The sequence below is a fragment of the Bacillus cereus genome (assembly GCF_015071065.1).
Taxonomy (GTDB): domain Bacteria; phylum Bacillota; class Bacilli; order Bacillales; family Bacillaceae_G; genus Bacillus_A; species Bacillus_A cereus_BA.
Genome location: NZ_VOVA01000008.1, coordinates 57,672 through 173,014 on the forward strand (window position 1 = coordinate 57,672; position 115,343 = coordinate 173,014).

Sequence of the window (115,343 nt, forward strand, 5' to 3'; positions counted from 1 at the left end):
GTAATTCGGATATTGTTCTCTTCTCATAATTCCTACTTTCGCTGCTGATGCAGAGCGGTGATGTCCATCTGCAATGTACAAGTTAGGAATGTCTTCAAATGCGTTTACTAAAGTTGCAATTACATCTTCATCTGCAATCTTCCACGCAACATGCTCCACACCATCTTCCGCTGTAAATGTATAGATTGGCGCATGTTCTTCTTTCCAGCTTGCAATTAAACGTTTCACTTCTTCTTTTGTACGATATGTTAAAAAAATAGGACCCGTGTTTGCATCGCACACATCTACATGGCGAATACGATCTAGTTCTTTTTCATGACGCGTTCTTTCATGTTTTTTAATTGTATCATCTTCATACTCGTCAATCGATGTACAAACGACAAGGCCTGACTGCGTTCTTCCTTGCATCGTCAGCTCATAAATGTAAAGCGCTGGCTCTTCATCTTGAATGAACACTTCTTCTTGTATAAATTGCTTTAAATTTCCACCCGCTTTTTCATATACGCGATCATCGTACGGTGAAATCTCCGGGTCTAAGTCAATTTCTGCTTTATCAACATGTAAAAAAGAATATGGATTCCCCTTTACAACTTCTCTTGCCTCTTCACTATTTAATACGTCATAAGGTAAAGCTGCCACTTGCACTGCTTTTTCTTCTACTGGACGAATGGCCCGAAACGGTCGGATTTTTGTCAAGTTTCTCTCTCCTTTACACAATCATTCGAACGGCTACAACACCTGTAATTCTGCTTATATTTTCCACAATGTTCTCTTTCATTATATCATCAATACCATTATCAATATCAATCATTGTATACGCCCAAGAATGTTTACTACGATTAATCATATCTGCAATATTAATATGATGTTCTGCTAAACATCCTGTAATTTGTCCTACCATGTTCGGAACATTTTGATGCATAATTGTAATTCGTTTTTTTCCAATGTACGGAAGCTCTACGTTTGGATAGTTTACTGAATTACGAATATTACCTGTCTCTAAATATTCACGTAATTGACGTGCGGCCATTACTGCACAATTTTCTTCAGATTCAGACGTAGATGCACCTAGATGAGGCGTCGCTGTTACATTTTTCATCTTTATAACATTTTCATTCGGGAAATCCGTTACGTAATGTGTAATAATATCTTCTTCTAATGCTTTTTTAAGAGCTGTTTCATCTACAAGTTCTCCTCTTGAGAAATTGAATAGACGCATCCCTTTTTTCATCGTCTCTATAGCATGTTCACCAATAATTCCCTTCGTTTGATTCGTAAGAGGAATATGCAGTGTAATGTAATCACATGTTGCAAAAATTTCATCTAAACTAAATGCCCTTTGCACTTGCGTAGAAAGACGCCATGCTGTTTCAACAGATATATATGGATCGTATCCGACAACGTCCATCCCTAAAGATAACGCATCGTTCGCAACTAAAGCACCGATTGCGCCAAGACCGATAACACCTAAACGTTTCCCCGCAATTTCTGATCCAACGAATTGCTTCTTCCCAGCTTCAACAAGCTGTGGTAGTTCTTCTCCATCCAACTCTTTCGTCCAGCTCACTCCGTTTATAATATTACGGGAAGACATAATAAGGCTTGCGATAATAAGTTCCTTCACTGCATTCGCATTAGCCCCTGGCGTATTAAATACTACAATCCCTTTTTCCGTACAACGTTCAACAGGAATATTATTTACACCGGCACCAGCTCTTGCAATCGCCTTTAAGTCTTCTGAAAACTCTTCTTGATGTAAAGAGTAGCTGCGAAGTAAAATACCATCTGGATGACCTACTTTGTCCCCAATTTCATAGCGATTCCCATCAAAAATTTGCAAACCCTTTTCCGCAATTTGATTTAACGTCTGAACACGAAACATATCCCCATCTCCCTATCTATTCTCAAGCTCGAATTCCTTCATATAGTCTACTAATTTGTGTACACCTTGGGTTGGCATCGCATTGTAAATACTTGCACGCATACCACCTACTGAGCGATGTCCTTTTAGCGTAACGAAACCGCGTTCTTTCGCTTTTTGTAAAAACTGACTATTAAGCTCTTCTGACGGTGTTGTAAATGGAATATTCATAAGTGATCGATACGTAGGATCAACTGGTGAAGTAAACAATTTAGATTCATCTAAATAATGATACAGAAGTGAAGATTTCATTCTATTTTGTTCTTCAATCGCAGATACCCCGCCTTGCTCTTTCAACCACTCTAGTACAAGCTTCGTTACATAAATACTAAAGGATGGCGGTGTATTATATAAGGAGTTATTTTTACTGTAAGTTTCATAGTTTAACATTGTAGGACAAGAGCGATCTGCTCCCCCAATTAAATCTCTTTTTATAATTGCAATTGTTAAACCCGCTGGCCCTAAATTTTTTTGCGCACCCGCATATATGAGGCCAAACTTCGTAACATCATATTGTTCTGATAAAATATTTGAGGACATATCCGCAACAAGCGGCACTCTTTCTAAATGTGGAATGTCCACATACTTTGTCCCCTCAATTGTATTATTCGTTGTAATATGTACATAATCTAGTTTTTCATCACTTTGTAAATCATCCAGTTTAGGAATCGTAGTAAACTTCTCTTTTTCAGAAGAAGCAAGCACTTGTACCTCACCTACTTTTTCAGCCTCTTGCAGTGCCTTTTTAGACCATGAGCCTGTCAGTACATATCCAGCTCTTTTATAAGTAGTCATTAAATTTAACGGTATCATAGAAAATTGTAATGACGCACCACCTTGTAAAAATAAAACTTCATACTCATCAGGAATGTTCATTAATTCACGAAGTAAGCTACTCGCTTCATCAATAATACTTTGAAAATAAGAAGATCGATGACTCATTTCCATAATAGACATGCCTGTCCCGTTATAATTTACAAGCTCCTTTTGCACTTTCTCTAAAACTGGCAAAGGGAGTATTGATGGTCCAGCTGAAAAATTATACACTCTCTCCATCACCCAGATAACCTCCCTATTTCTAATTTTTATTATTTTTTAAACTTTCTGAATTATAACCTATATACAATATACGGTCAATTTGTTTTCCATTATTATGGCGCAAGACGCAATGGAATCGCTTGCATGTGCATATACTTTTTTATAAACATACAAAAAAGTGTTAAGTACATAATCGTACTTAACACCCTAATAATGAAAGAATAATAGCTAATTGTTCGTAAAGAACCGATCAAAAATTTGATAAATAGCAGAAAGACCAAATAACCAATAAATAGTGTCCACAAGCGCCGGCATAGAACCAAACCATTTCTCAACTACGTTATAGTCTAACGCTACAAACAACCAATTCAAACCGCCAAGAATCACCAAAATTACTGTAAGGTAAGACAAAAATTTCATTATGATTGCCCCCTAGGTGATAAGATGGTGAAAGGCCTTTCACTAGAAATATATGTAGTAAAATTCAAAACTTACCTATTTTATAAAAATTATTTTTTGTACCATCCATTAATAACTGCCTCTGCTTCTTTACTATGTATTTGATATGAATGATTACTATCATTAGATCCGATAAACCAAATTGAAAAACCTTTAAAATACGGCTTCGGTTCTAATACATCTCGGTAAGCACGCCACCCGTTAAGTTGTACATCTTTTGAAAACACATTTGAAACATCTGGATTCCACGGATTTTGCAAGCCAAGCTCACGCGCTGGAACATTAAATCCACCAAAGTAAACGGGCTTTCCTGTTGCTTTATGTAATTGTTCCAGTTGCTGAACGACATTTTGACCACGATTATACACTGTCGTCGCAAATAAACTTTGTTTTACTTCTTCGTATGATGGATTTCTTTTCCCTGAAACTTCAAACCAACTATCAATACTTACGATGTCCACCTTTTTTAAATACGGGCGATTTATTTTCTCTATAAACTTCGCTTCATACGAAGGATCCCAACTTGTTGTTAACCACCAGTTCATTTGATACAAAATATTTCCTTTATACTGCTGGCGAACAAAATTAATCGTATCGCTCCAGTACCCTTCTGCATATTCCATATTCACGAAATTGGAAGCGATCTTTAATCCGTAAACATTGTACTTACTTGTAATGGAATTAAAAATATCTTGTAAAACAATCGTTTTCCAATTCCAGAAGAAATCGTTAATATTACTTGGATTCCATTCTGTTTCTCCGACATTACCCTGCTGAATGTATGGGAACGGCTCCACTACAACTTGAATATTACGCTTTAATAATTCTTGAATTAAAATAATAGCCTGTTTCTTTTGCGCCTGATTAATTACCATGTTAGTAGAAGTCACATTCGGAATATCAACTTGAATCGGTACATTCACCGTATTTAAATTTAAACGCTCTACATCAGCTAACACTTTCGCTACATTTCCTACTTCCCATACCGTTACGTTTCCTGATTTTATTTTTCCTGATTGAACAGTATTAACATCTGCCTGTATATTTCCTGGAAAACAAAAAGAAAACAACATAATAAACACTCCTAAAAAACTTACTAAACTCTTATTTTTTTTCAAAACTTTCCTCCTATAATTTTTGGCATTCTTGCTTATTCTATACAACGTTTCACATATATTCCAGAAAAAAATTAAATGCTATTTTCATTGATAAAAGTGTTATTCATATAATTCTCCTAAAAATAGTAAGATAAATAAAAAAAGAGCGGCTTCCGCTCTTTTTTATCTTTTTACAATTGAAGTTATTGAATTTTTTCTGATAACCTAACCGAATCTATTTATGAGTATAAATAAATTTTTATACTCATAAATGTATCAAAAAAATTTTATCTATATTCGCTTTTAGTTTGTATTACTTTTATATTTACTTCATTCGTATTACTTTCATATCTTTGAATATTCATGATTACACCTCCATTATATTTGTATATAACATCCGCCTAATTATGATATTTGGTAAAATTCACTATTCGAGACGTAATTATTGCAGTAATCAAGATAATAAGAGCAGTTATCAAGCCAGATTCTCCAATCCAAATCTCAGTTTGATATCCTGTACTTGCACGTGCGAAAGGTCCTTGAATAATGGCATTCCAAGTAGTATGGATGATAACCGAAGGCCAAACGCTACCTGTGATAAGTCGTAAATAAGCTGTAATATAACTGAATGGCACAATACAAAAATAGATGCCAAGTACTGAAAGAAGGACAGATGTTCCCTCTACATATAGACCAGCAATAACAATTGGAACATGCCACGTTGCCCAAATCAATCCACTAATAAGGATGGGCCGTGAAAACTCTGCATCGACTAGCCTTGTGAGCATATAACCTCGCCAACCCATTTCTTCTCCCAAAACTGGGATTAAGTTAAGCAAACTTCCTAAAATGCCGCTCAATACTACTAGATAAATGAAACTGAATGGTGCCGTTAGATACTGAAGCCCAAGTATATTGTAGATTGGTTCTAACATACCACCTTCGGGATGCTGAAACCCCGCAATTCCGCTCAACCAGGCGATAGAATAAGTAATTCCACAAATAATCATAGGTATTAGCAGAGCAAAACCAATCCCCTTCCATATCTTTAAGTTACCGAGACTAAAAGATACATCTTTAAACCCTTCTTTCAGTATTATGCGAGTCAAAATAGAAGAAAATGCTGGGGTAAACATATATACCACAATAAGCGGCATACTTTTAGTAATTATTACTACTACATTTAGGATAATAGAAGTAATGATTAAGATACTCAGAAAGAGTTGAAGTCCTATTTTAGCACGTTGGATTTTATCTTTATTGTGGAACGATTTTGCGTGTAATATCATTGTAATCCGCCCTTCCCCTTTAATTCACTTGTTTATCGAATTTACTTCTTGTCATTTCCACAGACACAACTTAGAATAAAAATATTTTGGCATACAGATTAATTCATCTTTAAAATCCCTCCCAAATTTATAATCTAGTCTTACTTGCGACTCATCAATGTAATTATTATTTATAAGTTATCATAGCCGATAGTACAAAAGTGTAATGATTAGTCTATGACCTGTGTCAATTAACCTTATGACAATATGTAACTAGAAAATATGATATGGGATAGATAACAATTGAATTAAGGCAATTGATTCGTGCAAGTACATGAATCAATCTCGCTTTTAAAAATAATTCAATTGAGGTGGAAAAAAATGAATAAGAAAAGAATAATTGCAATGGTTAGTACAGCTTTATTAGTCACAGGATGTGGAGAAGTAGGAAAGGCTCAAACAGTAGCAGTCGAAAATTCAGGCCAATCAATCCAAAAAAATATAGTTAAATCAATACAATCACAGGCTTACCCATTAAAAACGATAGAGCCGTCAAAATCATTTGAGGATTTAAAACCACTTAAGAAAATGATTGGGAGCGCACAATATGTAGCATTAGGAGAGAATACTCATGGAAGCTCTGAAATTTTCACTATGAAGTTTCGCCTTGTGAAATATTTGGTTACTGAGATGGGTTTTACAAATTTCACAATGGAAGAAGATTGGGGAAATGGCTTAAAGCTAAATGAATATATCCAAACAGGAAAAGGAAACCCTAGGGATTTTTTAAACTTGTTATATCCTACTGATGAAATTATAGCCATGATTGAGTGGATGAAAGATTATAATGCTAATCCATCCAATAAAAAAAAGATCCAATTTATTGGGCTCGACTTAAAAGAGTTGGACCAAGGTTGCTTTAATAAAGTAATTGATTATGTAAGGCTGCATCGACCAGATTTGCTGGCAGAAGTAGAAGAAAATTATAAAGAATTGTCGGCTTTTCATGGAAGTACACAGGAATATATGGACCTTGCTCCTGAAATAAAAGAAAAGTTCAAAGCGAACGCTGAGAGAGTAGCTCGATTACTAAAAGATGAGAATAAGCAAGCCAACACAGAAATAGTTTCACCCGAGTACATCTGGGCGAAAGCAACGGCAAGTGCAATAGAGAAATTTACCACAATGCTAATTCCTAACGACTATCCAAGTATGTTAAAGCTACATGAGCAATACTTGGCCGATCATGCAATGTGGGCACAAGAGACATTGGGTGGTAAAACTATGGTATGGGGACACAATATTCATATAGCTAAAGGAATTATCGATGAGAAATTATACCCTTATGTTGCGGGGCAATTTTTGAAGGAACGTTTAGACAATAATTATGTCACAATTGGCAGTACAACTACGGAGGGGAATTTCACCTTATACAGCGAATATGATCCTTCTACTGGAGGTAAGATTACAACGCGTGCGATTCCACAAAATGTAAATAGTTTTAACTATACCCTCGGAAAAGTACCATATAACATGTTTTTATTGGATAACCGTCACCTTAAAGGACAAGCAGAAAAATGGGTTAAAGCAAAAAGACCATTACTAAGTATAGGGGGACAAATATTCCCAAACGAATCGGCATACTTTGATAAATCATTGCTTGAGCAATTTGATATTATTTTTCACATTCGAAAAACAAGTCCATCTCATATTAAATAAAAGTACAAAACAATCCCTTCTTGCATCTGCAAGAACGGGATTGTTTTATGAAGATTAATATAAGCATCTTTTTTAAACAGAAGTAGGTTGCTCTCCCCTTTTTAGCATCATTTAGAAATGTCATATGACACTTTTACACTAGTGAGAATGACAAAAAAAGCAGTACAATTCGGTTATTACATAGATAGGAGCGATGAACTTTATGAAATCAAGATTCATCCAGAATGGTTATTTTTTATTGCTAACTTTCGTTACAGGATTGTTTTATTTTTGTTTTTATCTAATAGCTCTGCTATTCAGCTTCACCCTTTCATTTACGGTAATTGGAATTCCTCTAGTTATACGCGTACTACAGACTACTACACCTTTTATCCAATTCGAGCGTATACAGACGAAAATTTATACCGATATTTCGACCGACTCTTACGATAGAAGTATAAAAATGGATACATCAAACTGGGCTCAGGTGAAATTAATGCTTATAGATCGTCGCACTTGGTCTGCTGTCTTTTGGTTAATGCAGAAATTAGTGATTGGCATTTTTAGTCTCATTAGTGCAATCATTTTTTATGTAATGCCACTTATGTTGCTGTTGGCACCACTACTATATCGCTACATCGAAATGAACATTATTTTCATACAGATAGATACTTTTTCCAAGTCACTCTTTGTAATGTTTATGGGTATAGTATTTACTGCCATAAGTATTAGAATAGTAGATCGTTTGACAAAGAAAATTGGGGGCTATACACGTAGTATGATTCGGCAACTAAATCAATAAAAGTTTGCAGTCTGTGAGTAGTATCGCAGTTTTAAATTTAAAAGTATAATAGACATGAAGGATTAAATTATAATATAGGAAGTAAAAAGGTAGGCTACTTAGGGGGTAAATGACTTGTTAGATATGGTTAAGTATTGGTTTTGGTACGATTGGATTATGTTAGGGATACGTCTACTTACTAGTGTGTCTATCATCCTAGCTACATTAAGTTTTCAGGATGGGTTAACATTGCCACTTTGGATTATTATTCTTTGGGAGGTTGTTGCCTTCTCAATTCCATGGGTAGCCTTACTGTTCAATTACAAATATTACTTGTTCACAGAAATACTGCTATATGGTGGACAATGTATATATTTAACCTCATTATTTCCGGAAGCTTACAACATATTTCTTATATCGGTGTTTCTAATTGCTGTAAATAGTAAGCATTTATCCTATTATTGGACAGCTCCAACAACAGTTTTTATAACAACTGGAATTTTCTATGCGGTTGCGCCAAGTAATAGCTATTGGACTATGGTCACCTATTATGGATTTGCTTATGTAATGGGATTCGCTTTTCATTTATTAATCGCCAATCATAAGCAAAATGAAGCAATTCGTAAACAAAACGCGGTACTTGAGCAATATATGTCTCAGATTGAACGCATTACACTGGCAGAAGAACGGAACAGGCTGTCGAGCGAGCTTCATGATACAGTTGGTCACGCTTATACTTCTATTATTATGGGGATGGAAACGTTGCGTACCGAACTTGCTACTGAAATGGGTATACAGCGGCTAGATTCTCTGCTTGAAATGGGGCGTAAAAGCATCGAGGACGTGAGAGGTTACCTACATCAAATGGATTCTCCGTGTCAATCGCCTTCCTTGATTCAATCTCTACAAAATCTTGGAGCCGAATTTCAGGAGCACGCTCAGGTAAATGTAAGTTTTAGGACATTCGGAGAGGAATATCAATTGTCTCGGCAAGCGAAGATCACATTCATTCGTTGCTTACAAGAGTCCCTTACGAATGCAGTACGTCATGGTCAAGGGACTGAAATTATAGTTTCATTGCAGTTTGAACAACAATATACGAGGTTAGAAGTTCAAGATAATGGAAAAGGAAATGTAGAATGGCAGGAAGGCTTTGGTATGAATGCGATGAAAGAGCGGGCAATGAATTTGCAAGGTCAATTGTCTGTATATACAAAGCCAGAGGAAGGAATGCTTGTTACTTGTACCATACCACGACAAACTGAAATAAAAGATGGACTTATTCATTTGTTAATTGTAGACGATCAGCCATTCGTTCGGGAAAGTTTGAGGACATTACTCGATAGATATGAAGATTTAAATGTAGTCGGTTTGGCTGAGGATGGCAATCAAGCCATCGATTTGTGTGGGCGCCTTCAACCCCATGTTATACTTATGGATTTAGATATGCAGCATATGGATGGAGTCGAAGCAACCAAAAAGATTAAGCAACAATGGCCACATATCCGCGTATTGATTTTTACAACTTTTCAGAATACCGAACAGGCGTTGGAATCATTTCGCAACGGTGCGGATGGTTTTTTACTCAAATCTATTGAAACGTTGGAACTAGCTAATACGATTCGACTTATTCACAAAGGTGGGACACTGATTGATCAGGGAATGTCTCACAAAATATTTGAGAAGTTTGATGAGCAAAAAGAGACACCACAATCAAAAGCAACCGCTTATGAGCTAACAGCTAGGGAGATAGAAATATTGCAACTAGTAGCAAAAGGACTTCGATACACTACCATAGCATCAAGGTTATATTTATCGAATGGTACGGTCAGAAATTATGCTTCCACGGCTTATACAAAGCTAGGAGTCCGTAACAAAGAAGAAGCTGTTCAAAAGGCTCTAGAAATTGGAATTATTGAATAACAAAATATTTTGCGGTGTATAAAAAGGAGTAACAAAGAAACAGAACGCTTTGTGTGGTTTCTTTTATAACAGAGTAAATAAGGCCCGTTATCGTATAAGTTAATGTTAAAACACTTACTGTTTTGTAATAATAAAATCATTGAATCTTATTCTCTAAAATACAAAAGCCTACTATCAATTTAACTGATAGTAGGCTTTTAAAATGATTTAAGAACTGGGTTATGTTCTAATTTAACAGTTTTCATCAGTGGAAATATTATTACTTCGGCTGTAAAGTTAACACTTTCCCTTCTATTCCCTCCGTATTCAGTGTAGTCGTATGATATGTTCCATTTACCCAATCATCTATTTGGTCATGATACCAATCACTTCTAAAATGTCCCGACTGTCCTGGTCCTACTATATGATAACCGTTTGACATATCTTTCGTATCAATAACGAATCGCCAAGAAGCTCCGTGATTGACAATACCGTTATCTCCGTAACTCGCTGCTTGAACGGTAACTTGACTTCCGCCAATTGGAACTGGTTTCTCACGATTAAATGCAAGTAAAGCTAACATACTAGATGATTTTGAGATTGGATGTGTAAAAGCAAGTTGATGGTAATCGCCCCACTTCCACTCCGCAACATCGGGCCCATATTCCTTCTGTAATTTCTTCATTACATTCTCGTACGATGTATGCACAACTTTTGTGAAGCCTCCGTACTTCGTAAACCAAGCGCTATTTTCTCCTGCTACTTGTTTTCGAATCAATTCATCAACAACTTGTGACTTCCCTTCAAATAACTCCATCACATCTTTCGGTATTTCTTTTGAAAATAACGTATTAGAAATCTCTTTCATTAGCAAATGAAAAATTAATGGTGCCGCTTCATTTTTACTATCGTAAAAATTCCATTTCGTTAATTCTTTTACTCCTTCTTTCTCTACATCAGATAAAGTCGTTTTATTTAACTCCTTTAAAAATATAGGGGCAAACTCTTTCCCATATAAATTTTTTTGATCCATCTGTAACTCTTCTAAATCTTTCACTGTATACTTATCCTTCTCTTGCAAAAACTCTTGAATACGCATTTGCCTATACGGCTGCGCCCACGTATTACTAATATGGTACGGGTAATCATCATCAACAATTTTATTATTCGCAGTTGAAATAAATCCTTCTTTCGGATTTATTACTTTTGGTAGTTTATCAAACGGAATGTACCCTTCCCATTCATATTCATCTGTCCATCCAGGTACAGGCAGACTACCATCACCTTTTTTACGCACTGGTATATTTCCATTTGCTTTATAAGCAATGGTCCCATCGTTTGATGCAAATACAAAGTTTTGAGTCGGTGTATGAAAATCTTGAAGAGCAGTTTCAAACTCATTCCAGTTTTTTGCTTTATTCATATTTAATACTGCCTTTAATTCAGCGGAAGGTTCTAGGGCAGTCCATTTCAAAGCAAATACTGTTTTCGTTTTCTCCTTCCCCTTATCCGCAAACTCTGAAATAACTGGACCATGCCTCGTAATTGTAACGTTATAAGGAATTGTTTTCCCATCTTTTACTTTAATAGATTCATCCACAACAGTAGCTTTTTCCCATTTATCGTTATACAGAAATTCGTTTTCATTATTAGGATTTCGCCTTTCAATATATAAATCTTGTACATCAGGTCCTGTATTCGTAACCCCCCATGCTATTTTGTCATTGTGTCCTAATATAACACCTGGCACTCCAGCGAAAATAACACCACTTACATGTAAGTCTTTCATGTCAAGTCTCGTTTGATACCATATGGAAGGTGTCGCAAGAGATAAATGAGGATCATCTGCTAAAATCGGCTTACCAGATGCACTCTTCTCACCGCTCACAACCCAGTTATTACTTCCGTTAAATTCAGGTGGAATTATTGTTTTTGAAAAACTTTGCGCTACATTCACATTTGTATCTTTTAGTTCAGCTAGTAATCTAGGTGCATCTTTCGGATATGTAGGAAATAGCTCATTTGCTTGCTCTTCCGGAAGATTTTTCAACGCCCAATATCGAAATGCCTGCCCATGCCAATGTCCTCCTAAATCAAACGCCATATACTTTCCAATCGTTAAAGAGTCCACAATTGACCATTCAACAGGTTCATAACCTAATAGAGTAAACTCCACTGGCAATTTCTTTTCGGCCTTCGCTTCACGTATAAAAGTATTCACCCCATCTGCGAATGACTGCAGGGCATATTTCGCTTCCCCATCATATTGACTAACAGATGCTTCTGCCGCTCGCCGTAAACCGAGCGTTCGAAACAATTTATCTCGATCAACAGCTGCTTCCCCTACAACTTCACTTAACATACCAGAAGCTTGTCTTCTACTTAAATCCATTTGAAACAAACGATCTTGCGCTTGTACGTATCCTTGCGAGAAATATAAATCATGGGCATTTTCCGCTTTAATATGTGGTACACCTTTACTATCTCGTTTCACCGCAACAGCATGTTGTAAATCCTCAAGTTTTATCGTTCCATCTATCTTTGGCATAGAACTCAACGTATATATGTTCAAAAAAATCATAGTGCAAATAAACAAAAAAAGAACGATACTACTAGACCAAATAAAAATTCTTTTTCCCCTATTTCGTTTCTTTTTTATGACGACTTCCATACAATCCCTCCTCTCTCAATCTATTCGCTTCTATTGTGAAAGAACCTCTTAGAAAAGAAGAAATCATTACTTGCTCATGCTATGGATCATACAAACTGAATACTTCTCTCTTACGCACTATTTCCTTTCCTTTATTGAAGCTTACTCGTCCTTTCTTACACCAATTCTTCAAAATCCCCTTTACATAAGCGAACGTCCCCTTATTATTTTCAAACGTAATTTTAAGTGCCTCTAGTACTTTATCTCCTGAAACTCTTTGCATCCATTCCTTTAATTCCTTCGCGATATATGGAGATAGACTACTAATGTTTTGTTCGTAAAATTTATAAACTTCACTATGCGGAGTGGCATCCTCTACTCTTTCTACCTCTTCCTTCTCTTGAATAATTACTTGTTGTGAATTACTATCAATCTCTTCCTCTGGCATACCAAAATACTGAAGTAATAACGGAATCTTGCATTCTTCTTCAAGACATTTACGTAAAAACTTATGTAGGAACTCTTTACTTTTCACCATCTTTAGCTCACGTAATACACATTTCTCTATGTTCGTATTAAAAATAGGATTATAGTGTAACCAATTTATTATGTATAACTCTTTCGTTTCCGTATCATATAAAATCTTTCCGTATTCAACAAATCGGTTCAGCAACTTCTCAACAGTCTCCATACTGTAACCTGTTTCAAGCTCTGCCAAACGCTTCGGTAATATGTAAATACCACATTGCTTCGTTTTCGTACCAGTTAACAAATATATGTAAAAATAACGCTCTTCTGGCGTTAAATCTAAAATAAATTCATCTTGCCAAAAATTCACCTGCACATTACGGTACACCGCCATCACTTTTCCCTCCACTCTTTGCTAGCAAATAGGAAAATTCCAATCCCTCAATATAAATATAGGAATGAGCAAACGATTTTGGCATTCGAATTTCAAATTTTTTTACTACTACTACAACGGTTTTATTTTTTCGCGCTTGTTTTGTTCTTGTAGTTGTTTTTGTTTTGTTTTTTCTTAGTGATTTATTACTTGGTAGGTGCTTATGAGGGGCTTTGAAGGGGCTTATATAGTGTTTTCATTTCCCTCTTATCTGATGTCTAATTACAAATGTCTCCAACAATCTTCATACATTGCAGACAACCATTATGATTCAACTGCTTATATTTACCTGAAAACAAAAAGCACTTGTTGCCTTCGTAGACAATTCAGTGCTTTAAGGTTGAAAGTTTATAAATAAAAGTGTCTATAATCGACATAGTTGATTGAAATACAATTCTGTTACATTTATTTTAGTAACGATAATATGATAGATACCGAATTATCTATAACTGAACGTTCTGGGCGAGATTTCATTAGTACTGTTAATCCGATTAAAGACGTGACTAATGTTTGCGCCAATGCTTTAGCGTTCACATCACTTTGCAGTTCTCCTGACTGAATTCCTTTAGTAATTAATCCTTGAAATATAACTGAGAGATACATTTGATGCTCTCTAGTCAGTACTTCAAATTTTTCATTATGAGGAGCAAGCTCAACCATTGTGTTAATACAAAAACAGCCTTTATTTGATTCTTTTTTATATTCCTCTTCCACCATATTTTCAAAAAATGTCCGAATTGCTTCTTTTACAGATTGTTCGTTTTGGAGTTTTGTTCTAATACTAGCTGCATGTAAATTTGTGTATCTCCTTAATGCAGCTTCAAACAAACCCTCTTTATCACCAAAGGCTGAATATAAACTCGGTTTTTGTATTTCCATTTTAGCAGTTAGATCGCTTAATGAAGTAGCAGTATATCCCTTCTCCCAAAAAAGTTGCATAGCAGCATCCAAAGTTTTTTCTTCATCAAATTCGCGTAGTCGAGCCATTTAAAACCATTCCCTTCCTTCATCTACTTTTTATGATTATAAATCACCATTTTATGTACCAATCAGTATATTATATATCGTATTAAATTATAAATAATATGTCAAAAGAAACTGAAATCACTTTACAATTCACTTGACATATTAACTTCTCTCTGATTATATTTTATTTACGAAATAACATACCGTTCGGTACGTTATTTTTCAAAAAAACAAAAGGAGATGATATTATGAATACTAAAGAAAAAACAACAACTGCTCTTACTCAGAATAATGATCAGTTCCAATTACCTATCAATACAATCATTCCCCGCTATATAACTCTATTATTTTCAATAGCTTGCGGGATGGCTGTGGCGAATATATACTTCGCTCATCCTCTACTTGATTCTTTATCAAATGAATTTAAGATTAGTCATTCCACTATCGGTATTGTGATTACTATTACTCAAGTTTGTTATGCACTCGGATTACTTTTATTAGTTCCACTTGGTGATTTGTTAAACCAAAAAAGACTTATTATTGTTCAAATGCTTTTATCCGTTTTCGCTTTAATTGTGGTCGGAGTCGCTCCTTCAAGTACCGTACTTTTTATAGGTATGGCCTTAGTCGGAATTCTTGCGACTGTTACGCAGACACTCGTCGCATACGCATCCATTTTAGCTGACCCAAAAGACCGTGGGCGAATAGTAGGTTTCGTTACAAGCGGCGTTGTAATAGGCATTCTCCTTGCTCGTACATTTGCCGGAACATTAACAGATCTAGCGGGATGGCGTTCCGTTTATCTTACCTCTGCTGTACTTATGCTCTTCGTAATTGGTTTGCTATATCGTAATTTACCTAATCTTGAACATAAAAAAACAACTATGACCTATCGTAAATTATTACGTTCTGTTCTCTTATTATTTATAGAAGAAAGGATCTTACGTATTCGCGGAATATTAGCATTGCTTATTTTTACTTCCTTCAGTATTTTATGGACTTCATTAGTTTTACCTCTAAGTGCTGCACCATATAATCTATCACATACAGCTATCGGAGCATTTGGTCTTGCTGGAGTTGCTGGTGCATTAGCTGCTACTAAGGCTGGACAACTGGCTGATCGGGGATTAGGAGAACGTACTACTGGCATTGCCTTAACTTTATTATTACTTTCATGGTTCCTAATTAAATCTATTAACCACTCTCTATTTTTATTAGTTTTCGGCATTATCCTTTTAGATTTAGCTGTGCAAGCTGTACATGTAACGAACCAAAGTATACTTTTCACAGTGCGTCCTGAAGCGAGAAGTCGGCTCACTGCTAGTTACATGATTTTCTATTCTATCGGCAGTGCTACAGGTGCAATTCTTTCCACAAATGTTTATGCAAAATACGGATGGAACGGAGTTTGTATATTAGGTGCATCCGTTAGTGCTTGTGCTCTTTTATTCTGGGCAATGACCTTACGACAATCCTTAAAACTAAAAGAAGGATAATTCATTTGTGTATTTTTTAATACGTGTTTTTCTACAAGGCTATAAAGTGAAACTTTGATCAGTGGGGGTTTTGCTCATTCCCCACTGATTATTAGCCTACACAAATCGGACGTTTACGGGCAGCCCGACTCCCACAAATAGCGGGATAAAATAGCATTTACTTTTTAACATAAATCAACGGCATTTTCATATTAAAAATGCCGTTGATTCCAAATTTTATGTATGTGATTCGCCATTTCATGATAATAGATCATATACCAGCGAAATACATCTATTACAAATTACCTTTAACTTTTCCAACAATCTCGTTTATCGTATTTCGATCTAGCTTGTCACTAATTTCGTATGGCTCACGATCTCCTACTAATTGTACGCCTACGATGTCGTTGCGGTCCTTACCGTATTGCACTTCAATAATAGATCCGCGCTCTAGTTGTTTCCAAATGAAGCTTGCTTCTTCTTTATTGTCCAAAGTAATACAGTCCTCAATATTTTCATTAATTCCAATTAACATGTTATCTTCAATATACCCAATCTCGTATTGTTGACGTTCTTTCGCTTTTCCGCTTACTAATATACCCGCGCTACCATATGAGTAATCCATATAGTCCTTTTGCTCCGTTTGTACCGCTTTCGGCTCTTGTGCTTCAGTTTTTTCAGCAGTCCCACAACCTGCAATAAGACCAATCGGCATAATCACAGTTAATACTACTCTAGTAAATTTCTTTATCATTTGTAACCAACCTCACGTGATTAAGCTTTAGTTTCATTTATCGCTTTATTAAAAGATAACATGACAGCGCGAAGAAAAAGCCAAATAAAAAATATTATTTACATTTCCCACTTATATAAGGGACTAGGCCGTTTAAACCTAGTTCCTACATAACTTTAACTTTTCTTTTAATGATGCTTCATCCTTATTCCTTTACTATGCCCTGTACATCATATGTATTAGAAACTTCTTCTTTCATTTTATATACCCTATCTCTTTTCTCATCACTTTTGATAAAAATAAGCTTCCCTGCCGTAACAAAACCTTCTAATATTAAGCATACTTGTCCATATGCTTTAGGCTTATTCGTTGTAAATCTTTCATCTGGCATTTTACCAGATCGTATTAATTGTTCGCATAGCTCAAGTGCACTTATTTCTTCCGAATTAAATAACCCCAATATATCTTGTTGCAATGGCGATAAAAGTACTGGTATCTCAGCTACCTCCACCTTTTCTTTTTTGTTTTCTTTTTCTTCTTCAAATAAATCTTCAAATGAAATTTGATTCATTACATCTTTTCCTTTCTAACAATGGATTTGTATAACATAAACTGAATTCTATATGTACTGGAACTTTAAAATTTAGTTATTGTTATGTAGTCCTTACCTTATTACATGAATTTCAAACTCATGTACATCGTTTCATATAGTATGTTTTGATTATACCAAATATACGTTCTGTTTTCTATCGTAGATTGGAAAACAGAACGTTTTACTGGCCAGCTGGTCATCCGAGTGTGCCACTTATCATACCAAGACGACAATTGAGATGGCTTCTTGATGGATTTGCTTTTCAACAAAAACAAGGTCATCAAGTTTTACATGCGAGAACCCTTCTATAAAAATCATATATAAAAAGGAATTTGGATGACTTTGTTGAATGAATTTATAAAAATGAATGAAACAAAAAATAACTTCAAAATCAACTTTTATTGTATGTTTTGGAGTTACTTTACGTTTCACTGTTTCTACCATTTTTAAATAGAGATAAATATTTATCATCTAGATATTATGGTTAAGTTTCATGCAGATTATTAAAATAGGTATCCACAATCTAGAAATTTATGGTAAATAATCATTACTTATATATAATTACGATATAAATTTTTAGTTATATTAGGTGTGTAATAAGGTTATTCAATACATTTAAAATAAACAGAGGAGGTTTTCACAAATGGACAAGAAAACAAGCAAAGCTAAAAATTTTTTTGGATTAGTAATCACCGCAGCACTAGCAACTACAATGATGGTAAGCACAGCAAATGCACAAACAACTACGAATAGCTATAAGGTAGTTAGCAATAATGACACTGTATTTACAGATGTACCAAAGAACCACTGGTCAAAAGATGCTATTGACTACTTAGCGTCAGCAGGGATTTTTAAGGGATATGGCAATGGGAAATTTGGTTTTGGGGACAATGTTACTAGAGGACAAGTAGCTTCTTTAGTTAATCGGCATTTAGGTTTAATAGCAGATGATAAACAAGGGAATATGTTTAGTGATATTACAAATCATATGTTCAAAAAGGATATCCAAGCCATTGCGCAAGCTGGAATTATGACAGGTGATGGAACAGGAGCATTTCGTCCAGATGATGTATTAACTCGGTATGAGATGGCAGTAGTATTAGAAAAAGCATTTCATTTAGAATCAAAAGGACAAGGGAACTTTAAAGATGTACCAAAAGGTCATTGGGCCTATGAATCTATAAATGCGCTGCGTAGTAACCGAATAGCACAAGGTGACGATGCAGGTAATTTTAACGGCAATATGCTTGTGAAGCGTGAGCAGTATGCACAATTTTTCTATAATACAATAGCAAAGAACAGATCTTATAATTTCAAAATCAATACAAAAGAAGAACTGAAACAAATGTTAGCAACAGCTTTACAGAATGGGAAATTTGGTCCATTTAAATTAGATGTACTGGGTAAAGATATATCTGAGGTGAAAAAAGAATTTGGAGCGCCTGATGTTTGGCAGCAAGCACCATGTACAGAATGTGATGCACCTAATACAGCGGTATATGGAGATTATAATATTGATATGTACCCTTCGGACGCTAGATATATATGGGTAAAAATGGATATCCCTATCGATGAATTAAAAGAGTGGTTTGGTGAACCCGATGGAATTGGAGAGGATATGACTAGTGTAGGCTTTATATATAATCGAGGAAGCTATTCTCTTTATTTCAGCTTTTCTGATGGTTTTATTCAACGCGCTGAGATATCTAAAATTGAACATCGTTAATACGTTACAAGCAATATAAAATATATAAAGCATAAAAAATCCTTCAAGAACACCCTTATCCTTGAGGGATTTTATTTTGTTCCTATCTATTTTACATAATACAAAGCTGTAAAACTCCTACTGATTAAAGTTTCACTTTATTTTTCTCTGCGCTCCGCATTCCATTCACTTAAATAAGTTGCATATTCTAATTCATCTGGATCATCATGTAACATAGAAATAAACTCTAATTTATTTCCATCACAATCTAGAAAATATACGCTTGCAGCTGGCATCCACCTTTGGACAATCGGCTCTTGATTTCCTTTCCCCTGACTTCCCACTACCTCTATTTCACGCTTCTCTAACCACAATTTTGAAGTCTTTAAAAACTCTAACTCTACACCAAAAGCAAAGTGTTTCGTCTCAAAGTCTTCATTGGCATGTACTTCCCATAGTCCAAGCATTTGTTTTTTATGTTCTCCTATCCAAAAGAAAGCGACTCTTCTTTTGGATAGTTTCCTTGCTAATACTAACCCTAACTTATTTTGATAGAAATCTATCGCCTTTTCTAAATTTCTTACATGTAAATGCGTTTCGTATATGTTCTGTATCATTATATTTATCCCTTCCTTTATTCGAATTTATAATATTCGGTTTTTTGTATCGATATCTTTTTGTTACTACAATACAAATAAATATATCTTAAATCATCCTACTATTGTAGGATTGTTCTTTCCTGCAATGGTATAAGTATATATACTATTAAATTTGCTATAGTCTGGCTTTATAATTCATGTTCCAACGCCGAAATTCTATAAATTAAATATTCTTCAAGTTACTTTTATATTTTTTGTAGTTAATTCTTCTCCATACCATCTTTACTAACGAAGACCGCATAGCTTATTTTTTCGTTTTTCTCAGAAAATAAATCTTCATCCTATTCTTTCATTGGTCGGTTATAAAAAAACAAGCTATCCAACTCGAGCAAATTGGATAGCTTTATACCATAAAGGGAATTTGTTATTACTTCAATTTCCCCTCAAAAACAATTTTCCTACCACACGGTTCAACTTCTATTTTCCCGTCTTTCTTTACTTCATGAAAGATTGGCTCTTCCATGCGACGAGACGGTGCGTACCCTTCTTGTTCCATGCGTGCTAAGCAGTCTGTAATTGATTCGTTTTCTAGTACTTCAAATTTTTTCTTATTAGGTTGTTTTGTCATGCCCTAACCTACTTTCTATTTTTCTTGATGCGAATTGATTTTTCATGTGAATAACATATACCAGTGCGAGAATACCCATTATAATCATAACCGCAATAAAAAAGCTTGTATACTGTATTTTTTCTATAAATACGCCTCCTAATACAGGGCCCATAATACTTCCTATACTAAAGGAGATTCCGGATAATATATTACCTGCTGGTAGTAAGTGTCTCGGTAATAAATCTGTCATGAATCCAAGACCTAATGAGAAGCAAGAGCCAATGACCATACCAGCTAAAAGCATACAGGCAAAGACAATCCAGTAATATTGATCAAATACTGCTGCAAGCAAGAAAATGCCCGTACTTACGCTAAACGTCCACGTTAAAATACGGTCTCTTCCGTATTTATCACTTAATATACCGAGCGGGATTTGTGTAATAATGCCCCCAACTGCAAACGCTGGTAATAAGAAGGAAACTTCCGATACAGACCACCCTTTGCGAAGTGCGTATACTGGTAAATTACTATTTAACATCGCTTCAAGTACGCCGTATGCGAGCGGACCAATTAGCGCAATCCAAGCTAATCCAACGACTTGTTTATAACGAGAAAAGGATGATTCACTTTCAGTTTTCGTTTCATCTTGTGCTGGGAATGCATTTTTCGTTGGAAGTAGTAAAAGCCATCCTATTAAGCAAAGTATAGTAGATACGATAAATGGTGTTGCTAGACCGTACTGAACAGTGCTTGCTAAATACGGACCAACTGCGAAACCAATTCCGAAGAATACACCGTATATCGATACTTGTCTACCTATTTTACTAGGATCTGACGTTGTCGTAATCCACGTTTGCGTTCCGACATGGAGCATATGATCTCCAACACCAACTAGGAATCTAAGAATAAACCATACCCAGAATGAAAATGTTTGTGTAAAAAAGAATAATGAAATAATAACGAGAAATCCACCGATTACGATAATTGGTTTCATTCCAAACTTTTGCATCGGTTTTTCAAGAAACGGTGAAATAAATAATATCCCGATGTATAATGCCGTCGCATGAATACCGTTAATACTTGAACTAACCCCTTCTTGTTCAAAAATCATTGCGATGGCAGGTAAGAGCATCCCTTGTGACAAACCTGAAATTGCCACAATCCCAACCATAATCCAAAAAGTAAAACGCATCGACATCCTTTCCCCTCTCCTTCTCACGCTTTCCACTTTTCATTATAAACGGTTTCTTTACATGCGTGTACGAATATTCACAATAAAAAAGAAGCTAAAAAAATATACTTTTTAGCTTCTTATCCTTCCCAAACTTGTGCTTTCACATGGTAATGAAAATGTTTAAAATATGGATTTTCATAAAATGAAGGCCCAAATAAAATCGGATGTGTATGGACCATCGCCTGCTGCACTTGCAAAGGAACTACAGCTGGTGAAACTTGCATATACATCGGATCAATAATAACTTTTACATATTGGTGATCATTATATGGAGAATGATACATCAAAAATGGATTATGCATTGACTCTCTCCCCTTATACATACAAATGCTATAGTATATGCAAGTTTTATATTTCGGGAATTATTTATTGTCTAACCAATCCTCTACATGCTGTATAAACACATCTAAACAATCAATAAACGGTGAATGCCCGCAATCTTCTAACACCTTCAACTCCGCATTTGGCAAATGTTTCGCTAATTCCTCGCCAACTACTTGTGGTACGACATAATCGCGGTCACCTTGTATGACGAGTGTTGGAGCTTGAATACGGTGAATATGTCCATTTCCTCGTACAACACCATTATGTTCATCTGAAATATTAAATGTAACTAATGAATAATTTACATCAACGAAATTGCGCTGCGTTAACATATCATCTAAATACTTTTCATAACGATCCGGTTCAGGTTGATTATGTGTATATATTAATAGATTCCATACTGTACGATAATATAATTTGTTCATATTTTTTATTGCGTCTAGCACTGGAGCGATTTGCACTGGGTCTTGCGCAATTTCTTCTTTCGTTTTTAATAAACTCGATACGATTGGTTGCCCGTTAATATCTTTTTTAAATATCGGGTATCCTTTCATCCCTACCGATTCTACTAATATTAGTTTTTCTACAAAAGTTGGGTGGCTTGCTGTAAACTCCATCGCAACACCGCCGCCCATTGACCATCCCATTAATGAAAATTTCTTTAAATTTAATTTATCTATAAAAAGTTTCACATCTTCTGTAAAGTCTTGCAAAGAATCTATCGGCTTATTATACGTTGATTGTCCAAACCCTCTTAAATCAATTGCGTAAATATGATATTGATTTTGTAGTTTCTCAATAACTAAATCAAAGTGTTGTGACGACGTCATATTTCCATGAATGAGCACGAGTATTTCTTCATTTTGCCTTCCAACTTCTTGATATGCAATCGTTTCTCCGTTCGATAGTGAAACATACTCCATTGTCGCAGGCTTAATCATCACAAGTTCCCCCATTCTTTTAATAGAAAGAAAATTCTTTACTTAATTAAAGAATACCATATAGAATGTATGTTCTCAATATAAAATCTATACGAAATTCCCACATAAAACAACAAGTCTATTACTAGACAATTAAAATTAAAAGGTATATAGTTAGCTAGGTAACTAATTTGAAAGGATCAAAATACATGGACGAAAAACAACATTTTTTCCACATTGTCAGTCAAACTTCTCGTAAGTTTACGAAAAAATTTAATGAACGTGTATCTCCAACAGGATTATTTAGTGCGCAATGGGCTGTTATTTTCCGCATTAATCAAACTGGATCTTGTACCCAAACAGAATTATGTCAGTATTTAAATGTTGAATCACCAACGATGACTCGTACGTTAACACGTATGGAAACGATGGGCTGGATTATTCGTACAGAAGGAAAAGATCGCCGTGAGAAGCTCATTTCCTTATCGGAAACAGCAATAGAAATGATTCCAGTATGGCAAGAAGAAGTTGATGCCTTTGAAGAAAAAACGCTAGAAGGTATTAAAGAAGAAGACTTACATGAAGCTTTTCAATTGTTACAACAAATCATCAAAAATTTAGATCATTAATATGGAGGGATGACGATGCAAAGTGAAAAACTTTGGACGAAGGATTTCCTCGGAACTTGTTTTAGTAGTCTGTTTCTCTTTTTAACGTTTTACATGCTTATGACTACTCTGCCTGTCTATGTTATAGACGGCCTAAAAGGAAGACCTGAGGAAATTGGTTTAGTTGCAACTGTTTTTCTTATTTCATCTGTTTTATGTAGACCATTCACAGGAAAATGGCTCGATGATTTAGGAAGAAAGAAAATATTATTTATTTCACTTTCACTATTTTTAGCCGCTACTGTTATGTATTTCGGTACACAAAGTTTATTTTTATTACTTGCCCTTCGCTTCTTACATGGTATTGGATTCGGAATGGCAACAACAGCAACTGGAACAATTGTAACTGATGTAGCACCAGCTCATAGACGCGGTGAAGCACTTGCTTATTACGGCGTATTTATGAGTCTACCGATGGTAATTGGTCCTTTTTTAGGTTTAACAATTATTTCTCATTTTTCATTTACTGTACTATTTATCGTTTGTTCAGTATTTTCATTACTCGCATTTCTATTAGGATTACTAGTCAATATTCCGCATGAAGCACCCGTAAACAAACAAAACCGAGAAAAAATGAAATGGAAAGACTTAATTGAACCATCTTCTATTCCAATCGCTCTGACAGGATTTGTTTTAGCCTTTTCTTATAGTGGCATTTTATCCTTTATTCCTATTTATGCGAAAGAGCTTGGTTTAGGAGAAGTTGCAAGTTATTTCTTCATTGTATACGCACTTGTTGTTGTAATTTCTCGTCCATTTACAGGAAAGATTTTTGATCGTTTCGGTGAAAATGTACTTATTTATCCAGCTATTATTATTTTCACAATTGGGATGTTCATTTTAAGCCAAGCGCAAACTTCATTTTGGTTCCTTGGCGCAGGTATGTTAATCGGTTTAGGTTATGGAACATTAATTCCAAGTTTCCAAACGATTGCAATTTCTGCCGCTCCAAACCATCGACGTGGTTCTGCGACAGCTACTTACTTCTCATTCTTTGATAGCGGCATTGGCTTTGGTTCTTTCATTTTAGGTATAATCGCAGCTAAATCAAGTTATCATAATATGTATTTTATCGCAGCTATTATCGTTGCGTTCACTTTACTTCTATATTATGGATTGCACGGACGAAAACAAAAATTCAAGAAACAACGTACAGACGGACGAATATCCGCTTAACGTGAATAAGGAAAGTAAACTTACCCGTTTACTTTCCTTATTTTGTATTTTTTTTAAGACGAGCGTATACTTATAATAGAAACAAAAAGGAGGGACATATATGAAATTTAAAAAATCTCCCCTACTCTTACTTATACTAACATTCATGTTTGTAATTACAGGGCTTGGTTTTACTTACTTCAAACATAATAGAACGACTCCATCTAAAGATAATGTCACTAAAAAAAATTGGTTAGATGATCCGTACTTACGTTGGTCGTACACACATATGAAAGAATTCACTTTAATTAACGAGGTAAATAATAACCCTAATCAAATTTCCCACTTCCCTACTGCATTGCAAAACTTAGACGATTTTGCTGTGGAGCGTAGATTTGGAAATACAACTCCTCTAAAAAAACTTTTAGATGAAAACAAAACAGATGCTTTTGTCGTTGTGCATAATGGACAACTTGTTTATGAACGATATTTCAACGGATATAAACAAAATGAACCTCATGGAATGGCATCATTAGCAAAAGTGTTTACTGGTGCAATCATACAATCTCTCGCTGATGAAAATCGTATTGATGTAGAGACAACCGCTGACACTTACATAAAAGAATTAAAAAATACACCGTTCGGAAAAGCTACACTTCAGCAATTAATGGACATGCAAGTTTCTGCAGAGTACCCGACTCACGGATATGTGCAGCCTGGACTAGAAAATCAAGATGCACAACTATATTTAGCTAGCAATATTTTACCCCGTGGTAAAAATTACGATGGTCCGATGAAAATTTATGATATGTTACGAGAAGCTGAAGAAACTGCACCGCCTGGTTCTGCCTTTTCTTACAATAACGGATCAGCTGAAACACTCGCTTGGGTTATTCGAACAATCACTGGTAAATCGTTAGCTGAAAATGTAAGCGAACGAATTTGGTCTCAAATTGGTATGGAAGAAAACGCTTATTACGTTACAGATGAAACAAAAGTAGAACAAGCAAGTGCTGGTTTAAATGCAACTGCAAGAGATATGGCGAGATTCGGCCAACTACTATTAAATAACGGGCAATATAACGGAACACAAATCGTCCCTTCCTCCATTACTGAAAGTGTGAAAAATGTACAAGAAGGCGAACTCGAAATTGGCGATGGCGCTTCTATTTCTTATCATAATCAATGGTGGATTCCGCATAATGAACAAGATGCTTTCGAAGTGCTAGGCAGTTACGGACAAACTCTTTACATCGACCCGAAAGCAAATATGGTAATCGTCCACTTCTCTTCTAACGCTGCACCAAGTAATGAAATACATTCGATTTATTCCGATATGTATGTTGATATTGCCCATCATTTGGAGAAGCTTTCACAATAGTGGAGGCTTTTTTTATTTACACAAATCCTATTCCAGTTATCACTTGGTTATTAGAAGTTGCCGAAAGGATTACTATTTGAGCCACGCCTAAACCCTATTTATATTGATAATAATTTATAAATTTGAAAAGACTAGTGCTTAGGAAAGGAGGGATTGCGAATGTCTGTGAAAAAACAATTAACTGTATTGATTATTTCACTTGCGATGATTGTAGTTATGACTAATTTAGGTTCACTCCATTTATTTGCTGACTCCGACGTTGTGAGACAGCCTATTGAGGTCAAATTGAATGATGATTACTTTAATCCGAATGTCATCACTGTTCCAGTTGGAAAAACGACAACGTTGCTATTGAAAAATCAGGGAAATAGAGAGCACACCTTTACGGTGAAAAAACTCGGAATTGACGCCGAAGTCCCGCCAGGAAAAGAAAAAACAATTACCGTAAAACCTGAAACTCCCGGTACATATGAACTAATATGTCGGTTCCACTACTTGAAAGGAATGGATGGAAAAGTAATAGTCGAATAACAAGCGATACCGGTCGATCCTTGCTTTTTTTATAAAGTGAAACTTAAATTCGCGGGGGTGTCCCTCCCCCACGGATTATGAGCTATCACTAATCAGTTTTTTACGGGTAGCATAAAATCGTTACATTTTCATAGCGTATGAAATTTGTGTTTTGATGGTGCTACCCCATCGCTATCAAGCTAAGCTCATACAGCGTCAATTATAGTAGAGGTTGTTTCTTTTTTGTAAAGGTTATGTGTAGGGAATTTAAAGATTTGCATACGAAATAAACCCTAACGGGTTTCATTTTTTTGATTTAAGCCGCTTGATTATCAGACATGGTACAATTGTAAACGACACCTAATATATCAAAGACTGTTTTCTTCTCATATCGATGAGATTTTCTCCCGTTTTGCTGTAGGAGGTTGAACAGGCGAATTAGAATCTTTGATAGCTCTTGGGTGTCTTTCTGTATAGCTTGGAAAAGAAGAAGAAAGTAATCTTTAATCATATATATGGCCTTATATTCACTCAGTTCTCGTTTCTTTTTCATAAGAAGTAATTACCGCATTTGAAACATGGTAGAAGAACAGAGTAGAATGGCAATCAGTTGCCCATACAAATGGCATTCCAATCGTTCTCGTTTTATCTTTTTACAATGATGAATATGAAAGAATGATTTCCACGTTTTAAATAAAATCTCGATTTGCCAACGTAACGAATACCAATCATGTACTTGTCCCATTGGGACAATATCTGTAGGGGTGTTTATCATGTGGGCATTCCCCGGTTAGAAAAAATCATGGGAAATGGCATGGAAATTCCTCCTACTCTGGGGGTATCAACATTGATCCATTTTCAGCCGATGAAAAATGGGACAGCAGCAATAACTGGTGATTTTGTGCTTACTGCAGAAGAGGTAAATCCTGTTGCTAGTACGTTACGTAAACATGGTATTGAAGTAACTGCTTTACATAATCACATGTCAACCGAGAATCCTCGACTGTTTTTTATGCATTTTTGGGCAAATGACAATCCAAACAAATTAGCTAAAGCACTACGTGAAGCCATAGACAAAACTCATAGTATGTAGACTATGAGTTTTGTCTATGGCAAATGCTAATCGTGTGTTATTTAATTAATGAGTGGATTCAATAAGAAAATTAAAAAAGCCGACAATTATTGAACTGCACCCCAATTGTTGAAAATCAATTAATTCATTTTTTTTAAACTTCCCCCTATTAAATTTCAATAAGTATAGGTACAATCATTGGTTTTTTCTTAGTATGTGTATATACATATTGTCGTATTGATTTTTTTATTTGTTTTTTCATTACATTCCATGAGTTTCTATTTGCTTCTTGTAGCTCGTTAACAGTTTTTATAGTAAGTCGATTAACGTCTCTTCGGAGTTCCGAGAAATCTCTATCCACAAATCCACGAGAAATGGTATCGGGGTCAGAAATCAACGTTCCTTCCGCTTTGCTCATAGTTAAAATAATCATGAGCATCCCATCCTCTGAAAGTTGTTTGCGGTCTCGTAACACAATTTCCCCAATATTATCGACATCCCCCCCGTCTATGTAGGTATTCCCCACCGGTATTTTCCGGGTCTGACGGGCAATGGTATGTTCAATATCGACGACATCCCCATTATTGATGATAAACGTGTTTCCTTGCTCTACTCCAACGGATTCACCTAACAAACGGTGATGGTGCAGCATTCTAAATTCACCGTGAATGGGAATAAAATATTTTGGTTTCATTAATGTAAGCATTAGTTTTAAATCTTCTTGATAACCATGGCCAGAAACATGCATTCCGGATGTACTTCCTGATCCATAAATCACTTTGGCTCCAAGGGCAAATAAGTTGTCTACGATACTCGTGATATTTCGTTCATTCCCGGGTATTGGACCTGCTGCAAAGATAACCGTATCTTCAGGTAAAATGTCGACACCGCGAAAGTTTCCTGTGGACAGGCGAGCAAGAGCAGCCAATGGTTCTCCTTGACTCCCCGTGCATAAAATAGCCACCCTTTCAGGAGCCATTTCATTGATTTCATGTGGGTCAATTAACATTCCATCTGGAACTGTTAAATAACCACGTTCCATAGCAACCGCTATGACATTAACCATACTTCGTCCAAGCAACGCAAGTTTTCGATTTGTTTTTTGTGCTGCATTCACGACTTGTTGAACGCGACTAATATTTGAAGCAAAGGTAGAAAGAATAACTTTGCGTTCGGCTTTCATGAAAGCTGCTTCCACATGTTCACCTACTATTTGTTCCGATGGGGTCAAACCAGGACGCTCTGCATTGGTACTCTCAGATAATAGAAGCAAGACCCCTTCTTTGCCGATTGCAGCCATTTTATGAATATCCGAATTCTCATTATTCGCAGGGGTTAAATCGAACTTGAAGTCCCCTGTATGTACAATATTACCCTCTGGTGTGTGAAAGACTATTCCCAAACAATCAGGAATACTATGGGTCACTTTGAAAAAACTTACCCTTATTTCTCCAATTGTCAAGTTTGAGTTTGAGTTGATTTCAATAAGTTCACTTTCTCTTAGGAGTTTATGTTCTTTTAATTTGATTTCAATTAATCCTAGTGTGAAGCGTGTGGCATAAACGGGTACATTCAATTTTTTTAAGAAGAACGGGATCCCCCCGATATGATCTTCATGTCCATGTGTGACAATTAAAGCCCTGACTTTATCTTTATTTTCTACTAAATAAGCTATATCAGGGATAATCAAATCAATTCCTAATAAACTTTCATCTGGAAACTTATTGCCACAGTCGATAATCACGATATCGTTTGAATATTCAATTGCATACATATTTTTTCCGATTTCATTCAAGCCGCCTAAGGCGAAGATAGATAATGCATTCTCTATTGTACTCAAATTTATAACCTCCCATTTTAAATATAATCTTAGTATGCCCTTTAGGTTTCCCTTTATCAGTGGGTTGAATGCTCGAGATTCCTAGAAAAAAGGAAACTTTAGACTTGTTTTTCCTAAATATACTGACTACAACATTGATGTCTTCGTTTCCCTCATTGTTATCGAGGTCTTTCCTCCCATGGAGACAGCTGCTATTGAAATCACTCATGGTTTTCGATTCTTAATAAAGATGCAATTCTTTTTTAAGAAATGCGCCCGATAATGGAAGATCGTTTTGCAGAAGTCATGCGGCACTTACATTGTAGAATAGCCCTCTAAAACAGAAGAAGCTCTCCTCATACAAATTGCATAGCTTAGGGTGAGAACAAATTCTTCTAAATCATATCTACGTGCATTGGAAAAACCGTTGTCTTCACCTTTAACATTGAATCCACATCTCATCAGAACCTTAAGGGATACTTCAAATTATAGCTTGATGGACATGGGACGACACCCTAATATGCTTGGATTAATATCATTGCAAACAGCTAAAAAGGTGATTGCTAGAATAGAAGTTATGCATATAATCAAAAAAGGACAAACTCTCCAAGATGAAAAGTTTGTCCAAAACCATGATCTCTTTGATTCAACAATATAAAATTCAGTTCCGCTAGGAATTTTTCGTTCTTTTTTCATATCTCACTATTTTTGCTTCAGAACTAACAATAGTGAATTAGAATAATGACTTAATACTTGCTAGGACAGTAAGGATACCTATAACAATGACAAATACATTGCTCGCTTTCCCTCTATATTTAGCCAGTACTGGTACTTTACGAATCGCATACATTGGTAATAGACATAAGATAGCAGCAACTAACGGTCCGCTAAGGGCATCAATGATTCCAAGAATACTTGGATTTGCATAAGCAACATACCAGCATGTTAATACGACAAAAGTAAGGATCATTGTCTTAACTGTTTTTTCTCCTATATCTTTCCCGCGTGTTTTACCGGACTTAATAATCATGTCACGCATTACCTCATATGCTCCTATATAATGGCCAAGGAAAGACTTTGTAATAGCCACAAACGCAATGATAGGAGCTGCAATAGTGATTACAGGCGAATTAAGCTCATTAGCAAGATATGATAGGATTGACAAATTCTGTTCTTTTGCCATCATAAGATCATTTGAAGTCAAACTCAAGGTACTGCTCCAAACAAAGAACATAACAACAGCGAATGTCATGATATAACAAACTTTTTGTATTTGAGCACATTTGGCATCAGTAGCTTCTATTCCATACGTAGCTCTCTGTTTCATAACAAATGACGAAATCATAGGAGAATGATTAAACGAGAATACTATGATTGGTAGTATCATCCATATCGTTCCCAAATATCCTGTTCCTGTTGAAGCAGTAGAAACACTTGAAAAACTAAGCATTGACGTATTCCACTGTGGAATCAAAGATATTGAAATAAAAAGTAGAGAAGCTATGAAAGGATATACTAGCATGCTCATTATCTTTACAGTGATATCTTGACCAAAATTTAGTATAGCGATAAGACCGAGTACTAATACAAGCGATAAAATGGCCCTTGGAGGCTCCTGCATGTGCAATTGATGCACGATAAAACTACTTGCAGTATTTGTAAGTGCAACAGAATACATTAGCACGATTGTATAAATTGAGACGAAATATACTATGTTAAAAATGATACTTGCCTTATTTCCAAAATACTCTCTTATTGTACCTGTAATCCCCTCTTCAGCAGAATTGGAAGCATATATCATTTTAGCAAGCGCCCTATGTGAGTAATACATAACTGGATATGCAAGCAATGTAATTAGTAGTAATGATAATACCCCCCCTGAACCTGCATTAATCGGTAAAAAGAGTACTCCTGCTCCAATGGCTGTTCCAAAAAGGCTCAATGCCCAGGTAGTATCCTGTTTATGCCACTTTGTAGGATCTGGATATTTCTCATTTTTTACTGCAGTATTTTCAGCCTGAAGTTCTATTTTTTTTGCAGTATTCCCATTCATATAATAATTCCTCCTTGTGTCCTATTCTTCCGTCTCTTTTTAAGGCTTAGGAATATAGACTGTTCTTGAAAAATGAATTGCTTACAAAGTGCGCCACATCGTGTGTCCTTCTTCTAAGTTGATCAAAATCGAAAAATTCGCTAGTCATCAACCTGATGGGCTTGTTAGCTCTTACAAAACACTTTAATTATATAGTAGTATATTTTAGTGATAATGGCTCTCAATATACAGACATCCTTAGGAGAACAATAGAGAATAGGATTGTTAACTATTTCACAATATTTCCGATAACTGTTTATTAATTTGATTGTTTCTCCCCAAAGATTTTATTTTTAATGGCAATCCCTGTAGGTGTGGCCGCAATTCCGCCTAAACCTGTCTCTCTTAATTCGCGAGGCATCTGTCTTCCAACTCTATACATCGCTTCAATAACTTCGTCTGCATTGATGATATTGTTTACGCCGGCTAATGCGATGTCTGCTGCTGCCAAAGCATTTGCCGTTCCAATGGCGTTTCTCTTTACACAAGGAATTTCTACCAAACCAGCGACCGGATCACAAACTAGACCGAGTAAATTTTGTAATGCGGTTGAGAAAGCTTCAGAAGATTGCTGTGGCGTTCCTTCGGCAGCTTCTACCGCTGCTGCAGCCGCCATTGCTGAGGCACTGCCTACTTCAGCTTGACATCCTCCGTACGCTCCTGAAATACAAGCGTTATTTGCGACTATCGTTCCAAATAGCGCTGAAGTGAATAGAAAACGGATCATATCTTCATGAGTTAACTGCAACGTATCTTTAATACTATATAGGACTCCCGGGATCGTCCCACTCGCACCTGCTGTTGGGGTTGCACAAATAGCCCCTAATGCAGCATTTACTTCATTAACACCGATAGCACTTTGAATCCCTAACACCATTATATCTCCAGAAAGAGTTTTCCTATTTTCTCGATAGTTTTTAATTTTAACAGCATCACCTCCGGTTAAACCGGTCGGAGAAAATACCCCGTCGCCCTCGATACTTTTATTTATGGCATTTTCCATAGTCGCTAAATTTCTTTCCATTTTACTCCAAGCTTCTTCATAAGAAGTTTTAGTTTGTTCGATTTCCTGTTCGATTGCTAATTCATAAATTGGCTTTTGGCTTTTATTAGCTGCATCCACAATTTCTTTTATGGTCATATACATATTTTTTCACCCCTTAAAGTAACTAAAGAATAATGATATTAGCTATATTGCTTAAATTTCCTAATTCCTTCTGAGCATTACCAGGCAATAGCGAATCCAAAGCGAATGCATATAAATATTTTCCGTTTTCTTCTAAACTATGAAAGTTGTTAATTTCCACATCAAATTGTTTAAAGATCCTGCGTAAGACAAATTCAAAGTCAGCTCTTTCGGAAATCGCAATAATAACTGGCAATGGCCCCTGTAGATCTAAGCTAAATCCGTCAATTTCAACATGTTTGACTTCAATTAATCCACCGCCGACCGAAATACCCATCGTTCTAATACTTCGGCTTTCATCCTCTAAATATACATCTGCCGTATTTGGATGACCAGCAGGACTATCACCCGCTTTTTCAATAAAGGTAATGTCAATTCCTTTAGATTCTGCTATTTTAATAGCATCTGGCACTTTGCTGTCATCGGCAGCAAATCCTAATATCCCAGCAATAATTGCAAAATCAGTTCCGTGTCCTTTATGGGTTTCAGCAAATGATTCATAATACCTTACCACGACTTTTTTTGGAAGACCTTGAAATAATTTATTGGCAACTGTTCCAATAGCCAAAGCACCTGCAGTATGTGAACTTGAAGGACCTATCATTACCGGCCCAATCACATCAAAACAACTTTTGTATTTAACAACCTTTTTTTCTTTAATAGATGTTACATTCATGTTCATATAAGCACCCCCATAATTTATTATTTTTAATTGCAGTTGAATCTAAGTTATTAGAATGACCAATTCAAAATAAGATCCAGTTGATAACGTTTTCATTTTTCATGTTAATAAATTTCCCTTCTGACCACACACCTTTCTTAGAGTAATCGTATCAGTATGTCCAATTTTAGAAGGTTACTTGCAAGGTCTTTAGAATTTTTGCACCAGAACTAGGCTTGATATTTTCTCTAGAGGTAATAGATTATCTCTCGACGCCCTCATTATAACTTGTATATTTATGAGTTTAATTTTTTTTTTATTTTTAGAAAGATTGAATAAACAGAATCTTGAATGGATAATAAATTACACTTGGCATGTAGCAATTGTGTCCATTGTTTGAAGCTGTATTAGTTAGTAGAAAAGCAAAAATAGCACAGAGTTCCTTTTATTAACACATTGATTATATTGGAAAATCATTATAAAGATACTTATACTTTCCTTTGTTGAAACATCTTATTTTAGACGTGAAAGCTGTTGCAATAAATGATTAATGTAGATGGAAAGGTATAAATTAATGAAATATAAAATCCCTTTCGGATATTAATGATACATTTTGCATTTATATACATTTTCAGAAAAAAGGAACTTCTTTTTTTAAAAAACCTCTGTAGAACTAAAAAGAACTGGGCATAAATTGTCCGGTTCTTTTTAGTTAGATTTCTCAATTTGGTTATCTTATTTTACATCTTCTTTTACATCTTTTTTAGAAGTTGCTGGTACTGCATCTTTAGGTGCATCATGGATTTGTGAGAAAGACGTTATTCCATCTGCACTTATTGTAATCGATTGATTTGGACTATTTTCATTTGATTTTAGGTTGTCCATTTTTACATCTTCTGCACCTACTGCACCACCCGCTAATAATCCTGTACTTAAAAGTGTTCCTGCTAATAATGTTTTAAACATTTTTCATTACCTCCTTGTTTGGGAATACATTTAGCATAAGACAAGAATCTATAGTTGATATGGACTGTTTCTGGAGACTATGTAAAGAAAAATAGATGGTCGGTTATATATCCTAATGGGGATTTAGACAGAATTGAAACTTTATCCTTCCTCAAGGAACGTGAAGGGCCACAGCCCAGTGAGTAGGTGGGAGATGAATTGGCTTCGAACAAGAGATGGCATGAAGCCATCTGAATTGTTCAACTTTTAGACAGGCAAACAGGACATTTATTTTCGTTCGTTGTGTTCGTTTGTTTTGTTAGACCTTAAATTGAATTGCAACTACACTCTTCGTATTTAATAAGTATTAATTTAGAAAACCCATAAACAAAAAAAAGAGTGCTGTGAAGAAGCACACTCATTCAAAGGACTTTACCAATCTCGATGATTATCGCGATCACAGTCACGATCATGATTACGTCTGCGACGGCATTCATCACAATCGCAGTCACGGTCACGTCTACAACGACGGTCATCACAATCTCTATGTCTGCGTCTGCAGAACATTAAATCATCCCAAAAATCATTACAATCTCTGTCATCTCTCATGAATATAATTACCTCCTCTTAACTCTAGGATTCATCATATTCTATGCTAAAAAACAAAAACAGCTTGTTTACTAGTCTATTTTCTGCATTTTAAAGTAATAATATTATTATCTAATCTTTAAGTTTCAAATCTATTTCACCCCTTATCATCCCTTAACAACAAACAAGACGCCACCCAGATCACGGCAGCGCCTACGAGAATTGCTATTGGTTTAATCATTAACAAATATATCTGGCCCCTTCTTCAACGCGTACGAGAAACCCGAAATAAATACAACACTAAATATAATAATAGAAGACCACATATTAAAATGATATTCTTTACCTGCAACTAAATTATATATGTTATGGACCAAGAAATTAGCCCCTATAATAATTCCGCCTAACATTGAACTAATTAAAATGCTCATTAAATAAAACTTGAACTTCTGGAACATTTCCCTTCTACCCCCTTCTAAAATAAACTTCATTTAGGTTATTTTAGAAAATTATACCATTTTATTATTTCGTATTCTTGAATCACTGATATATTTAAGGTTATTTTAAGAGAGAAGATTATCTATTCAAATGTCCATTTTATACAAAATAAAAGAGCACCCATAATCAATAGGTGCTCAAATATATGAAGTGGGGCTACCCCATACTCCAATATATGCTCGTCCTTCTCAAAAGGTGTAAAGTAAAAAGACACCTAATTAAGGTGCCTTTTCGAAACGTATTAACGCGAGTAGCGAACACAATGAATCTTTCTCGGTGTCACTACCATCTTATGTTCAAGATTCTTAAATATGCCTAATCGTTAATGTGTAATTTCTATATAACAAACAAAAAGCCATCACCGTAAGGTGACAGCTCCTAAAGGGGAAGAGAGATAACAAATGGCAATAAGTATCTCTTCAAGCCTCTGGTATTCTAGATACTCTCAGGCTTCTCCAAATCACCGCATCAATAGTATGGCTACACGCCCTGTGTCAGTGACTGGGAGAAGAGCAAGAATCTTCTCGTTTATACTCCGTAGAGTCGGCTCAATACTTCAGCTACTTAATGTCATTTTCACCTTTGCTGGCCAATATCGAATTATAGAGTGTTTATATCCAGAGGGAATATATTTATTCCGTCCCCCTGTTTGAACCAACACACAAGACTGAGGGGAATGTTCAGCTGTATTGGCTCAAACAAAGAGCGGAAGCTCTCTGCCCTCGTTTGGTCATTAATAAAATTTGTGAGTGATTACTAATAATCAATTGAGGTTTATTCTTATTACATTTTAGTACCAGAAACGCGATGTTCATTCAATCAGAACAACCACCCCATTTCCATTTTCAAGAGACGATACAACAGAGTAATAGACTTATATTCACTATCAACCCAGAGGACGCATTCCGAGTTGAATGGTAAATATAAATATTTTCGGGAAGCTCTTATCCCCTCTAGCCTCCGCGTCACCGAGTAACGTTATTATAATGGGAACGCTATCCCCAAAACCTATTCTCTTTTCAAAGAACTGTTTATAGGAATAGCTTATAATTTCCGGCATTTTATTTAGTCCCCCAAAAAGTTCGCGTTTTGTTCGCGTTTTTTAGATAATCCCTAACGCTGTAGCAATCAATTTAATAGCACTTTGCTTCTTCTCATAGAAGTAAGTCTTTTTGAGCAGTAGATCATGATAAACATCTGAATCTTTTACTCTTTCATTCGTTAAGAATTTCATTGTAATAATATCTCTTTCTTCCTTATCTAAGATATGGTCCAAAGTCTTCTCTATCTGTTTCACCTTTAATTCACTCATTCTTCTTGAATTTCGTATCTCTGGAAACAGACTGATTCCTTCTTGTTCCACTTCATTATTGAATCGCATCTTCAGCGCCCTATATTCTTTCAAGATGCTAACTACTTCCTTTTGTACTTTCTTGTCATCGATTGCTGGTAATAAAGATAATTGTTCCATGAAGGAATCCCCCTATTTCGAATTTTGGTTTTTAACATCACATAAGTTACGTGAAATTTTACTATCTCACTGTTGAATAAGGGAAAGATGCTTAGTAAAGTAGCCCCCACCAATCTACCCTGCATTGTTCCGTTATCCATTAAGCCGTTTTCTTATTAACAGTACATCCTCTACTAACCTGCCATCCATCATTTAGATGGTTCACTAACTCTTGATACGTAAATACATCAAACAACCAAACTCTTTGATCATGTTCAAATCCTGGTTCTTTTCGAAACAACATATATTCTCGTGTACCTTCGTATCTTTTTATAACACTCACCCCTTTATTTTCTTATCCAACCTTTCTGCTTGTCCTTCATGACAACAACTAATTCTTGCTTATAGCGATATTCAAACATCTTCTTCATATATGGAAAGCGATCATTCGCATACCCTTTAACATCAATTACTTCCTGCGTACCATCTTTATAAGTACCAAGGAAATCTGCTGTGAATTTCCAATCTCTGCGCTTCTTTTGTTTACCATCTCGTGTAGTAATATAAAACCCTTCAAGGAGCATGTACTGAGGTTGCAGTTGAATCTCAACAACCTCAGGGTCACTCTTCAATACTAGGTAATACTCCGCTTCTGTCTTACTATCAAAAACGATATCTCCAACTTGTGTTTTCTTGCTGTTAATACGGCCTGTCTTCTTTCTGCGTTTAATCAACTATTAACCTCACTTTCTTCTAAAATGATTATTTTGTTTAAAAATTACAGTATAATAACGTTAATCATGTAATAGGAGTGTCATTAATGTTCAATATAATAAAACTGGTCTTTTTAATACTTATTGCAAGTTATTTAATATTTTTCTTAGTGATGGAGTTTAAAAAGTCACACAAAATCAACATATTCTGGATTACAATTGATGTCTTATTTCTCACAGCAACGCTATTATTCATAAGAAAACTTTTAATTAAAATTATATAAATCAAATTTTTTGCTCCCCTGAATAAAACTCAATATTCCGTTAATAATGTAGATAAGCCAGTCTCCAATTCCCCTGGAGTCGAGCAGTTAGCATTTGCTTGCTGCTCTTTTATATTTCGATAATCTCGAATTCTTGAGATGTATCAGCATGCCACATCCGAACATATTCAGCGTGTTCTTTAGAAGGATATTGTTCTGCTTCTTCCGATTTGTTTACATCTTTAAAATGATAAGCATCTGGATTGTAGTTACCATTATGTTTTAGGTATTTCTTCGTGTTTACATTTTGAATTACGTATGCCATTTCACCATTCCCCTTTTCTACAAAATGAAATTTTTATATCACTCTTCGTCATCATCTAATCGAATCAATCGTAACCGCCTTGTACTGCTACCGCACACCTTTTCATAGCTTGGGGCCAACATGCACCTAAGCCAATCTAATGATTTTTTTGTTGCTGCGCTGACTTCTAATATTGTGTCGTCCGTAATGAATTGATCGCCTTGGTACATTGCGTATATTCGTTCATTCCATGGAACCATTTGCATTCCCCTTTCAAATAGCGTTTTTGATTGGTTATCATTTTCACTTCTTCCACTTTTACAATCCGATATGCAACATTTCATATTTCATTATTGTAATATTTCTTTATTAACTATCATTTGCTAGTGCATCATTAATATCCATTGATAAACCAACATTTATAATTTAATTCCTTTTATTAATTCCTGGCAAGATACTCTTAAACAATATATTCCGATAATTATATTGGAATATATTGTTCTACACATCTATACGTGTTTTGTGTATTATATAGCAGAAGAGTAAGGTAAGAGTTACTCTTTGCCATTTTAGGAAAGGTTCTGTTGGAGACAACAGGACCTTTTTTGTTCGAATTTCAATAAAACAAGTCTCAAATTCCGTCTCATTGGAAATAACTATATAATGAAACTGATTAAATATTAGGAGTGCTATTAATGTCTGATATAGTCCGTCTCTTAATTATCATGATAATTGCGATCTTTTTATTTTCTTCCATACTAATGGAGTTTAAAAAACCTCAAAAAAGCATGTTTTGGTTCTCAATTGAAGTCTTGTCTCTCCTCGGTGTTTTACTGCTAATAAAGGAATTTTTCGTCAATCAAATAACATAATCCCCTGAATAAAACTCAATATTCCGTCAATAGTGTAGATAGGCTGTTAAACAGCCGGAAATCTCTTGTGTGTAACCTACTAATTGAGACTTCCTTCCAGACTGAGCAGTTAGCTTTTGCTAGCTGTTTTTCATTTGAAATCAAATAGCGTTTTTGTTCAAAATGATGCCCATTCATTTGGACACATTTACCAGTATTTTTACCAAAAAATTCATGATATCGTTAATTAGTCGAGTACGTCATTACTTGACGATTACCCTTAGGAGCCCCGCAGACAATCGGGGTTTCTTTTATTTAAATAATGATTTTATTAAGTTTTCTTTTTTACACCAATAGTACATCCTTTATTAACCTTTTATTTTCATATTCCATAGAAAAAAATAATAAAGTTTGCTTATGATTTTTTATTACTACCCATTTCCTCTTATTCTGCATTCCTATAAATAGACAACAGCATAGGATAAAAGGTAAATGATAAAATCATGAGAGGAGCTTGGATATGCAACATAATCCACGTTTTTACTATCAATGTCAAAGCTCAATGGATAGCATCTGGAATAACAATAATTGGATTTACGATTGGAATCCTTATTATTACAGTAACAACAATAACGCCTGGAATCACAACCGGAATCCTTATTGTGAAAACATTAGATTAACAGATTATGGAGCTAGACCATTTGTATTGAATATTAACCAGGCCACTAAACAAAACCATACTTACCGCACCGCTTTATGGACAGGGAAAAACTTACAATTAACTTTGATGAGTATTAATGTTGGAGATGACATAGGTTTAGAAGTACACCCTACAACTGATCAATTCATACGTATTGAAGAAGGACAGGGACTTGTTCAAATGGGTGATAACAAAGATACATTATATTTTCAAGAAATGGCCTATGATGACTATGCAATTATGATACCTGCTGGAAAATGGCATAATGTAATCAATACGGGGAATAAACCGCTTAAAATTTACTCTATATATGCACCTCCAGAGCATCCATATGGTACAGTTCATGAAACAAAAGCAATTGCCATGTCTACTGAAGCAAGTCGGTATTACTAATAAGAAATTATCTTTGTCTTAAACTAAATTATTGTTCAAATACTCCACAAACCTAAAAAGATCACAATAAACCTTGGTCATAGAGCGCCTTAAAAAGCGCTCTTTATATTTGTTAATAAATAACCATTTTGATCAAACATACTCACGGTTTGTATAAGCAACGCATATATTTACATAGACAAGACATAGCTTTTTATTATACATGCGCAATTTTTGTGCATGTTTTTTCTTCAATACAATAACTATTTTGTTCACATTATTCCGAGACATGTATATACTGTGGTATACGATATGCGATAGCATTTACACGTCCCTCTTAAAGGGCTTTTTTTATATTTATTCGGTATCAAATAACGCTTTTATATGAAAGTCGTACACATTTTTGACACATCAACCATCACAATTACTTGAAAACTCGTGATAATATTAATTCGTCGAATACGCCAAATTTCGACACCGCACGACAATAATATCTCTCCTATAAAATCCCTGTCCCCGCAGGGATTTTCTCTTTTATTCATTACTTTTTGTTGCACTGAATTCCCATCCTGAATAAAATTCAAAATTGGTCTTACTTTACTCCTGTCGATCCAAACCCGTTATTGCCTCTTTCACTATCCGATAACTCGTCCACCTCAACAAAATGAGCTGTTTCCACTGGCACTATAACGCCTTGAGCAATACGAGTCCCTCTTTCAATTACATGAGCTTGCATACTTGCCTCTTTAGGTACTTCAATGTTATCAACTAGCACACCAACTTCTCATCTAAAACCACTATCCACAGTTCCAATAACCACGCGTAACTTTGTATCACACGTCATAGCACTATGCCTCCTAATCCAAATGCATTATCTCTTCTAAGGTTCTATCCGAAATATAAGTGTTAATAATTTGTATCTTTCCGTATTTCTTTTTAGCCATTTCTATAGCGTCGCTCTCTAACTTCGCCTCAAACCAACGGAGTTTCCACTTCTCGTTTTTGTCGTAAAACTCTATTGAGTACGTCATAACGCTATTACGCTTCAAGAACTTTTTCGCTGTACTTGTTGCGGTATAATCAAAACTTCCTACTACATCCTCAAGTGTTAGTTGTTTCATGCCCCTAACCCCATTGGACGAGATTTAATCTTGTTCTTATCCGCCTTATCCATGATTAAGGCTGCGATTTCTAACTGATGTCTTCCCAGCTTCTTATCATATTTTTTAAATATGTCTCCACTCGATAAGTTAGTTGTTGTAATAGTGACCTTCCCCTGTCTTCCGTTTGTCACGGCGTATAAGACACGTTGGATGAAATTACTCGCTTCGTCCGTTCTGTTCATTGATCCGCTTTCTGCTCCTAAATCATCTAGTACAAGGAAGTCAACGCTTGTCAGGAGTTCTACACAATATTCTTCCGTATACTTAGAATCTTTGTTATTAAAGGAATCCTTGATAAGTCGCATTAATTGTTCAATCTCTACGAATAAACTGCTTTTCATTTTTTTATAGAGTAATAAATCACCGTGCTTTTCCCCATCTGATAACTCGTAGAAATAATCTCTTAGCTCCCTTAGAATCGAATAAGCTAAATGACTTTTACCTGCACCTTGCACACCTACAATAAATACGTTTTTAACCTCTCCTGCTTTTAAGCTCTCTACAATTCCTTCTACAATCTCTTTATTCGCTCTAGTCTCATTGCATTCAGTTCTATAATTAGAAAGCGTAGCTTCGAGTATTTCCTCGTTACTAATGATGCTATGCTTGGTTCTGGTGCAAAAACCATTTGATAGAGACATAGAACCTACATGGACTGTTCAATGACAGTTTACGATGCAATTCCAAACAATTTATGTATGAATCTAACTTCATTTTGGGCAGACTTCACCTGTGGGTGAAGTTGTCCTTTTCTCAGCATATGCATGGCTTCAACACCACTCAATATAGAAGTGGCTGTTTCATACGACTTGAATCCTAACATAGAACGCACACGTTTCTTAATGAAACGGTGATCCTGTTCTACTATATTATTGAGATATTTAACTTGCCTTATTTGTATGCCTTCAGGCATACGTTTCTCTTCTTTTAACTCTTGAATCGCTATGGGATAGGCTGGGTTCTTGTCTACTGTTATAACACGAGGTTTACAAATATGAGAAGCAGCCAAGGCTTTCTTAAAAAAACGCTTGGCTGCTTGTTTATCTCTTGATTTACTTAGATAAAAATCAATTGTATTCCCCTCTGAATCGACTGCGCGATATAAATACATCCATTGACCTATTACTTTCACATATGTTTCATCGACTCTCCAAGAATCATTTGTTGTCTTAAGATGACGTCGTACTCTTTCATCTAATTCAGGTCCATATTGATGCACCCAACGCATAATGGTGGTGTGAGCAATAGATAAACTCCGTTCCTCCATCATTTCCACCAAATCACGAAAACTTAGGTTGTACCGTAGGTACCATCTTACTGTTAATAAGATAATATCAGGCTGATAGTGCTTCCATTTGAACAAATTTTCTTTTTTGATACCAATCACGCACCCTTTCTAGAGTAATAGTATCAGTATGTCCAAGTTTTATAGATTTATTGTAATTATCCTGAAGTTTTTGCACCAGAACCTAATATACAACTAGTTTTAACATTTGAACATCTAAACAGTCATCTGAACAAGCTATATATGGGGTATCGCCACATGCCCATCAAGCTAAAATTTTATAGTACCCCCAGAACGAAATTTTGTACTAACTTGTAACAAAATGCTCATTTTTTCGTTTTGAGGTATTTGCATTTCTTAGCTTGATAGCAATGTGGTGCTATCCCATTATGCAAAAGATAAAAATTGGAAGCCAATAGATGAAAAATAATAATTCCTTATTTAACTAACGCATGCATTAGTTGAATAACCTAAGGCTGCTTCGGTAGCCATTTTTTCGTACCAACTGGCAGTTTAGTTTTCAATATGTGAAAAGGGATTTCTAAGTAATTAATTGAATATATATTTATTGTTTACTAATTTTTGGGAGGCTCCTTTATGGGAGATAAGCTTTACTGTAATCAAGTTCTTAATGAAGAAAGACTAGGAGCTTCGCACGGTTCTATAATAACTTATAGTGATGCTGTGACGGGATCTCCTGTTAGTGAGATAGGGTATTTTTTAATTTATTTATTATAGTAACGTACCCGAAGAGATTGATATGGTGACATATCAACCAACTGAGGTGGTACCACGAAATTGTAACTCTCGTCCTCAAGAATTATTTCTTTTGGGTTAAAGTTTTTTTATTATATAAGTTTCATTCTGTCATAATTTAAAGTTTTCGAGAGGAGAAATGCTATGAATCCTATTTTATTAGATGTTCCGTTACAAATAGAAACAGACAGACTCATTCTTCGAGCACCACTTCAAGCTGGTGAAGGGAATGTCGTACACCAAGCTATTAAAGATTCAATTAGTGAATTAAGGCAATGGTTGCTTTTATTCCAGTCAATTCCTACTGTTGAAGAAACGGAAATTATCCTGAAAAATGCCCATATAGATTTTTTGAAAAGAGAAAGCTTTCGCTATCTTATCTATCATAAGGGTACTAATGATTTTATTGGAACTGCTAGCCTTCACGGAATTAATTGGAAGATTTCTAAATGTGAAATTGGATACTGGATTAACACACAATTTAGCGGCAATGGATATATGACAGAAGCAGTAAGTGAGTTAACGAACCTTGGATTTCAGTTACTCAAATTTAGAAGGATTGAAATACGATGTGAATCTAATAACACTAAAAGTCGTAAAATCCCTGAAAAACTAGGTTTTGAGCTTGAAGGAATATTACGTAATGAAGATCTTTCAGCTGACGGTAAAAAACTAACTAATACCTGCATCTATGCAAAGGTAAATTAGATTGAAATTTTAATACTCAATTGAGTCTGTGTACATAGTGTATTCCCCTTCTAATCCATTATTGTGATTTGTTTAGAACTATAGTACATCAATATGTTTAAAATAAAATGTACTGAAATGGTATATTATATTAAAACAATAAGATTTACTTCTCATAGTAATAATATCAGTATTATATACAAATGTTACAATCATTTTATAAGTAAATTACTTCATGAAGTTATAAAATTAGGACCGTACATATTAGACATATCTAAAATGTACGGTCCTTTTGTTTACTAGTGGTTCACTTATCTAACCTAAAGATAAGTATGTGGTCCTTTTACAATTTGAATTTCTTTTTAAGCTTCTTATATTTTCTATATGAACGTCTAACAATGTTTAACATGAAATACGGTATTTTAACAGGGAAAGGCAATTTATAAATAAAAGGAAAGTAAAATGTAAAATATGCCTTTTCTAGGTCTCTCCACTTACTATCTTCTTTTGTTTTTAAGAAATCAGATACATCGACTACATATCCCCTTCCGTTTTCCATCATCACATTTTTCCCGTGAACATCACAAGGAGTTAATCCTTGTTCCCTTGCATACTCTATAGCTTCATTGATATCAAGGATTACCTGCTTCGGAATTTTAATCCCCTTATGAATAGCTTCGTATAAGGTAATTTCTTTTAAACGTTTCAATACTATGAAATTTCCCCCTTTATATATAAGCTTCGAATAAGAAGGATGATTTCCGATTCTTCGGTATACTTCTGACTCTTTTTCAATTCCTTCTCCTTCTCGCGCGTAAACTTTCACTACCCAATCTTTGTATTCTTTGTGCATAAATACTGCGGCATAATTACCTGTCCCTAAACACTTCCAAAGTCTAGGAATATCTTTAACTACTACAGGCTCGAATTCATCCTCACTTCTTATGCTTACCTCTTTTAATAAATCGTCCTTTATCAATCCCACAAAACTATTTATACTCATCATTTCCACTCCGGTTTTGCTAAAAGGTGTACTACCCCATACCCATCAAGTTAAAAAGTACATTCTTCCCTAATACGAAAAAAATGAGCAGACTTCACTAAGTAACTAACTTTAGAGAAATAAAATTTTCATTTAGGGGGGTACTTCAAAACCTTAAAATGGATATTCTAAGCAAATATATACTATTGATACAATAAGTTATGTTAACTTCACATGATTATTTTATAAAAAAAAACTCAGCAAATACCGTTACGAAAAGTGTACAAGCTACATTTATTAATAATATACAACTTATACAAGTTGTTCAATGGAGAATATTTCGCAGATAAAATTGACTGTTTTAATCCAGATACTATAAAAGATTCACTCCCATACACTCAAGGAGTTAACGAATGGATTGGCTTATTTTTTGTCGGAGGAAATAGATTAGCAGATGGAGAAAGCACTGGGTGCAATTCGTATGTACCGATTGTTCAGAATGGTGAAACAACTGATTTTCAAGCTAATATTGTTGTCACTGATGAAGCAGATCATTTGTTACTTGCTCATGAAATCGGACATGCACTATTTGCTAGAATAGTAGGGAACAATATAGAAAGCACAGCACCTTGTTGTCCAAATGATCCTACAGGTCATAGTAACGAAGAAAATGATCTAATGCTTCCGATAGTACCAGCAATTCCTAATCCTATTCTCACTCAAGAAGAGGTAGAAAAAGCTCTGCAAAGTCCTAAAGCTTTTTATGTTCAATAATTAATATAAAAAAGAGGACAAGAAAATTCTTACATCACAATTCCCACCCATTTCTCTACTTATCAAGTAACATTAATAAATGAGGTACCGTCACATTCTCATAAAGCTAAGGCTTCACACTATTTGACGCCGAAGTCCCGCCAGGAAAAGAAAAAACAATTACCGTAAAACCTGAAACTCCCGGTACATATGAACTAATATGTCGGTTCCACTACTTGAAAGGAATGGATGGAAAAGTAATAGTCAAATAACAAGCGATACCGGTCGATCCTTGCTTTTTTTTATAAAGTGAAACTTAAATTCGCGGGGTGCCCATCCCCCACGTATTATGAGCTCTCACTAATCCGTTTTTACGTGCACCATAAAATCTTTACGTTGTCGTAGCGTATGAAGTTTGTGTTTTGATGGTGCTACCCCATCGCCATCAAGCTAAGCTTATATAAGTTTAATTTCACGTGATATTTTTTCTTTTTTCTAAAGATCCAGTGTAAGTTCTTTAAAGGTTTGCATACCAAATAAACCCTAATGGATTTCAATTTTTTGGATTACGCTACATGATTGTGAGACATAGAAAAGTTGTATACAACGCCTAAAATATCAAAGACTGTTTTCTTCTCATACCTATGGGATTTTCGTCCGTTTTTCTGTAAAAGATTGAACAGATGGAACAATATCTTTGTTAATTCTTGGGTGTCTTTTTGCAAAGATTGATACATAAGCGAAAAATAATCTTTTATGATATAAGTTACTTTATATTCGCTTAATTCTAGTTTCTTCTTGATGAGGAGTAGTTGGCACATTTGGAACATGGTGGAGGAACAAAGAAGGATACTTATTAATTGCTCTAAAGCGTCAGGCGACATGTATCAGATGATACATGTGCAAACAGGAGTTATTTGTAAACAATGTAATAATGAATACAAACATCTAAAGCAATATGATAAAAGGTTGGTGGTCCTCCATGTCCATCAACCTTTTATTATGAAGTAACACCTAAACGTATTATATTATTGTTTTTTATTAACAAACATAAAAATATTTTATTTATTTTATTGATAATTAACAAACACCATTGTAAAATGTTTGTATATATATAAACTAAATTGATTTTTGTTTGTTTTTTAGAAAGAGATAGGAAGTATTAATAACAATAAAATAAAGGGGGACAAAATTATGGAACAAAGAAAGTTTTCAGTAACACCTCAAGATCGAATGAATTATTTATTAGGTCTTTATGCTGCAGATCAACAAATTAATGCAGTTCTTTATTTTCCTGTAGGTATATCAAAGAAAATACTTGAACAATCAGTAAGGATAACGTTACAATTGCAGCCAGTTTTGAACAGCCGGTTTGTAGAAAATGATATTCCTTACTGGGAGGAACATTCAGCTGCCACTAACTCTCCTATTTGCCTTTTTGCAGAAGGAAATAATCAAGAACTTGAAATAATGGCAATAGATTTTATTAAGGAACCTGGTGATCGTATTCAGGGGCCTATGGTTCAAACAAAATTATTACGAGGCACTACAACAGATATGTTAGTTGTGAAATTATCTCATCTATGCTCAGATGGTGCAGGGGTCAAGGAATATATTAATTTGCTTGGAGCAATTTATACTCAACTCTCCTTGGGACAATCTAAGAATCAAATTATAAAGGAATTTGGTGAGGGAAATGAGAGTTTTCGAGATCAATCACATGTATTCAAATATACTGGAATATCGGACATAAAAAGCGCGTATCGTCCTAACCAAGAACAACAGGCATCGTTATGGTCTTTTCCATCTCAACCCAACAAAAATAAATCCCCACAAATGTCCGTACGGCGGTTGAGCCATGAGCAATCTCTACGTCTAATCCAATGTGCAAAAGCACAACAGACTACCTTGAATGATGTAATCATGACTGCATACTTCCGAGCTTTATCACATTTCACTGTGTATGCAGAACCTCGTACCGCAGAAAAAATGATCGGTTTAACAATTGATTTACGTCGATATCTGCCTAATTATACAACTGGTGCTATTTGCAACTTATCCGGCATGGAAATGCCAGTAATTAAAATGGAGGATGATGAATCATTTAATCAGACTCTCGTTCGAATTAAACAATCAATGGATACAATAAAGTCTCAAAATCCAGGTCTTTCTTCAGCAGCAGGAATGGAGCTACTGGCAGGTATGAAGCTATCTGTGGTGAAGGAAATGTATAAGCAGCAATACGAACAGGCTTTACAGATGGGGATGGCGTTGCCATTACTGACAAATTTCGGGGTGATCGCTGATGAACCTATTCAGTTTGGTGAAGTTCAAGCCGAGGACGGATATATGACATCACCCATTATGTATGCGCCATTCTTTTCAATGGGCGCAAGCTTTTATAATGGAAGACTTACATTTACGATTGGTTATCATTCACCGGATACATCAAAAGAAAAGGTAGACAAATTTTTAGAAAGTGTTGTTAATCAACTATCATAAATAAAAGAGAATATAGCGCAAAAATTTCTAGCGGAATTGTATTTTAGGGGCTCGTCCCCCATGTCCATCAAGCTAATATTTTGAAGTATCCCTAAAACGAAAATTTTATATCACTACAACAGTTATTTATGAGAATTTAGGTCATTTTTTTCGTTTTGGGGTATTCGCTTTTCTTAGCTTGATGGTGATGGGGTCCTGCCGACAAAACGCGGAAATTATACGCTAAGGCAATTGGCTTTTAGTTGCTTGTTTCATAAGGAAGTGGCGTCAGAAAACCGCATATTTACAATGTTAAGCAATTTTTCATAAAAAAGATGATAGTACTCTTTAATAGTTCATTCCCGTTACTTGTTGTTGGGAGTGGAATTAAAAACATTCATTACTACCTTTGTTGCCTGTGCAATAAGCTCATCGTTACAAGTTGCATCCTGTTTATCACGACTGGATAGTATTGCAAGAACGATTGGTTCTCTGTTAGGCGGCCAAACAATCGCAATGTCATTGCGTGTTCCGTAACCTCCCCCGCCAGTTTTATCACCAACTTCCCACCCTTTAGGAACTCCTGCACGAATTAAATTATCTCCAGTTGTATTTCTCTTCAACCAATCAACTAACATAGTTTGTTTCTCATGTGTTAGTATGTCGCCGAGCGTGTATGCTTGAAGGTCAGTAGCAAGTGCTCTTGGTGTACTTGTATCACGTGTTTCTCCTGGTACAGCTTCATTTAGTTCTGTCTCAATACGCTCAGCATGAGTTACTTGGTCACCAAGTTTCTTTAAAGATGTTTCGAATCCCTCAGGGCCGCCCAGTTCTTTAAATAAAATATTTGCAGCAGTATTGTCACTGTATCGAATTGCAGCTTCACTAATGTCTTTAAGAGTCATTCCTGTCTTAACATGTTGCTCTGTAATAGGTGAATGTGTGACAAGATCATCACAAGTGTAGGTAACTATTTTGTTAAGTTCTTCTATAGAATTCTGTTGTAAAACTGCCCCAACAGCCAGTGCTTTGAAAGTAGATGCATACGCAAAACGTTCGTTCTCACGAAACTCCACAGTTTTTTTTGTTCCTGTGTCAATAGCATAGACCCCAAGCCTCGCGTCATATTCCTTCTCGAATTTTTCAAATTTCTCCATTGTAGTTTCTTCCATTATATTTTCTGACATTTGGTTAGTCCCCCCGTATGTTCTATTTTTGATTGTTGTACAACCTGTTTGTTCTCATCTGAGCAGCCTACAACCATAAGCATCAACCCTACCGGTGCTAGTATTTGATAAAACTTTCTTTTGTTCCCGATGTAAAACTTCCTAATTATTTGATTAGACTCTTATGTAGAGGTAAAACTACATAGCCATCAAGCTAAGATTTTAAAGTACCCCCATAACGGAATTTTTATCTCTCTACAGTTATTTATGTGAATTCAGCTCGTTTTTTGCGCTTTGGGGGATAATTAGTTTTTTACCTTGTTGGCGATGTAGTACCACCCCATCGCTATCAAGGTAAAATGAAATCATATTTCAAAAATAAAAAAGACCAATTACGGTCCTTTTTCTATCTCTCTTATACAGACACTATGACTGTGTAACTTTATTAGAAACAAGTAATTTTTCAATACATATAGGTAACATATCTAATAGCGTTTCAAATGCGTAATTTACGTCCAGACGCTCCGTCCATTGATGTGCATCTTTTCCTACCGGCCCCATATTTAATACTGGAACGTCAAACTCTTCTAATTCCTGAAGTGGAATCGAATAACCTTTATCCCATAATGGCATATTGTCTACAAGAGAACTCATTGAATCTAATGGGTACTGCAAGCCCACATAGCTCAAATCTGAAATTCCACCAAAATAATTTTGATTTTCAAATGTAATTCTATGATTATAGTGGGCATACTTTTCCATTTCTACAACTACCTCTTTAATTAAAGGATTGTTGCGTGAACTCACAGCTGGATAGTACGGCGGAGCAAAGAAAAGTACAATCATCGGAGCCTTTTCTTTACATAAGATAGCTAATTTGTCTACTAAATCAATGGTTACCGCACGATCATCTTTATCTTCTCTATTTTTTATAATATTAGATTGAATTTCATCTAATTTTTCTTGTCCATGTTGTTCAATTGCATAAGTGATAAGCTCTTCAATGGTTACAGTCAATTATTCCTTCCAAGGTACAGAACTTGTTGGAATCGCAGCAGGTGAAAGTGAAGATCCAGCAAAGACTTTACCTCGTTCTATTAGAAATATAATATGGCGCACGATGTTTTTCTTCGTCTTAGCAATCTTTGTTCTCGTGGCTTTAATTCCTTGGGAAGAGGCAGGATTAACAAAGAGTCCGTTTGTTGCTGTATTTGATAATATCGGTATTCCATATGCAGCTGATATTATGAACTTTGTTATTCTTACTGCTGTCCTTTCTGTCGCAAATTCAGGACTATACGCTGCAACTCGAATGCTTTGGTTATTATCAAAAAATGATATGGCTCCAGCCTTTTTAAAGAAATTATCATCACGAGGAATACCTCTAAACGCTTTAATCTTGACGATAGCTATTTCTGCTTTTTCTCTTTTGACAAGCGTTGTAGCTGCTGAAACGGTTTACTTATGGCTGATTTCAATTTCTGGAGTCATTACAATTATTGTTTGGATGTCAATTTGTGTTTCTCAATTCTTTTTCCGTAAACATTATTTAGCCGAAGGTGGAAAATTAGAAAACTTAAAATTTAGAACTCCACTTTATCCTCTTGTCCCAATTCTCGGTTTTGGATTGTATGGCATTATATTAATAAGTTTTATCTTTATCCCAAGTCAAAGACTAGGAATCTATTGCACTGTACCATTTATCATTTTTTGCTACACCTACTATCACTTTAAGATAAAGAAAAGAACTGCTAATAACACTCCTACAGAAACTAAAATTAGCGAAATTTCGTAATACTATGCGATACATAAAAGACCGCACATGGCTTTTACTTCATGTGTGGTCTTTTATCATTGCTTTATTCATTTTTCCAGGCCCCCTATTTTCCCCATACTATTAGAAGGATGATGTCAGTATCGTTAATGTAGTAAATGCTACACCAGCATTTATGATTTTTTACTGTTCATAAGTTGCTGATTCTCCTTACTATTACTGTTTTGTTTTGATATATTAAATTTATACTACGTCACATTAAAAATTTTAAAATAGACAGGAGTTAAATGCGATGATAAAAGGTTTCGGAGGAATATTTTGGAGAACTAAGAATCTTGATGTTATAAAAAAATGGTACAGTGAAGTGTTGAAGATTGAAATAGAAAATTGGAATGGGGCTGTAATTAAACCCGATTTAGGAACTGAGACTATCTTTTCTTTCTTTACCGAAAATGACAGTTACTTTCCAACAGAACAACAAGTGATGTTAAATTTCCAAGTACATAATCTAAACGAGACTATTCAGCATCTTGAACAAATTGGTGTACCTCTTGAAAAGAAAGAAGAGATTAGTGAATTTGGAAAGTTTATTTGGATTAAAGATCCTGAAGGACGACTGATCGAGCTTTGGGAGAAATAGCCGGTTGTAATCATTTTCTATTCAGCTAACGGGTGCTTTAGTTCAATAAAAAAGTTGATTCCTTTGAAGTGTACCTCCGATTGTTAGACACAGTCTAACAATCCGAGGTGCACTTTTTTAATCTAAATTAATACTTTTAATAAAATCAAAATGAGTTTCATCAGCTAGTTTATCGATATAACCTGTTATATACAGATTTGCTTTCGATACTTCTGTATTCTTAAATTCAGAATAAAAATCAGGAGAAAATGATATTTCTAAAACAATACTATCCCCAGGTTTAATATTTAACTTATTACCTTTAGCTAACACTCTAAATGGATTGGTTGTTTGTCCAGAAACAGTAGGTGATTTAGGTAATGAAAACATAACATTATTTTGTGCAATAACATAATCGGTATTATTAGTCATTTTTATTTTATAAGATATTTCAGTGTTCATATTAATATTTTTAGAAATTAATTCATACACTATTCCATTTTCAATATCTGCTTGTTTAAAAGTAATATTATTTTTACTAGAACAAGCACTCAAAATAAAAAACAAAACCAATATGATTATTCCACATTCTTTTTTCATTGACCCATTACCCCCTATCAGTAAACACTATATTTCATTCTTTGCTACGTTTTTAACATATTGTTACTCTAGTAATATCAATAATCTTAACTCCAGGAATTTCTTCGTTTGATAATAAATTAATTGGTTTTTGTTGTTGTGTAATATCATTTGTAACTAAAGAATCCGCAGAAGCTGGAAAAGCTGATGTACTTAACATAGCAATCATTAAAGAAGATCCAATAAACAATTTCGCTTTGTTCATTACAACACCCCCTTCTTTCCAATTTTAATGGTATTATCCATTATTTTAAATTCCCCTAGTGTTTTTGAGTGTAAAAGTTCGACGTTGACGTGTCATAGTAGCATGCTCGCTTAATTTAAGTCTACCTTATTTTATCTATCCAACTTAGTATAGCCTATCCATTTATTAATAATATCAATCTATCAATAAATTACAATTACCTTAGATATCTGAATTTTCTATATATTAAAGGATGTTACTCAAACAACCTCGAATATTGTAATACAGTGAAACTTTAATCAGTGGGGGCTTTGTTCATCCCCCACTGATTATTAGCCCACAAATAGCGAGATAAACATACATAAGGAGGTTGATTTATTTTGTTTCGTTCATTTACAAATGGTTGCGTCGCCCTTGTGCAGCGCTTCTTGCCAGAACCGTTTATTTTATCATGCTTATTAACCGTTTTCGTTATCTTCTTCGGCATGTTTTCAACGCACCAAACACCGGTAGAAATGATTACACATTGGGGCAATGGCATTTGGGGATTGCTCGCCTTTTCTATGCAAATGGCTCTTGTACTCGTGACAGGATCTGCATTAGCAAACGCTCCTCTTATTAAAAAAGGATTAACGAAAGCAGCGAAACTACCGAAAACGAATGGACAAGGTATTATCGCTATTTCAATCGTAAGTTTACTAGGAGCATACATAAACTGGGGATTTGGTATTGTTGTCTCTGTTTTATATGCAAAAGAAGTCGCAAGACAGTTAGAAGGATTAGATTATAGGTTAGCAATTGCTTCTTCCTACTCTGGATTTCTCATTTGGCATGCAGGTCTTTCTGCTTCTATCCCTCTTACATTAGCAACAGGCGGCGAAACGTTAATAAAAACGACAGCTGGAAGTATTAAAGAAGCGATTCCAATAACAGAAACTTTATTCTCACCATATGCTCTCGTTCCAGTTATTATCTTTTTAATTACGATGCCTCTCATTAATAAAGCAATGCATCCAGATGAAAAACATACGATTACAGTAGATCCAAGTGTGTTCCATGAAGAAGCTGCAGCTCAAGAAGTAGAGCAAAAAACATTCGCTGAAAAAATGGAAAATAGTATGATTATTACACTTTGCATCGGGTTATTAGGTCTTATTTATATTTTTAACTATTTTAGTACGAAAGGCTTTAACCTTACACTTGATATCGTTATTTTTATGTTACTGATTGCCGGCCTTATTTTCCACCGTACTCCGATTCAATATATTCGCGCTTTCTCTGACTCAACAAAGAGTGCTTCAGGTATTTTACTTCAGTTTCCGTTCTATGCTGGAATTATGGGGATGATGATTGGAGTAAATAGTGAAGGTCTTTCGCTTGGAGGAGCTATTTCTACTTTCTTTATTAGCATTTCAAATGAAACCACATTCCCGCTCTTTACATTTTTAAGTGCTGGAATTGTTAATATTTTCGTTCCATCTGGAGGCGGTCAATGGGCAGTGCAAGCACCAATTATGATTCCAGCTGGCGCTGAACTTGGTGTACCTGCTGCGAAAACAGCAATGGCAATTGCATGGGGCGATGCTTGGACAAATTTAATTCAACCTTTCTGGGCATTACCGGCATTAGCGATAGCTGGTTTAGGCGCTCGTGATATTATGGGATTTTGTGTTGTCAACTTACTATATGCAGGATTTATCATTAGTCTATGTTTCTTATTTATTTAAACGGAAAGCTAGTTTTATACTAGCTTTTTTATATAATAAATCATTCGTTATCTATACAGCTTATTACCTTCCTCCACTCTACCTCTGCATGATTTAATGCTTCATATGTAAACAAATTTTCACACACTTTTTCAATCATATGAGGATTGTTCTTAAGGAAATTCCACTGCAATACTTTAGGAAGAAAATATGTTTCATATTCTTTACTTCCCTTTATTACCTCATCAACTTCTCTTTCACAAATCCCTCTTATTAAATACTCATTTCTTAATTGTATCTGAATTTGTTTTAACGTTTCACTACACTTCTTCAATTGGAGTAAACACTTAATATACGTACGAAAAAGTTCGTCATCATGTTTACAACACTTTATAATACGATCAATTTCATTCATAATGTACGAGCCGCTTCTTCTATTTGTAACAGCCATTTTTCACGCTTCGTTACTTTACTCGTTTTCACAGATTGAAAAGCAGAACGTTTTATATTGCGAATACCACAAAAACGTAAAACCCCTCTTTTCATCATAATCCAATCTGCTGATCTATATAATAGTGCTACGTACCATAACGGTGAGTCTAACGTATTAATAACCCACGCCTTCTTTCCTTTAAATAAGCCTTTCGGTAATGCCCCCTCATATTTATAAGCAAATCCAGCTACAAAAATACGATCGATAAATCCTTTTAAAATAGCGGGCATGCCCCACCACCATATCGGATATATGAATAGAAGAGTATCCGCTGCTTTCACTAATTCTCTATATCGCTCCGTCTCTTTTTCATTTAGTAAATCACGTCTTTTCTTCTCTTCATTAAATACAAGCACTGGATCAAATTGTTCTTTATATAAATCAAGTAGCGTAACAGAATGATTTGTTTCCCCAAGTCCTTTTTGCACATGCTCTAAAATCGCCGCGTTAAAACTTGAAGGACTAGGATGAGCGTATATAATTAATACATTCACTACAAAGCAACTCCCTTCTACAATTAAATCTTCCCTTTCTTTAACATCTTCTCTACGATTTGCACATTTTTCGAACTTTGTAACAAACGATTTAATACTGTTAGTAACTCTTCTTTTTCTAAACCGTTCAGTTTCTCTTTAACCGTACTCTCACCAGCACCTTGAATATCATAAACAACTGCCGCCATATGCTTACAAAAATTCTCATAAGGACACTCACAGCTACTTTCTGTAAAATCTTCAAGATCAATAATCACTTCATAATTCCCTGCATTTCCAGTAACGAAAGCAAATACTTTCTTGTCGTGTATTTCAACATCTTCTACATGTCCTTCTTCATAATATTCATGCCCTCTATCTATAATGTACTTTGGAATCCATTTCGTTATATCTTTTAATAAGTAAGCGTACATAACAACACCCCTTCCTTTAATTCCCTTTTGACTTCCAAAATCCTGCATGTTATTCTAATAACTGTCAAGTAGCGAGTCTACGTGACAAAACGACTGACACCTATTCGGCGAAGGTGTCTCTTTTCATTTGCAGCCGATATGAAGTGCCTCTTTCAGGCACATTCAATCTTTGACACTACACACTCAACACCATTCCCTTGTATCAGGCTGCTTAGCAGTCTTTTACACTACATACTTCAAAAAAAAGAGAGCTTAGCTCCCTTTTCCCGCTTTATAAAATACCCCTTTTTCAGCATAGCGATATTCATCATCAGCTAAAGTAATTTTCCCATCCAGTTTGAGTTCATCTAATAGTCTTGATAAATAAAATTGGTGTAACATTTTTTTAGTGAATTTTCCTTCATGATGCGAAACGATATGTTCTTGAATATCTAACAATGATATTGGCTTATCTTGCTCTATCATATATTCATAAACTGTACTACGCAGTTTTACGTATTTTTCGAGTGTCACAGTACTTCGCAACCCCTTTCTTCTTATTATATATTTTCGTAATCGGTTTTTTTGCAACAAAAAAACCTCTCCGATAAGAAGAAGTTACGTATATCTTCGTCTTATCTCCCAGAACAAATATGTTCTGCTGGAATTAGCACCTGCATCGCGGTTGCTGGGTTTCATCGGGCCAGTCCCTCCACCTCTCTGGATAAGAAAATATTCACTTTAAATTTAACTATACGTAATTTCATTATAATTGTCAAATAAATATAAAAATTATATTTTCTTCTTTATTGTTCATACTACAAATAGATGCACAAAAGGAGGCTACTACGTTGCAAAAGAATGCTCGTGGATACGTACAAGATTCTTTTCATTCCTTACAAGAAGCGAAACATTGTTTAGAAGATGCATTACAAACTGTTGAAGAAGATTTTAATCGCGCACGTATTGAACAATCCCTTTACGCTGTAGAACAAGCGTTACAAAGATGTGATTACACCGTTCACATTTTAGAACAAGAATGAAAACTTCCCATCAAAAGATGGGAAGTTTTTTTCAAACGGCATACTTCATCATTATTGCCGTTATGATTAAAAAATATACAGAGTTAACAATTTCTAAAATCCCTACTTTTAATATAGAAATCTTTTTGCCATACAACATAATGGCCCGAATTACACTTGGTACAAATATGAGTGAACACCATGGATTTATAGTAAATATGATTACCGTTAATACAATATGATATCCCCATGATATAAAACGATACTTCGGATTATTTTTTTCACGAATCATCGTTTTCACATAAAACGTACTTCCTAAAAAATATAGAAATGAAATAAGCGCAATGAATACTGCTGTTCTATCAATAAATTTCATTGAGAAATAATAACTTATTAAGCCACCTATACAAAACACTATAATCGCGCAAATGTCATTTAGTAATGCTCGTTCATTTTTTTGACGAGCGTAATACATATTTACAATAAACAATGGAATCATTAAAACTGCGAATAAAAGAATTCGCCATTCATATAATAAAGAAATCATCCCAAATACAAATGCAATGATAAAATAAACAATTGCAGCGTGTAGAAATTCTTTTTTTCGTCTTTGCCTTATGTACATAAGAAATGGATAAGTAGCTAAATAGATAAAGAACCAAGCTAAAAACAATGGGATATGATAAAAAGTAGGTTTACCAAGTAATACGCTTAATAGAAATGGTATGACAAGCATCGCCCATGCTCCATGTTGCTTCGGAATAACTAACTTCATTAACTATACACCTCCCTCTTGAAAATAGTTCTCACCTACTATTATACAAATAATCTCATATAAAAACGAAAGTATATTGAATCTATTTTTTGACAATAAAAAATGCTCCTTACAATACGTAAGAAGCATGAAAGAGGCAAACGAATATGTAAGTCGCGACCCTACCTTATATGAATATGCTTTTCTATGTCACCTTATGCGCATCTAATATACCGTATTTCTTTTTAAATCTTGTGAGGATCGTAATCCATGACGTACTAAATAACAGAAGGAAAATAACATTCGATATCGCGTGACTAAGATCGAAAGAAAAACTTGTGACATAGTAAGCAATAACTGTTTCCCACGTTGCTTCTTGTATAAAACCAAGAAGACCCCAGAAATTCATAATCCAGCCAAATAAAAATCCAACGACGAATCCGTACAACAGTCTTCCCCACAGCTTTTTCATTAAAAATGTATTACGTAATAGCCCAGCTATAAAACCAATCATGCCCCACGAGAACATTTGCCACGGAGTCCACGGACCTTGTCCTAAAAAAATATTAGATACAATAGCTGCCGTTGCCCCAATCATAAAGCCAGTTTCACTCCCAAAAACAATTGCAGAAACGATAATAACAAAGGAAGTCGGTTGTACACTTGGTAAAATAGAAAATGGTACCCGGCTAACTGCTGCAATCGCCGCTAACACAGCAACGATAACAATTTCACGTGAAACAAACGCCTTCCTTTCAAAACGGATATAGAAAGGTAACATAATAATAGCTAATAAAAACAAACTACTTACCATGTAATACCCGTCCATAATAAGAGTCGTAAAGAGTAGTGTACATATTACAACAGCAAAAATAAATATTATAAATGCAACATATCGTTTGGACACGCTTCGTACACATCCTCCCACGTTAATGCAAATGGCAATTCTCTACGGATGAATCGGTTAATAGATGTTGTATAAAAGAAGTTACCACTAAAGAACTCTTTCGGTGCATCATTCATAATGACTTTCCCGTCAAATAGCATCATACATTGATCAACGTATTTCGCTGCAAACTCAATATCATGCGTTGCCATTACAATTGTTGTACCTTCTTTTTGCAACTGTTTAAATAGCTCTCCTACTCTTTCCTTCTTCCATGGATCTAATCCTTTTGTCGGCTCATCCAGTAATAATAAAGTTGGCTTTGACAATAAAGTTGTACATAATGCGAGTAATTGTTGCTCTCCGCCGCTACAATCATGCGGATGGCGCTCTTTAAGCGAATCTAGCCAAAACTTTTCCAACATCTCTTCTGCTATTACTTTTCCCTCTTCGCCATATAATTCACGCGCGCGCTCATAAACCTCTTCCCATACTGTATCAAATGTAAAATGATAGTACGGATGTTGCGATACGTACCCTATCCTTTTAAATCGTTCTTTCGAATCAATTTTATGTATCACTTTTCCATTCCACTTTACCTTACCTCTTCTAGCTTTTTGCAATCCTGCTAAAATCGTTAACAGTGTAGACTTCCCGGTTCCATTTTTCCCAACTAGAGCTGCCCATTTTCCCTTTTCGATGTTTACTGTTAAATCTCGTAAAATAAGTGGACTATTTTTTTCATATTGAAAAGATATATGTTCTGCACTTAAAATTACTTCTTGCTTTTCATATTGTTCTACTTGCCCATTCCTATATGATATCTCTGAAAAATCATTCATTTTCATTTGCGCTTCTCGCACTGTAAATGGAATCTCTTTCACATTCCACTCTAAAAACAATCTTGGAATTTGCGGAATAAATGGACGGAACTTTTCTACTTCCCACATGTTCGCTATCACACTTTTAGGAATATCATCGTAAACAATTTTCCCGTTATTCATACAAACGACACGAGTCGCTAGCGACATCACTTCATCTAAACGATGTTCACTTAAAACTATCGTAATTCCAAGTTCTTCATTAATACGTTTTAATAATCCTAAAAACTCTTTTGCAGCAATCGGATCTAGCTGCGCTGTCGGTTCATCCAGTAATAATAACTTCGGTTGCATGACTAATACCGCGGCTAAATTTACTAGTTGTTTTTGACCACCAGATAAAGTATGAACAGATTGGTGCAATAAATCTTGAAATCCTAAAAAGCTAATGAGTTCCGCTATTCTTTTTTGAATAATATGTGATGGTAGCCCGATATTTTCTAAAGAGAATGCTAATTCTTGAATAACTGTATCCATTACGAGCTGATTTTCTGGATTTTGAAATACCATACCAATTTCTTGTGCAGATAATAAATCAGGTACATCTTCTAATAAAGCACCATCATAATATGTATGCCCAGAACGTGTGCCAATTGGAAGTAACTCCTTTTTAAAATGTTTCAATAAAGTTGTCTTCCCAGAACCAGAACCACCAGCAAGTACTATAAATTCTCCTTTTTGAACAGAAAGAGAAATATGCTGTAACGCTTCTTCATTTTCATCAGCATATATAAATGATAAATTCTTCATTTCTGCATGCGCCACCATATCCATTCCCTGCCTTCCATTACAATCGGTAAACTAATAAACATCATAAATAGGAAAAACATCATTCCATCGTATTGCTGGAACAGTATTGATTCCACTTTCGGATAAATGATCAATTTCCCTCCGCCATAATAACTAAATATGAACGAGGTTATAAATAGAATACTTAAATAACTTAGCGTGTACCAATCACGTCTTTCCATTCTATATCGAATATAAGTCGTACGCTTCGTTACACCAAATCCGCGAGCTTGCATAGAATCTGCTGTTTGTAGTGCATCTTCTAACGAACAAACTAATAATACTTGCAGTAATTGCATTCCATTTTTTATACGCTCAATGAGTGAACCTGAATCTAATTGTACACCTTTCGTTTTTTGGACGAGTGTAATTTTCTTTAATCGCCTAATAAATAAAGGAACAAATCGCACTGTAATCATCGTTAACAATGCTACTTTCGGTGAAATTCTTGAAAATAAATATAAAAATTTATGACTCGAAATAATATCGTTATAAGAAGCAAACGTAAACATAATCGCAACTAATAATAACCCCATAACAAGCCCAAACATAAATGCCTCAAGCTTAATCCGGCTATCTCCTAACCAGAATAAAGTAGTTGCACCTCTATGTGTTAATAAAGAATTAAATAGAATTACCATAAGAAAGAAAACGATTGTACCCGGTAACATCTTTCTTATCTTTTCGCTATTCCCTTGCATGATATTTATAATAACGATTAGTATAATCGCTCCAATTAAAAAAAGAGGATGAAGACACATCATACATAGTATCATCACCCCAATATAATAGAAAAAATTCACAAAAGGATGTAAAGAAGAAAAGCTTATTTTCATAGTCCTTTACCGAAGATCCTTTCTTAATTTAGTATACATACACCCATTCAACTGTATCTCCTGGTTTAACTGTAACTACACCAGCACTACGGTTCGGAAATGCACCGTTCACACGATATTTCCATCCACTATTATCATTTACGTCTTTTTCATATAAATTTTCAATACCTTTTACGTAAACATCTCCTTTAGAGCCCATTGCATCAACATCTAATCCTGTGCTCTTTAACACACTATACACTGTCTCGCCTTCTTGTACATCAACCTTTTTCGCACCTAATAAGTATCCTTCATGTCCTTTTACGGAAATAGTAACTTGTTTCGCTTGCGGTTTAGGTACTGGTACTGTATCTGGTTTTGGTGGTTCAGGTTTTGGTATTGTCGGAGTTGGTATGTTTTTCTCCTCTTTATTCGGGTCTACTTTTTGCTCCTGCTTTGGTGTTTCTTTTGGCTGATTAACAACCTTTGCTTCTTCTTTTACTTCTGGCGCTTTCGGTGGCTGTGGTTTCTCTTCTTGTACTTTTTGTTCCGGTTGTTTATTTGCAGCAGGCTGTTCCTTTTGTTTCTCTTCTTTCTTTACTTCAGGTTGTTCCTGCGCTTTTTCTTCTTTCGGTTTCTCTTCTACTTTTTGTTCTTGTTTGTCTTTCTGCTCTTCTTGTGGTTTCTGTTCCGGTTCAGCTTGTTTCTCTTCCGGTTTCGTTACATCTTTTTGTTCTTCCTGTTTCGCTACTTCTTTTTGCTCTTCTTGCTTCGGTTCTACCTTCTTCTCAGGCTTTACAGCCGTTTCTTCACATCCGGCTAATAATCCCAATGAAAGAACTAAAGAAATGAACCATTTCATCTTACTCATGCTGCCCCTCACCTTTCATAATAAAGTGAAACTTTAATGAGTGGAGATTTTCTTCATCTCCACTCATTATTAGCCATCACCTTTTATAATAAAATTAGGAGCAAATAGATTGCTCCTAATTTTTGTTAAGCTGCTTTACGTCTCCATAATACATATGCAGAAGCGATACATAATACACCCATACCTACTTGTGTAGCTGCACTATGAGAAGATGCTCCTGTTTGTGGTAATTGATTCTTATTCTTATTTGTTTCTTTATTAACTCGGTCGTTATCTACAACAACTTTTAGATTTTCATCTTTTGGTTGTTTTTGTAACTCTTCTTGTTGTTTCGGTTGTTCTACAACTTCTTTTTCTTCTACAGTTGGTTCTGGTTCTACAATTGGTTTCGTATCGATTTCATTCTCTACTACATTTGACCAATCATAAATCGATTTTCCAAGCTCTTTAAACTGAAGTAAAGCTAAAAATGCTTGCTCTGTAGCCATTCCACTACCGTTTTGATCACTTGGTAACCATTTGAACTCACCATTTGGAAGCTGATATGACATTAAATTTTGTACTGCTTTATTAAGACGATTATGATCTACATCTTTAACTAACGATAGTCCAATAATTGCTTGTGCAGTACTATTAGAATTCTCTTGTCCATCAGCGGCAAAACCACCATTGTCTAACTGCTGCTTGTATAAATAATCCACAGCTTTTTGAATAGTTGGCTTAACGTCTTGTTGTTCTTGATAAGGAGCTAATGCTGCTAATACCATACTTGTTACATCAACGTTACTAGCACTTTCTTTACTACTTGAACTATCATATGTCCAGCCACCATCTGTATGTTGCGCTTGTAAAAGTGCTTGTACTAAAGCAGCTCGATTCCATTTCGCTTCAACTGGAACCTCATATTTCTTTGTATCTAATGCAAGTAATGTAAATGCGTATCCTGTAACGGAATTCACTTTATCTGATTCAAATAAATTTTGCACTAAATTTTGTCCCTCTACCTTTGTAGGATCTACGTTCATTGCATTCATCATAATAATCGTTCTAGCTAAATCTGTTGCTGAAAAACGATTTAAACGCTTCTTAACCTTTTCAGCTACTGGCTTAACATAGTTTATTTTCGTTTCAAGTGGAACATTTACACCTGAACGAGCAAGTCCCATCGCAACCCAATCGCTACCAATTCCATCTTGTAACATCTTTTCTGATGTTTTAGAAATCGCTTCGTTTAATTGTGATGCTGGAATTTCGACTTTCTCTTGCTTTGGTTGTTCTGGTGTTTTATCTTCTAGTTTTGGTTCCTCTGGTTTACCATCTGTTTTTTCTGATTTCGGTTCTTCTGGTTTTGGTTCCTCTGGTTTACCATCTGGCTTTTCTGTTTTCGGTTCCTCTGGTTTACCGTCTGGTTTTTCTGGCTTTGGCTCTTCTACAGTTTTACAAGTGCCAAATTTATCTAACGTTTGTTGCAATGTTTCTTGACTCATATTACTCCAGTCTGCAACGTAACGAAATGCAACAACATCCCCAGATTCTAATTTATAACTATCCGCCCCAACTTCTGCAGATTTGTCATTTACATCATACAACCAACCGCTCGTTGCTCCGGCCATTAATCCATCGATGCCCTTTATATACGTTCCAAATGACATACTTTCAGATGTTACCTTGTCACCCATAACTTTTTGTAGCAAACTAAAAGCTGTTTCTCCATCTTCAATGGAAACTTCTTTTGGACATAACATAATTCCTTTTTGTGATTCACCAATAATTGCAAGTTTCGCTGTCTTTCCTTCAGCAAACGTAATATGTACTGTATTCGCAAAAGAAACAAATACAAGTGCCACTGCCATTAATGATGTAAGCAGCCATTTCTTTAACATTGCCATCCAAAAATTCCCTCCCTTTACTAACATTCACACAAAAAAAGACCCTTTAAGGGCGTGCGATTGACACTCTCTTTTTGTAAGTGTCGAACAAAATGCACAACACCTCCTACCCGCATTATTCGCGGTTATATTTGTATAGGAAAAATAATTTCGTTTATGAACGCACCATTGTGATAACATTCACTTTTCTAGGCAAAATTTACTTCCAATCAAGTTATCCCGCTATTCGCCGAGCAGTAAGACCCCCACCTCAAATTCAGCGAAAGCAAAGAAGTTAGGTGGGGATCAACTGCCCGTAAATGCCCGATTGGTTCAACTAATAATCAGTGGGGATGAACAAAATCCCCACTGATTAAAGTTTCACTTTATCGTAAAACGATAAACCTATACATTCGTAAATTTTAAATTTCTGTATTATTTTACTATTGACAAAGAATTTTGTCCATGATTTATCGGATTTATTTTCTAAGAATAATAGCTTAATAAGCTTCCATTAATAGAAGTCATCCCTCACTATGTAAGCTTTTATCACTAACAATAATTCCATCTTCATCTACATAAACATATTCATTCGGTTTCCATTCGACTTCACCAAATTGCAATGGAATATTTCTTTCTCCTTTTCCTTCTTTTATACTTCTATTTGGCATCGTCCCCAATGCTAAAATACCGATATTAATAGTTTTTAGCTCCCTAGAATCACGAACATACCCATTTACAATAATTCCTGCTAAGTTTCTTTCTTCCGCAATAGCTGCTAAATTATCCCCGAGTAACGCACAATTTTTAGAAGCTCCACCATCAACAACTAATACTGTTCCTTCCGGCAGTGTTTGTAACCCTTCTTTTACTAGTACATTATCATCCTTCACTTTTACCGTTGCGATTTTCCCATAGAATTGTTCTTTCTTTCCATAAGATTGAAAAGACTGGCGACATATTTGTAATTCCTGTTCAAATTCATCACATAGATCCGTAGTTTTCCACATCTCTTTCCCTCTTTTCTTTTCCTTTTATATTACATATTCTTGGATTTTTTTCGTTTCCCTGTCTAATGTTGCAATAATTTGTATGTGCGGTGAAAGTCATATACAAATGAAGGAAAATAAAGCTTACCACTTGAAACTATTGCTTTAAGTAAAAAGCTTTATTATAATCTATTTCACGAAATAAAATTCAGAAAATTAAAAATTAACCAAGTGAAAGAAGGAGGGATTTCATGCAACTACAAACCGAGACGAAAAAACAGCCTAGTCAATCAAAATTTAAAATGCCTGATGCGTACGTTTTATTATTTTTTATCGCTTTACTTTGTGCAATCGCTACTTATTTTGTTCCTGCTGGAGAATTCAAAAGAGTTACAAAAGGGGCCATTACAACAACAATACCAGGAAGCTATCATTCTGTTCCTCAATCTCCTGTAGGATTTGTTTCTTTTTTTACCGCTATTGAAAAAGGAATGACACTTGCTGCTCCTATCATCTTTTTAATTTTATTTACAGGTGGAGCCATTGCAATTCTCGAAAAAACAGGTGCTCTTGATGGTCTAATCTATCATGTTATTAACAAATTTCGTAATCAGCAATTACTTTTCATTTGTATTGTCGCAGCACTCTTTTCCATTCTTGGAACGACTGGCATTATCGTTAACTCAGTTATCGGCTTTATCCCCATCGGCATCATCGTTGCACGCACATTAAAATGGGACGCTATCGTCGGCGTAGCAATTATTTATTTAGGCACTTATGCTGGTTTTAATGCTACTATACTATCTCCCTCACCTTTAGGTATTTCACAAAAAATCGCTGAACTTCCGATGTTTTCCGGGATTGGTTTACGTATAGCAATCTATATATCTTTTTTACTTGCTACAATTCTTTATATTAATTGGTATGTAAAACGCTTAAAGAAATCGAAGAAAGGAAGCATTCTCGGCGACAACTGGTTTCCAAGTAATGCTCTTTCAAGTAGGGAAGAAACGCAGAAAACAGAAGTTCCTTGGACAATGCGCCATAAATTAATTTTACTCGTTTCAGCTTTATCATTAATTGTATTTTTAATAGGAGCTTTTCGGCTACATTGGACGGATGCAGAAATGACCGCTACTTTTATTTTCATAGCAATTGCAGCAGGAATCATAGGTGGCATGAAAGCAAACGATATCGCCTCTACTTTTCTAGTAGGTTGCCAAAAACTTATATACGGTGCGTTAATCGTCGGAATGGCTCGTTGTATTTCAGTCATTTTAGAACAAGGAAAATTGCTGGACACAATCGTTAACCAACTAGCACAGTCTCTCGAAGGACAAAGCCCTGTATTTGCTGTTATCGGCATGTATGTAAGTAGTGCTGCATTACATTTCCTCATTTCATCAGGTACAGGTGAATCTGTTATTTTCATTCCGATATTAGCTCCATTAGCTGATTTCATGCACATTACACGTCAAGTTACAGTACAGGCTGTTATGCTCGGAGAAGGCGTAGTAAACTGCTTAAATCCAACTTCCGGTGTTTTAATGGGTGTCCTCGCTGCGAGCGGCATTTCTTACGGAAAATGGATTCGATTTATGGCTCCACTTGCATTCATTTGGTTTATCATTGGACTAGTTTTTCTTATTGTTGGAGTGAATATTGAGTGGGGGCCGTATTAAAAAATTCATCACATACTTAACTTGATGAAGAAGCAATAACCTTTCCTAAAAACATCTCTTTCCATCGATTATGACCCAAAATACAAAGTGAAATTTCACTCAACGAAGAAATTAGAAAAATGGATTGTTATTGAGATTCTATTTTTTTCGGTTAAAACGTCTATCCTATTCTCCCCTTCACTCCTATGAAAACCATTTGTTCTAGCATAAACATAAGAAGGGATTGATCATAATGATCAATCCCTTCTATCAAAGTATAATACCTTTAAACATCTTAGTTCCAAATTTTATTCACCCATTCAGGATGATCAATAAAAGGATTGCGATTATGTTGATATTTTGTAAAAATCACTTCATTACGCTTTCGCTCTAAATCATCGACCGGGTCTTGCTCATTCCATTTTAGTAAAACAGATAGTTTCCCCATGTATGGATCTTTATTGTTATTCACCTTTTCATTTAGTTCTAAGTCTATTTCGCCGTTGTCTCCTTCGTAACGAACAGCCATGTAAAACAGCATTCTAGCAATATCTCCTTTTACATTATCACGAGGTTCCCAAGAATCACTATCATATTTACATTCCGTCGCTTCCGAATGGTTCACACCACCATTATCAAAATCCAGATTTCCACGTGAACTATTTACAGATACATCCGTCGCTCTTAAATGATGCAGATCTGTTCCAGGTCCTGCAGCCGTTCCAAAATCACCGTGAGATTTTGCCCAAACATGCTCTCGGTTCCAGTTATCAACTCCTGAACCATTCGTAAATTTCCCTTGCGAACGCCCAGTATATAAGAGTAACACATTATTTTTATTATTTGGATCTTCATCAGTATCTCTTAGCGCTTCCCAAACCGCACTGTATGATATCTTTGTATGATTATCAATAACATTATGAAGTTCCTTCTTTAATTCTAAACCCGTTTTTCCCATAGCGTTATTATAATATGTATCGTCATAGTTTTTTACAGTAATCTCTTGTGCTGAAAACGTATCTACTTGTGAAGATGCAGAAACTACTTCACCATGTATGATATCTGTGAATGATAGAGATGCAGAGCCTAAAATAAAAAATGAAGATAGTGTAACCATAGCAAGTTTTATATTTCGGAACTTCATATACCCATTTCCCCTTTAAAATATAATTTGAATTGATTAATCAAAAGAGCCAATGTACATAGTTTCTTTTTTATACTGCTCTCCTAAATTTCAGTTTCATCAATTACATCAACAATTTCACTTTTCACAAAGAATATTCTTCTCTAGTACAGACTACTAAACTATTCTCTTACAGTAAAAAGTAGTTTAATGATAACTTATAAATTTCTATTTTTTTATGCAATTATACATATTTGATGAATCGTTCATAAAAACATTTTAAATAAAAAAGCTCATTTCTTATCTTTTTTAATAAGAAACAAGCTTTTCTTTTCCAACTACTATTCCTAATATAGGTCTATCTGTCTCGGAAACTTTTGGAGTTACTTGACGTTTATGTTGAGAACTGAACTACCTTTATTTATTTGGCAACGAATCTATATACTTTTTAACTACTTCATATACATATTCTTGATTTGCCGCTGCTGTATTTGGGTTGTATTTTCCGCCGTTTGTTTTATTGTTAGATAATACTCGAATCCCTAAGAATGGTACGTCATAAGCTTTTGCGATTTGCGCTGCGGCAGCGCCTTCCATTTCTTCTACAGATGTACCGTATTTTGTATGGAACCACTTCATTCTATCAACTTCGTTATTCCAAACATCTGCTGAACCTATAGTACCTTCCACCACTTTACCTTTTGTATATTTATCTTTTACTGCATTAGCTGCTGCAAGTAAATCCTTATCTCCCTCGTAGTATCGGATTTTCTCAGCATTTGGATCTTCTCCTGCACTCCCTTCAGAAGCCATTAAGTCCATAGATATCCATTTTGTCGGTTCAATCCCTTGGTTCTCATCCATATTTGTTGTTTTTAATGAACCTATATTCGCGACTTGTTTTCCTAAAACAATATCAAATACGTTTAAATTAGGATCATGTCCACCTGATGTTCCTTGGTTAATAATCGCTATAGGCTTATATTTTTCAATAGCCACTGCTGTAGCGGCTGCTGTATTTTCCATTCCTTTACCTGTTTTCGCAACGATTACAGGATAATTGTCTACAGTTCCTTTATAAAATACAAAAGTTCCAGACTTTTCTTCTTTCACATTTTTTAACCTTTTTGCAAATTTTTCAGCTTCTATTGGCATTGGCCCTTGAATTAAGATAGGGTTTGGATTGCTTTTTGCCTCAGCTACTTGTTTTGAACTAGCATTACATCCTGCAAGTATTGAGAATGACAATGCGATAGTAGTTGCTAGGGAAGCATATTTTTTAAACAGGTTTTTCTTCATAAATAATCTCTCCTCTTTCTCTTGTTGTTTCATATACTCGGGGTTTGGTCCAAAGAAAAAAGTTCTAGAAATCGTAGAAGAATCTCTACTTTCTAGAACTACGGCAGTCAAAGTTAATTAAGCAAAAGATGAGGACAATGCAAAATTATAGATCGGTAGCGCTCCATACAGAAAGCGACCGAATACTTTAACCCGTAGTCCAGTTCTTTCATTGGGAACTAGGTAGAAACGCTCGGACCATATTACCGAGTATATACGAGTGATGTTATTCAAAATTATTATATTGATAATATAACAAACTATTAGTGTACACGCAATATAAAAGTGAACATTTTTAATAAAAATAATAACAATGTTCGTTTTTAAAACTTAAATCATTAGGGTTTTTTATTTTAAAATGGATAACGACGCTAAAAAACTTATAACCCATATACTAAACTAGATTAACCTACAACAACCGATCTTTTACAGACAATTACTCTCCCTTCCAACTTCCTCACCTTCGCCTAATATTGAGCTGAGAGTCTTACTGCCCGCATATTGCGAAATAAAATGCGTATCCATCCAATTCACAATAATTTCTTCCAGCTTCGGATGAAGCGGCTTATCTGCACCTTCCGCATAAATCTTTTTAAATTCTAACGCTTTAAAATCACCTTCAAAATATTTTAAGGTATGATCCATATTTTTTATTACATATACTTCAGAATCACCCTTAACATAATTACCAATTCGCTTCGCTTTTTCAGGATTTGTCTGAAAGTCTTTATCACCAGCAATTGCTAGTACTGGACATTTTACTTTCATTAAATCTTTATAAATGTCATGCTGAAAATGCTCTCTAAGCCATTTTGCATTCATTGGCTTAAAACCAATTTTAACAATATCTTTTTTGGAGTTTATCATTTTCTCTGTTGCTTTTTGCGCCTGCTTTTCTCCCCGTTTCTCAATATTGAGAAGACGCATTAACTTTCCTTTTATTCCTTTTTGCTCTTTTAACTCTTTATAAATAATCTCTCTTTGTCTTTTAGTAGCTTCTTCTAACGATTCCGCAGCTCCTGTAAGAAGTATGAGTCCATTAACTGGTGTTCTTGCGTTTACTACAGTCGCTAACATACACCCTTCACTATGACCAGCTAAAATGATATTTTCCGGATCAACAAATGGTTGCTCTTTCAAATACGCAATAACAGCTTCTATATCGGATACTAAATCCCACATCCCAGCTTTCATAAATTCACCCTCACTGGCTCCAACACCACGTTTATCAAAACGTAATGTAACTACTCCGAGGTTTGTAATCAGATGTGCCAAGTCTTTATACATATTCCCTTTCATATTCAGTGGCACTATCGTTCCATCACGATCAACTTCTCCAGATCCAGCGATAATTACAACAGCAGCATACTTCCCATCATCTTTCGGCTTTGTAATCGTACCACGCAAAGTTATTTCACTATTTATCGCTACTTCATATTCATCAAAGACCATAATTTTGTCCTCCCTCTATTCTTTTATATCCAATTTGAATTTCAAACTCGCTATCATATTTTTATACTCTAGTAAGTCTTTCATCGATGCGAAAATCGGGTTCTCTGCAATACTTTGTAGCATACTCCGCTTTATAATCTCTTCATTTCTAACCGTTTTAGCGCCAAGCGGAAATTCTGCAAACCATCCATCAATTGCATCAAAATATGAATCGCCGTGTAAATGCAGGCTATTTACTGTAAAACTAGCTGCACAAACTGCTGCATACTTCCGTAGCATTTCTAATGCACGTTCAAAATTTTCTTGCATACAATATACTTGTGCAGCAGCATAGTATACTTTTAAAGTCATATTAGGATGTAGTTTTTCTATTTCATACATGTCTATTAACATAAAAGCTCTATTTAAAATTACCTCTACCTTTTCAGCGCTTGAGGCATTTACTACTACATAATTCGGTATTGTTGCAACGAGTTGTATTAAATGTTGGTACATACTAATTTGCATAATTTCATTCGCCTTTTCAGTATTTCCAAGCATTTGATACGCCTGCGCGATCAAATCTTCCTCTGGAACTTTAGGACGTATCGTTCCGCCAAGCAATTGCAACACTTCATTTGGTCTATTGAGTATAAGATAGCAAGTTGCTTTAAACGATACCGCCTCTTTCACAAGAGAAACATCATCACTTTCTCCCTGCACCCTGCTAAAGAGATACATTGCCTCTTCTAAAATTTCAATTCTTCTATCCATATCCTCTGTTAACATGTGGTGATTAATAAAAAGTATTCCCATTTGAATTAATAATGGAAAACAAGAATAATATTTTTTTGTCACTTCCCTGCACTCCATCATTACTTCATCAAACGGCTCTTCACTAAAAGCTTCCGCTAGTCTATGATATAAATTTTTAATATCTTCCTGTTCCATTTGTGGTGTATAACAGATTAGTTCATCTATACTTATGTTAAAGTACGATGCTAACAGTGGCAAAAATGTAATATCCGGATAACTCTGCCCCGTCTCCCATTTGGAAACAGATGCTTTCGTAATACCGATATAAGCCGCTAACTCTTCCTGCGTAATTCCCTTTTCTTTTCTCTTATCCGCAATGATTTTATGAATATGAATCTCTCTCACTGTATCACCTCATACTTTTATTATATGTTCTTCATTCCACACAAAATATGGATTTAAAGTCGACTTTCGTTAACAAAATCAACTGTTAGGAAACATCCATCTAAAATAAAAAGAAGTTCCATAAAATTAGAACTTCTTTTTCTATGTATACTTATTTCGTTATTTCACCAAACTGCGCTCTCGTCACTTTCGCCAAGTCATCCACTTTCAGCTCAATTTGCACGCCAATTTTCCCGCCGCTTACAATTATCGTTTCAAGTGATTGGGCGCTTTCATCAATACATGTAGAAAATAACTTCTTCATTCCTACTGGTGAACAACCGCCGCGAATATACCCTGAAACTTTCGTAATATCTTTAACAGGAATCATTTCAATCTTCTTTTCACTTACTGCTTTTGCGGCTGCTTTTAAATTGAGTTCCTCATCTACTGGGATAATGAACACATGATAATCTTTACTATTCCCTTGAGCGATTAACGTTTTATATACTTCTCTCACTTCTCGTCCAATTTTCTCAGCTACTGATACGCCATCAATTTTCCCATCGTCTGGATCATATGACATCATCGAATATTCAATTTTTTCTTTATCTAATATTCGCATCGCATTTGTTTTATCTTTTTTCATAATGTTCTCCTTAAAAGGTTATTTCATATCATTAAGTTTTCTTATATTATACACTCTTTTCCATTTCTCCTACATAACTTCACGTATATTTCAAAACTAAAAATATTGATAATTCAAAAATCATCTGATATAATTTGGAAAAACTTATATTAAGGAGAGATTTCTTATGCATACTTTTAATACTTCTTTCCAACTTCATCATCATACGTAACGCCGTGTATCCGAAGAAAAATTTTTCTTCGTGGGTACAGGGCTTTTCCTGTTGACCCACGAAGCGTTCATAAAGCTATGTGGGTATTTCTATACCTGCATAGCTTTTTTTAATTTAAAAGAGGAGTGATTACAATGGAAATGAAAAATGTAAAAGGAACAAAAGACTATTTACCAGAGGAACAAGTGCTGCGAAATAAAATTAAAAGAGCGTGTGAAGATACATTTGAACGATATGGATGTAAGCCTTTAGAAACACCAACGTTAAATATGTATGAACTTATGTCATATAAATACGGTGGTGGTGATGAAATTTTAAAAGAAATATATACACTTCAGGATCAAGGAAAACGCGAGCTTGCCTTACGTTACGATTTAACAATTCCATTCGCCAAAGTTGTCGCGATGAACCCAAATATCCGCCTTCCTTTTAAACGATATGAAATTGGAAAAGTATTTCGAGATGGTCCGATTAAACAAGGAAGATTTCGTGAATTCATTCAATGTGATGTTGATATAGTTGGTGTAGAGTCTGTCATGGCAGAAGCTGAACTCATGAGCATGGCATTTGACCTATTCCGAACGTTAAACTTAGAAGTAACGATTCAATATAATAACCGAAAATTATTAAATGGTATTCTCCAGTCTATTAACATCCCTACTGACTTAACGAATGACGTAATTTTATCATTGGATAAAATCGAAAAGATTGGGATTGATGGTGTACGGAAAGATGTATTGGAGCGTGGAATTTCTGTAGAAATGGCCGATACAATATGTAATACCGTCTTATCTTGCCTAAAACTTACTATTGCCGACTTTAAAGAAACTTTCAATAATACACTTGTTACCGATGGAGTAAACGAATTGCAACAATTACAGCAATACTTACTCGCTCTCGGAATAAATGAAAATACAATATTCAATCCGTTTTTAGCAAGAGGACTCACAATGTATACAGGCACTGTGTATGAAATCTTTCTAAAAGATGGCATGATTACATCTAGCATCGGTAGCGGTGGTCGTTACGATAATATTATTGGAGCCTTCCGTGGTGATAATCTGAGCTATCCAACAGTCGGTATTTCATTCGGTTTAGACGTCATTTATACAGCTCTATCACAAAAAGAAACAACATCATCTACAGCGGATCTATTTATCATCCCACTTGGGACAGAATTACAATGCTTACAAATTGCAAAGCAATTACGTAACACTACTTCATTAAAAGTTGAACTCGAACTAGCAGGACGCAAATTAAAGCGTGCCCTTAATTATGCAAATAAAGAGAATATCCCTTATGTGCTTATAATTGGTGAAGACGAAATTACTACTGAAACCGTTGTGCTGCGCAATATGAAAGAAGGTACTGAATTGAAGATTCCCCTTTCTTCCTTGGAAAATAACACATTTAATAACTATATATAATAAGTGCCACCCTCATTTGGGTGGTTTTTTTAGTGAATAAGTAAAAAACTAATTAGTTTACATAATAATATTATTGTGACAATCGGATGTGAATCACACAAACATATTTAGGAGGACTTAACTTTGAGGGCAATCGTAAAAACATTGAAGTGTACTACAGGTATCTCTCATCTTTTATTAATTCCTTATTATTTACTTCAAGGAATAGTTGACTTATACGAGATACCGTTTCTTATAATAATTACTTTACATATCATCACTATTGTATTAGCTAAAAAGGCAAGCATGAAAGCCTTTGCTAATTATATAGGAATCTTGGCTATTCTAGTTGCTTTCTTTCCCTATATACAAATCGCTATACATATTATAGCGTCGATTTTCCTTCTATTAGATGCGGCTTCCACAAACACAAAAGAAGTTTATGATTCATAGTGGATTGAAAAGCAGAAATTAGAGAAAGATTTTTCAAACATATACAAAAAAAGAGGGCAGATATGCATCTCCCTCCTTTGTCTAACTATTTTTATTATTATTCTTGTTCTTGCTCGTCCATAATCTTCTCAAACGCCGCAGATACTTTTTCAAATTCCTCGTCATTCTCTATGTATGAGAATTCATTATCTTCTTCTACTTTTAAAAAGAAGATATCAATGTCTTCCTCGGTTTCTGTTTGAATGTCTTCAACAAAGGCAACCGCAATGTATTCTGCTCCTTCGACATCCATCGCTCCAAGCACTTCAACTTCCTGTTCTTCATTATTCTCATCTGTAAGACTAAAAATTTCGCCTACTTCAATTGCTTCCATATTCATTCTCCTCCTATCATACTCTAAAAAATAAAACGTTCAAATTACACACTTACTAGCATATCTTTCCATAAAAAAGTTGAATTCATACAGAAAGAACAACAAATTCTTGCTGATTCAGCAAAAGTATTCAACTATAAGGATATCATTTATGAATAGGAATGAACATATTTTAAATTAGATACTTGGATTAATTAATTTAAAATCCTCCTTTAGATTTCCGAAAGACCTCCATGTTCCATAATGATTCTTTCATATAGGTAGCAGGCATGCCACCTTTCAATCTGTAAGTAAATACTAAAATGGTACCTCATACCCTGATTCGTTTCCGTACGTTTTTAGGATGAGAGATAAATCCTTCTATATAAACTAAAGAGACTTATGTAGTAATTCCAATACATCTTTCATCGCAAAAGGACCATCTTTTTTTACATGCTCCGCAAATTCAGAAACGAGACGTAATGTTTTCACACTTTCGATTGGATGATCCCCTGACGCACTTTCAGCAGAAAGCATAACAGCATTCGTTCCGTCCAATACAGCCTGAAATACATCAGTCACCTCAGCTCTTGTAGGAATAGAGTGATCTACCATAGATTGAAGCATTTGTGTCGCTGTAATTACATATGTATTCGTTCGATTGCACTCACGAATCATCATTTTTTGTAACAGTGGAATAAATTGATACGGCAATTCCACACCTAAATCTCCCCTTGCGATCATAATGCCATCCGCTTCTTTGCATATGTCTTGAAAATTCTCGATTGCTTCCATCGTTTCTATTTTTGCAATTAAACTTGGGGCAGTTTCTTTATGCTCTTGTATAAAATCCCGTATTTTCTTTATATGACAAGGTTTTCGAACAAAAGAACACGCAATAAAATCAACATTCTCTTCTAAAAGAAACTGAATATCTTTTTTATCTTTCTCTGTAATAGCTGGCAAACTAACAATTGCACCTGGTAAGTTTACCCCTTTATGAGAGGCAATATTTCCACCTGTTTTTATCCTCGTTTCTATTTTTTCCGCACTTATCTTTTCAACAATTAACTCAACTTCTCCATCATTAATAAGAATCCTACTTCCAACTTTCACGTCATTCGCAATCCCTACATAATCAACACTTGCTTCTTCTTTATTCCCTTCAACTGGATTGGTATGTAAAATAAATAACTCCCCTGCTTCAAGTATAATTTGTTCCTCTTTCATTTCGCCCAATCTTATTTTAGGACCTTGTACATCCCCTAGAATTTTAATAGAATCGTCTAACGATTTTACTAAACGCATGATTGTTTTATGACTTTCATGCGTGCCATGTGATAAATTCAACCGAACAATTTTCATGCCATTATTTATTAACTGAGCTAATGTTTCTTTATTATTACTTGCTGGCCCAATTGTACAAACTCGATCAATTGTCATTTTCCCACCATCCTTTTTTAAATTTTTCCCATAAAGTGAAACTTTAATCAGTGGGGGTTTTGTTCATCCCCCACTGATTATTAGCCTTCACCAATCGGGCGTTTACAAGCAGCAGGGCTCCGACCTAACTTCTTTGCTCCAGCCGAATTTTGAGGTGGGAGTCTTACTGCCCGCAAATAGCGGGATAAAATAAAAAGAAGATTCTTTTTATAGGAAAGACCGTACAACTAAGAGTGTAAAGAGGTTTTATGTGATGAGAATATTTTGCTGAAGAAGTAGCTTAAATTTAACTTTTTGACTCAATCGTTATTGTTAGTTTCATGACAATAGGGAACTACTAACAATATTAAAACATCAAAACCTTGTTTACATATGAACGTTAGATTGGGATGTCGAAAACAACCAATGGAGGAACCACAATGACTACTCTTCGTAAAAAAATAATGGGACTAACATTAGCGGGAACGGTAGCACTAGGTTCATTAGCAGCAGGAATCATGATGAACGATAACGAGGTAAAAGCTGAGGTAAAAAACGCAGGAAAGCAACTCCCAAATGTAATTTTCATGGTTATAGATGGGACAAGTTCTTCGGCTACAACATTAGCCCGGTGGTATAAAGGTTCACCTCTTGCACTAGATCAAATTGTATCCGGAGGTGCTCGTACGTATTCAGCAGAATCGGCTATTACGGACTCTGCACCGGCTGCCACAGCTTTAGCGACAGGAAATAAATCCAATTCAGGCTACGTGGGCGTATTACCTTCTGTTATAAATTCACCTGGCTTAGAACCAATTAAAGAAGACTGCAAGTTTCGTCCAGTTGCCAACGTCTTAGAAGGCGCAGAACGTTCGGGCCGCGCGACAGGAATCATTGCTACATCAGAAATTCAGCATGCTACTCCGGCTAGTTTCTCTGCCCACCATGCTAACCGTAAGAATTTTGAAGTAATTGGTGAACAGCAAGTTTATCAAAATATAGAAGTTGTATTAGGTGGTGGAAAGGCAGCACTTCAGCCTACGACAAGCAATGGAATTCGTAAAGACAACGAAGATTTAGTAAAAGTGATTCAGGACAAAGGGTACGACTTTGTCGAAACAAAAGATGCATTATTAAACTCCAAATCAAATAAAATCTGGGGTTCTTTCTCTAATACTTCCCTTGCGTTCGATATGGATCGTGAAGCAAACCATCCTGCACAGCCAACTCTTTCCCAAATGACGAGAAAAGCAATTCAAACATTATCAAAAGATAAAGATGGTTTCTTCTTATTCGTAGAAGGCAGTAAGGCAGATTGGGCAGCCCATGCAAATGACCCAATTGGGATGATTAGCGATGTATTGGCGTTTGATGATGCGGTTACAGAAGCATTAACATTTGCGAAGAAAGATGGTAACACTATGGTCATTGCTTTAGCGGATCATGGTAATAGCGGTATTTCCATTGGTAACAGCAATACCACAAAAGGATATGATACCACACCAGTATCGGCCTACATTGCCCCACTGAAAAAGGCGAAAATGACACTTGAAGGTGCTACAAATAAACTAAAAGATAATTTATCTAATATAAAAGAAGTAGCTGCTCTTTACGGTTTAGACAACCTAACTGATGATGAAAGAGAAAAGTTGAAAACTGCACATAAGAAAGCTGATGTAGGTCCAATCCTTACTAAATTATTGGCTAACCGTGCGAACATCGGTTTTACAACTGGTGGTCATACGGGTGAAGATGTATTCTTGTACTCTTACGGTCCTCAAAAGCCATACGGTTTAGTCCAAAATACTGACATTGCGAAAATAATGGCCAAAGCAATGGGATTTCAATTAGGAGAAATAACTAACAAATTATTCTTAGATGCTGAAACAGCCTTTAAACAAATTGGTGCAATTGTAACGATTGACAAAAAAGATGCACTAAACCCGGTGCTTGTAGTAAAACGCAATAATACGGAGGCAAAATTGTCTGTTAATAAAAACATTATCTGTATCGGGGGGAAAGATTATGAATTAGGAAGCATCGTTGTAGAAAGCAACGGGAAATTCTATGTACCTGAAAAAGCTATTCAACTATTCTTAAGACACTCTCACTAAATTAAAAAAGAATTAAAAAGATTAAAACCTAATATCACTCAAAGAATGTTAACACTTCAACTTAGAGAACTTGAAGCAGATGGTATCGTACATCGAGAGGTATACGGTGAAGTGCCCCCTAAAGTAGAACATTCGTTAACTGAACTTGGCGAATCACTTCGTCCAATGATCCTTTTAATGATGGAATGGGCAACTCATAATATGGAGCAGGTTTTGGAAAGTAGAAATAACATTAAATAGTATTTAAAACCTGTAATTAACTATTACAAACAACTCAAAAAAAGATTGCCTCTTAAGATACAGGCAATCTTTTTTCTTTTTTCAAATATGAAATTTATGTTTTTGCAGCCTATCTCCATCAAAGAGTTATTTCTGTTTTGTCATTTTCCGCTATAAAACATATACAGTTTCATATGGTGACGATCAAAAATAAATTCCATCCTTGTGTAATCTACATCGGGTAATATGATTGTGATGGGTAATACGCCTGTGGTGGATAATAAGACTGTAATGAATAATACGATTGTGGTGGATAATAAATTTGTTGCATTTGTTGTGCTTGTTGCTGTGCTTGTTGCTGTGCTTGTAATGCTTGTTGCTGTGCTTGTATAGCCTGATGAACGGCTTGAATAGTACTTTGCGCAGGCCCTTGCCCTCCTAAAGGACGCACTTGCGTTTCATTGTAAAAATAATTACAAAGCATTCTTTATTCACCTCACCTCTGTAAACATTTTTGTCTTCATCTTTTATACTATGAATATTGAATTAAAGTGGATAATTTATGAAACTTTTCATCTTGTAATTCCTAAATTTCTTTCTATTCAATTAGCGTTTTTTTATAAAACTAAGACTTTTCCGATTATAACCTTGGTGAAAGTAACATCCGACTCATCTTATTCGTAACTGCATTTGCACCAATAATTACTTATCCCTTCAAGTAATACATCGCTTGTCATTATACTGTCGCTACCATTTTAAATTTCTACTGGTTTTTTTCCGTACATTACATCTTCTTCATCTGTAACCACAAATACTTTTTTAAATTTTACTTTCCCTGTTCCTTCCTCAGTTTCACTGCCAAATAACTATTTTGTCAAATTAAAGAATACAATCGCTTGTCCATTTCACTTTGTTCTACTTTTGCATTTACTATTAGTAATACGAACTTTTCAGAGGTGAAATATAATGGACAAGTTTTTATCTTCTGTTGCACTAAATCCGGGTGCAATTGGACCTACCCTTCCACCTGTTCAACCCTTTCAATTTCCTACAGGTCCCACTGGCAATACTGGACCTACCGGGAACACTGGTGCCACTGGCAACACCGGGCCTACTGGTAATACTGGGCCTACTGGTAATACCGGGCCTACCGGCAATACCGGGCCTACCGGCAATACCGGGCCTACCGGCAATACTGGACCTACTGGTGCTACTGGACCTACTGGATTTAGTCTTCCTGCTGGACCTGCATCTATTACCTTGACTTCTAACGCAACCACAGCATGTGTATCCACCCAAGGAAATAATACTTTATTTTTTTCGGGTCAAGTATTAGTAAACGGTAGTCCTGCTGCAGGGGTAGTAGTCAGCTTTTCATTTAGTAATCCTTCTCTTGCTTTCATGGTTCCTCTTGCTACCATCACCAATGCTTCAGGTAACTTTACCGCTGTATTTCTAGCCGCAAATGGACCTGGAACAGTAATCGTTACTGCTTCACTTCTTGATTCTCCTGGAACAATGGCTAGCGTCACTATTACCATCGTGAATTGTCCGTAATGGCGTTATTTTTATGGACTAAGCAATTTCTGATAAAAAGAGCTCCATTTACTACCTCCTCCAACTAAAAAAGCCTACTCACACAAGTAGGCTTTTTACACTACGATAACTTCGTCAATAACTGATTTAAATCTTTTTTCGTTTTCGTCGTTAATGACTTCATTTTATTAACATCTATCTTTTCTTTTTCCGCACGTACAATTAATGGGTACAAACTTTGTTCAATTGTTTTGTATTCAGTTGGATGTGATGCTTCTATATCTTTTTCAATTACATCCCACTTCTCACTAATTTGTTTTCCAAGTTTATTAACTGTTTCTAATTTAGGGTTTGCAGCTAATTGCTTGTCTAAGCTTTCAATTAATGTAACGACTTCTTTTACATTTGTTTTCACAGCTACGCTTTTCTTCGGATCTTTCGTTGTCTTTCCGTTATTATTTGTACTTGTACTTTGATCTGTTGTTTTCCCGCTAGTAGTTTGATCATTCGTTTTTCCTGACGTTTCTTTTTCTGTTGTTTTTCCATTCTGGTTTTGAGTTGACGTTTTGCCGTTACTTTCTGTTCCTGATGATTCCTTTGTATTTTTTGCATCCTTATCTGTTTTTTCATTCGAAGAAGTATTTGTGTCTTTTTCACTATCTTTCGTTGTTTTTGACGCTTCATCTGCACTTGTCGTTTTTGATTGTTCTTCATTTTGTGCAGTTGCCTGATCCTTCTTCGCTGCATCTTTATCTGTGGAGGTACTACAAGCTGCCATTGTAAGCATTGTACCAATTGCTACTGATGCGATAGCGACCTTTTTCATTTTCATATAAATCCCCCTATGTTTATATAATTTATCCTCCTCTTTACGATTCTATTTCCCCTTAAAAAATCCCTTTTCCCACGAATCACCATCTTTCCGACAGTAATCTTCATAATAATACGTACAAAAACTGATAAATTTATTTTAATATTCGAGTTTCTTCTACCTCATTTTCCTCCTCTGTAGTAAAAAAAAAGAGTATATTGTCACATGAAGATTTACAATCTACAAATGACAACATACTCCCCTATCAATTTTTTATCTTTCTTGACATTTTATTTATACAAAAAAACAAAATAATTACTAATTTTTTTGTTTCTCAACACTTGTTAACATAATATTTTTATGAATAACCACCGTTCGAATGAATGACTTGCCCAGTAACCCACTTCGCCTCTTCACTTACTAAAAAGGCAATTAAACGCGCAGCATCCATCGGCTCTCCAACTCTTCCTTGCGGGAATTTCCATACTAAATGATGCTGTAATTCCTCTGTAATCCATCCTGTATTTGTTGGTCCTGGATCAACGGCATTCACGGTAATCCCCTTCTCCATAGCTACTGGTGCTACGGATTTTGTAAATGCTTCTATTGCTCCCTTTGTTGCTGCGTATGCCAGTTCATCTGGCATTGGTCCTAGTGACTGCCCAGAAGTAAGATTTATAATACTTCCACTCGTTTTAAGTGAAAAATGTTTAATAAATAATGAACTTAATAGTATAGTAGCACGAACATTGACCGTATAATGTTTATCTAACTGTTCTACATCTAACTCTTCAATTTTCGTATGAGTAGAATACGCCGCATTATTAATAAGAATAGATGGCTCGCCTAACCGTTCTGATACCATATACAATACACGATTAGGCGAATAAGACTGCGATAAGTTGATTTCTGCCATTTCACATCGAACGCCGTAACTTTCAATCTCCTTTTTCAACAAAAAGGGCTCTTGATCATTCATTCCCCATGGCATCGCTTTATCATACCGAGGCCAGTACGTGAAAAAAATGTCTATCCCCTTTTGAGCAAGCACCTTGCATACAGCTGCACCAATTCCATTCAGACGAGTTGCCCCTGTTACAATTGCTATTTTCTTCACCTTTTCTCCTCCATCTATAGATAAAGTGAAACTATAATCAGTAGGGGGTTCATCCCCCGCTGATTATTAGCCCTCACCAATCGGGCATTTACGGGCAGTTGATTTCCACCTAACTTCTTTGCTTTCAGCCTAATTTTGAGTGGGAGGTCTTACTGCCCGTTAATGCGGGATAAATCCTCTGCACGAATACAGAGGATCTATCTTCTTAATTAATATTTGACAATATACGCTCTGCACCTAATTTTAAAATTTTAATTAAAATTAAGTTGGCAATGGTAAACAATATAAATAACACAATAAACATAATCCATAGTCCTACTTGAAGGAAGAAGTATAATACACTTACTCCCGCTACAATAATTAAAGCTATTAAAATATTAGCTAAAAAATTCCACAAAGTTGTGTATCGACTTTTAAATAATTTTTGTTCTGTATCCCAATGTATATCTGCGGTTTGTGCATCCCAGCGCGTACCGATTAAATTAATTAACAATAACCCGTTCGCACTTAGCAAGAACCAAAGTATCATAAAGACTGGAGATACTCCTGCTACAACTGCCATTGTAATACCGAATACTGCTAAAATAATTATATTAATTAACCAAGCAGTTATTGCTTTCGCAAAAAAGATATCCGATGCCTTTACTGGTAAATAACGATTCACAAACCAAGAGCTTCCATCTCGAGAAAATGACGTTGTTGCAATAACATTACTCCCCATTAAAAATAAGGATGCACAAAGGCCAACACCCATTGCGAAACCTGCTGATTCTGGATTATCAATATATTCCGTAATAAACTTTAAATTTCCATCTTGTACAAATAAAACAAAGAACAACATAATTGGCATAACGAAAGTTTGCACAATACAATTTAAGAAAAATTGTGGCGTGCGGAATAACGTTTTAAATTCCTTTTTCACATATGCTTTTAAATGCGAACTTTGCACCGTGGATTTCTGTAAACCTTCTGCTGAAATTACCTCTTTCTTTGCTGTACTCGTTGAAAGTCCAATAACCCCTTTCAAATATGTACGCCCTGCAATGTAATAAAACAGCCCGAAGAACGCGATAGAAATAAGAATGTAAACAAGAACATATAATAGGCCTTTCCACGATGCATTTTCTACTAATCCCATCGCTCCAAAATATGTAGTTGGAAAATAATTTGTCATTTGTATGAAAAGTGAGGATTCATTATTTGCAAGATAATTCGCAACCGAATCTCCAGCTCCAGATACTGCACTTTTATTTCTCCATTGCATAAACACATTAATCCCTACGATAAATAGTATACTTACAATTCCAATGAATATATTCCCTCGATCTTTATTTTTCGCTATATTCGTATACCTCATAATAATTGTCATAATTAACGAAGCTAAAACTAGCGGAATAATCGGGAAGAATAAGTAAATGACAATCATATAAATGTAATATGTAATGAAAGCACCACTCTTTAAACCGTAAGTAATAAAGATAGGCAATAAAATAAACGAGCTCATTACGTATTGTGTAATTAACACTGTAAAGAACTTTGCCGAAATAATTTGCGCTGGTTTTAACGGTAAAGGTAGTAACATTTCAACATCATTACTATAGTAAAACACTGTTAAAATGTTCATAATACTCATCAAAAATACCCATATACTAGCAATCGCTAATCCCATCGCAATAACAATTCCTGGATTTTGTCCGAGGTGTATCATTCCCTCATATATTCCATGGGTCATCGAACCGAAGATTAAAAAACCTACAAATAAAATGGCTGCAAATGAAAATAAATATGCCCATCGTTTCTTTTTATCTGTTATAAAATCTGCATAATTTAATTTCAATAATACCTTCGTTAACGTCCCAATTTTACTCATTTCCCGTCATCTCCAAGAACATTTTTTCAAGTGATTCATTGGATTTAAAATGATCTCTCATTTCGTTTAAATTCCCTTTAAACTGCAAATTCCCCTTATTAATAATAGCGACGCGGTCACATATTTTTTCCGCTACTTCTAATACGTGTGTAGAGAAAAATACAATCTTCCCTTTATCTGCATGTTCTCTCATCATTTCTTTTAAAATATAGGCAGATTTCGGATCAAGTCCCGTTAATGGCTCATCTAAAATCCACACATCCGGTTCATGTAAAAGTACACCGATAATAACAATCTTTTGTCTCATACCGTGTGAATAACTTTGAATTTGATCAGATAAAGCGTTATAAAGATCAAACTTCTTCGCTAAAGACTCTATTCTTTCTTGTCTTACTTCCCTCGGTACTTCATACATATCAGCCATAAAGTTTAAATATTCAATCCCTTTTAATCGTAAAAACATATCTGGGCTATCTGGGACATAGCCAAATGTCTTTTTCGCTTCCATCGGCTCTTTCATAATATCTTTACCGTTAATCATGATGGTTCCTTTGTCCACTCCATGAATACCAGCAATCATCTTAATTGTCGTTGATTTACCAGCACCATTCGGTCCTAAAAAGCCAAAGATTTCTCCGCTAGGTACTATTAAACTCAAATCTTTTACTGCATATGAAGATCCATTATAACTTTTTGACACATTCGTAATTTCAATCATTCCATCCAATCCTTTCCTTAATTACCAAATAACTATATTAATATTATAGCATACTTGTATTTTTAGATTTTTATATTTTTCAGTTTTTTCAACCTTTAAAATAAATATAAACTCCTAATCCAACGATTAAAACAACGGCTAATATAATATAAATCATCGTAAGCCTTCCAATATTTCCTTTCGTTGATTTACTATAATTTTCATCGCCATTTCGCCCAATTAATATCGTTCCAATTACAGTGATTACTACAAGTAATAATACAATCAATATCCAAGTTATCATTCTTTTCCCCCTCCTTACATCCATTTTACGATATTTCCCTTTTTATTTTACAGAATATTTAACCTTTTTTACTATTATTATGAAACAAACTACAAAACTATTATTACCACTAATTTCTATATGTGATATATTTATAACATTGAATGGAGGTTCCAGCGTGAAAACAACTTGGATAAAATATTTAGGATTTCTCGGTTTCTTCGGGTTTCTCGGATTTTTTTACGAAAAAGGATTGTTTACTATGTTTTGTTTTTTCTCCTTTTTCACAACGTATAGAAAAGTTCATCATGATGAGCTATTTGAACAAATTGTCAATAAATCATGCCGCAATGCCTTTATCATTACATTACTAACAACAACTATCATTCTCTTTATTGAAATGCTATTTCCTAATCCAGTATTAAAAGAACTTGATATCGCCATTATTTTCAGCACACTCATTCTTACATTTGGATTCTCAATCTTCTTTTACGATAAACCAGTTGATGAAATGGAAGATGCACCATGGCGTTCGTAACGAAAATAAAAGAATACCGTGCCAAATTGAATATGACACAAGAAGATTTAGCGAAAATCGTTGGTGTACGCCGTGAAACAATTAGCCATCTCGAAAAAGGAAAATACAATCCTTCCTTACAGCTTGCTCACGATATAGCGAAAGCACTTCATAGTACGATTGATGAGGTTTTTATTTTTGAGGACTAATTAAGTACACAAAATCACCAGAATTACATAAAGTGAAACTTTAATCAGTGGGGGTTTTGTTCATCCCCCGCTGATTATTAGTTGAACCAATCGGGCAATTATGGGCAGTTAATCTCCCACCTAACTTCTTTGCCCCAGCCAAATTTTGAGGTGGGAGTTTTACTGCCCGTTAGTGCGGGATAAAAAAATACCGGCATTCTTTTCACAAAGAATACCGGTATTTCTCATTTATCCCACTGATTATAGTTTCAATTTATCACCCATACAAAACAGCATGAAATACACCTAACAGTAAGTATTGATCCTCTATATAATCATCATCATATACGTTCATCTCGATGTAATACGTATCTTCCTCAAGACGAATATTCCAATCTGCGATTACATAACCTTTTCGTAATAACTTTCCAAGCCCAAGTGAAGTTTTGTGAACAGCATATTCTTCTGTCTTATATGTAAAGGTAAATAAGAAATTTGCATCTAATAACTTTCCGTCACATACAAGTATTTCATGCTCTGCATCATTATTATCGATGTACGTTACTAAAATCTTTCTTTGGCGCTGCCTACTTACATCCTTTGCAATGACGCGAATATTGTCCTTACTATCCTTTATTTCATAAATGATATTACTACCGACTTTCGGAATAAAGTCTAGCACTTTCATCAACATATTTTTATAATAGCCCCGTACTACACCTACTTGTTTGCTTCCATTGTAAACCTCTACTGGCGTCGTGTCCGCTTTACTATCACACAGTCGTTTATAAGAAAGCTGCATCATTCGCTCTCCTCTTAAGTACTGATCAAAAGTCACAGGATATTCTATCGCGCGCAGTTCCTTATTTAGCTCATTCAAATAGCGTTGAACGCTCTCTACTAATGTTGTAGTAGATATACGCTCCTGAAGTTCAAATTCTTGCCAACTGGAAGAAACTCTCCACTGATTGTCCTCTTCATAGAAGAAACCAAGAATTACCTCATCACGGTCAACCGTTTCATAGTTCATATGTACGTTCTGCCCGTGTTGAACTTGTTCCATCCACTGTCCTAAATAAATACCCAGCTCTGCGACCTTCATGCATGACTTCTGAAAAAATACTCTGTCACCCACACAAATCGTTAAATCCCCTTCGATAAAGCCATTTGCATAAGCAACATACCGTGGCTCATCCTTCTGTGGAATACCCTTGTCTAACTCAAATAAAAACGTTAACATCCTTCACTCACCTCTAGTTGTTACACAGCTCATACTTAACATTGCATCACTCTGAGAAACTATGTGTACACACACATTTAATTCATGCATTATAACACGTAAATGACCTTCGTATAGTAGCGTTATTTTTGCTTTGCGAATTCCCTCAAAACAACATACTCCCAATATATCGATTTACCGACACCAATCGAAAATATGGAAATCTTATGAGAAGGAAACTACTTTTTCTTCCACAATCTCCATAATACGAAGCAGACTCTCCACTTCATAAGTCGGCTTAACACCAGTCGTGTTCTCTTTCAAACTCGGATTATACCAACAAGTAGCGATGCCGTAATCTTCTCCGCCCTTCATATCAGAAGTTAGCGAATCTCCAACCATTAATACACTTGATTTATCAGTAATCCCAAACTTCTCAAATGCATAATCAAAAATCTCACGTGCCGGCTTTTGATGGCCGACCTCTTCAGAAATAATAATATGATCAAAGAAGTTACATAAAGGCGAATTTCCAATTCTTGATTGTTGCACTTTTGTATATCCATTCGTAATAATACCTAACTTACAATCTTGAAGATTCGCACATAATTGCACTGCACCTTCTATAAGATGTACTTCTTTCCCTAAGTTTTCAAGGTATACATCACTAAATTGCTGCGCATCTACTTCTATATTATGAAGGGCAAATAATTGTCTAAATCGATCTACCGCTAATTCACTTAGCGTAATCATTTTATTTTCTAAATCTCTCCATAATCCATTACTAATCTCTTTATAACTTGCAAGATAATCATCGTACCCTGTAGGCATGCCGAACTGTACAAACGCGTTATGTAATGCGTTTCTTTCCGTTTCAGGAAAATCTAATAATGTGTCATCTACGTCGAATAGTATTACTTTGTATTTCATGATGTTCGCCTCAATTCCTATTTTAAAAACTTCATTCTCATAGCTTAATTATAAGCTTATATATATTTCATTATAAAGTGCTTTAACCCGCTCTTTATAAAATACACCTTTATCTTCTATTTTCAACTGTGCTATAAATAAGTTTGCTAGCATGACCGCTGTATCTAATCTATAAAACAAACTCACAATATGAGGAGTAGCGTTAAAGATACTATCATTCTTATATCCATCTTTAAAATCTTCCCAATTCACCTCATTTGTTTCAGCTATTCTCATAAGCTCCAATAACGGATGACCAATTAATGCGTTATCCCAATCAACTATCGCTTTAACTTCTCCGTTATATCCAATTAAATTTGCCGGTCGAATGTCCATATGCAATAAACTTTTTATATGATCAGTCCTACTAAGAATATGTTCAATTGATTGTGCATCTGGAAGTTTCACACTACAGTTCGTAATTGTATTAAAACCTTCTACTCTTTTCACAATTCGTTCCGCTATATGCTTACTAATTGGCTCTCTAATGTTTTGCTCGTAATTTAAATCTTCAATTGGCATACTATGAAGTTTATTAACTAGTTCTCCTATTTTATACGCAGAAATAGGCATATGATCTGTAGCCACATAATCTGAAATCAAAAAATCAAGGTCGGTAGAAAGATGCAGTCCGTGTATCCTTGGTACTGGAATGCCTTTTGAATTGCAAAACTTAGAAAGCTCTGCTTCCTTTTGCAACGAAATCCGACTATTAAATACATCTTCATTTATATTTTCTACTTCTCTTTCCCACGGCACTCGAAATGCTAAAGGCCCTTTTTCTGAATCTCCGCGAAATACGATATTTTGCACCCCCGTTCCAATCACCTTTAAATCCTGAACAGCTAATTCCTTATATTCTTGACTTAATATTGTTGTTAGCTTTCCCCTTAACTCTTCTGCTTTTAAACTTGTATGAATCATCTTATCCCCCGATTCGTATGTTCTTTTCACCCATTCCCCCACGGTGCACAGCATCCTCATAAACAAAATTATATCAACAATAAGAAAAGGAGGCTAATCCAAACCAGCCTCCCTCCTCATTATTTATCTTCTAACAATAATACTTTCATTTCCTCTAACGATTCCTTCGTAAAGCCAAGAGCTTTTTCAGCATACACTTCAACTGATCCGTATTGCTTTTGGATTTCGTCAATAGCGGCTTGTAAATACTCAGCACGCGCTTCAAACATCGCCCCTAATATTGCTCTACTTTCATCGTTTTGTAATTTTGCACCTAAAAATGCCATCATTTTTTCATTTAATTTTTCACGGAAACCGTTACTTAGTAAATAATCTTCCATTACTGTTTCTTCCGGTACACCTAATAGAAGTAATACTAACGCTGAACCAAATCCAGTACGGTCTTTTCCAGCAGTACAGTGGTTTACTAACGGTAAGTTTTCCGGATCTTGTGCTAATTGTAAGAAGCTCACGAATGCCTCATTACCACTTACAAAATCTTGGTTCATTTTCACAAGATATTCACCAGGTTTCCCCAATATTGATAGGTCACCAACTTGGAAAAACTCATTTATATTTAAATCTTTCGCCAAGTCTTGCATAACTGGTAAACATACTTGGCGAGCACCTGTAATACCTGGGTTTGGCTTATGCTTTACTTCAAAATCTGTACGGTAATCACAAATTAATTTTAAGCCCGACTTCTGTAAATACTCGATATCCCATTCTGTTAATCCTGCCAATTCTTCAGAACGATACAATTTACCCCATTTTACTTTACGGCCTTCAGTCGTTTCATATCCTCCCATATCACGGAAGTTAAACGCACCTTGTAATGGTAGTCTGCGCTCCGCGACTGTAACTGCTTGTCCATTACTTCCTACTAGTCTAAAATATGGACGCTCATTTTCACTTAAGTTTTCAATTGTATAGGATGATTTTCCATTTACCGTTGCAAGTAATTCGCCATTTTCTTCAATATGATCTGGTGAAGTACTCCAATAAATTTTAACTTCTTCTATATTATTTTCCCACTCTATATGTAACGTGTTATCTTCATTTCGTTCTACAGTTGCTTGTAGCCAATTTATTTGTTGCTTCATACTTTCACCAACGCTTTCTTCATATAGTCTAATCCTTCTCTATTGTATTATAGGAAAGCTTACTTTGTCGTTTCGATTTTTCTTTTTATCTTACAAACATGCAAAAAGTTCTTTTACTTGTTCAAAATTTGTACATGGATTCCCGCTAAATGAGTTCGAGAGTATACATCTTTCATCCTTCTAAACCCTTCTCACATATCGCTCAGTAGAACTTAGCATCTGACATCCGTTCTTTTCAAAGACATCCTTCATCCACTCATTTTGTACATTTGTCTCGCCAATATAATAAGATGCGCCTATTTCCTTTAAGACAAACATCGCCCCTGTAAATAATGCTGTTTCGTACCCTTTATTTCGCATATTTGGAGCGACTGCGAAATGCATAAGTTTCCCTTCTTCTAACGTACCTCTCTCAATATGTGGGATTACAATTCCTATCGGCTTATCATCTACACTCGCTGTTAAACAATGTTCTTTCCACTGCCCACCAATTTCTTGTTCCATCATATTTATAAATTGATCATAAGCGACTTGTTCTCCCGTCATTTCATTCCACAGTAAATAAAAAGCATCTTCTCCAACCTCTTCAATAAGCTTAAAATCAATATCACTTTCTATATCTTCTACTTCGTATATATCCTTAAATACAATGATGTTTTCGGTAATATATTCAAATGAATACGTTCTGAAACATTTCTTATACACATCATAATTTGGACTTTTTGAAGAAATCTCAAAATGTAGTTTTTCTATTCCTTCTTTTTCAGCCTCAGCAACGCAATATTGCATTAGCTCTTCTAATTGCTCTTCTGTAAAAGCCTCAGCATTATTTTCTTTTATCGTTATAGAAGAAGCACTTCTTCTTATTTTAAAATGTTTTTCTAACTGTTCTATCATCGTCATACTCTTCCCTCATCTATGTAATACTTGAATTTAAGTTCGTTCTCCTTGCATGAGCAGGATTGTCCTTGAATATATAGAATACTAGAAAAGATCGCATCTTTAAAGTGCGGAGGAGGTTCTCCATTGGATATTACAGCGCTGCAACAACAGTTAGAGCTTATACAACAAAATGATTATTCGCAAATGCAACATATAGATATAAATGAGTTAACAACAACTATGCTTCAGTACATTGGAACTACTGACAGTTACATTCGCTATCAGCTAATTTATAATTGTTTTTCTCACTTTATTCACTATGAGCTTCTACTCGATGATCAACTTAAACTACTTTTACATACTTGTTTAAGCGATGAATACTTATATTTTGATATTAATTCCCCATATACAGATGGGGTTTTCACACGCTCTTATACTGTTTCGTTAATTGCTTTAATCCTCCAATTTTCCAACTCCCACTACTTTCTAACTGAGGAGGATGTTACAGAAATAAAACAAAAGCTCATAATATATACAAATCTAGAGACTGATTTCCGCGGACATATTGAAGATAAAGGCTGGGCTCATTGTATTGCACACGTTTCTGATGCATTTAATGAAATTATCCAAAATTCCTATATTACCTTTGAATGTTATGAAGAAATGATACATTGTTTATTAAATAAAATCTTCACTTCGGCAGATATTTATCATAATAATGAAGATGAAAGAGTTGTCACTCCGTTAGTATCGATGGTATATCATGACTTTGCACAAGAAGATTTGATTTCAATCATTCATAAAAAAGTACAGAGACTTCCTCAAATTAGAAAACGCCTTTCTCTCAATGAATATTGCATTTTATGCGCCAACATTAAAACATTTTTACGTACATTATTCTTTAGAACAAAAAATGATCACAACTTAGCTTTTACCGCACATAAGACGGAAAAAATGTTAAAGGAACTGCCCAACTATTATTAAGTACAAGGAGAAAAAATATGGGTTATATTGAAGACATGAGACAACGAGTAGGAAATCATCCGCTCATTTTAATAGGGTCACACGCAATTATATTAAATGAAAATAATGAAATATTACTGCAGCTCCGTACAGATTTTAATCGCTGGGGTATTATTGGTGGTGCCTTAGAATATAACGAAACATTAGAAGATGCTTTAAAACGCGAAGTATTTGAAGAAACTGGACTTATTATCAAAGATCCAGAACTGTTCCGTACATATTCTGGCCCAGAATTTTTTCAAACCTATCCAAACGGCGATCAAGTTCATGGTGTACTCGTTGTTTATATTTGCCGTGAATTTCAAGGTGAGCTTGTATGTGACCAAACTGAATCAAAAGAATTACGTTTCTTTCCGCTTGATGAGTTGCCTAGCAATCTTCCTCCCGTTATTGAGAGGATTATTGCAGATTTCCAGCAAAAATAAGGGAACGCTTAACGTTCCCTCTCAAATCCAATCCGTTTTTTTATTTCCGCTAAATTCACCCTCGCAATAGCTCGTGCCTTCTCAGCACCTTTTTCTAACGCCTCATATAGTAAATGTGGCTCATTCATATACTTAACGTATTTTTCGCGAGAATCTGCTAACTCACGGTCTACAACGCGAAATAACTCTTTTTTCACATCTCCCCAACCAATTCCGGTCTCATACTTTTCACGTATCGACTGCATCTCATCTTCTGTCGCAAATTCTTTATAAATCATAAATAACGTTTCCAGTTCTTTCGGTTCATTCGGAAGTGACGAATCTGTTTTTATTTTAAATATTAACTTTCGTAGTTTTTCTTGCTCTGCAAATAACGGGATAACATTCCCGTAACTTTTACTCATCTTTCTTCCATCAAGACCAGGTAAAATCGCTCCCTCTTCTTGTATCACATACTCCGGAAGTGTAAATGTCATGCCAAATGTATGATTAAAGTACGTCGCAATATCACGAGCAATTTCAATATGCTGGATTTGATCCTTTCCAACAGGTACATGAGTGGCTTGAAATAATAAAATATCCGCCGCCATTAAAATCGGATACGTATATAGTCCCATATTAACTCCAGCATCTATCTCTAACCCCGCTTCTTTATTTTGCTCCACCTTCGCTTTATACGCATGTGCACGATTCATAAGACCTTTCGGAGTTAGACAAGCTAATATCCAAGCTAATTCTAGAATCTCTGGCACTTCTGTTTGTCGATAGAAAATAACATCTTCTCCAAGGCCGAGTGATAACCAAGTAGCCGCTACCTCTTTCGTATAACTACTGAACTTTGCTGGATTATGAACAGCATTTAATGCATGATAGTCAGCTATAAAGTACAATGCTTTTCCTTCATTATTCTTTGACATTTGCAATGCAGGTTTAATCGCACCAATATAATTGCCTAAATGCGGGTAACCTGTTGGCTTAATTCCTGTTAACATAATTTTCCCACTCACTCTAACTCCTCCTTTCTCAAAATAAAAAGAGCCCCTCATCCTAAAAAAAGGACGAGAAACTCCCGCGGTACCACCTTAATTAGCTATATTATAGCTCACTTCAACTTCTTAACGTGAAGTAACCGTCTTCGCCTACTCATTTCAGCTAGAAGCTCCAGAGCCCATTCCATATTCATCCCTTACTGATTTTCACCAAATATCAGCTCTCTGAAAAGTTTTGAATATGTACTCTTCTCTTTCATTACTTTTTAGTTATTTTTTACAGTTTAGCACATTTCACCTTAATACAAACCTGAATTTTCTGATTTATATAGCAGGAATTTTCACTTGTCCTGTCTAATGTTATGTGCAACTTTGGAATTTCTTCGCAATAAAAAAGATGTCACATAAGTCAAAGCTTTTGACTAGGTAACATCCTTTTCTAATTTCCACTTACTGTTTAAAAAATTATATCAACGATTCTGCACCGAGTATCGATTTACCGGCAAAGATTGACAATGATAGTGACCTATATAATAAAAGGCAGATGTTCCGAGTAGACTTTTGGAACATCTGCCTTTCTTAAGTATTCAACTTAACAAATCTATAACTATGCGTAACTAACACTTTTAATATCGCATATCCTGGAATTGCTAAAATAATCCCCATAATTCCAAATAAATTTCCGGCAGTCAAAATAATAAAAATGATAGTAATTGGATGAATGTCTAACTTTTTCCCCATTACTTGTGGTGAAATAAATTTCCCCTCTGCTAATTGTACAACCATCATGACAATAATTACTTTTAAAATCATTGCTGGTGAGTCAATAAATGCAATAATTAACGCTGGTGTTATCGCAATAATAGGGCCTACATATGGAACAACGTTTACAATCATCGCCAAAATAGCAAGTAATACAGCGTATTTAATGCCGATTATTAGATAACCAATGAATAGCATAATACCAATAAATAAACTAACAATAATTTGGCCTCTAATATACGAACTAATCGCATAATGCATATCATCTAGTATTCTCTTCGCAGCTGGTTGTCTTTGCTCAGATATAAACTTTAAAAAATGATTCGGTAATTGCTCACCATCTTTTAAAAGATAGAACAATATAAATGGTACCATTACAAATGTTAAAACAACTTCAGTAAGTGTACTTAAAAATCCACTTACATTTCCTGTCACTGATGATAATGATTTTGTAAAGTTCATTGTAGAATCTTTTACGATATTAGCAACATCAATATTTAAACTTTCCTGCATTCTACCAATGACATTACTTTCTCCAAATTTACGTGCTGCCCTTTCGATTTCATGCCCGAAATATGGCAAGTTATCTATTAAAGCATTTACTTGATCTTTAATAATCGGAATAACCGTCACCGCAAGAAAAACAAATAATCCAAGAACAAGTATATATATCGAGGCAATTGACACAATTCTCGACACACCTTTTCTCTCTAAAAGAGAAACGAATGGATGCAAAATATAAAATAGGACTCCCGCTAATAATACTGGGAAAAAGATTGTCTTTAAAAATACGACGAACGGTGTAAAGACGAATGATATTTTTGTCAGTAATAATATATTTACAAACAGCAACGCGAATCCAAGTAGTACAGCTAAATAATTTTGTTCTTTAAAAAACTTTTTCAACTTATCTCTTTTTCTTATATTCACTTTCTCCAAGTGTACCACCTCTCTAATTAGGAAAAGCCCTAAAAAGGGCTTTATGAAATAATTAGTAATAGCCTTTATTTCCTTGCAGCTTTTACTACAAATGATACAATAAGAATTAATACAATTGCCCCTAATAATGCCGGCACGACATGAATCCCACCAAATGATGGCCCAAAAGATCCAAATAATCTACTGCCTAACCAAGCTCCTAGTAAACCAGCAATTATATTTCCAAACATACCAGCTGGAAAATTTTTACCGGTTATAGAACTAGCAATTGCACCTATAATAGCACCAACTATTAATGTGATAATCCATCCCATCTTTAGTCCTCCATTTCTATTATAGAATAAATCTATTTACCACCTAACTTATTACGTAACCCTTATAATTATTATATCCAGAGATGAAAAATCTTGTCAAACGCATGAAAATACAGGGAAAAGGAGAGTTATTATTTATGATTCAAAAATTAATAGTAAACTCTTATGATACTGCTTTGTCTATTTTAAACATTCAAATTCCAGCTTACAAAATTGAAGCAAAATACATAAATAGTACGGCCATCCCCCGTTTATACGATACTGTAACGGATATTCAGAACTGCGACGAGACATTTTATGGATATTTCCTGGAAAATTCAATCATTGGATTTATTTCTTTTAAAGTTGATGAAGATGTAGTTGATGTCTATCGTTTAGTGGTCTCACCCAATCATTTCCATAAAGGGATAGCAACTAAGTTACTACTTTTTATATTTGACATGTTCTCTTCTTCAAAAACGTATATTGTACAAACAGGGAAGAACAATACGCCTGCTCTTTCTCTATATAAAAAACATGGTTTTATTGAAATTCAAGATATCGTGCTTCCTGATGGAGTAGTTTTGACCTCATTAAAAAGACATAATACACAAAATAGTTTGACTTAACTGTTTATTTATGTTATTTTTTACTTTATAAAACCTTTTGCTGAGTCCAAATTTTGGAGCGGGGGAACCATTTATGTAGCTTTTTGCTACTTGGGGCGAATCTTTTTTAAGTAGGGACACTCTCACTTCCCGAGTCCGACAGCTAACCTCGTAAGCGTAATGGGAGAGGAAGGTGCTTTTTGCCTATGTTACACACTTTGCCTCCTTAGTTATAAATATGGAATCGATATCAATTAGAAAACTATATTTATAGAAAAGGAGACTGGTATAATGTTACGTTTATCAGATCACGCCATAAAAATGATGGAGCAAAGACTTCGACTCGAACAACACCGCACATATCAAGCAAATAAAGTTGTAGATAACTTACATCACAAATACTTCTTTCAGCATATTTTTCAGCCAAAAAGATAAGCAATAGCGCAATAAAAATACAGAGTACACCTTTTTCGGTGTACTCTGTATTTTTTACTTCCTCGCCTTCACTATAAAAGTAGTCGGCACCATTCTAGCTTTATATAAAGAATAGTACTTCGTAGACGGATCTGCTATCTCTTTATCAAATGCACGAGATGGTTCAGGCTCTTCTATCCTCTCAATTATAAATCCCGCCCTATTTAACTCATTTATATACGTACTCATTTTTCTCCTATATAATGTCGCTTGTACTTCTTCTCCTTTAAATGTTTCAAATGTAATAGGAGTTTCCTCATGATATGAAGAGCGTAAAACAATTTCTTCTGTTCCATACTGTAAGTTTGAATATACCGGATGCTCCCAGCTAAAAATAAAACTTCCTCCTGGCTTTAAATACGAATAAATCAATTCCAATGTTTTTCTTAAATTAGAAGTCCATCCTAATGCATAGATGGAATATACAATATCAAAATGTTCTTCTGGAATATTTAGCTCCTCTTCCATCGCAGCACATATTAACTTGGGCTTCCAATCTTTTAACGTTTCATTTGCTATTTCAATTTGTGTCTCTGAAAGATCGAGTCCCCATAGCTCTTTCGCACCACGCTCCGCCATATATTCCAAAGAATGTCCGCTACCACATCCGATATCAAGAATGCTTTTATTCTCAATTGAATCAAATAAATGGATCTCGTCTTCTGAGGCCGTATACGGTCCATATTTAGGTAGACAATCTACTTGAAAAAAATGAGGTGCTACTATGTTCCAACACCTTTTATTCACTTGTAACATTTTTGTTTGTTCCATCCCCTACATTCTCCTCTCTTTTTCTTCTCCCTATACTAATTAACCGTTATAATCTGATCTTCCTTTTCTCTTCGCTCGGTAATTTTTCACTTTTGCGATTGTACCACAAGCCCTGCCTTCTTCCCCTCCTGCATACATGCCACACCATCTTTTACTTCCATTACGAGAATGGTCGTAAAAGACCCAGCGACAATCTGGACATGCTTTTAATCGGCCCCATTGTTTTTGATTAATAGCCTTCAAAATAATTTGTAACATCTTCGTATACAAATTATTTTCTCCTATCGGCTCATATGCGATATCCTCCATATTTTCTGCCACACATACTCTGAATGGATACTTCTCAAACCACTTTTGCAACGTTCCCTGCTCTTCAACAGCACGACGAATATCCTCTCTAAATTGCTTTAACTCGTCCAACGTATGAAACGAAAACTCTTCTTTCCAATATTTCTCCCTAAATGTTATAACATCATCTACCGTCTGAAACCGATCTATAGGACTTCTTGTATCATTTGGTATTCTCCATGTATTTAAAAACTCCCTAATTATCTCAAGCTGATTTGGGGCCTCTTGATTTTGACTCAAAGATATTCACCATCTTTCTAAAATTTACTTTTTTCTGACTTTATGTATAATTATAATATAAAATCGTTAACCAGTAATTAATTTTATTGGTTACACAATCAGGAGGATTTCTATGAAAAATTTCTCAATACCGATACGTTTCATGCTCATCTCTTCATTTTTTATGGCTTTTGGGTACTTTGCGGTATATGCATTTTTAGCTATTTATCTATTAAACTTTCTCCACTTTTCAGCTGTACAAGTAGGGACAGTTTTAACGATTATGACAATCACATCAAGAGTTATCCCTTTATTCTCAGGATTAATCGCTGACAAAATAGGCTATATCATTATGATGATAGCCGGATTATTTTTAAGAGGAATCGGATTTATTTTTTTAGGAATGTGCTCAGATTTCTATACAATTTCTATTTCTTCCGCACTCATTGGCTTTGGGACTGCATTTTACGAACCTGCAGCTCGCGCCATATTCGGTTCACAACCAGCTCATTTGAGAAAAAATTTATTTACATACTTAAACCTTAGTTTTAATTGCGGCGCGATAATTGGACCAATTGCAGGAGGTCTCTTACTCCTACTAGATCCGATATACGCTTTCGCGCTAACAGGATCTCTTATGCTATTATTCGCTCTTATCTTTTATTTGCTAAAAAAACACTTCCAAGTTTCTACTGAAAACACGTCAATTACATTAGGAATACAAGTTATCTTACAAAATAAAACCTTTCTTTTATTTTCATTCATTATGATTTTTTTCTACATTATGTTTACTCAGCTTACTGTCGCACTTCCACTTCATATGAAAAACATTAGTCATAGCAACCAGCTCGCTACATTAGTTATAACAATGAATGCAATAACAGGCGTCATATTTATGATATTATTCCGCAAGATTTTTCATAAATACAATACACTCTCTATTATTAAATACGGTGTTTTATTAATGGGGATTTCATTTTTACTCATTCCTTTATTCCAACATCCATATTGGTTATTTATTTGTGTAATTTTATTTACAATCGGCGAAACGCTCGTATTACCTAACGCTGACATCGCTATTGCGAATTACAGTAACGAATCGTACACAGCTGCTTATTTCGGATTTTATCAACTTTCACTCGCATTTGGTTTTATAATTGGTAATTATACAGGGACATGGTTTACATCGAACTTACAAGGAATGTATGTACCCTGGCTTATTTTCGGTGCATTTGGATTTATTGGCTTTATCTCACTTCATATTTTAAAAAATAAAGAACTTATCTCTAAAGAAAGCACACTCCTCCGTGAAGATACGGAGCAATTTTAAAGGATTGCAATTAAATCATTTAAGGACCGTAAAATCGCCAAAGGTATTTATCTAAAATACAGAAAAGGGAGAAGCTTTTCAGCTCCTCCCCTTTATATTTATGATGCATGATGATCTTTCTTCTTCATCGCTTTCGTTAAATATCCACCTTTAAACGAACGGATTTCATAAGAAGACATAAAAGCTTTCGGTGCAATTTCATTAATAATTTCTAAAAGTTCTTTTTCTCTTGAACGCTTCGCAACGATATCTAAGCGATAACGTATAGAATTTATTCCTTCACCTTCAAATACTGTAACGCCAAATCCAGAGTGGCGTAATTCATCTACTAATTCATTGCAACGCTCTAGTAAACTAACTTGATAAGTAATATATCCAATTGCTAATTTATTCTCTATATAACCGCCTAATAATAGTCCCGCACTAAAGCCAATGACATAGGCAACAATATTCATCCAATTTGATAAATCTTGAAATACAATCCCTAAACTAATAATGTAAATAGCTCCTTCTAACAATCCAACACCAGCAGCGGATCTTGTTTGATTCTTTACAAGCAAAATCGTACGGATTGTTAAAATTGGAACATAAATAATTTGAAGCACAAAAATAAGTAACGCTTGTAACATTGATAGCCACCTCTTTCAAAAAGTCTTTTGTCATAATAACATACAAAAGCTTTAGAAATCGATGGGTTTTTAATTTTTTTTAATTTTTTTTTCATACTATTGAAAAACCTAAAAAAGAAGCGTATTATATTTGTCGTTAATTCGATTGTCATCATTGAATCGCTCATATTATATTAACTATTACGCAATTTATTCTCAAACACCAAAAAAGGAACCCGATTAGGTTCCTTTCATCATAGCTCTATGTTTTTCGAAGCATTTGCCTTTTGCTTCTCTTCTTCTTTCACTAACTGCATATTTGCATAGGCTAAATTCGCAATCATTAAAAAGTGTCCACCTAATATTCCAGTACCAAATGCCCACATTTCCATTTCATGCTCAATTTCAAACATAATGATAGCCCCTAATATTGCGGCTGCAAATCGGTTTAAAACCCCTAATCCAGGAGCCTTTTCTTTCAGCACAATACTTCTTCCTAGTTTCTCAACTCTGCGAGCTAATAGCCAAAGACAATATGCGCTAACTGCTAAACCAATACCGAACCCTGTCACTTGTTTTCCAAACGGAGTAACCGCCCACATTAGTAGTAAACCACTAAAGATCGTATACAATTGTAATCGATATACACGTAAGGCTACTTGAATCAAAATATCCGCTCCTAATTTCACATTTTATTATGCGCTAGAAGAAAAGCAGCAACTTACACAGTTGCTGCTTTCTCTTGTTCTTGTTCCATTTTTTGAATTTCAACACGTTTAATTTGATAAGCATCTTTTTCTAACACTTTAAATTCATAGCCTTCTGCTTCAACGTATTGTCCTTCTTCAATTTCATGATTTTGCATCATAATCCATCCACCGATTGTATCCACATCATCTTCTTCAATGTGTAATCCAAACAAATCTTTTACTTCTGAGATAAGCACTTTTCCATCAACAATTTTGTGATACTCGTTCACATGTTGAATTGGTGGTGCTTCATCTTCATCATATTCATCACGAATTTCGCCGACGATTTCCTCCAATATATCTTCAAGCGTTACAATTCCAGCTGTCCCTCCGTACTCATCATATAAAACAGCCATTGGAATTCGCTTCTTCTGCATTTGCAGTAATAAATCATGAATTGGAGTTGTTTCCATAACTTCAATAATCGGACGCATATACGTGCGAATCGATGATAAATCTTCTTTATCGTTGTTCATATATCGAATAAAGAAATCTTTTACATTGACCATACCGATAATATCATCTTTATCTTCTCCAAAAATCGGATAACGTGTGTATCTTTCATTTTGGATTACTTTCATGTGTTCTTCTACTGAATCTTCAAGATAGAAACCAACGATTTCTGTACGCGGTACCATGATCTCTTTCGCAATGCGATTATCAAATTCAAAGATATTATTTACATACTTGTATTCAGCTTGATTAATTTCTCCACTTTCATAGCTCTCTGAAAGAATAAGACGTAACTCTTCTTCTGTATGAGCTACTTCATGTTCAGAAGCTGGTTTCAAACCGAATAAGCCAGTTACAACACGAGCTGAACTGTTCAGTACCCAAATAAATGGATACATTACTTTATAGAACATCATTAGCGGCCCTGCCAATAATAACGTTACTCTTTCAGCTTTTTGAATTGCCATTGTTTTCGGTGCTAACTCCCCAACTACAACGTGCAAGTACGTCATCGTCATAAATGCAAGACCAAACGTTACTACTTGTGAAATAGACGGATTTAAATTCCATTTCTCAAATAATGGGTGTAATAATTTTTCTATTGTCGGTTCACCTAACCAACCAAGTCCCATCGCTGTAACTGTAATACCTAATTGACAAGCAGATAAATATTCATCTAAATTTGTTGTTACCTTTTTCGCTGCTAACGCACCGCGTTTCCCTTCCGCAACAAGCTGATCAATGCGACTTGAACGTATCTTAACAATCGCAAACTCTGCTGCTACGAAAAATCCAGTAAATGCGATTAAAATCGCAACCATGACTAAATTAAATATTTCCAATGAATCCCCTTAGTTAAAAAACTAAGGTGTCCACCTCCTGTATACTATAATGTTTTCTTATTTGTTCGTTAGAAAACATAGCCCGATACAAAAATTAAAGAGGTCGGATTTCACTTATTCTATAATAATAGAGCAAGTGTCTGTATTAAAGCTGTCGTTTGACCTGATAAAGATTTCGATATTTTTTCACGTTGTGAATCAGTCAATTCATCTAAAAGAGGCTTTAACTCCGTTAACTCTGCTTCTAATCTATGAATATGGTCTGTCACTTCATTCACTTGTTTCGAAACGTGTTCATTGATACCGAGCAGCTTTTTCTTCTCCTCGATTCTCTCTTTAATCTCACAAAGCGGCATATGCATTTCTTTGCACTTCTCAATAAATTGTAATGTCTCAAATGCTGTTTCGTCGTAATAGCGATAATTAGATTGAGATCGCTCCGCTTTTAAGATTCCTAGATTCGTATAATAATCAATCGTTCGTTTCGACACGTGAGCCATGAGAGCCAACTGTCCGATTCGATACACCTTCCCAACGATCTTCCCCCCTTGTTTATATTACTATTATCATACAATACATAAACTGTACAGTCAAACGTGATGGTTTGTTATACACAATTTCATAACGCTCTACAATAACCAGAAAATTAAGTTATAATATCATTAAAAGCAGAAAGGAGACTGCGCTCATGTACTACAATACTTCATTCGAAAACGATCAACCTGTAGGCCGTCTATAATCTAAGACGGGCATTCATATAACAAGTGCACTATGCCTCGTCTTAGGGAATATATCATAACCCTAAAAATAGACGGAGGTACTTTAAATGAAACAAACAATTTTAGGAGCTATATGTTTATCACTAGTAGCAAGCATTTGGGGCGGTATGTATGTCGTTAGTAAATACGTACTCGACTTTATCCCGCCACTTACACTCGTTTGGCTACGCTTTATTATCGCTTTTGTTGTTTTATATGTAATTTTGAAAACAACTGAAAAAAAGCAAAAGAAAAAAGTAACCATACACAAAAAAGATTGGCTATTATTCGCTTGGATTGGATTCGTAGGGTATTTCATTTCGATTACATGTCAATTTATCGGAACAAAATTATCCGACGCTCATACCGGCTCTTTAGTAACATCAGCTACACCTGCATTTATGGTTATATTTGCAGCGCTCATTTTAAAAGAGAGACTAACTGCTCGTAGACTTTTATCAACTATAATAGCGACAATCGGTGTCATTATCGTTATCGGATGGGATATTGAAATTGGCTCCTATTTTATCGGTTCAATCATTTTAGTTGGGGCCGCTATTACGTGGGCTTTACTGTCCATTTATGTAAAAATCGCTTCAGCTCGATTTTCATCTTTAATTATTACAACGTACGCAATATTCTTTTCACTCTTTTTCATTACACCTTTTATGATATGGGAATTCCAATCAAATCCTATTGAACACATAAACATGTACGTATTACTAGGCGTACTCTATTTAGGAATCGTCTCAACCGCAGGTGCATTTTTCCTTTGGAATAAAGGGTTAGAATTAATGGATGCTAGCATCGGTTCATTATTTTTCTTCTTTCAACCCATAGTTGGTTCGCTACTGGGCTGGCTCCTATTAAATGAGACGTTAAGCAGTAACTTTTTCATTGGTGGTATCCTTATTATATGCAGTGTTATAATTACTACTTTTGAAAAGAGAACGTAATAAAAAAAAAAACAGGCAGAGACTTAGTCTCTGCCTGTTCGCATAATTGGATCTTGATCGTGGAATCCAATGCAAATTGGAATATTACTTTGTAATCCACCACATGCACTTATAAAACTACACACTGTTCTTGCAATTAAATTTAAAGTTATACCTATAGCCTTTTCATCTGAATCAAAGCCATTTTCAACATAAATAGCAGCTAACTCTCTTAAAGATGGCCCTTCTATTTCATCCGTCCAATCACTTGCCCAATCCTCATCATCTTCTTCAAGAAACATGTAATCGTCACAAATATAGAACTGACTATCCCACTCATTATCAAGATCATATTCAAAATAAATCGCCTTTGCTTCTTCACTCTCAGCAATTTCTAACGCTTCTTTCAAACCTATTCTCATACTTTCCTTGTATGAATCTAATGGAATCAATTTAATTCGCTCCGCATCCTCACTTGACGCTAGTGTTCGACATATATCATAATACTTCGATTCTATTTGAGATACCGATAACGAAAATACATCTTCCTGCATTTCCTCTAAATACTGAAAAATATCCAAACTATTTCACTCCATACTCTTTACGCACTCCAATGAGCTGGACGGGACAACAATTCCGGCAATTTCGTATATTTATCCCCTCTCGCCGCATTAATTTGAACTTGCGTAAGAAAAATACTATTTGTAAAATCTGCTCCTCTAATATCTGCATCTCGCAAATCTGCTCCAATGAGATCTGCCCCTCGTAAGTCTGTACCATTTAAATTAGCCGCAATTAAATACGCTCCTCTTAAATTTGCACCTTGTAAATTTTTCTTTTTCAGATTCGCTCCCATAAGGTCTGCTCCGCGGTGACTGATTCGTTTCTTACGTGCAGCATTCATTTCCTTCCATACTAATTCGCTCGTTTCTAAAAGTAGAAGGTTAACTCCGGCCCTGTGCACCGGAACATTTATTTTCATTAACTCATCTGGACTTAAATTAGAAAGACGCTCAGTCTCTTCAATCGCTTTACTTAGTTCTTTATGAATCGATTGTGTCGCCTTTAAAAGAATCGCTTCATTCAAATACCAAAGCATTTCATGAAGCTGATGCATAACTGGAAAAGCATCATACATTTTTCTCGCATGCTCGGCATCTTTCCGCCAATCGATCCCTTTAAACGTAACTTGAGAAATCTTTTGCCCAGCACCGAAACATTCAAATACTGTACAACCTTTATAACCTTTTCCTCTTAGCTCTTTATGTATACTACATTTATAATCTGATTGTAAGTTGGTACACGGTTTACCACCATCTTTATTTACCGCAAAATCTACTGAAGCTGCGAACGGTAATGCTACACAACATAAACCAAAACATTTTTCGCAGTTTGCTTTTAAATGATCGTTATGATTAGTCAAAATCTATACCCCCTGTTGTCTTTTGACTATTTCATAATATTCCAACTGCACTAAATAATCAATTTTAAAATAAACCGGCACCTTTCATTTCAAATCATAACTTTATGATTCGATTTCCTTTCAATTGAAAAAGACAGTTTCTATCCAATGAATTATAATTAAATTATAAATTTTCAAACTAAAAGGAGGATTACGATGGCACTAGAAATGAAAACAAACTGTCAAATTTGCGACCATTCCCTTCAGCCCGATTCTGAAGCATACATATGCGTGTATGAATGTACATTTTGTGCACCATGTACAGAGGAAAGACAAAATGTTTGCCCGAATTGCGGCGGAGAGTTAGTACGTAGACCGAAAAAGAAATAATAAAAAGGCAAAAACGAACAGGAATATGTTCATTTTTGCCTTTTTATTTAACCATTAAAATTACTTCTATTATTGATTTAAATGATTTTTAACTGCTCGTATAACTAATTCATGATCTACTTCTGGTGGTAATCCTGAGACTGTTATCATTCCAATAACCCCTACGTTTTTTATTTGGATAGGAAAGGATCCACCAAACGCAGCATATTCCGAGCCATCTAAACGGTATTTTTCATGATACGGAATTCCGCTTATTTCACTTTCTATCTGCATATAATACGAGCTATGATTATGCAGTGAAACGACCCGTTTTTTACGCTCAATCCATTTAGTATTTTCCTCAGTTGTCCCTGTCATCTTGAAATGAAATAATTGCACACCATTTTTGGTTATATCAACAGCAATCAATTTTCCCTCTCGCTTTGCTGTTTCAACGATAAATAAACCTAATTGCAAGGCATCTTCATTTGTAAAAGAGGAAAATTGAAGTGTTTCCTCTTCTATTAAAATTTGTTTACTTATTTCACTCATATTTGAAGTACTCATATCTTTAACCTCCCTAATCGTTTTATACCACATTTAAATTTTTGAATAATCAGACTATAAAGTGCCGTAAAGCTTGTTTTCTTCTTAATGGTGCTATTATGAATTATATTTAACACTTTAAAAATGTATGTACTTTAAAGTGCTATAGGTACTAAACATTTGGTACAGGAATTGTCTACTTCTGTGATTCAGCTAATTCATTATAAGAAATACAAAAAAAGCAAAGCGCCCACGCTTTGCTTCTTATAGAATCCCTTTTAACTTTTCACAAATTAACTTCGCTAAATACGCATAACCTTCTGCTCCAAAGTGTAATCCATCTTTTCCTTCATCTTCTACGAATATTTTATAATTTTCTTCTTGAATCATCTCAGCATATAAATTGAGAAAATGGCTCCCTGTTTTTCTTGCTACTTCCTCTACCTCCGCTGCATACTGGCCAAGTATTTCATTTGTTCTATTATGTTGTCTTTCTTCATCAACTGGCGCAGGACTAATAAGTAGTACTTTTCCTGATGAAATACGGCTCACAATCTTCTCTAAGTTTTCTTTATATGCTTGTAATGGCACTGGATCAAATAACACCGAATCATTCGTACCGATAAAAACTGTTACGAAATCTGGTTCATATGATAATACATCCTCTTCAATCCTTTGTAGTGCATCGAACGTATTATCACCTGGAACACCTGCATTAACCACTTTCCAATTTGGAAACATTTCTTGCAAACGTGGTGTTAATCTCGGCGTTCCATCAAAAAACATTTCATCAGCTGTAATACTATCTCCAAAGCATACTAACGTTTTCATAAAGCTAACTCTCCTTTTACGTATGAAACAACTTTCCTTCTATCGCTTTCATATATCTTTCAGCAGAACGTTCAACTGCCTCATTTGCATTTTCTTTCACTACTCGGTGAAAGGCATTATATAGGCGATTAAATTGTAACGGTTTCACTCGATTCGCCATTTCCTCAACTTTTCTCGCCGGTAATGGAATTAAGTTTGGATAGCTATACATAAAGCTTACCCACTGCTGATCCGCCACAACTTGAATAATATCACCTGTTAATAAAATACCTTTCCCATCATTTCCTTCTTCCCAATGTAATACAGAACCGCCACTAAAATGTCCTCCAAGACGATGAAGAGTAATTCCATCCGCTAATTGTAAAGACTCACCAGTCCAATAAATAATACGACTACTCGGACGCATTACCCACTCTTTATCGTCTTCGTGTATATAAATTGGTACATCGAATGTTTCTGCCCATTCTACTTGTGTTGAATAATAATGCGGATGAGATAGTGCAATGGCATCTAATCCGCCCCACTCTTTTATCTTCTCAATTGTCGTTTCATCTAAGTAAGTAATACAATCCCATAGTAAACGATATGACTCTGTTTTTACTACAAACGCCGTTTGACCGATCGCAAATTCTGGTTTTGTCGTAATACTATAAAGCCCATTTTCTTCTTCTATAATTTCATTTTTATATGTATCACTCGTTTGCAAGTTTTCTAAACTCGTCCAAGACTGCCCTTTCGGATTAATATATTGTCTCTCCTCATCACAAATAAGACAGCTTACCGGTTTTTCTACACTCGCTGCATACTGAACGCCACACGTTGTACAAACGAAATTATTCATAGTCATTCTCCTATCCTTATATTTTTAACTACGCCGATATTTGTTGATAGTTTTCTGCTTTTTTATTTTCAATTGATAAGCTTATAAGAGTAATAAAGTAGACAACTGTAACCGCCATAGGAATTACGATAAATCCTTTTTTCGCAAAAAGAATCCCACATACTGACGTTATTAATACAGTTCCTACTGATAATAACCCATAACTTTTACTTTCATAAATCCATACGTACGGTACAAAATGAACACCTATTAACATCGCTACTACAAAAGGTAACCACTCTGGAAATTGAAAATATGCAAGTAATACAAACGGAATATTTAATACATTTATCCCACCAATTACTCCCGCTAAAGTCCCTAGCGGATTTCCTTTCGCAAACATATCAATTTTTAATATAGCAGCTAACATTAGGCCGAAAGGAAACACACAGCCCATACCAATTAAATACACCCACACAACTTGCTTTTCTGAAAGAAAAACACCAGTTATGCTCGCTATACTCCAAAACAAAAAACCAGCTAGTATAACAGGAAATCCCCTCTTCGTTTTTTGTGCTAAATCTCTTTTTGCTTCTGAAATATTCATTTCACTATCTCCCCCCAATATTTGTGCTATAAAGTCATCTCAATTTCGCCCATCCAATAACGCCAAGCTTCTAAGTAATCTTCTAAATCTTTTGGGTGATGTCTTAAACACGTATCTATACGTAAATATAAGCCTATGACTATTTCCTCACTCAAAATGCTCTTCATTTAATCTAGTAATTTCTATTGCAGAGTCTCTTTCTTTTAATTTACGAGCTAAACTTTCTACCCCAAATACTTCTGTAAATATGTGACTACCTACAATTAAGTTAATGCCTTTAAATTTCGCATGTTGCACTGTATATAATGTTTTTTCTCCCGTAATGTACGTATCACAACCTTTTTCTAGTGCACGCTCAATAAGATTTGTATTGTTTCCTGCACCTGTTAATATCGCAATCCGTTTTACTGGCTTATCATGATTTTTCCAACTCTTTACTTTCTCTTCCATTCTCTCTTCAAGTTTTCCAACTAAGTTTGAAAAGGGAATCGCTTCTTTATATTCTCCTATTCCCGGTAGCTCTTCTTCCTCATACGTGGAATATTCCAGTATTGTATCTATCCCAATTTCATTAAATAACGACGTACACGTGCCAAACTTTACAAAATCTAACGGTAAATGAATCCAAAAATGATTCATTTCATATTGTTTTAATTTCTCAATACAAGCCTCTTCCATACCAAATAAAAAACTCCACGGTGCATGATGTGTCAGTATCATATCAACTCCGCTTCTATATGCTTCTTCAATTGTTTCTAGCATCAAATTTGTTGTGTAGCCTATTTTTTGAAATTCCTCTTTACTAATATGAGTAAAACCATACTCATCCTCACCGTATTTATGAAGGTGTTCTTCAAAAAGTGATGTAATATGTTCTTTAAACTGCGTTATATTCATTTCATTTCTCCTCTCATCCACTTTTATATTTCAAAAATAAGGAAATACTATTTAACGACGTTACATACATATAGGAGGACAATATGAAACCTGAATTTTTAAAAGCTATACATGAAGCGATTGGAAATGTTGAACATATTCATATAGAAGAAAGTGGTGCAGATAGTTTACTCATTCATCACGATGATGCACAGCAATTAAAACAAGTCGCTGAAACTTTAGAGAGTAATAATTTCCGCTCTACTATTAGAACTGCTGGAGATGCTTCATATATTGAAGTATTAAACAGATAAAGGAGCCGGCTATATGACCGGCTTTCCTCTTTTAAATTAAAACTTCAAACTCCTTCACATACACCGCTGTTCCCGCAATATCTATTTGTAACTTCTCATTTTCTACATCTTTCGTTACATAAACCGTTACACGACCATCTTTATTTATTTCCTGTCCTTGCTCAACGATTAACTCCAGTTCATGGTCAAAATCTTTCTCCAAATACGTCGCATAATACGCTCCCATTACACCTGAAGCTGTTCCTGTCACTGGATCTTCAATCGTTCCAGAATAAGGTGATGAAAAATGACGACCGTGCATTTTTGATTCTGCATCATATGTCTCTAAGCAGAGTGGATGAATCGCAACCTTTGGCATTTCTTTTAGTACCGATGGAAATTCACTATTATTAGGTTTCATCATTTCACATGCTTCAAGTTTTTTAATAGGTACAATTAAAGTCCAAATACCAGTACTTCCATATACAATCGGTAATTTTTCATCTAAATCATTTACTTCAAGACCAATACTGTGAGCTAATGCCTCTTTGGAACCTGTAAAAATTTGAAACCGAGGTGTTGCTTGTCTCATTTTAATAAAAGTTTCCCCATTTTTATTCGCACCTATATGTATTGGCAAAATCCCTGCCTTCGTTTCAATCGTTAAATTATGTTTCCCTTCTAATAACCCTCTTTCATGAAGTGCATATATAGTCCCTACTGTCGCATGACCACATAAATCATTTTCATGCCCAGGCGTAAAATAGCGAATTCTTACATCTGCCACTTCTGAAGAAAGAACAAAAGCTGTTTCGTTAAATCCAACCTTTTCAGCAATGAGTTGCATTTCCTCTTCCGCTAATCCATCTGCTTCTAATACAATGCCTGCTGGATTCCCCATATTCGGTTTATTACTAAATGCATCATAATGGACTACGTTTACTTTTTTCATTCTCATATCCCCTAATCCTCTTTTGAAATTTTTTTGAAGGTCCAAATATATTTTGAATAGTTGTAAGATCGTACATTACCACTTCAACTCCCCTACACCCGGTTCAATAAACTTACCCGAAACATCCTCATTTGAATCCATTACCCAATCATATATATTTTGAGCCCCTTCAGCAGGAGTCATATTCGCATCAAAAGCACCAATGTCAGTCTTTAATTTTCCAGGGTGAATTGCGGTTACACGAATTCCTTTATCCGCAAACTCTTGTTGTAAACAGAGCGTTAACATATTTTGTGCAGCTTTTGCGATCCGGTATGAATATGAGAACTGCCCTTGTAGAAATTCTTTTCCGGCCATTTTATGTAAAGAACCTAAACGAGATGATACGTTTATAATTCTCGGCTGATTTGATTTAGTTAAAGCTGAATACGTACCTTTTATTGCTCGAATAACACCTAAACAATGAAGGTTAAATAGTTCCATTAACTCTTCTGGATTTGTACGTAAAATTTCAGTTTCCTTTCCAGTAATTCCAGCATTATTAATAACTAGATCAATATGCTCTGTGTACTCTCCAATTTGCTCCTTAATACGCTCAGTACTCTCATCATCTGACAAGTCTGCTAATATAGGAAAACATCTAGAAGTAAAAACCTTATTCAATTGTCCTATCGCTTCCTTACTTCTAACTAGTGGATAAACAATATGTCCATTTTCATGAAATACCTTTACTAACTGAAATCCTAATCCTCGATTCCCACCTGTAACAAGTACCTTCATATATTCATCTCCTTATTTCTATAATAAATAAGAAAATCTACCCACCTACCATTTTCCTGAGAAAATGCTTCCCTCTTACATTCAAAGGAAAATCCGGTTCTTTCTGCAAGACGAACGGATGGCTCATTATCAACATGTATATGTAACTCGATTCTATGAAATTGAAGACTATTAAAAAACAGCGGTAACGTCGATTTTACACTTTCGATCCCGTATCCATTTTTCCAGTATTGATTATGTATTGTGTATCCCATCATCGCCCATTGATAATCCATACGCAAAATTCTAATAAGCTCTAGCTTTCCAATATTCGCACCATCTTCTTTCCGAAAAATACCTAAAACGTACATTTCATCTCGATGTGCCGCTTCATCAAATCCTCTTATCCATTCCGTGAACCATACTTTTGTTGAAGACGACATATCATGATAGCCATCATCGTATTTATATTGAGATGGTAACCTCTTATTGAATCCATCTAACCAACTTTCATAATCCTCTTTTTGAAATGGACGGATAATAAGTCTCTCTGTCTCTACTTGTAATAGTGGCAGCTTCATTTATATCTCTTCCCTTAATTATTAATTGAATATTCTTTATCATCTTACACAAAATACAAAATCTAGTAAATCATTATGTTTTTTATAAACAAAAATCCAGTTATGCTTACTACATAACTGGATTCCTCATCGTTTAACAACTTTTTTATTTTAAAATAACAACTTCCCTTAATTCCCTCTTCAACACTTTCCCTAAAGCGTTTTTCGGTAATTCGTCCATAAATACAACTTCTGGTATTTTATAGTTTGCTAGTTTCCCCTTACAATGTTGAATAATTCCTTCTTCTGTTAAAAGTGTTTGAATGTCCTTTACAATGTAAGCTGTTGGAATCTCTCCCCAAAAATCATCTGGCATTCCAACTACTGCAACTTCTAAAACACCATTTATTTCATGAATAACGTCTTCTACTTGATCTGGATATACGTTGTCACCACCTCGTACGATAACGTCTTTATATCTTCCCATGATATGTAGAAATCCATCGTCATCTATCATGCCAGCATCACCCATGTTAAACCAATTATCTTTTACTACCTTCTTTGTCGCCATTTCATTATTCCAATATCCTTTAAACATGTACGGACTTCTTACATGAATCTCTCCAACTTCATTTGTTGTTAGTTCATCACCTGTTTCTGGATGAACAATTTTCAACTCAACATGCTTAAGTGTTTTCCCTACAGAAGACATTTTTTCTTTTCCCATATTTGGATGCCAAGAAGTTACTACCCAACCTTCTGTACTACCATAACCTTGCACCATATATATTCCTTTTTCCATATATTTTTGAATGAGCGTTTCTGGTACTTTTGTACCCCCGCTTTGTGCTACTTTCAAAGTCGAAATGTTACGCTCTTGTTTATTTAGTTCATCAAGCATATAACTATAAACAGCTGGGAACGCAAGCATCGTCGTAATGTTCTCTTCTTCAATCTTATCCCAAATAAGAGTAGGATTCGAATCAGCTAAAAAGACCATCGTAATACCATGATAAATACAATTTAAAATAGAAAGCACGCCACTCATATGAAACAATGGGTGCACTGATAAAAAGCGTTCACCTGCTGGAATTTCTCTTTGACCTGCAATCTCAGTAAAATAATGATGTAAGTTTTTATGACCAATTACACATGCTTTTGCCTGTCCAGTCGTTCCTGAAGTAAACAAGAAAATAGCATCATCATCTTCATGAACTTCCACGTTCGGTTCTGTTATTGGCTGTTCCTTTAATTTTAATTCGAATGAGCCAAAGCCTTCTTTTGTCGTCTCAATTACATAAGGAATTTCTTTAACTGCTTCAATTTTTAATAAAGCTTCACTAAATTCATCATCAATAACTAATACTTTTAATTTTGCTTCTTTTACAATCGTTTCTAATTCATAAACAGTAAGCTGATGATTTAGCGGAATAAATACCGCTCCAATTTTTAAGCTTGCCATCATAACGCTTGGAAACGGATGATTATTTTTGCATAAGATTCCTATGCGCTCTCCTCTTTGCACACCGCAATGTAACAAGTAATGTGCAAGCTGGTTTACTCGTTCATTATATTGTTGAAACGAATATTTTTTCTCTCCCCCAACAAGCGCTTCCAAATTTGGTGATTGCATTGCTCTTTTTTGTAATAATTGTTGTATCGTTCTCAAGTAAAACTCCCCTTTATATATATTAGGTTTTTTATTTTACCAGATTAACTATTAATTTACTAAAGATTACACTTAGTGAATTTAATGTATATATACAAAAATAGCCATCTACTTAACAAGTAAATGGCTATTTTTCCTTATATATTAGAATACTTCTTATTCATAACATATTGCACATACTCTGGTGCACTTTTGTCAATCGCTTCATCACTGATTTCATATTCTGCACCGTATAAATAAAATGATGGTATAAATTCCATTCCTGTATATAAGCATGTAGCGTGAAATGGTTTCTTCAATTCATCCATCGTAATTCCACTATTTTTATAATCTGTTTCTAACCCGCCTATAGAAATAGCTACACCAAATTCTTTTCCCTTCACTTTATCCCCTTTAGATCCGTACGCAAATCCATATGTTAATACATCGTCAAACCATTTTTTTAATAATGGCGGTGAGCTATACCAGTAGAACGGAAATTGAAATATATAGCGGTCGTGCTCTACTAATAGCTTTTGTTCCTCTTCAACATTAAACTCCCAATTTGGTGCCGCTTTATATAGTTCATGCACCGTAATTTCATCTGAATATTTCTCAAGTTCTTCTACCCATCTTTTATTAATTCGAGACTTTTCAATATCAGGATGTGCTACAATTACAAGTGTTTTCATATATTTTCTTCCCCCTTATAAATAATTCAAACCCTTTAGTATTAGTATGAATGAGTCACATATAATTGAAAAGTACGTACTTTCAGGTACTATAAGAACCTTAAAGTACCTGTGGAGGTGTTATATGAATCAAAATGATGATTGCCCAATCGCAACAACACTCGAAGTAATCGGCGGAAAATGGAAAGTTCATATATTATGTATTTTGATGGATGGAAAAATGCGAACGAATGAAATAAAACGAGAAATCCCAAACATTACGCAAAAAGTTCTTACACAACAACTTCGGCAACTTGAAGCTGATGGGATTATCCATCGTACTGTATATCAAGAAGTACCACCAAAGGTTGAGTACACAATAAGCGAACATGGAAAATCCTTAATGCAAATTATGGATGAACTATTTGAATGGGGAAAAGATCATCAGATCAAAAGGTTAAATGACTAAAAGACCCCCTACCAACTTTGTTACATCTTCTATGTCAAGAATTCTTCTGAAATTTTATAATAGGGGTATCGTCACATCACTATTAAGCTAACAAAAAATACCCCTAAAATGAAAAAAAGCTTATTTCTCAAAGGACTTAACTGTAGTGAAAGAAAACTACATATTCTTATACACATAGCTCTTATTTGACACTCCCACCCCTAAAGGGGCCAACTGACTAACGTCAGTGGGATTCTTGCTACCAAAGACGAAGTCCATTTCTGGTATCGCTGACGTGCAAGATTGCGGTGTGCCATCACCACTCCCACAACAGACCATATAGGTTCGTGGGCTACGGTACTGTGACCATACCGTACAGATTGTTGGTTCTCACATGTTTTTACGTCTTTTGCATGACGACTTAATACATTTTACGGAGTAGAAGAATTTGCTACCCCAACCTCATATGTATTCTGTTTTCAGAGAACAGTCGTTTTAGAGTCTTTTGCATGACTATAAATAAAGTATACCCTGTTTTGCTATGCAAAAACGATGCTTTCATCCCACGTCTAAAGACGGACTAAAGTCCTGCGTGGGCTTTCCCGTATCGTAAATTCGGTAAAATTCTAAAAAAATTATGGGAACAAAATTGCGTTCTTATCCTCATCTTACTGTTGAATTCAAGAAAGTCAGCATTTAAACTAAACTTGATAATATCGCTTTTGTACGATTGTCCGTTACCTCATAATAAATTTCTAACCCTTTCCGAGTACCTGTAACGATTTTAGCAGCTTTTAGTTTCGATAAATGCTGACTAATTGTACTTTGGGGCATTTGTAAATTCCCATACATTGTTGTTACATTGGTAGGGCCTTTTGCAAGCATTATTTTTACTAAGGATAAACGGACAGGATGCGCCAATACCTTTAATACTTCAGCGATTTCTTCATACATTTCTTTTGTTTGTTTCATATTTTTTCTCCCCTTTTATATAAACATCAATGATATCCATATATATAATTCGAAAGGATATACGATTTTGTGTCCGTCATTTAAAAAATTTAAATAATAAAAATTTATTTAGTTTGAAACTAGAGGGGTTTATTAACATGAAACGAGTTCTCATATTCTATAGACTCTTCTTTCCATCCCCTTGATGCTGTGTGGCAGGAATGTTTTTCCCCTCATTATTAGGCCCGTTATTTTCTTACTGAGACACCCTACCGTTGTTTTCTCGCTGATGTTCATTATTTCCTTGTTGAGACCCTCTGCCGTTGTTCCCTTGCTGATTTCCATTATTTCCTTGCTGAGATCCTCTACCGTTGTTCTCTTGCTGATTTCCATTATTTCCTTGCTGAGATCCTCTACCGTTGTTTTCTTGCTGATGTTCATTATTTCCTTGCTGAGACCCTCTACCGTTATTTTCTTGCTGGTGTCCATTATTTCCTTGCTGAGATCCTCTACCGTTATTTTCTTGCTGATGTCCATTATTTCCTTGCTGAGATCCTCTACCGTTATTTTCTTGCTGATGTCCATTATTTCCTTGCTGAGATCCTCTACCGTTATTCTCTTGCTGATGTTCATTATTTCCTTGCTGAGACCCTCTACCGTTGTTTTCTTGCTGATGTCCATTATTTCCTTGCTGAGATCCTCTACCGTTGTTCTCTTGCTGGTGTCCATTATTTCCTTGCTGAGACCCTCTACCATTATTTTCTTGCTGATGTCCATTATTTTCTTTTATTTGCTTAGGTTGCTGTTCCTTGGACTGCTTTTGTTCTATACGCTCTTGCTTCTCGTATCTTTCTTCTTTT

At 35.2% G+C, this 115,343-nt stretch carries 122 protein-coding genes, 10 pseudogenes, 3 riboswitches and 1 other annotated feature (2 of these 136 cut by a window edge); of the genes and pseudogenes, 37 read left to right on the plus strand and 95 right to left on the minus strand.

The window, feature by feature from the left end; genetic code table 11:
- The 6 genes from FT637_RS19220 to FT637_RS19245 all read right to left on the minus strand — a co-directional run.
- On the minus strand, window positions 1–696 hold the 5' portion of the coding sequence (locus tag FT637_RS19220; protein WP_193647664.1) for a DUF1015 domain-containing protein. The gene continues 552 nt to the left of window position 1, outside the view; 696 of the gene's 1,248 nt are visible here — the first part of the coding sequence; its start codon is at window positions 694–696; its stop codon lies off the left edge, out of view.
- A 13-nt stretch (window positions 697–709) separates the two neighbouring features.
- Window positions 710–1,882 carry a 3-phosphoglycerate dehydrogenase family protein gene (locus tag FT637_RS19225; protein ID WP_193647665.1) on the minus strand — a complete coding sequence of 391 codons (1,173 nt, stop codon included), beginning with the start codon at window positions 1,880–1,882 and terminating at the stop codon, window positions 710–712.
- A gap of 12 nt (window positions 1,883–1,894) precedes the next feature.
- Window positions 1,895–2,977, minus strand: coding sequence for a 3-phosphoserine/phosphohydroxythreonine transaminase (gene serC / locus FT637_RS19230; RefSeq protein WP_193647666.1), 1,083 nt, complete (start codon window positions 2,975–2,977; stop codon window positions 1,895–1,897).
- A gap of 210 nt (window positions 2,978–3,187) precedes the next feature.
- A complete protein-coding gene (locus FT637_RS19235; protein WP_000670802.1) occupies window positions 3,188–3,379 on the minus strand; it encodes a DUF378 domain-containing protein in 192 nt (63 codons plus the stop codon).
- Between the two features lie 89 nt (window positions 3,380–3,468).
- Complete coding sequence (locus FT637_RS19240) at window positions 3,469–4,536, minus strand: glycoside hydrolase family 113 (protein WP_193647667.1); 1,068 nt, start codon at window positions 4,534–4,536, stop codon at window positions 3,469–3,471.
- A gap of 380 nt (window positions 4,537–4,916) precedes the next feature.
- Entirely contained in the window at window positions 4,917–5,804 is an 888-nt protein-coding gene (locus FT637_RS19245; RefSeq protein WP_070128741.1) for a CPBP family intramembrane glutamic endopeptidase, read from the minus strand.
- A 360-nt stretch (window positions 5,805–6,164) separates the two neighbouring features.
- On the opposite strand from FT637_RS19245, the gene FT637_RS19250 reads away from it, so the two are divergent.
- The 3 genes from FT637_RS19250 to FT637_RS19260 all read left to right on the plus strand — a co-directional run bounded on the left by FT637_RS19250 (window position 6,165) and on the right by FT637_RS19260 (window position 10,185).
- Window positions 6,165–7,502: an erythromycin esterase family protein gene (locus FT637_RS19250; protein WP_193647668.1), complete on the plus strand. Its 1,338-nt coding sequence runs from the start codon at window positions 6,165–6,167 to the stop codon at window positions 7,500–7,502.
- A gap of 202 nt (window positions 7,503–7,704) precedes the next feature.
- Window positions 7,705–8,283 (plus strand): sensor domain-containing protein, encoded by a 579-nt coding sequence (locus tag FT637_RS19255; RefSeq protein WP_193647669.1) that lies wholly within the window; start codon window positions 7,705–7,707, stop codon window positions 8,281–8,283.
- A 114-nt stretch (window positions 8,284–8,397) separates the two neighbouring features.
- On the plus strand, window positions 8,398–10,185 hold the full coding sequence (locus FT637_RS19260) for a response regulator (protein ID WP_193647670.1): 1,788 nt from the start codon (window positions 8,398–8,400) through the stop codon (window positions 10,183–10,185).
- A gap of 259 nt (window positions 10,186–10,444) precedes the next feature.
- On the opposite strand, the gene FT637_RS19265 is transcribed toward FT637_RS19260, so the two are convergent.
- The 3 genes from FT637_RS19265 to FT637_RS19275 form a co-directional block, all read right to left on the minus strand.
- Window positions 10,445–12,835, minus strand: coding sequence for a penicillin acylase family protein (locus tag FT637_RS19265; protein ID WP_193647671.1), 2,391 nt, complete (start codon window positions 12,833–12,835; stop codon window positions 10,445–10,447).
- Window positions 12,836–12,914: 79 nt separating this feature from the next.
- The gene (locus FT637_RS19270) at window positions 12,915–13,676 is read right to left on the minus strand and encodes a DnaD domain-containing protein (protein WP_193647672.1); all 762 of its coding nucleotides are present in this window, start codon (window positions 13,674–13,676) and stop codon (window positions 12,915–12,917) included.
- A gap of 444 nt (window positions 13,677–14,120) precedes the next feature.
- Window positions 14,121–14,702 (minus strand): TetR/AcrR family transcriptional regulator, encoded by a 582-nt coding sequence (locus tag FT637_RS19275; RefSeq protein ID WP_193647673.1) that lies wholly within the window; start codon window positions 14,700–14,702, stop codon window positions 14,121–14,123.
- 227 nt (window positions 14,703–14,929) lie between these two features.
- Between FT637_RS19275 and FT637_RS19280 the strand changes: the two genes are divergently transcribed.
- Complete coding sequence (locus tag FT637_RS19280) at window positions 14,930–16,177, plus strand: MFS transporter (protein WP_193647674.1); 1,248 nt, start codon at window positions 14,930–14,932, stop codon at window positions 16,175–16,177.
- A gap of 274 nt (window positions 16,178–16,451) precedes the next feature.
- Here FT637_RS19280 and FT637_RS19285 read toward each other — a convergent pair whose 3' ends face one another.
- The 3 genes from FT637_RS19285 to FT637_RS19295 form a co-directional block, all read right to left on the minus strand.
- The gene (locus FT637_RS19285) at window positions 16,452–16,910 is read right to left on the minus strand and encodes a hypothetical protein (protein ID WP_193647675.1); all 459 of its coding nucleotides are present in this window, start codon (window positions 16,908–16,910) and stop codon (window positions 16,452–16,454) included.
- 184 nt (window positions 16,911–17,094) lie between these two features.
- A complete protein-coding gene (locus FT637_RS19290; RefSeq protein WP_193647676.1) occupies window positions 17,095–17,460 on the minus strand; it encodes a DUF3895 domain-containing protein in 366 nt (121 codons plus the stop codon).
- 237 nt (window positions 17,461–17,697) lie between these two features.
- Window positions 17,698–17,952, minus strand: coding sequence for a hypothetical protein (locus FT637_RS19295; protein ID WP_193647677.1), 255 nt, complete (start codon window positions 17,950–17,952; stop codon window positions 17,698–17,700).
- 172 nt (window positions 17,953–18,124) lie between these two features.
- Here FT637_RS19295 and FT637_RS19300 point away from each other — a divergent pair, with 172 nt between their 5' ends.
- Window positions 18,125–19,207 carry an S-layer homology domain-containing protein gene (locus FT637_RS19300; protein WP_193647678.1) on the plus strand — a complete coding sequence of 361 codons (1,083 nt, stop codon included), beginning with the start codon at window positions 18,125–18,127 and terminating at the stop codon, window positions 19,205–19,207.
- A 137-nt stretch (window positions 19,208–19,344) separates the two neighbouring features.
- Here the strand turns inward: FT637_RS19300 and FT637_RS19305 are convergent, their stop codons facing one another.
- From FT637_RS19305 to FT637_RS19325, 5 genes are all read right to left on the minus strand, one after another.
- Window positions 19,345–19,803, minus strand: a complete 459-nt coding sequence (locus FT637_RS19305) for a VOC family protein (protein WP_193647679.1) — start codon at window positions 19,801–19,803, stop codon at window positions 19,345–19,347.
- Between the two features lie 409 nt (window positions 19,804–20,212).
- Window positions 20,213–20,413 carry an NETI motif-containing protein gene (locus FT637_RS19310; protein WP_193647680.1) on the minus strand — a complete coding sequence of 67 codons (201 nt, stop codon included), beginning with the start codon at window positions 20,411–20,413 and terminating at the stop codon, window positions 20,213–20,215.
- Window positions 20,397–21,593 (minus strand): MFS transporter, encoded by a 1,197-nt coding sequence (locus FT637_RS19315; RefSeq protein WP_193647681.1) that lies wholly within the window; start codon window positions 21,591–21,593, stop codon window positions 20,397–20,399. Before FT637_RS19315 ends, FT637_RS19310 begins: the two co-directional genes overlap by 17 nt.
- Before the next feature lie 113 nt (window positions 21,594–21,706).
- A complete protein-coding gene (locus FT637_RS19320; protein ID WP_193647682.1) occupies window positions 21,707–21,931 on the minus strand; it encodes a hypothetical protein in 225 nt (74 codons plus the stop codon).
- Between the two features lie 60 nt (window positions 21,932–21,991).
- Complete coding sequence (locus FT637_RS19325) at window positions 21,992–22,894, minus strand: alpha/beta fold hydrolase (RefSeq protein ID WP_227493869.1); 903 nt, start codon at window positions 22,892–22,894, stop codon at window positions 21,992–21,994.
- A 188-nt stretch (window positions 22,895–23,082) separates the two neighbouring features.
- Between FT637_RS19325 and FT637_RS19330 the strand changes: the two genes are divergently transcribed.
- The 4 genes from FT637_RS19330 (at window position 23,083) to FT637_RS19345 (ending at window position 26,608) form a co-directional block, all read left to right on the plus strand.
- Window positions 23,083–23,502 carry a MarR family winged helix-turn-helix transcriptional regulator gene (locus FT637_RS19330; RefSeq protein ID WP_193647684.1) on the plus strand — a complete coding sequence of 140 codons (420 nt, stop codon included), beginning with the start codon at window positions 23,083–23,085 and terminating at the stop codon, window positions 23,500–23,502.
- A gap of 15 nt (window positions 23,503–23,517) precedes the next feature.
- Window positions 23,518–24,717, plus strand: a complete 1,200-nt coding sequence (locus tag FT637_RS19335; protein ID WP_193647685.1) for an MFS transporter — start codon at window positions 23,518–23,520, stop codon at window positions 24,715–24,717.
- A 100-nt stretch (window positions 24,718–24,817) separates the two neighbouring features.
- Entirely contained in the window at window positions 24,818–26,077 is a 1,260-nt protein-coding gene (locus tag FT637_RS19340) for a serine hydrolase domain-containing protein (RefSeq protein ID WP_193647686.1), read from the plus strand.
- A 159-nt stretch (window positions 26,078–26,236) separates the two neighbouring features.
- Entirely contained in the window at window positions 26,237–26,608 is a 372-nt protein-coding gene (locus FT637_RS19345) for a cupredoxin domain-containing protein (RefSeq protein ID WP_193647687.1), read from the plus strand.
- Window positions 26,609–26,903: 295 nt separating this feature from the next.
- Here FT637_RS19345 and FT637_RS19350 read toward each other — a convergent pair.
- Window positions 26,904–27,371, minus strand: a pseudogene (locus FT637_RS19350) (transposase); the annotation flags it as partial.
- Between the two features lie 30 nt (window positions 27,372–27,401).
- Between FT637_RS19350 and FT637_RS19355 the strand changes: the two are divergent.
- On the plus strand, window positions 27,402–27,680 hold the full coding sequence (locus FT637_RS19355) for a DUF1259 domain-containing protein (protein ID WP_264675740.1): 279 nt from the start codon (window positions 27,402–27,404) through the stop codon (window positions 27,678–27,680).
- A 148-nt stretch (window positions 27,681–27,828) separates the two neighbouring features.
- Here FT637_RS19355 and FT637_RS19360 read toward each other — a convergent pair whose 3' ends face one another.
- Entirely contained in the window at window positions 27,829–29,499 is a 1,671-nt protein-coding gene (locus tag FT637_RS19360) for a ribonuclease J (protein WP_193647689.1), read from the minus strand.
- A gap of 358 nt (window positions 29,500–29,857) precedes the next feature.
- On the opposite strand from FT637_RS19360, the gene FT637_RS30645 reads away from it, so the two are divergent.
- Entirely contained in the window at window positions 29,858–30,136 is a 279-nt protein-coding gene (locus tag FT637_RS30645) for a hypothetical protein (RefSeq protein ID WP_413773235.1), read from the plus strand.
- A 75-nt stretch (window positions 30,137–30,211) separates the two neighbouring features.
- On the opposite strand, the gene FT637_RS19370 is transcribed toward FT637_RS30645, so the two are convergent.
- From FT637_RS19370 to FT637_RS19420, 11 genes and pseudogenes are all read right to left on the minus strand, one after another.
- On the minus strand, window positions 30,212–31,531 hold the full coding sequence (locus FT637_RS19370) for an aromatic amino acid transport family protein (protein ID WP_193647690.1): 1,320 nt from the start codon (window positions 31,529–31,531) through the stop codon (window positions 30,212–30,214).
- Between the two features lie 298 nt (window positions 31,532–31,829).
- Complete coding sequence (gene sdaAA / locus FT637_RS19375; protein WP_193647691.1) at window positions 31,830–32,717, minus strand: L-serine ammonia-lyase, iron-sulfur-dependent, subunit alpha; 888 nt, start codon at window positions 32,715–32,717, stop codon at window positions 31,830–31,832.
- Between the two features lie 22 nt (window positions 32,718–32,739).
- Window positions 32,740–33,438 (minus strand): L-serine ammonia-lyase, iron-sulfur-dependent subunit beta, encoded by a 699-nt coding sequence (gene sdaAB, locus FT637_RS19380; protein WP_193647692.1) that lies wholly within the window; start codon window positions 33,436–33,438, stop codon window positions 32,740–32,742.
- A 729-nt stretch (window positions 33,439–34,167) separates the two neighbouring features.
- A pseudogene (locus FT637_RS19385) lies at window positions 34,168–34,383 on the minus strand (hypothetical protein); the annotation flags it as partial.
- A 411-nt stretch (window positions 34,384–34,794) separates the two neighbouring features.
- Window positions 34,795–34,971, minus strand: a complete 177-nt coding sequence (locus FT637_RS19390) for a hypothetical protein (protein ID WP_193647694.1) — start codon at window positions 34,969–34,971, stop codon at window positions 34,795–34,797.
- 212 nt (window positions 34,972–35,183) lie between these two features.
- The gene (locus tag FT637_RS19395; RefSeq protein ID WP_000486589.1) at window positions 35,184–35,408 is read right to left on the minus strand and encodes a hypothetical protein; all 225 of its coding nucleotides are present in this window, start codon (window positions 35,406–35,408) and stop codon (window positions 35,184–35,186) included.
- A gap of 1,142 nt (window positions 35,409–36,550) precedes the next feature.
- Entirely contained in the window at window positions 36,551–36,919 is a 369-nt protein-coding gene (locus FT637_RS19400) for an ArpU family phage packaging/lysis transcriptional regulator (protein WP_193647695.1), read from the minus strand.
- A gap of 139 nt (window positions 36,920–37,058) precedes the next feature.
- On the minus strand, window positions 37,059–37,241 hold the full coding sequence (locus FT637_RS19405; RefSeq protein ID WP_193647783.1) for a hypothetical protein: 183 nt from the start codon (window positions 37,239–37,241) through the stop codon (window positions 37,059–37,061).
- Window positions 37,242–37,245: 4 nt separating this feature from the next.
- A complete protein-coding gene (locus FT637_RS19410; protein ID WP_193647696.1) occupies window positions 37,246–37,632 on the minus strand; it encodes a DUF1064 domain-containing protein in 387 nt (128 codons plus the stop codon).
- Between the two features lie 372 nt (window positions 37,633–38,004).
- Window positions 38,005–38,199 carry a hypothetical protein gene (locus FT637_RS19415; RefSeq protein WP_193647697.1) on the minus strand — a complete coding sequence of 65 codons (195 nt, stop codon included), beginning with the start codon at window positions 38,197–38,199 and terminating at the stop codon, window positions 38,005–38,007.
- 38 nt (window positions 38,200–38,237) lie between these two features.
- Window positions 38,238–38,438 carry a hypothetical protein gene (locus tag FT637_RS19420; RefSeq protein WP_193647784.1) on the minus strand — a complete coding sequence of 67 codons (201 nt, stop codon included), beginning with the start codon at window positions 38,436–38,438 and terminating at the stop codon, window positions 38,238–38,240.
- A gap of 1,111 nt (window positions 38,439–39,549) precedes the next feature.
- Between FT637_RS19420 and FT637_RS19425 the strand changes: the two genes are divergently transcribed.
- Window positions 39,550–40,122, plus strand: coding sequence for a cupin domain-containing protein (locus tag FT637_RS19425; protein ID WP_193647698.1), 573 nt, complete (start codon window positions 39,550–39,552; stop codon window positions 40,120–40,122).
- Between the two features lie 571 nt (window positions 40,123–40,693).
- Here FT637_RS19425 and FT637_RS19430 read toward each other — a convergent pair.
- The 4 genes and pseudogenes from FT637_RS19430 to FT637_RS19445 all read right to left on the minus strand — a co-directional run.
- Window positions 40,694–40,963: pseudogene (locus FT637_RS19430) on the minus strand (dUTP diphosphatase); the annotation flags it as partial.
- Window positions 40,959–41,222: a hypothetical protein gene (locus tag FT637_RS19435; RefSeq protein WP_193647699.1), complete on the minus strand. Its 264-nt coding sequence runs from the start codon at window positions 41,220–41,222 to the stop codon at window positions 40,959–40,961. The gene FT637_RS19435 and the pseudogene FT637_RS19430, both read right to left, overlap by 5 nt.
- Complete coding sequence (locus FT637_RS19440) at window positions 41,219–41,905, minus strand: AAA family ATPase (RefSeq protein WP_227493870.1); 687 nt, start codon at window positions 41,903–41,905, stop codon at window positions 41,219–41,221. Before FT637_RS19440 ends, FT637_RS19435 begins: the two co-directional genes overlap by 4 nt.
- A gap of 29 nt (window positions 41,906–41,934) precedes the next feature.
- A complete protein-coding gene (locus FT637_RS19445; protein ID WP_193647779.1) occupies window positions 41,935–42,642 on the minus strand; it encodes an IS6 family transposase in 708 nt (235 codons plus the stop codon).
- Between the two features lie 504 nt (window positions 42,643–43,146).
- Between FT637_RS19445 and FT637_RS19450 the strand changes: the two genes are divergently transcribed.
- Window positions 43,147–43,287, plus strand: a complete 141-nt coding sequence (locus FT637_RS19450) for a hypothetical protein (protein ID WP_193647700.1) — start codon at window positions 43,147–43,149, stop codon at window positions 43,285–43,287.
- Window positions 43,288–43,449: 162 nt separating this feature from the next.
- A complete protein-coding gene (locus FT637_RS19455) occupies window positions 43,450–44,013 on the plus strand; it encodes a GNAT family N-acetyltransferase (protein ID WP_193647701.1) in 564 nt (187 codons plus the stop codon).
- Between the two features lie 322 nt (window positions 44,014–44,335).
- Here FT637_RS19455 and FT637_RS19460 read toward each other — a convergent pair whose 3' ends face one another.
- Window positions 44,336–44,995 carry a serine/threonine protein kinase gene (locus FT637_RS19460; protein ID WP_193647780.1) on the minus strand — a complete coding sequence of 220 codons (660 nt, stop codon included), beginning with the start codon at window positions 44,993–44,995 and terminating at the stop codon, window positions 44,336–44,338.
- A 300-nt stretch (window positions 44,996–45,295) separates the two neighbouring features.
- On the opposite strand from FT637_RS19460, the gene FT637_RS29950 reads away from it, so the two are divergent.
- Together FT637_RS29950 and FT637_RS19470 are read left to right on the plus strand one after the other, a co-directional pair.
- Window positions 45,296–45,748, plus strand: a complete 453-nt coding sequence (locus FT637_RS29950) for a hypothetical protein (protein ID WP_227493872.1) — start codon at window positions 45,296–45,298, stop codon at window positions 45,746–45,748.
- A gap of 125 nt (window positions 45,749–45,873) precedes the next feature.
- A pseudogene (locus FT637_RS19470) lies at window positions 45,874–45,999 on the plus strand (cupredoxin domain-containing protein); the annotation flags it as partial.
- 294 nt (window positions 46,000–46,293) lie between these two features.
- Here the strand turns inward: FT637_RS19470 and FT637_RS19475 are convergent.
- A pseudogene (locus tag FT637_RS19475) lies at window positions 46,294–46,590 on the minus strand (IS4 family transposase); the annotation flags it as partial.
- Between the two features lie 331 nt (window positions 46,591–46,921).
- Between FT637_RS19475 and FT637_RS19480 the strand changes: the two are divergent.
- Window positions 46,922–48,229, plus strand: a complete 1,308-nt coding sequence (locus FT637_RS19480) for a condensation domain-containing protein (RefSeq protein WP_193647702.1) — start codon at window positions 46,922–46,924, stop codon at window positions 48,227–48,229.
- 344 nt (window positions 48,230–48,573) lie between these two features.
- On the opposite strand, the pseudogene bla reads toward FT637_RS19480, so the two are convergent.
- Window positions 48,574–49,443 (minus strand): annotated as a pseudogene (gene bla / locus FT637_RS19485) (class A beta-lactamase); the annotation flags it as partial.
- Between the two features lie 357 nt (window positions 49,444–49,800).
- Window positions 49,801–50,385 (minus strand): annotated as a pseudogene (locus FT637_RS19490) (hypothetical protein); the annotation flags it as partial.
- Between FT637_RS19490 and FT637_RS19495 the strand changes: the two are divergent.
- Together FT637_RS19495 and FT637_RS19500 are read left to right on the plus strand one after the other, a co-directional pair.
- Window positions 50,375–51,169: pseudogene (locus FT637_RS19495) on the plus strand (amino acid permease); the annotation flags it as partial. The pseudogenes FT637_RS19490 and FT637_RS19495 sit on opposite strands and share 11 nt — an antisense overlap.
- Window positions 51,170–51,440: 271 nt before the next feature.
- Entirely contained in the window at window positions 51,441–51,788 is a 348-nt protein-coding gene (locus FT637_RS19500; RefSeq protein ID WP_193647704.1) for a VOC family protein, read from the plus strand.
- Between the two features lie 117 nt (window positions 51,789–51,905).
- Here FT637_RS19500 and FT637_RS19505 read toward each other — a convergent pair whose 3' ends face one another.
- Both FT637_RS19505 and FT637_RS19510 read right to left on the minus strand, forming a co-directional pair.
- A complete protein-coding gene (locus tag FT637_RS19505) occupies window positions 51,906–52,367 on the minus strand; it encodes a hypothetical protein (protein WP_193647705.1) in 462 nt (153 codons plus the stop codon).
- 52 nt (window positions 52,368–52,419) lie between these two features.
- Window positions 52,420–52,611, minus strand: coding sequence for a hypothetical protein (locus FT637_RS19510; protein ID WP_227493873.1), 192 nt, complete (start codon window positions 52,609–52,611; stop codon window positions 52,420–52,422).
- Between the two features lie 359 nt (window positions 52,612–52,970).
- Between FT637_RS19510 and FT637_RS19515 the strand changes: the two genes are divergently transcribed.
- Complete coding sequence (locus FT637_RS19515) at window positions 52,971–54,317, plus strand: short-chain fatty acid transporter (RefSeq protein ID WP_193647706.1); 1,347 nt, start codon at window positions 52,971–52,973, stop codon at window positions 54,315–54,317.
- Between the two features lie 40 nt (window positions 54,318–54,357).
- Here the strand turns inward: FT637_RS19515 and FT637_RS19520 are convergent, their stop codons facing one another.
- The 4 genes from FT637_RS19520 to FT637_RS19535 all read right to left on the minus strand — a co-directional run bounded on the left by FT637_RS19520 (window position 54,358) and on the right by FT637_RS19535 (window position 56,269).
- Window positions 54,358–54,711, minus strand: a complete 354-nt coding sequence (locus FT637_RS19520) for a group-specific protein (protein WP_193647707.1) — start codon at window positions 54,709–54,711, stop codon at window positions 54,358–54,360.
- Window positions 54,708–55,283, minus strand: coding sequence for an NAD(P)H-dependent oxidoreductase (locus FT637_RS19525; protein ID WP_193647708.1), 576 nt, complete (start codon window positions 55,281–55,283; stop codon window positions 54,708–54,710). Before FT637_RS19525 ends, FT637_RS19520 begins: the two co-directional genes overlap by 4 nt.
- A 23-nt stretch (window positions 55,284–55,306) precedes the next feature.
- Entirely contained in the window at window positions 55,307–55,696 is a 390-nt protein-coding gene (locus FT637_RS19530) for an SWIM zinc finger family protein (protein WP_193647709.1), read from the minus strand.
- 252 nt (window positions 55,697–55,948) lie between these two features.
- Window positions 55,949–56,269: a hypothetical protein gene (locus tag FT637_RS19535; RefSeq protein WP_227493874.1), complete on the minus strand. Its 321-nt coding sequence runs from the start codon at window positions 56,267–56,269 to the stop codon at window positions 55,949–55,951.
- A 38-nt stretch (window positions 56,270–56,307) separates the two neighbouring features.
- A riboswitch (SAM riboswitch) is annotated at window positions 56,308–56,406 on the minus strand.
- A 120-nt stretch (window positions 56,407–56,526) separates the two neighbouring features.
- On the opposite strand from FT637_RS19535, the gene FT637_RS19540 reads away from it, so the two are divergent.
- A complete protein-coding gene (locus FT637_RS19540; protein WP_002137285.1) occupies window positions 56,527–56,718 on the plus strand; it encodes a hypothetical protein in 192 nt (63 codons plus the stop codon).
- Window positions 56,719–56,749: 31 nt separating this feature from the next.
- Here the strand turns inward: FT637_RS19540 and FT637_RS19545 are convergent, their stop codons facing one another.
- From FT637_RS19545 to rraA, 7 genes are all read right to left on the minus strand, one after another.
- A complete protein-coding gene (locus tag FT637_RS19545; protein ID WP_193647710.1) occupies window positions 56,750–57,472 on the minus strand; it encodes a YwiC-like family protein in 723 nt (240 codons plus the stop codon).
- 184 nt (window positions 57,473–57,656) lie between these two features.
- On the minus strand, window positions 57,657–58,358 hold the full coding sequence (locus FT637_RS19550) for an ECF transporter S component (RefSeq protein ID WP_193647711.1): 702 nt from the start codon (window positions 58,356–58,358) through the stop codon (window positions 57,657–57,659).
- Entirely contained in the window at window positions 58,331–59,992 is a 1,662-nt protein-coding gene (locus FT637_RS19555; protein WP_193647712.1) for an ABC transporter ATP-binding protein, read from the minus strand. Before FT637_RS19555 ends, FT637_RS19550 begins: the two co-directional genes overlap by 28 nt.
- Entirely contained in the window at window positions 59,965–60,843 is an 879-nt protein-coding gene (locus tag FT637_RS19560; protein WP_193647713.1) for an energy-coupling factor transporter transmembrane component T, read from the minus strand. The genes FT637_RS19555 and FT637_RS19560 overlap by 28 nt, the downstream gene beginning before the upstream one ends.
- Window positions 60,844–60,871: 28 nt before the next feature.
- Entirely contained in the window at window positions 60,872–61,693 is an 822-nt protein-coding gene (locus FT637_RS19565) for a DUF4430 domain-containing protein (protein ID WP_193647714.1), read from the minus strand.
- Window positions 61,694–61,818: 125 nt separating this feature from the next.
- Entirely contained in the window at window positions 61,819–63,582 is a 1,764-nt protein-coding gene (locus FT637_RS19570; protein ID WP_193647715.1) for a DUF4430 domain-containing protein, read from the minus strand.
- A gap of 503 nt (window positions 63,583–64,085) precedes the next feature.
- On the minus strand, window positions 64,086–64,571 hold the full coding sequence (gene rraA, locus FT637_RS19575) for a ribonuclease E activity regulator RraA (protein ID WP_193647716.1): 486 nt from the start codon (window positions 64,569–64,571) through the stop codon (window positions 64,086–64,088).
- A gap of 230 nt (window positions 64,572–64,801) precedes the next feature.
- Here rraA and FT637_RS19580 point away from each other — a divergent pair, with 230 nt between their 5' ends.
- Window positions 64,802–66,232 (plus strand): YfcC family protein, encoded by a 1,431-nt coding sequence (locus FT637_RS19580; RefSeq protein WP_193647717.1) that lies wholly within the window; start codon window positions 64,802–64,804, stop codon window positions 66,230–66,232.
- A 274-nt stretch (window positions 66,233–66,506) separates the two neighbouring features.
- Here FT637_RS19580 and FT637_RS19585 read toward each other — a convergent pair whose 3' ends face one another.
- From FT637_RS19585 to ybaK, 5 genes are all read right to left on the minus strand, one after another.
- Window positions 66,507–67,355: an endonuclease I family protein gene (locus FT637_RS19585; protein WP_193647718.1), complete on the minus strand. Its 849-nt coding sequence runs from the start codon at window positions 67,353–67,355 to the stop codon at window positions 66,507–66,509.
- A gap of 396 nt (window positions 67,356–67,751) precedes the next feature.
- Window positions 67,752–68,633 carry a 5'-methylthioadenosine/S-adenosylhomocysteine nucleosidase gene (locus FT637_RS19590; protein WP_193647719.1) on the minus strand — a complete coding sequence of 294 codons (882 nt, stop codon included), beginning with the start codon at window positions 68,631–68,633 and terminating at the stop codon, window positions 67,752–67,754.
- A 175-nt stretch (window positions 68,634–68,808) separates the two neighbouring features.
- Window positions 68,809–68,912, minus strand: a riboswitch (purine riboswitch).
- A 186-nt stretch (window positions 68,913–69,098) separates the two neighbouring features.
- Window positions 69,099–70,124, minus strand: coding sequence for an alpha/beta hydrolase family protein (locus FT637_RS19595; RefSeq protein ID WP_193647720.1), 1,026 nt, complete (start codon window positions 70,122–70,124; stop codon window positions 69,099–69,101).
- Between the two features lie 15 nt (window positions 70,125–70,139).
- The gene (locus FT637_RS19600; RefSeq protein ID WP_193647721.1) at window positions 70,140–71,264 is read right to left on the minus strand and encodes a helix-turn-helix domain-containing protein; all 1,125 of its coding nucleotides are present in this window, start codon (window positions 71,262–71,264) and stop codon (window positions 70,140–70,142) included.
- Window positions 71,265–71,415: 151 nt separating this feature from the next.
- Entirely contained in the window at window positions 71,416–71,892 is a 477-nt protein-coding gene (gene ybaK, locus FT637_RS19605; protein WP_193647722.1) for a Cys-tRNA(Pro) deacylase, read from the minus strand.
- Between the two features lie 345 nt (window positions 71,893–72,237).
- Between ybaK and FT637_RS19610 the strand changes: the two genes are divergently transcribed.
- Both FT637_RS19610 and FT637_RS19615 read left to right on the plus strand, forming a co-directional pair.
- A complete protein-coding gene (locus tag FT637_RS19610; protein WP_193647723.1) occupies window positions 72,238–73,530 on the plus strand; it encodes a histidine--tRNA ligase in 1,293 nt (430 codons plus the stop codon).
- A gap of 123 nt (window positions 73,531–73,653) precedes the next feature.
- Window positions 73,654–73,962, plus strand: a complete 309-nt coding sequence (locus FT637_RS19615) for a hypothetical protein (RefSeq protein WP_193647724.1) — start codon at window positions 73,654–73,656, stop codon at window positions 73,960–73,962.
- A gap of 97 nt (window positions 73,963–74,059) precedes the next feature.
- Here the strand turns inward: FT637_RS19615 and FT637_RS19620 are convergent, their stop codons facing one another.
- Together FT637_RS19620 and FT637_RS19625 are read right to left on the minus strand one after the other, a co-directional pair.
- Window positions 74,060–74,341, minus strand: coding sequence for a DUF1292 domain-containing protein (locus FT637_RS19620; RefSeq protein WP_002013967.1), 282 nt, complete (start codon window positions 74,339–74,341; stop codon window positions 74,060–74,062).
- A gap of 363 nt (window positions 74,342–74,704) precedes the next feature.
- Entirely contained in the window at window positions 74,705–75,757 is a 1,053-nt protein-coding gene (locus tag FT637_RS19625; RefSeq protein WP_193647725.1) for a pyruvate kinase, read from the minus strand.
- Between the two features lie 419 nt (window positions 75,758–76,176).
- Here FT637_RS19625 and FT637_RS19630 point away from each other — a divergent pair, with 419 nt between their 5' ends.
- Window positions 76,177–77,850 (plus strand): alkaline phosphatase, encoded by a 1,674-nt coding sequence (locus tag FT637_RS19630; protein ID WP_193647726.1) that lies wholly within the window; start codon window positions 76,177–76,179, stop codon window positions 77,848–77,850.
- A 9-nt stretch (window positions 77,851–77,859) separates the two neighbouring features.
- Window positions 77,860–78,090 (plus strand): annotated as a pseudogene (locus tag FT637_RS19635) (winged helix-turn-helix transcriptional regulator); the annotation flags it as partial.
- Between the two features lie 211 nt (window positions 78,091–78,301).
- Here the strand turns inward: FT637_RS19635 and FT637_RS19640 are convergent.
- The 8 genes from FT637_RS19640 to FT637_RS19670 form a co-directional block, all read right to left on the minus strand.
- A complete protein-coding gene (locus tag FT637_RS19640) occupies window positions 78,302–78,553 on the minus strand; it encodes a hypothetical protein (RefSeq protein ID WP_193647727.1) in 252 nt (83 codons plus the stop codon).
- 556 nt (window positions 78,554–79,109) lie between these two features.
- The gene (locus FT637_RS29960; protein WP_227493875.1) at window positions 79,110–79,349 is read right to left on the minus strand and encodes a hypothetical protein; all 240 of its coding nucleotides are present in this window, start codon (window positions 79,347–79,349) and stop codon (window positions 79,110–79,112) included.
- Window positions 79,350–79,394: 45 nt separating this feature from the next.
- The gene (locus FT637_RS29965) at window positions 79,395–79,610 is read right to left on the minus strand and encodes a hypothetical protein (protein ID WP_227493876.1); all 216 of its coding nucleotides are present in this window, start codon (window positions 79,608–79,610) and stop codon (window positions 79,395–79,397) included.
- Window positions 79,611–79,726: 116 nt separating this feature from the next.
- A complete protein-coding gene (locus tag FT637_RS19650) occupies window positions 79,727–80,437 on the minus strand; it encodes a hypothetical protein (RefSeq protein WP_193647729.1) in 711 nt (236 codons plus the stop codon).
- 337 nt (window positions 80,438–80,774) lie between these two features.
- Window positions 80,775–81,533, minus strand: a complete 759-nt coding sequence (locus FT637_RS19655) for an SDR family oxidoreductase (protein WP_193647730.1) — start codon at window positions 81,531–81,533, stop codon at window positions 80,775–80,777.
- 205 nt (window positions 81,534–81,738) lie between these two features.
- Complete coding sequence (locus tag FT637_RS19660) at window positions 81,739–83,403, minus strand: putative ABC transporter permease subunit (protein WP_193647731.1); 1,665 nt, start codon at window positions 83,401–83,403, stop codon at window positions 81,739–81,741.
- On the minus strand, window positions 83,396–84,121 hold the full coding sequence (locus FT637_RS19665; protein WP_193647732.1) for an ABC transporter ATP-binding protein: 726 nt from the start codon (window positions 84,119–84,121) through the stop codon (window positions 83,396–83,398). The genes FT637_RS19660 and FT637_RS19665 overlap by 8 nt, the downstream gene beginning before the upstream one ends.
- Window positions 84,122–84,209: 88 nt before the next feature.
- The gene (locus FT637_RS19670; protein WP_193647733.1) at window positions 84,210–84,404 is read right to left on the minus strand and encodes a hypothetical protein; all 195 of its coding nucleotides are present in this window, start codon (window positions 84,402–84,404) and stop codon (window positions 84,210–84,212) included.
- Between the two features lie 157 nt (window positions 84,405–84,561).
- Here FT637_RS19670 and FT637_RS19675 point away from each other — a divergent pair, with 157 nt between their 5' ends.
- Together FT637_RS19675 and FT637_RS19680 are read left to right on the plus strand one after the other, a co-directional pair.
- Window positions 84,562–84,921 (plus strand): DUF3796 domain-containing protein, encoded by a 360-nt coding sequence (locus tag FT637_RS19675; RefSeq protein WP_193647734.1) that lies wholly within the window; start codon window positions 84,562–84,564, stop codon window positions 84,919–84,921.
- On the plus strand, window positions 84,909–85,109 hold the full coding sequence (locus FT637_RS19680; protein ID WP_193647735.1) for a helix-turn-helix transcriptional regulator: 201 nt from the start codon (window positions 84,909–84,911) through the stop codon (window positions 85,107–85,109). Before FT637_RS19675 ends, FT637_RS19680 begins: the two co-directional genes overlap by 13 nt.
- Window positions 85,110–85,365: 256 nt before the next feature.
- Here FT637_RS19680 and FT637_RS19685 read toward each other — a convergent pair whose 3' ends face one another.
- From FT637_RS19685 to FT637_RS19705, 5 genes are all read right to left on the minus strand, one after another.
- On the minus strand, window positions 85,366–86,328 hold the full coding sequence (locus tag FT637_RS19685) for a cytoplasmic protein (RefSeq protein WP_193647736.1): 963 nt from the start codon (window positions 86,326–86,328) through the stop codon (window positions 85,366–85,368).
- A gap of 204 nt (window positions 86,329–86,532) precedes the next feature.
- Window positions 86,533–87,237 carry a YjjG family noncanonical pyrimidine nucleotidase gene (locus FT637_RS19690; protein ID WP_193647737.1) on the minus strand — a complete coding sequence of 235 codons (705 nt, stop codon included), beginning with the start codon at window positions 87,235–87,237 and terminating at the stop codon, window positions 86,533–86,535.
- Between the two features lie 48 nt (window positions 87,238–87,285).
- Window positions 87,286–88,230 (minus strand): phosphotransferase family protein, encoded by a 945-nt coding sequence (locus FT637_RS19695; RefSeq protein ID WP_193647738.1) that lies wholly within the window; start codon window positions 88,228–88,230, stop codon window positions 87,286–87,288.
- A gap of 89 nt (window positions 88,231–88,319) precedes the next feature.
- Complete coding sequence (locus tag FT637_RS19700; RefSeq protein ID WP_193647739.1) at window positions 88,320–89,342, minus strand: tyrosine-protein phosphatase; 1,023 nt, start codon at window positions 89,340–89,342, stop codon at window positions 88,320–88,322.
- A gap of 180 nt (window positions 89,343–89,522) precedes the next feature.
- A complete protein-coding gene (locus FT637_RS19705; protein ID WP_193647740.1) occupies window positions 89,523–90,245 on the minus strand; it encodes a GNAT family N-acetyltransferase in 723 nt (240 codons plus the stop codon).
- Between the two features lie 123 nt (window positions 90,246–90,368).
- Between FT637_RS19705 and FT637_RS19710 the strand changes: the two genes are divergently transcribed.
- Both FT637_RS19710 and FT637_RS19715 read left to right on the plus strand, forming a co-directional pair.
- Window positions 90,369–91,208, plus strand: a complete 840-nt coding sequence (locus tag FT637_RS19710; protein WP_193647741.1) for a DUF2785 domain-containing protein — start codon at window positions 90,369–90,371, stop codon at window positions 91,206–91,208.
- 17 nt (window positions 91,209–91,225) lie between these two features.
- On the plus strand, window positions 91,226–91,672 hold the full coding sequence (locus FT637_RS19715; RefSeq protein WP_193647742.1) for an NUDIX hydrolase: 447 nt from the start codon (window positions 91,226–91,228) through the stop codon (window positions 91,670–91,672).
- A gap of 8 nt (window positions 91,673–91,680) precedes the next feature.
- Here the strand turns inward: FT637_RS19715 and FT637_RS19720 are convergent, their stop codons facing one another.
- From FT637_RS19720 to FT637_RS19730, 3 genes are all read right to left on the minus strand, one after another.
- The gene (locus tag FT637_RS19720; protein ID WP_193647743.1) at window positions 91,681–92,718 is read right to left on the minus strand and encodes a tryptophan--tRNA ligase; all 1,038 of its coding nucleotides are present in this window, start codon (window positions 92,716–92,718) and stop codon (window positions 91,681–91,683) included.
- 5 nt (window positions 92,719–92,723) lie between these two features.
- Window positions 92,724–92,930, minus strand: a binding site (T-box leader).
- 310 nt (window positions 92,931–93,240) lie between these two features.
- Window positions 93,241–94,362, minus strand: coding sequence for an AI-2E family transporter (locus tag FT637_RS19725; protein WP_193647744.1), 1,122 nt, complete (start codon window positions 94,360–94,362; stop codon window positions 93,241–93,243).
- A gap of 65 nt (window positions 94,363–94,427) precedes the next feature.
- Window positions 94,428–94,676 (minus strand): GlsB/YeaQ/YmgE family stress response membrane protein, encoded by a 249-nt coding sequence (locus tag FT637_RS19730; protein WP_193647745.1) that lies wholly within the window; start codon window positions 94,674–94,676, stop codon window positions 94,428–94,430.
- Window positions 94,677–94,813: 137 nt separating this feature from the next.
- Between FT637_RS19730 and FT637_RS19735 the strand changes: the two genes are divergently transcribed.
- Both FT637_RS19735 and FT637_RS19740 read left to right on the plus strand, forming a co-directional pair.
- On the plus strand, window positions 94,814–95,284 hold the full coding sequence (locus tag FT637_RS19735) for a GNAT family N-acetyltransferase (protein ID WP_193647746.1): 471 nt from the start codon (window positions 94,814–94,816) through the stop codon (window positions 95,282–95,284).
- A gap of 28 nt (window positions 95,285–95,312) precedes the next feature.
- Window positions 95,313–95,457: riboswitch (cyclic di-AMP (ydaO/yuaA leader) on the plus strand.
- Window positions 95,458–95,554: 97 nt separating this feature from the next.
- The gene (locus FT637_RS19740; RefSeq protein ID WP_000945246.1) at window positions 95,555–95,698 is read left to right on the plus strand and encodes a hypothetical protein; all 144 of its coding nucleotides are present in this window, start codon (window positions 95,555–95,557) and stop codon (window positions 95,696–95,698) included.
- Window positions 95,699–95,752: 54 nt separating this feature from the next.
- Here the strand turns inward: FT637_RS19740 and FT637_RS19745 are convergent, their stop codons facing one another.
- Together FT637_RS19745 and FT637_RS19750 are read right to left on the minus strand one after the other, a co-directional pair.
- Window positions 95,753–96,508 carry a class I SAM-dependent methyltransferase gene (locus tag FT637_RS19745; RefSeq protein WP_193647747.1) on the minus strand — a complete coding sequence of 252 codons (756 nt, stop codon included), beginning with the start codon at window positions 96,506–96,508 and terminating at the stop codon, window positions 95,753–95,755.
- 39 nt (window positions 96,509–96,547) lie between these two features.
- The gene (locus FT637_RS19750) at window positions 96,548–97,102 is read right to left on the minus strand and encodes a CGNR zinc finger domain-containing protein (protein WP_413773237.1); all 555 of its coding nucleotides are present in this window, start codon (window positions 97,100–97,102) and stop codon (window positions 96,548–96,550) included.
- Window positions 97,103–97,208: 106 nt separating this feature from the next.
- Between FT637_RS19750 and FT637_RS19755 the strand changes: the two genes are divergently transcribed.
- Entirely contained in the window at window positions 97,209–98,405 is a 1,197-nt protein-coding gene (locus tag FT637_RS19755; protein ID WP_193647749.1) for an MDR family MFS transporter, read from the plus strand.
- A 98-nt stretch (window positions 98,406–98,503) separates the two neighbouring features.
- Here FT637_RS19755 and FT637_RS19760 read toward each other — a convergent pair whose 3' ends face one another.
- The 4 genes from FT637_RS19760 to FT637_RS19775 form a co-directional block, all read right to left on the minus strand.
- On the minus strand, window positions 98,504–99,034 hold the full coding sequence (locus tag FT637_RS19760) for a DUF2179 domain-containing protein (RefSeq protein WP_193647750.1): 531 nt from the start codon (window positions 99,032–99,034) through the stop codon (window positions 98,504–98,506).
- Between the two features lie 233 nt (window positions 99,035–99,267).
- Window positions 99,268–99,681, minus strand: a complete 414-nt coding sequence (locus FT637_RS19765) for an ATP synthase subunit I (RefSeq protein ID WP_193647751.1) — start codon at window positions 99,679–99,681, stop codon at window positions 99,268–99,270.
- A gap of 53 nt (window positions 99,682–99,734) precedes the next feature.
- Entirely contained in the window at window positions 99,735–101,057 is a 1,323-nt protein-coding gene (locus tag FT637_RS19770) for a hemolysin family protein (protein ID WP_193647752.1), read from the minus strand.
- A 119-nt stretch (window positions 101,058–101,176) separates the two neighbouring features.
- Entirely contained in the window at window positions 101,177–101,584 is a 408-nt protein-coding gene (locus FT637_RS19775) for a MerR family transcriptional regulator (protein WP_081338161.1), read from the minus strand.
- Window positions 101,585–101,883: 299 nt separating this feature from the next.
- On the opposite strand from FT637_RS19775, the gene FT637_RS19780 reads away from it, so the two are divergent.
- Window positions 101,884–102,771: a DMT family transporter gene (locus FT637_RS19780; protein WP_193647753.1), complete on the plus strand. Its 888-nt coding sequence runs from the start codon at window positions 101,884–101,886 to the stop codon at window positions 102,769–102,771.
- A 23-nt stretch (window positions 102,772–102,794) separates the two neighbouring features.
- Here FT637_RS19780 and FT637_RS19785 read toward each other — a convergent pair whose 3' ends face one another.
- On the minus strand, window positions 102,795–103,331 hold the full coding sequence (locus FT637_RS19785) for a hypothetical protein (RefSeq protein ID WP_193647754.1): 537 nt from the start codon (window positions 103,329–103,331) through the stop codon (window positions 102,795–102,797).
- Window positions 103,332–103,351: 20 nt separating this feature from the next.
- Window positions 103,352–104,173, minus strand: a complete 822-nt coding sequence (locus FT637_RS19790; protein ID WP_193647755.1) for a pentapeptide repeat-containing protein — start codon at window positions 104,171–104,173, stop codon at window positions 103,352–103,354.
- A gap of 195 nt (window positions 104,174–104,368) precedes the next feature.
- Here FT637_RS19790 and FT637_RS19795 point away from each other — a divergent pair, with 195 nt between their 5' ends.
- Entirely contained in the window at window positions 104,369–104,542 is a 174-nt protein-coding gene (locus FT637_RS19795; RefSeq protein ID WP_001162783.1) for a DUF1272 domain-containing protein, read from the plus strand.
- A gap of 69 nt (window positions 104,543–104,611) precedes the next feature.
- Here the strand turns inward: FT637_RS19795 and FT637_RS19800 are convergent, their stop codons facing one another.
- From FT637_RS19800 to FT637_RS19825, 6 genes and pseudogenes are all read right to left on the minus strand, one after another.
- Window positions 104,612–105,088 carry a heme-degrading domain-containing protein gene (locus FT637_RS19800; protein ID WP_193647756.1) on the minus strand — a complete coding sequence of 159 codons (477 nt, stop codon included), beginning with the start codon at window positions 105,086–105,088 and terminating at the stop codon, window positions 104,612–104,614.
- Window positions 105,089–105,331: 243 nt separating this feature from the next.
- On the minus strand, window positions 105,332–105,898 hold the full coding sequence (locus FT637_RS19805; RefSeq protein ID WP_193647757.1) for an SGNH/GDSL hydrolase family protein: 567 nt from the start codon (window positions 105,896–105,898) through the stop codon (window positions 105,332–105,334).
- Window positions 105,899–105,914: 16 nt separating this feature from the next.
- Window positions 105,915–106,739, minus strand: coding sequence for an MBL fold metallo-hydrolase (locus FT637_RS19810; protein ID WP_193647758.1), 825 nt, complete (start codon window positions 106,737–106,739; stop codon window positions 105,915–105,917).
- A 28-nt stretch (window positions 106,740–106,767) separates the two neighbouring features.
- Window positions 106,768–107,325, minus strand: a complete 558-nt coding sequence (locus tag FT637_RS19815) for a DUF7010 family protein (RefSeq protein ID WP_193647759.1) — start codon at window positions 107,323–107,325, stop codon at window positions 106,768–106,770.
- A 26-nt stretch (window positions 107,326–107,351) separates the two neighbouring features.
- Window positions 107,352–107,480: pseudogene (locus FT637_RS19820) on the minus strand (aminoglycoside phosphotransferase); the annotation flags it as partial.
- A complete protein-coding gene (locus FT637_RS19825) occupies window positions 107,473–108,222 on the minus strand; it encodes a Nif3-like dinuclear metal center hexameric protein (RefSeq protein ID WP_193647760.1) in 750 nt (249 codons plus the stop codon). The gene FT637_RS19825 and the pseudogene FT637_RS19820, both read right to left, overlap by 8 nt.
- A gap of 83 nt (window positions 108,223–108,305) precedes the next feature.
- On the opposite strand from FT637_RS19825, the gene FT637_RS19830 reads away from it, so the two are divergent.
- A complete protein-coding gene (locus FT637_RS19830) occupies window positions 108,306–108,515 on the plus strand; it encodes a hypothetical protein (protein WP_105587329.1) in 210 nt (69 codons plus the stop codon).
- A gap of 31 nt (window positions 108,516–108,546) precedes the next feature.
- Here FT637_RS19830 and FT637_RS19835 read toward each other — a convergent pair whose 3' ends face one another.
- From FT637_RS19835 to FT637_RS19855, 5 genes are all read right to left on the minus strand, one after another.
- Window positions 108,547–109,446, minus strand: a complete 900-nt coding sequence (locus FT637_RS19835) for a PhzF family phenazine biosynthesis isomerase (RefSeq protein ID WP_193647761.1) — start codon at window positions 109,444–109,446, stop codon at window positions 108,547–108,549.
- A 75-nt stretch (window positions 109,447–109,521) separates the two neighbouring features.
- A complete protein-coding gene (locus FT637_RS19840) occupies window positions 109,522–110,226 on the minus strand; it encodes an SDR family NAD(P)-dependent oxidoreductase (protein WP_193647762.1) in 705 nt (234 codons plus the stop codon).
- The gene (locus FT637_RS19845) at window positions 110,223–110,786 is read right to left on the minus strand and encodes a GNAT family N-acetyltransferase (RefSeq protein WP_193647763.1); all 564 of its coding nucleotides are present in this window, start codon (window positions 110,784–110,786) and stop codon (window positions 110,223–110,225) included. The genes FT637_RS19840 and FT637_RS19845 overlap by 4 nt, the downstream gene beginning before the upstream one ends.
- A gap of 145 nt (window positions 110,787–110,931) precedes the next feature.
- Entirely contained in the window at window positions 110,932–112,434 is a 1,503-nt protein-coding gene (locus tag FT637_RS19850) for a class I adenylate-forming enzyme family protein (RefSeq protein ID WP_193647764.1), read from the minus strand.
- A 137-nt stretch (window positions 112,435–112,571) separates the two neighbouring features.
- The gene (locus FT637_RS19855) at window positions 112,572–113,105 is read right to left on the minus strand and encodes an NAD(P)H-dependent oxidoreductase (RefSeq protein ID WP_193647765.1); all 534 of its coding nucleotides are present in this window, start codon (window positions 113,103–113,105) and stop codon (window positions 112,572–112,574) included.
- Window positions 113,106–113,229: 124 nt separating this feature from the next.
- On the opposite strand from FT637_RS19855, the gene FT637_RS19860 reads away from it, so the two are divergent.
- Window positions 113,230–113,553, plus strand: coding sequence for a winged helix-turn-helix transcriptional regulator (locus tag FT637_RS19860; protein ID WP_193647766.1), 324 nt, complete (start codon window positions 113,230–113,232; stop codon window positions 113,551–113,553).
- 675 nt (window positions 113,554–114,228) lie between these two features.
- On the opposite strand, the gene FT637_RS19865 is transcribed toward FT637_RS19860, so the two are convergent.
- Complete coding sequence (locus FT637_RS19865) at window positions 114,229–114,504, minus strand: ArsR/SmtB family transcription factor (RefSeq protein ID WP_193647767.1); 276 nt, start codon at window positions 114,502–114,504, stop codon at window positions 114,229–114,231.
- Window positions 114,505–114,739: 235 nt separating this feature from the next.
- Window positions 114,740–115,343, minus strand: the 3' end of a protein-coding gene (locus FT637_RS19870; RefSeq protein WP_193647768.1) for an anti-sigma factor domain-containing protein. It continues 755 nt past the right edge of the window; only the last 604 of its 1,359 coding nucleotides appear in the window; its start codon lies beyond the right edge, outside the window — the gene reads right to left on this strand; the stop codon is at window positions 114,740–114,742.

What these genes read in the sequence shown, in the direction of transcription:
- FT637_RS19225 (WP_193647665.1), bottom strand. Translation starts at nt 1,882, where the DNA reads ATGTTTCGTGTTCAGACGTTAAATCAAATTGCGGAAAAGGGTTTGCAA.
- serC (WP_193647666.1), bottom strand. Translation starts at nt 2,977, where the DNA reads ATGGAGAGAGTGTATAATTTTTCAGCTGGACCATCAATACTCCCTTTG.
- FT637_RS19235 (WP_000670802.1), bottom strand. Translation starts at nt 3,379, where the DNA reads ATGAAATTTTTGTCTTACCTTACAGTAATTTTGGTGATTCTTGGCGGT.
- FT637_RS19245 (WP_070128741.1), bottom strand. Translation starts at nt 5,804, where the DNA reads ATGATATTACACGCAAAATCGTTCCACAATAAAGATAAAATCCAACGT.
- FT637_RS19250 (WP_193647668.1), top strand. Translation starts at nt 6,165, where the DNA reads ATGAATAAGAAAAGAATAATTGCAATGGTTAGTACAGCTTTATTAGTC.
- FT637_RS19255 (WP_193647669.1), top strand. Translation starts at nt 7,705, where the DNA reads ATGAAATCAAGATTCATCCAGAATGGTTATTTTTTATTGCTAACTTTC.
- FT637_RS19265 (WP_193647671.1), bottom strand. Translation starts at nt 12,835, where the DNA reads ATGGAAGTCGTCATAAAAAAGAAACGAAATAGGGGAAAAAGAATTTTT.
- FT637_RS19270 (WP_193647672.1), bottom strand. Translation starts at nt 13,676, where the DNA reads ATGGCGGTGTACCGTAATGTGCAGGTGAATTTTTGGCAAGATGAATTT.
- FT637_RS19275 (WP_193647673.1), bottom strand. Translation starts at nt 14,702, where the DNA reads ATGGCTCGACTACGCGAATTTGATGAAGAAAAAACTTTGGATGCTGCT.
- FT637_RS19280 (WP_193647674.1), top strand. Translation starts at nt 14,930, where the DNA reads ATGAATACTAAAGAAAAAACAACAACTGCTCTTACTCAGAATAATGAT.
- FT637_RS19285 (WP_193647675.1), bottom strand. Translation starts at nt 16,910, where the DNA reads ATGATAAAGAAATTTACTAGAGTAGTATTAACTGTGATTATGCCGATT.
- FT637_RS19290 (WP_193647676.1), bottom strand. Translation starts at nt 17,460, where the DNA reads ATGAATCAAATTTCATTTGAAGATTTATTTGAAGAAGAAAAAGAAAAC.
- FT637_RS19295 (WP_193647677.1), bottom strand. Translation starts at nt 17,952, where the DNA reads ATGATAAATATTTATCTCTATTTAAAAATGGTAGAAACAGTGAAACGT.
- FT637_RS19300 (WP_193647678.1), top strand. Translation starts at nt 18,125, where the DNA reads ATGGACAAGAAAACAAGCAAAGCTAAAAATTTTTTTGGATTAGTAATC.
- FT637_RS19305 (WP_193647679.1), bottom strand. Translation starts at nt 19,803, where the DNA reads ATGATACAGAACATATACGAAACGCATTTACATGTAAGAAATTTAGAA.
- FT637_RS19310 (WP_193647680.1), bottom strand. Translation starts at nt 20,413, where the DNA reads ATGACAAAACAACCTAATAAGAAAAAATTTGAAGTACTAGAAAACGAA.
- FT637_RS19315 (WP_193647681.1), bottom strand. Translation starts at nt 21,593, where the DNA reads ATGTCGATGCGTTTTACTTTTTGGATTATGGTTGGGATTGTGGCAATT.
- FT637_RS19320 (WP_193647682.1), bottom strand. Translation starts at nt 21,931, where the DNA reads ATGCATAATCCATTTTTGATGTATCATTCTCCATATAATGATCACCAA.
- FT637_RS19325 (WP_227493869.1), bottom strand. Translation starts at nt 22,894, where the DNA reads ATGATTAAGCCTGCGACAATGGAGTATGTTTCACTATCGAACGGAGAA.
- FT637_RS19330 (WP_193647684.1), top strand. Translation starts at nt 23,083, where the DNA reads ATGGACGAAAAACAACATTTTTTCCACATTGTCAGTCAAACTTCTCGT.
- FT637_RS19335 (WP_193647685.1), top strand. Translation starts at nt 23,518, where the DNA reads ATGCAAAGTGAAAAACTTTGGACGAAGGATTTCCTCGGAACTTGTTTT.
- FT637_RS19340 (WP_193647686.1), top strand. Translation starts at nt 24,818, where the DNA reads ATGAAATTTAAAAAATCTCCCCTACTCTTACTTATACTAACATTCATG.
- FT637_RS19345 (WP_193647687.1), top strand. Translation starts at nt 26,237, where the DNA reads ATGTCTGTGAAAAAACAATTAACTGTATTGATTATTTCACTTGCGATG.
- FT637_RS19355 (WP_264675740.1), top strand. Translation starts at nt 27,402, where the DNA reads ATGGAAATTCCTCCTACTCTGGGGGTATCAACATTGATCCATTTTCAG.
- FT637_RS19370 (WP_193647690.1), bottom strand. Translation starts at nt 31,531, where the DNA reads ATGAATGGGAATACTGCAAAAAAAATAGAACTTCAGGCTGAAAATACT.
- sdaAA (WP_193647691.1), bottom strand. Translation starts at nt 32,717, where the DNA reads ATGTATATGACCATAAAAGAAATTGTGGATGCAGCTAATAAAAGCCAA.
- sdaAB (WP_193647692.1), bottom strand. Translation starts at nt 33,438, where the DNA reads ATGAACATGAATGTAACATCTATTAAAGAAAAAAAGGTTGTTAAATAC.
- FT637_RS19390 (WP_193647694.1), bottom strand. Translation starts at nt 34,971, where the DNA reads ATGAGAGATGACAGAGATTGTAATGATTTTTGGGATGATTTAATGTTC.
- FT637_RS19395 (WP_000486589.1), bottom strand. Translation starts at nt 35,408, where the DNA reads ATGTTCCAGAAGTTCAAGTTTTATTTAATGAGCATTTTAATTAGTTCA.
- FT637_RS19400 (WP_193647695.1), bottom strand. Translation starts at nt 36,919, where the DNA reads ATGGAACAATTATCTTTATTACCAGCAATCGATGACAAGAAAGTACAA.
- FT637_RS19415 (WP_193647697.1), bottom strand. Translation starts at nt 38,199, where the DNA reads ATGGCATACGTAATTCAAAATGTAAACACGAAGAAATACCTAAAACAT.
- FT637_RS19420 (WP_193647784.1), bottom strand. Translation starts at nt 38,438, where the DNA reads ATGGTTCCATGGAATGAACGAATATACGCAATGTACCAAGGCGATCAA.
- FT637_RS19425 (WP_193647698.1), top strand. Translation starts at nt 39,550, where the DNA reads ATGCAACATAATCCACGTTTTTACTATCAATGTCAAAGCTCAATGGAT.
- FT637_RS19435 (WP_193647699.1), bottom strand. Translation starts at nt 41,222, where the DNA reads ATGAAACAACTAACACTTGAGGATGTAGTAGGAAGTTTTGATTATACC.
- FT637_RS19440 (WP_227493870.1), bottom strand. Translation starts at nt 41,905, where the DNA reads ATGTCTCTATCAAATGGTTTTTGCACCAGAACCAAGCATAGCATCATT.
- FT637_RS19450 (WP_193647700.1), top strand. Translation starts at nt 43,147, where the DNA reads ATGGGAGATAAGCTTTACTGTAATCAAGTTCTTAATGAAGAAAGACTA.
- FT637_RS19455 (WP_193647701.1), top strand. Translation starts at nt 43,450, where the DNA reads ATGAATCCTATTTTATTAGATGTTCCGTTACAAATAGAAACAGACAGA.
- FT637_RS19460 (WP_193647780.1), bottom strand. Translation starts at nt 44,995, where the DNA reads ATGAGTATAAATAGTTTTGTGGGATTGATAAAGGACGATTTATTAAAA.
- FT637_RS19480 (WP_193647702.1), top strand. Translation starts at nt 46,922, where the DNA reads ATGGAACAAAGAAAGTTTTCAGTAACACCTCAAGATCGAATGAATTAT.
- FT637_RS19500 (WP_193647704.1), top strand. Translation starts at nt 51,441, where the DNA reads ATGATAAAAGGTTTCGGAGGAATATTTTGGAGAACTAAGAATCTTGAT.
- FT637_RS19505 (WP_193647705.1), bottom strand. Translation starts at nt 52,367, where the DNA reads ATGAAAAAAGAATGTGGAATAATCATATTGGTTTTGTTTTTTATTTTG.
- FT637_RS19510 (WP_227493873.1), bottom strand. Translation starts at nt 52,611, where the DNA reads ATGAACAAAGCGAAATTGTTTATTGGATCTTCTTTAATGATTGCTATG.
- FT637_RS19520 (WP_193647707.1), bottom strand. Translation starts at nt 54,711, where the DNA reads ATGAATGAAATTGATCGTATTATAAAGTGTTGTAAACATGATGACGAA.
- FT637_RS19530 (WP_193647709.1), bottom strand. Translation starts at nt 55,696, where the DNA reads ATGTACGCTTACTTATTAAAAGATATAACGAAATGGATTCCAAAGTAC.
- FT637_RS19545 (WP_193647710.1), bottom strand. Translation starts at nt 57,472, where the DNA reads ATGAAGTTAGTTATTCCGAAGCAACATGGAGCATGGGCGATGCTTGTC.
- FT637_RS19555 (WP_193647712.1), bottom strand. Translation starts at nt 59,992, where the DNA reads ATGGATATGGTGGCGCATGCAGAAATGAAGAATTTATCATTTATATAT.
- FT637_RS19560 (WP_193647713.1), bottom strand. Translation starts at nt 60,843, where the DNA reads ATGAAAATAAGCTTTTCTTCTTTACATCCTTTTGTGAATTTTTTCTAT.
- FT637_RS19565 (WP_193647714.1), bottom strand. Translation starts at nt 61,693, where the DNA reads ATGAGTAAGATGAAATGGTTCATTTCTTTAGTTCTTTCATTGGGATTA.
- FT637_RS19570 (WP_193647715.1), bottom strand. Translation starts at nt 63,582, where the DNA reads ATGGCAATGTTAAAGAAATGGCTGCTTACATCATTAATGGCAGTGGCA.
- rraA (WP_193647716.1), bottom strand. Translation starts at nt 64,571, where the DNA reads ATGTGGAAAACTACGGATCTATGTGATGAATTTGAACAGGAATTACAA.
- FT637_RS19580 (WP_193647717.1), top strand. Translation starts at nt 64,802, where the DNA reads ATGCAACTACAAACCGAGACGAAAAAACAGCCTAGTCAATCAAAATTT.
- FT637_RS19585 (WP_193647718.1), bottom strand. Translation starts at nt 67,355, where the DNA reads ATGAAGTTCCGAAATATAAAACTTGCTATGGTTACACTATCTTCATTT.
- FT637_RS19590 (WP_193647719.1), bottom strand. Translation starts at nt 68,633, where the DNA reads ATGAAGAAAAACCTGTTTAAAAAATATGCTTCCCTAGCAACTACTATC.
- FT637_RS19595 (WP_193647720.1), bottom strand. Translation starts at nt 70,124, where the DNA reads ATGGTCTTTGATGAATATGAAGTAGCGATAAATAGTGAAATAACTTTG.
- ybaK (WP_193647722.1), bottom strand. Translation starts at nt 71,892, where the DNA reads ATGAAAAAAGATAAAACAAATGCGATGCGAATATTAGATAAAGAAAAA.
- FT637_RS19610 (WP_193647723.1), top strand. Translation starts at nt 72,238, where the DNA reads ATGGAAATGAAAAATGTAAAAGGAACAAAAGACTATTTACCAGAGGAA.
- FT637_RS19620 (WP_002013967.1), bottom strand. Translation starts at nt 74,341, where the DNA reads ATGAATATGGAAGCAATTGAAGTAGGCGAAATTTTTAGTCTTACAGAT.
- FT637_RS19625 (WP_193647725.1), bottom strand. Translation starts at nt 75,757, where the DNA reads ATGACAATTGATCGAGTTTGTACAATTGGGCCAGCAAGTAATAATAAA.
- FT637_RS19630 (WP_193647726.1), top strand. Translation starts at nt 76,177, where the DNA reads ATGACTACTCTTCGTAAAAAAATAATGGGACTAACATTAGCGGGAACG.
- FT637_RS19640 (WP_193647727.1), bottom strand. Translation starts at nt 78,553, where the DNA reads ATGCTTTGTAATTATTTTTACAATGAAACGCAAGTGCGTCCTTTAGGA.
- FT637_RS29965 (WP_227493876.1), bottom strand. Translation starts at nt 79,610, where the DNA reads ATGGTAATAGTGACGCTAGCCATTGTTCCAGGAGAATCAAGAAGTGAA.
- FT637_RS19650 (WP_193647729.1), bottom strand. Translation starts at nt 80,437, where the DNA reads ATGAAAATGAAAAAGGTCGCTATCGCATCAGTAGCAATTGGTACAATG.
- FT637_RS19660 (WP_193647731.1), bottom strand. Translation starts at nt 83,403, where the DNA reads ATGAGTAAAATTGGGACGTTAACGAAGGTATTATTGAAATTAAATTAT.
- FT637_RS19665 (WP_193647732.1), bottom strand. Translation starts at nt 84,121, where the DNA reads ATGATTGAAATTACGAATGTGTCAAAAAGTTATAATGGATCTTCATAT.
- FT637_RS19670 (WP_193647733.1), bottom strand. Translation starts at nt 84,404, where the DNA reads ATGATAACTTGGATATTGATTGTATTATTACTTGTAGTAATCACTGTA.
- FT637_RS19680 (WP_193647735.1), top strand. Translation starts at nt 84,909, where the DNA reads ATGGCGTTCGTAACGAAAATAAAAGAATACCGTGCCAAATTGAATATG.
- FT637_RS19685 (WP_193647736.1), bottom strand. Translation starts at nt 86,328, where the DNA reads ATGTTAACGTTTTTATTTGAGTTAGACAAGGGTATTCCACAGAAGGAT.
- FT637_RS19690 (WP_193647737.1), bottom strand. Translation starts at nt 87,237, where the DNA reads ATGAAATACAAAGTAATACTATTCGACGTAGATGACACATTATTAGAT.
- FT637_RS19700 (WP_193647739.1), bottom strand. Translation starts at nt 89,342, where the DNA reads ATGAAGCAACAAATAAATTGGCTACAAGCAACTGTAGAACGAAATGAA.
- FT637_RS19705 (WP_193647740.1), bottom strand. Translation starts at nt 90,245, where the DNA reads ATGACGATGATAGAACAGTTAGAAAAACATTTTAAAATAAGAAGAAGT.
- FT637_RS19715 (WP_193647742.1), top strand. Translation starts at nt 91,226, where the DNA reads ATGGGTTATATTGAAGACATGAGACAACGAGTAGGAAATCATCCGCTC.
- FT637_RS19720 (WP_193647743.1), bottom strand. Translation starts at nt 92,718, where the DNA reads ATGAGGGGCTCTTTTTATTTTGAGAAAGGAGGAGTTAGAGTGAGTGGG.
- FT637_RS19730 (WP_193647745.1), bottom strand. Translation starts at nt 94,676, where the DNA reads ATGGGATGGATTATCACATTAATAGTTGGTGCTATTATAGGTGCAATT.
- FT637_RS19735 (WP_193647746.1), top strand. Translation starts at nt 94,814, where the DNA reads ATGATTCAAAAATTAATAGTAAACTCTTATGATACTGCTTTGTCTATT.
- FT637_RS19740 (WP_000945246.1), top strand. Translation starts at nt 95,555, where the DNA reads ATGTTACGTTTATCAGATCACGCCATAAAAATGATGGAGCAAAGACTT.
- FT637_RS19745 (WP_193647747.1), bottom strand. Translation starts at nt 96,508, where the DNA reads ATGGAACAAACAAAAATGTTACAAGTGAATAAAAGGTGTTGGAACATA.
- FT637_RS19755 (WP_193647749.1), top strand. Translation starts at nt 97,209, where the DNA reads ATGAAAAATTTCTCAATACCGATACGTTTCATGCTCATCTCTTCATTT.
- FT637_RS19760 (WP_193647750.1), bottom strand. Translation starts at nt 99,034, where the DNA reads ATGTTACAAGCGTTACTTATTTTTGTGCTTCAAATTATTTATGTTCCA.
- FT637_RS19780 (WP_193647753.1), top strand. Translation starts at nt 101,884, where the DNA reads ATGAAACAAACAATTTTAGGAGCTATATGTTTATCACTAGTAGCAAGC.
- FT637_RS19795 (WP_001162783.1), top strand. Translation starts at nt 104,369, where the DNA reads ATGGCACTAGAAATGAAAACAAACTGTCAAATTTGCGACCATTCCCTT.
- FT637_RS19800 (WP_193647756.1), bottom strand. Translation starts at nt 105,088, where the DNA reads ATGAGTACTTCAAATATGAGTGAAATAAGTAAACAAATTTTAATAGAA.
- FT637_RS19805 (WP_193647757.1), bottom strand. Translation starts at nt 105,898, where the DNA reads ATGAAAACGTTAGTATGCTTTGGAGATAGTATTACAGCTGATGAAATG.
- FT637_RS19810 (WP_193647758.1), bottom strand. Translation starts at nt 106,739, where the DNA reads ATGAATAATTTCGTTTGTACAACGTGTGGCGTTCAGTATGCAGCGAGT.
- FT637_RS19815 (WP_193647759.1), bottom strand. Translation starts at nt 107,325, where the DNA reads ATGAATATTTCAGAAGCAAAAAGAGATTTAGCACAAAAAACGAAGAGG.
- FT637_RS19825 (WP_193647760.1), bottom strand. Translation starts at nt 108,222, where the DNA reads ATGAATATAACGCAGTTTAAAGAACATATTACATCACTTTTTGAAGAA.
- FT637_RS19830 (WP_105587329.1), top strand. Translation starts at nt 108,306, where the DNA reads ATGAAACCTGAATTTTTAAAAGCTATACATGAAGCGATTGGAAATGTT.
- FT637_RS19835 (WP_193647761.1), bottom strand. Translation starts at nt 109,446, where the DNA reads ATGAAAAAAGTAAACGTAGTCCATTATGATGCATTTAGTAATAAACCG.
- FT637_RS19840 (WP_193647762.1), bottom strand. Translation starts at nt 110,226, where the DNA reads ATGAAGGTACTTGTTACAGGTGGGAATCGAGGATTAGGATTTCAGTTA.
- FT637_RS19845 (WP_193647763.1), bottom strand. Translation starts at nt 110,786, where the DNA reads ATGAAGCTGCCACTATTACAAGTAGAGACAGAGAGACTTATTATCCGT.
- FT637_RS19855 (WP_193647765.1), bottom strand. Translation starts at nt 113,105, where the DNA reads ATGAAAACACTTGTAATTGTAGCACATCCTGATATTGAAAAGTCTCGA.
- FT637_RS19860 (WP_193647766.1), top strand. Translation starts at nt 113,230, where the DNA reads ATGAATCAAAATGATGATTGCCCAATCGCAACAACACTCGAAGTAATC.
- FT637_RS19865 (WP_193647767.1), bottom strand. Translation starts at nt 114,504, where the DNA reads ATGAAACAAACAAAAGAAATGTATGAAGAAATCGCTGAAGTATTAAAG.